This is a genomic window from Vibrio barjaei (genome assembly GCF_001639065.2).
In the GTDB taxonomy this organism is placed as follows: Bacteria; Pseudomonadota; Gammaproteobacteria; order Enterobacterales; family Vibrionaceae; genus Vibrio; species Vibrio barjaei.
On record NZ_LQXO02000016.1, the window covers coordinates 1 to 81418 of the forward strand.

At 45.0% G+C, this 81418-nt stretch carries 77 protein-coding genes; 48 read left to right on the forward strand and 29 right to left on the reverse strand.

What is annotated here, in order from left to right; translation table 11 throughout:
- Positions 1–1499 (forward strand): molecular chaperone DnaK (gene dnaK, locus AWH66_RS10100; protein ID WP_071487848.1); only part of this gene is annotated, 1499 nt, incomplete at its 5' end.
- Positions 1500–1803: 304 nt separating this feature from the next.
- A complete protein-coding gene (gene dnaJ, locus AWH66_RS10105; protein WP_038227929.1) occupies positions 1804–2943 on the forward strand; it encodes a molecular chaperone DnaJ in 1140 nt (379 codons plus the stop codon).
- 46 nt (positions 2944–2989) lie between these two features.
- Here the strand turns inward: dnaJ and AWH66_RS10110 are convergent, their stop codons facing one another.
- Complete coding sequence (locus AWH66_RS10110) at positions 2990–3412, reverse strand: type IV pilin protein (RefSeq protein WP_063604023.1); 423 nt, start codon at positions 3410–3412, stop codon at positions 2990–2992.
- Positions 3413–3511: 99 nt separating this feature from the next.
- Here AWH66_RS10110 and AWH66_RS10115 point away from each other — a divergent pair, with 99 nt between their 5' ends.
- The 5 genes from AWH66_RS10115 to AWH66_RS10135 all read left to right on the forward strand — a co-directional run bounded on the left by AWH66_RS10115 (position 3512) and on the right by AWH66_RS10135 (position 8242).
- Positions 3512–4048, forward strand: coding sequence for a GspH/FimT family pseudopilin (locus AWH66_RS10115; RefSeq protein ID WP_420882862.1), 537 nt, complete (start codon positions 3512–3514; stop codon positions 4046–4048).
- The gene (locus AWH66_RS10120) at positions 4045–4674 is read left to right on the forward strand and encodes a PilW family protein (RefSeq protein ID WP_063604025.1); all 630 of its coding nucleotides are present in this window, start codon (positions 4045–4047) and stop codon (positions 4672–4674) included. The genes AWH66_RS10115 and AWH66_RS10120 overlap by 4 nt, the downstream gene beginning before the upstream one ends.
- Before the next feature lie 32 nt (positions 4675–4706).
- Positions 4707–5924 (forward strand): hypothetical protein, encoded by a 1218-nt coding sequence (locus AWH66_RS10125; RefSeq protein WP_063604026.1) that lies wholly within the window; start codon positions 4707–4709, stop codon positions 5922–5924.
- Complete coding sequence (locus AWH66_RS10130) at positions 5914–6327, forward strand: type IV pilus modification PilV family protein (protein WP_063604027.1); 414 nt, start codon at positions 5914–5916, stop codon at positions 6325–6327. Before AWH66_RS10125 ends, AWH66_RS10130 begins: the two co-directional genes overlap by 11 nt.
- 355 nt (positions 6328–6682) lie before the next feature.
- Positions 6683–8242, forward strand: coding sequence for an AbgT family transporter (locus tag AWH66_RS10135; protein ID WP_006072502.1), 1560 nt, complete (start codon positions 6683–6685; stop codon positions 8240–8242).
- A 74-nt stretch (positions 8243–8316) separates the two neighbouring features.
- On the opposite strand, the gene fghA is transcribed toward AWH66_RS10135, so the two are convergent.
- Positions 8317–9162: an S-formylglutathione hydrolase gene (gene fghA / locus AWH66_RS10140; RefSeq protein WP_063604085.1), complete on the reverse strand. Its 846-nt coding sequence runs from the start codon at positions 9160–9162 to the stop codon at positions 8317–8319.
- 53 nt (positions 9163–9215) lie between these two features.
- Positions 9216–10340, reverse strand: coding sequence for an S-(hydroxymethyl)glutathione dehydrogenase/class III alcohol dehydrogenase (locus AWH66_RS10145; RefSeq protein ID WP_006072498.1), 1125 nt, complete (start codon positions 10338–10340; stop codon positions 9216–9218).
- A gap of 172 nt (positions 10341–10512) precedes the next feature.
- On the opposite strand from AWH66_RS10145, the gene AWH66_RS10150 reads away from it, so the two are divergent.
- Both AWH66_RS10150 and tadA read left to right on the forward strand, forming a co-directional pair.
- Complete coding sequence (locus tag AWH66_RS10150; RefSeq protein ID WP_063604028.1) at positions 10513–11397, forward strand: LysR family transcriptional regulator; 885 nt, start codon at positions 10513–10515, stop codon at positions 11395–11397.
- On the forward strand, positions 11390–11917 hold the full coding sequence (tadA, locus tag AWH66_RS10155; RefSeq protein WP_063604029.1) for a tRNA adenosine(34) deaminase TadA: 528 nt from the start codon (positions 11390–11392) through the stop codon (positions 11915–11917). The genes AWH66_RS10150 and tadA overlap by 8 nt, the downstream gene beginning before the upstream one ends.
- Before the next feature lie 497 nt (positions 11918–12414).
- Here tadA and mltF read toward each other — a convergent pair whose 3' ends face one another.
- Positions 12415–13989 carry a membrane-bound lytic murein transglycosylase MltF gene (gene mltF, locus AWH66_RS10160; protein WP_083400002.1) on the reverse strand — a complete coding sequence of 525 codons (1575 nt, stop codon included), beginning with the start codon at positions 13987–13989 and terminating at the stop codon, positions 12415–12417.
- A gap of 296 nt (positions 13990–14285) precedes the next feature.
- Between mltF and purL the strand changes: the two genes are divergently transcribed.
- Positions 14286–18185, forward strand: coding sequence for a phosphoribosylformylglycinamidine synthase (gene purL, locus AWH66_RS10165; RefSeq protein ID WP_063604030.1), 3900 nt, complete (start codon positions 14286–14288; stop codon positions 18183–18185).
- Positions 18186–18379: 194 nt separating this feature from the next.
- Complete coding sequence (locus AWH66_RS10170; protein ID WP_063604031.1) at positions 18380–18634, forward strand: DUF3622 domain-containing protein; 255 nt, start codon at positions 18380–18382, stop codon at positions 18632–18634.
- A 48-nt stretch (positions 18635–18682) separates the two neighbouring features.
- On the opposite strand, the gene AWH66_RS10175 is transcribed toward AWH66_RS10170, so the two are convergent.
- The 3 genes from AWH66_RS10175 to tsaA form a co-directional block, all read right to left on the reverse strand.
- Positions 18683–19369, reverse strand: a complete 687-nt coding sequence (locus AWH66_RS10175; RefSeq protein WP_063604032.1) for a tellurite resistance TerB family protein — start codon at positions 19367–19369, stop codon at positions 18683–18685.
- Positions 19370–19516: 147 nt separating this feature from the next.
- Positions 19517–21232: a proline--tRNA ligase gene (locus AWH66_RS10180; protein WP_063604033.1), complete on the reverse strand. Its 1716-nt coding sequence runs from the start codon at positions 21230–21232 to the stop codon at positions 19517–19519.
- Positions 21233–21322: 90 nt separating this feature from the next.
- Positions 21323–22021, reverse strand: a complete 699-nt coding sequence (tsaA, locus tag AWH66_RS10185) for a tRNA (N6-threonylcarbamoyladenosine(37)-N6)-methyltransferase TrmO (protein ID WP_063604034.1) — start codon at positions 22019–22021, stop codon at positions 21323–21325.
- 348 nt (positions 22022–22369) lie between these two features.
- Here tsaA and AWH66_RS10190 point away from each other — a divergent pair, with 348 nt between their 5' ends.
- The gene (locus AWH66_RS10190) at positions 22370–23956 is read left to right on the forward strand and encodes an AbgT family transporter (RefSeq protein ID WP_063604035.1); all 1587 of its coding nucleotides are present in this window, start codon (positions 22370–22372) and stop codon (positions 23954–23956) included.
- Positions 23957–24002: 46 nt separating this feature from the next.
- Here the strand turns inward: AWH66_RS10190 and AWH66_RS10195 are convergent, their stop codons facing one another.
- The 3 genes from AWH66_RS10195 to map form a co-directional block, all read right to left on the reverse strand.
- A complete protein-coding gene (locus AWH66_RS10195; protein ID WP_006072480.1) occupies positions 24003–24386 on the reverse strand; it encodes a DUF3461 family protein in 384 nt (127 codons plus the stop codon).
- Positions 24387–24567: 181 nt separating this feature from the next.
- The gene (glnD, locus tag AWH66_RS10200) at positions 24568–27192 is read right to left on the reverse strand and encodes a bifunctional uridylyltransferase/uridylyl-removing protein GlnD (protein ID WP_063604036.1); all 2625 of its coding nucleotides are present in this window, start codon (positions 27190–27192) and stop codon (positions 24568–24570) included.
- A 110-nt stretch (positions 27193–27302) separates the two neighbouring features.
- On the reverse strand, positions 27303–28181 hold the full coding sequence (map, locus tag AWH66_RS10205; protein WP_063604037.1) for a type I methionyl aminopeptidase: 879 nt from the start codon (positions 28179–28181) through the stop codon (positions 27303–27305).
- 370 nt (positions 28182–28551) lie between these two features.
- Between map and rpsB the strand changes: the two genes are divergently transcribed.
- The 21 genes from rpsB to AWH66_RS10310 all read left to right on the forward strand — a co-directional run bounded on the left by rpsB (position 28552) and on the right by AWH66_RS10310 (position 51237).
- Positions 28552–29283 (forward strand): 30S ribosomal protein S2, encoded by a 732-nt coding sequence (gene rpsB / locus AWH66_RS10210; RefSeq protein WP_143081490.1) that lies wholly within the window; start codon positions 28552–28554, stop codon positions 29281–29283.
- Between the two features lie 129 nt (positions 29284–29412).
- Positions 29413–30255: a translation elongation factor Ts gene (tsf, locus tag AWH66_RS10215; RefSeq protein ID WP_063604039.1), complete on the forward strand. Its 843-nt coding sequence runs from the start codon at positions 29413–29415 to the stop codon at positions 30253–30255.
- Positions 30256–30405: 150 nt separating this feature from the next.
- Positions 30406–31137 (forward strand): UMP kinase, encoded by a 732-nt coding sequence (gene pyrH, locus AWH66_RS10220; RefSeq protein ID WP_063604040.1) that lies wholly within the window; start codon positions 30406–30408, stop codon positions 31135–31137.
- An 83-nt stretch (positions 31138–31220) separates the two neighbouring features.
- Positions 31221–31778, forward strand: a complete 558-nt coding sequence (gene frr, locus AWH66_RS10225) for a ribosome recycling factor (protein ID WP_063604041.1) — start codon at positions 31221–31223, stop codon at positions 31776–31778.
- Positions 31779–31873: 95 nt separating this feature from the next.
- Positions 31874–32629: an isoprenyl transferase gene (locus AWH66_RS10230; protein ID WP_063604042.1), complete on the forward strand. Its 756-nt coding sequence runs from the start codon at positions 31874–31876 to the stop codon at positions 32627–32629.
- Positions 32630–32641: 12 nt separating this feature from the next.
- Positions 32642–33484, forward strand: coding sequence for a phosphatidate cytidylyltransferase (locus AWH66_RS10235; protein WP_063604043.1), 843 nt, complete (start codon positions 32642–32644; stop codon positions 33482–33484).
- Positions 33485–33544: 60 nt separating this feature from the next.
- Entirely contained in the window at positions 33545–34744 is a 1200-nt protein-coding gene (gene ispC, locus AWH66_RS10240) for a 1-deoxy-D-xylulose-5-phosphate reductoisomerase (RefSeq protein ID WP_063604044.1), read from the forward strand.
- Between the two features lie 16 nt (positions 34745–34760).
- Entirely contained in the window at positions 34761–36119 is a 1359-nt protein-coding gene (gene rseP, locus AWH66_RS10245; protein ID WP_063604045.1) for a sigma E protease regulator RseP, read from the forward strand.
- 47 nt (positions 36120–36166) lie between these two features.
- Positions 36167–38605, forward strand: coding sequence for an outer membrane protein assembly factor BamA (gene bamA / locus AWH66_RS10250; protein ID WP_063604046.1), 2439 nt, complete (start codon positions 36167–36169; stop codon positions 38603–38605).
- 50 nt (positions 38606–38655) lie between these two features.
- Complete coding sequence (locus AWH66_RS10255; protein ID WP_038223300.1) at positions 38656–39165, forward strand: OmpH family outer membrane protein; 510 nt, start codon at positions 38656–38658, stop codon at positions 39163–39165.
- Positions 39166–39186: 21 nt separating this feature from the next.
- Positions 39187–40218, forward strand: a complete 1032-nt coding sequence (gene lpxD / locus AWH66_RS10260) for a UDP-3-O-(3-hydroxymyristoyl)glucosamine N-acyltransferase (RefSeq protein ID WP_063604047.1) — start codon at positions 39187–39189, stop codon at positions 40216–40218.
- 177 nt (positions 40219–40395) lie between these two features.
- The gene (gene fabZ / locus AWH66_RS10265) at positions 40396–40827 is read left to right on the forward strand and encodes a 3-hydroxyacyl-ACP dehydratase FabZ (protein ID WP_420882863.1); all 432 of its coding nucleotides are present in this window, start codon (positions 40396–40398) and stop codon (positions 40825–40827) included.
- Position 40828: 1 nt separating this feature from the next.
- A complete protein-coding gene (lpxA, locus tag AWH66_RS10270; RefSeq protein ID WP_063604049.1) occupies positions 40829–41617 on the forward strand; it encodes an acyl-ACP--UDP-N-acetylglucosamine O-acyltransferase in 789 nt (262 codons plus the stop codon).
- 95 nt (positions 41618–41712) lie between these two features.
- The gene (lpxB, locus tag AWH66_RS10275) at positions 41713–42855 is read left to right on the forward strand and encodes a lipid-A-disaccharide synthase (RefSeq protein WP_063604050.1); all 1143 of its coding nucleotides are present in this window, start codon (positions 41713–41715) and stop codon (positions 42853–42855) included.
- Positions 42852–43478, forward strand: a complete 627-nt coding sequence (rnhB, locus tag AWH66_RS10280; protein ID WP_063604051.1) for a ribonuclease HII — start codon at positions 42852–42854, stop codon at positions 43476–43478. Before lpxB ends, rnhB begins: the two co-directional genes overlap by 4 nt.
- An 88-nt stretch (positions 43479–43566) precedes the next feature.
- Entirely contained in the window at positions 43567–47046 is a 3480-nt protein-coding gene (gene dnaE, locus AWH66_RS10285) for a DNA polymerase III subunit alpha (RefSeq protein ID WP_063604052.1), read from the forward strand.
- Positions 47047–47095: 49 nt separating this feature from the next.
- Positions 47096–48055, forward strand: a complete 960-nt coding sequence (accA, locus tag AWH66_RS10290) for an acetyl-CoA carboxylase carboxyl transferase subunit alpha (protein ID WP_006075352.1) — start codon at positions 47096–47098, stop codon at positions 48053–48055.
- Between the two features lie 68 nt (positions 48056–48123).
- Entirely contained in the window at positions 48124–49437 is a 1314-nt protein-coding gene (tilS, locus tag AWH66_RS10295; protein WP_063604053.1) for a tRNA lysidine(34) synthetase TilS, read from the forward strand.
- A 112-nt stretch (positions 49438–49549) separates the two neighbouring features.
- Entirely contained in the window at positions 49550–49861 is a 312-nt protein-coding gene (locus AWH66_RS10300; RefSeq protein ID WP_031495636.1) for a c-type cytochrome, read from the forward strand.
- 119 nt (positions 49862–49980) lie between these two features.
- Positions 49981–50319 (forward strand): nitrogen regulatory protein P-II, encoded by a 339-nt coding sequence (gene glnB / locus AWH66_RS10305; protein WP_031495634.1) that lies wholly within the window; start codon positions 49981–49983, stop codon positions 50317–50319.
- Between the two features lie 66 nt (positions 50320–50385).
- The gene (locus tag AWH66_RS10310) at positions 50386–51237 is read left to right on the forward strand and encodes an endonuclease/exonuclease/phosphatase family protein (protein ID WP_063604054.1); all 852 of its coding nucleotides are present in this window, start codon (positions 50386–50388) and stop codon (positions 51235–51237) included.
- A gap of 62 nt (positions 51238–51299) precedes the next feature.
- Here AWH66_RS10310 and AWH66_RS10315 read toward each other — a convergent pair whose 3' ends face one another.
- Complete coding sequence (locus AWH66_RS10315) at positions 51300–52862, reverse strand: LysM peptidoglycan-binding domain-containing protein (protein WP_063604055.1); 1563 nt, start codon at positions 52860–52862, stop codon at positions 51300–51302.
- 76 nt (positions 52863–52938) lie between these two features.
- A complete protein-coding gene (gloB, locus tag AWH66_RS10320; RefSeq protein WP_063604056.1) occupies positions 52939–53697 on the reverse strand; it encodes a hydroxyacylglutathione hydrolase in 759 nt (252 codons plus the stop codon).
- Between the two features lie 38 nt (positions 53698–53735).
- On the opposite strand from gloB, the gene AWH66_RS10325 reads away from it, so the two are divergent.
- Positions 53736–54476: a class I SAM-dependent methyltransferase gene (locus tag AWH66_RS10325; RefSeq protein ID WP_063604057.1), complete on the forward strand. Its 741-nt coding sequence runs from the start codon at positions 53736–53738 to the stop codon at positions 54474–54476.
- Between the two features lie 11 nt (positions 54477–54487).
- On the opposite strand, the gene rnhA is transcribed toward AWH66_RS10325, so the two are convergent.
- Complete coding sequence (gene rnhA / locus AWH66_RS10330; RefSeq protein ID WP_063604058.1) at positions 54488–54952, reverse strand: ribonuclease HI; 465 nt, start codon at positions 54950–54952, stop codon at positions 54488–54490.
- Between the two features lie 57 nt (positions 54953–55009).
- Between rnhA and dnaQ the strand changes: the two genes are divergently transcribed.
- Positions 55010–55756 carry a DNA polymerase III subunit epsilon gene (dnaQ, locus tag AWH66_RS10335; RefSeq protein ID WP_038227872.1) on the forward strand — a complete coding sequence of 249 codons (747 nt, stop codon included), beginning with the start codon at positions 55010–55012 and terminating at the stop codon, positions 55754–55756.
- Positions 55757–55765: 9 nt separating this feature from the next.
- Positions 55766–57010: a TIGR03503 family protein gene (locus AWH66_RS10340; RefSeq protein ID WP_063604059.1), complete on the forward strand. Its 1245-nt coding sequence runs from the start codon at positions 55766–55768 to the stop codon at positions 57008–57010.
- An 88-nt stretch (positions 57011–57098) separates the two neighbouring features.
- Here AWH66_RS10340 and fadE read toward each other — a convergent pair whose 3' ends face one another.
- Positions 57099–59543 carry an acyl-CoA dehydrogenase FadE gene (fadE, locus tag AWH66_RS10345; protein ID WP_063604060.1) on the reverse strand — a complete coding sequence of 815 codons (2445 nt, stop codon included), beginning with the start codon at positions 59541–59543 and terminating at the stop codon, positions 57099–57101.
- Between the two features lie 316 nt (positions 59544–59859).
- Between fadE and lpcA the strand changes: the two genes are divergently transcribed.
- Together lpcA and AWH66_RS10355 are read left to right on the forward strand one after the other, a co-directional pair.
- Positions 59860–60435 (forward strand): D-sedoheptulose 7-phosphate isomerase, encoded by a 576-nt coding sequence (lpcA, locus tag AWH66_RS10350; RefSeq protein WP_006072836.1) that lies wholly within the window; start codon positions 59860–59862, stop codon positions 60433–60435.
- A gap of 50 nt (positions 60436–60485) precedes the next feature.
- On the forward strand, positions 60486–61328 hold the full coding sequence (locus AWH66_RS10355; RefSeq protein WP_063604061.1) for a class II glutamine amidotransferase: 843 nt from the start codon (positions 60486–60488) through the stop codon (positions 61326–61328).
- Between the two features lie 86 nt (positions 61329–61414).
- On the opposite strand, the gene purN is transcribed toward AWH66_RS10355, so the two are convergent.
- Together purN and purM are read right to left on the reverse strand one after the other, a co-directional pair.
- Positions 61415–62053, reverse strand: a complete 639-nt coding sequence (purN, locus tag AWH66_RS10360) for a phosphoribosylglycinamide formyltransferase (RefSeq protein WP_063604062.1) — start codon at positions 62051–62053, stop codon at positions 61415–61417.
- A gap of 4 nt (positions 62054–62057) precedes the next feature.
- Entirely contained in the window at positions 62058–63098 is a 1041-nt protein-coding gene (gene purM / locus AWH66_RS10365; RefSeq protein WP_063604063.1) for a phosphoribosylformylglycinamidine cyclo-ligase, read from the reverse strand.
- Between the two features lie 245 nt (positions 63099–63343).
- Between purM and upp the strand changes: the two genes are divergently transcribed.
- Entirely contained in the window at positions 63344–63970 is a 627-nt protein-coding gene (gene upp, locus AWH66_RS10370; RefSeq protein ID WP_006072840.1) for a uracil phosphoribosyltransferase, read from the forward strand.
- 63 nt (positions 63971–64033) lie between these two features.
- On the opposite strand, the gene AWH66_RS10375 is transcribed toward upp, so the two are convergent.
- Entirely contained in the window at positions 64034–65275 is a 1242-nt protein-coding gene (locus AWH66_RS10375) for a uracil-xanthine permease family protein (protein WP_063604064.1), read from the reverse strand.
- A 274-nt stretch (positions 65276–65549) separates the two neighbouring features.
- On the opposite strand from AWH66_RS10375, the gene AWH66_RS10380 reads away from it, so the two are divergent.
- On the forward strand, positions 65550–66773 hold the full coding sequence (locus AWH66_RS10380; RefSeq protein ID WP_063604065.1) for a DUF2066 domain-containing protein: 1224 nt from the start codon (positions 65550–65552) through the stop codon (positions 66771–66773).
- An 82-nt stretch (positions 66774–66855) separates the two neighbouring features.
- Here the strand turns inward: AWH66_RS10380 and AWH66_RS10385 are convergent, their stop codons facing one another.
- Genes AWH66_RS10385 through bepA form a run of 4 tightly spaced genes read right to left on the reverse strand, consistent with a single transcriptional unit; the run spans position 66856 to position 69679 of the window.
- Positions 66856–67278, reverse strand: coding sequence for a DUF2069 domain-containing protein (locus AWH66_RS10385; protein ID WP_063604066.1), 423 nt, complete (start codon positions 67276–67278; stop codon positions 66856–66858).
- A 7-nt stretch (positions 67279–67285) separates the two neighbouring features.
- Positions 67286–67855 (reverse strand): NAD(P)H:quinone oxidoreductase, encoded by a 570-nt coding sequence (gene wrbA, locus AWH66_RS10390; protein WP_063604067.1) that lies wholly within the window; start codon positions 67853–67855, stop codon positions 67286–67288.
- On the reverse strand, positions 67855–68205 hold the full coding sequence (gene arsC, locus AWH66_RS10395; RefSeq protein WP_063604068.1) for an arsenate reductase (glutaredoxin): 351 nt from the start codon (positions 68203–68205) through the stop codon (positions 67855–67857). Before arsC ends, wrbA begins: the two co-directional genes overlap by 1 nt.
- A gap of 22 nt (positions 68206–68227) precedes the next feature.
- A complete protein-coding gene (gene bepA, locus AWH66_RS10400) occupies positions 68228–69679 on the reverse strand; it encodes a beta-barrel assembly-enhancing protease (protein ID WP_063604069.1) in 1452 nt (483 codons plus the stop codon).
- A gap of 291 nt (positions 69680–69970) precedes the next feature.
- On the opposite strand from bepA, the gene AWH66_RS10405 reads away from it, so the two are divergent.
- Both AWH66_RS10405 and AWH66_RS10410 read left to right on the forward strand, forming a co-directional pair.
- On the forward strand, positions 69971–70198 hold the full coding sequence (locus tag AWH66_RS10405; protein ID WP_063604070.1) for a sulfurtransferase TusA family protein: 228 nt from the start codon (positions 69971–69973) through the stop codon (positions 70196–70198).
- A gap of 3 nt (positions 70199–70201) precedes the next feature.
- The gene (locus AWH66_RS10410) at positions 70202–71272 is read left to right on the forward strand and encodes an AI-2E family transporter (protein ID WP_063604071.1); all 1071 of its coding nucleotides are present in this window, start codon (positions 70202–70204) and stop codon (positions 71270–71272) included.
- 77 nt (positions 71273–71349) lie between these two features.
- Here the strand turns inward: AWH66_RS10410 and bcp are convergent, their stop codons facing one another.
- Together bcp and AWH66_RS10420 are read right to left on the reverse strand one after the other, a co-directional pair.
- Positions 71350–71823: a thioredoxin-dependent thiol peroxidase gene (bcp, locus tag AWH66_RS10415; RefSeq protein WP_063604072.1), complete on the reverse strand. Its 474-nt coding sequence runs from the start codon at positions 71821–71823 to the stop codon at positions 71350–71352.
- Positions 71824–71857: 34 nt separating this feature from the next.
- Positions 71858–72400 (reverse strand): glycine cleavage system transcriptional repressor, encoded by a 543-nt coding sequence (locus tag AWH66_RS10420; RefSeq protein WP_038227842.1) that lies wholly within the window; start codon positions 72398–72400, stop codon positions 71858–71860.
- A gap of 286 nt (positions 72401–72686) precedes the next feature.
- Here AWH66_RS10420 and dapA point away from each other — a divergent pair, with 286 nt between their 5' ends.
- Together dapA and bamC are read left to right on the forward strand one after the other, a co-directional pair.
- Positions 72687–73565: a 4-hydroxy-tetrahydrodipicolinate synthase gene (gene dapA / locus AWH66_RS10425; protein ID WP_063604073.1), complete on the forward strand. Its 879-nt coding sequence runs from the start codon at positions 72687–72689 to the stop codon at positions 73563–73565.
- A gap of 50 nt (positions 73566–73615) precedes the next feature.
- Positions 73616–74635, forward strand: a complete 1020-nt coding sequence (gene bamC, locus AWH66_RS10430; protein ID WP_063604074.1) for an outer membrane protein assembly factor BamC — start codon at positions 73616–73618, stop codon at positions 74633–74635.
- Positions 74636–74650: 15 nt separating this feature from the next.
- Here the strand turns inward: bamC and AWH66_RS10435 are convergent, their stop codons facing one another.
- The 4 genes from AWH66_RS10435 to AWH66_RS10450 are packed head-to-tail and all read right to left on the reverse strand — an operon-like array spanning position 74651 to position 77068.
- A complete protein-coding gene (locus AWH66_RS10435; protein WP_006071058.1) occupies positions 74651–74860 on the reverse strand; it encodes a DUF2897 family protein in 210 nt (69 codons plus the stop codon).
- Between the two features lie 9 nt (positions 74861–74869).
- The gene (locus AWH66_RS10440) at positions 74870–75544 is read right to left on the reverse strand and encodes a M15 family metallopeptidase (protein WP_063604075.1); all 675 of its coding nucleotides are present in this window, start codon (positions 75542–75544) and stop codon (positions 74870–74872) included.
- Between the two features lie 2 nt (positions 75545–75546).
- Positions 75547–76683 carry a succinyl-diaminopimelate desuccinylase gene (gene dapE / locus AWH66_RS10445; protein ID WP_063604076.1) on the reverse strand — a complete coding sequence of 379 codons (1137 nt, stop codon included), beginning with the start codon at positions 76681–76683 and terminating at the stop codon, positions 75547–75549.
- 34 nt (positions 76684–76717) lie between these two features.
- Complete coding sequence (locus tag AWH66_RS10450) at positions 76718–77068, reverse strand: ArsC family reductase (RefSeq protein ID WP_063604077.1); 351 nt, start codon at positions 77066–77068, stop codon at positions 76718–76720.
- A 293-nt stretch (positions 77069–77361) separates the two neighbouring features.
- Between AWH66_RS10450 and AWH66_RS10455 the strand changes: the two genes are divergently transcribed.
- On the forward strand, positions 77362–77643 hold the full coding sequence (locus AWH66_RS10455) for a winged helix-turn-helix domain-containing protein (RefSeq protein ID WP_006071066.1): 282 nt from the start codon (positions 77362–77364) through the stop codon (positions 77641–77643).
- A gap of 83 nt (positions 77644–77726) precedes the next feature.
- Here the strand turns inward: AWH66_RS10455 and AWH66_RS10460 are convergent, their stop codons facing one another.
- Positions 77727–78077: a DUF4156 domain-containing protein gene (locus AWH66_RS10460; protein WP_063604078.1), complete on the reverse strand. Its 351-nt coding sequence runs from the start codon at positions 78075–78077 to the stop codon at positions 77727–77729.
- Entirely contained in the window at positions 78061–78402 is a 342-nt protein-coding gene (locus tag AWH66_RS10465; protein WP_143081491.1) for a DUF2956 domain-containing protein, read from the reverse strand. Before AWH66_RS10465 ends, AWH66_RS10460 begins: the two co-directional genes overlap by 17 nt.
- Before the next feature lie 112 nt (positions 78403–78514).
- Here AWH66_RS10465 and AWH66_RS10470 point away from each other — a divergent pair, with 112 nt between their 5' ends.
- The 3 genes from AWH66_RS10470 to AWH66_RS10480 all read left to right on the forward strand — a co-directional run bounded on the left by AWH66_RS10470 (position 78515) and on the right by AWH66_RS10480 (position 81201).
- Positions 78515–79009, forward strand: a complete 495-nt coding sequence (locus AWH66_RS10470; RefSeq protein ID WP_063604080.1) for a DUF2919 domain-containing protein — start codon at positions 78515–78517, stop codon at positions 79007–79009.
- 36 nt (positions 79010–79045) lie between these two features.
- Positions 79046–79951 carry a Dyp-type peroxidase gene (locus tag AWH66_RS10475; RefSeq protein ID WP_063604081.1) on the forward strand — a complete coding sequence of 302 codons (906 nt, stop codon included), beginning with the start codon at positions 79046–79048 and terminating at the stop codon, positions 79949–79951.
- 113 nt (positions 79952–80064) lie between these two features.
- Complete coding sequence (locus AWH66_RS10480; protein WP_063604082.1) at positions 80065–81201, forward strand: flagellin; 1137 nt, start codon at positions 80065–80067, stop codon at positions 81199–81201.
- Positions 81202–81418 lie beyond the last annotated feature (217 nt).

The following is an 81418-nucleotide window of genomic DNA, read 5'->3' on the forward strand; positions in this document are numbered from 1 at the left end:
TCACAGTTCCTGCTTACTTTAACGATGCACAGCGTCAAGCAACTAAAGATGCTGGTCGTATCGCAGGTCTAGAAGTTAAACGTATCATCAACGAACCAACAGCAGCAGCACTTGCTTACGGTCTAGACAAGAAAGGCGGCGACCGCACTATCGCAGTTTACGACCTTGGTGGTGGTACATTCGATATCTCTATCATCGAGATTGACGAAGTTGAAGGCGAAAAAACATTTGAAGTTCTAGCAACTAACGGTGATACACACCTTGGTGGTGAAGACTTCGATAACCGCATGATCAACTACCTAGTTGAAGAGTTCCAGAAAGAGCAAGGTATCAACCTTAAGAACGATCCACTAGCAATGCAGCGTGTTAAAGAAGCAGCAGAAAAAGCGAAAATCGAGCTTTCTTCTACTTCTCAAACTGACGTAAACCTACCTTACGTAACTGCAGATGCAACTGGTCCTAAGCACATGAACGTAAAAGTGACTCGTGCGAAACTAGAATCTCTAGTTGAAGACCTAGTACAACGTTCCCTTGAGCCACTAAAAGTTGCTCTAGCAGATGCTGACCTATCAGTTAGCGACATCAACGATGTAATCCTTGTTGGTGGTCAAACTCGTATGCCTATGGTTCAAGCGAAAGTGGCAGAGTTCTTCGGTAAAGAAGCTCGCCGTGACGTGAACCCAGACGAAGCAGTAGCAATGGGTGCTGCAGTTCAAGGTGGTGTACTAGCTGGTGATGTTAAAGACGTACTTCTACTAGACGTTACTCCTCTGTCTCTAGGTATTGAGACGATGGGCGGCGTAATGACTAAGCTAGTCGAGAAGAACACAACTATCCCAACGAAAGCGAACCAAGTTTTCTCTACAGCAGAAGACAACCAGAACGCGGTAACTATCCATGTTCTTCAAGGTGAGCGTAAGCAAGCGATGTACAACAAGTCCCTAGGTCAATTCAACCTAGAAGGCATTCAAGCTGCACCTCGTGGCATGCCTCAAATCGAAGTAACTTTCGACCTAGATGCGGACGGTATCCTACACGTATCTGCGAAAGATAAGTCGACTGGTAAAGAGCAGAAGATCACTATCCAAGCGTCTGGCGGCCTGAGCGATGAAGACATCGAGAAAATGGTACAAGAAGCAGAAGCTAACAAAGAAGCGGACAAGAAGTTCGAAGAGCTAGCTGCTGCACGTAACCAAGCAGACCAAATGATTCACGGTACTCGTAAGCAAGTAGAAGAAGCTGGTGAAGCGCTACCTGCAGAAGAGAAAGAGAAGATCGAAGCAGCAATCACTGAGCTAGAAGAAGCTCGTAAAGGTGAAGACAAAGAAGCGATTGACGCGAAAGTTCAAGCGCTAATGGCAGCCGCTCAGAAGCTAATGGAAATCGCACAGCAACAAGCTCAAGCACAAGGTGCTGGCGCTGAAGCTGGCGAACAGCCTAAGCAAGACGACGATGTTGTTGATGCTGAGTTCGAAGAAGTAAAAGACGAGAAAAAATAATTCTCGTCGCTAGAAGACCCAATCTCGGCGTCGATGATGCTCATTTACCCTTTCTCTATGAAGACAAGGTAAACTACGCGTCATCTCCTTGAGCTTGAGCCTTCTAGCTTAGAGAATCCTCTCTTCTGGGTTCTCGAAAAGTGATTTATGCGGGCGTTTGGGGTAACCTTTACGCCCGTAAGTTTGTAAACATCGAGTTTACGATGGTCATGTCGCTCTAGATAAGAACACCAATTTTTATCTAGAACGATACAATCCCCAAACAGCGTCGGGCTGTTTGTCGAAGTAATTGGTAACAAGCAATATGTCAAAACGTGATTTTTACGAAGTATTAGGCGTTGATCGTGACGCATCAGAGCGCGACATCAAGAAGGCGTACAAGCGTCTTGCGATGAAGTATCACCCAGATAGAAACCAGGGTGATGAAACCGCTGCTGAGAAATTTAAAGAAGTAAAAGAAGCGTACGAAATTCTTACCGAACCGCAAAAGAAAGCGGCTTACGATCAGTATGGTCATGCAGCCTTTGAACAGGGTGGTATGGGCGGTGGCGGCTTTGGTGGCGCCGGTGCTGATTTCGGTGATATCTTCGGTGATGTATTCGGTGATATCTTTGGCGGTGGTCGCCGTGGTGGTGGCAGTCGTGCACAACGTGGTGCTGATCTACGTTACAACATGGAGCTGTCACTGGAGGAAGCGGTTCGCGGTATCTCTAAAGAGATTGAAGTTCCAACACTCGTTGAGTGTGAGACTTGTGATGGTAGCGGCGCGAAGAAAGGCTCTTCGCCACAAACTTGTGGTACCTGTCATGGACACGGTCAAGTTCAAATGCGTCAAGGCTTCTTTGCGGTTCAGCAAACCTGTCCTACTTGTCATGGCCAAGGTAAGATCATCAAAGACCCTTGTAATAGCTGTCATGGCCAAGGTCGTATTCAGAAGACTAAGACACTTAATGTTAAGATCCCGGCTGGTGTGGATACCGGCGATCGCATTCGTTTATCTGGCGAAGGTGAAGCGGGAGAGCATGGCGCACCAGCAGGTGATTTGTACGTTCAAGTGCACGTGAAAGAGCATCACATCTTTGAACGTGAAGGCAACAACCTATACTGTGAAGTACCAGTGAGCTTTGCTCAAGCGGCATTAGGCGGCGAAGTAGAAGTTCCTACCCTTGATGGTCGTGTAAGCCTTAAAGTACCAGAAGAAACCCAAACAGGACGTATGTTCCGTATGCGCGGTAAAGGCGTGAAAGGCGTTCGTGGCGGCGGTGTAGGTGACCTTATCGTGAAGCTTGTAGTTGAAACACCAGTTAAGCTAAGTTCTCGTCAAAAAGAGCTACTACGTGAATTTGAAGAGTCATGCGGTGGTGATGCTGCTAACAAGCACAAGCCCAAATCAGAAGGCTTCTTCAACGGCGTTAAAAAGTTTTTTGATGATCTAACAAGTTAAGATTATTCAAACTATTACTAAAGCTCGCGACCAGTCGCGAGCTTTTTTATTGCCCCCAACACGCTACAGGAGTAGTCACACCTAAAGCGTTTAATGTCATCGACTTATCATCATCCAGACAACTATCTTTCGTTTGTTCATGTGATGATTGAGCCGTTGCCTTGATGATGTAGGCGGTGGTACTGCCCGCAGTTATTTCAAACCGATATCGCGTCGTTTGTGAGTCACAGATCGAACAAATGCCGGCAGAAACAATTTGATCGAAATGATAACCGTTGTCATAGCCTCGCTCTAGTTCGTGTTGAATAGCGAGCATATCGCTCAGCGCTACCATACGATGACTCTTCCTAACTTGTTGCAGGTAACTTGGGTAAGCAATACCCGTGATCACAGCAAGTATGGCTAAAGTAATAGCAACCTCGACCAAGGTTAAACCGCGTTGAAGCATGTTACTTTTATTGCATTTCATTTTTCTCCCTAGCCCTAAATAACTCATTTCATTTACTTTAATAGTTTTCGTGGCTGCTAAATTTAACGCAAGTCTTAGTCGTCATTTGTAGGTGGTTTCATTCTTTTTTGGGAAAGATCTCGCGGCTTCTCACTCCTTGAGCTGGTCATTGCGATAGCGGTTCTTGGCGCTCTGCTTTTTGCTGTAGCGCCTACCTTTCAAGACGCTTCTAAGAAACTCAAAGCAACGCGAGCCGCCAATGAGCTGTATGCTCTGTTAATCCAAACAAAGGCCGAGTCGATTACACAGAATACGCCGCTATGGGTTCATTTTTTGGGGCTCTCAGAGCATTCAGAAACTGATCACTGGAGTGTTGAAGTGACGAATCGCGTTGATATTAATGATCCCAATGCGAGATTGTTACGGCAAATAAAAGGTGAGGTGTTTAAAGGCATTGAGTTGTCACTCAATCATTCTAACCATCGGATTAAGTTTGATAATTTGACCGGAATGGCACTGTCTAATGGCACTATCAAATTACAGCCCCACAGTGATGAGGAATCTTATATCAATATTCGGACTCACAGTGTTTCTGGTCGAGTGATTGTATGTGATGTTGGCGAGATCCAGTTTGGCTTTGGAGCCTGTCCTAAATGAGAAGTGCTCTTAATCTCGTACGTGGAGTCATGTTGATAGAGCTTGTCATTGCTATGGCTCTGAGTACGTTAGTGCTATCGGCACTTGTTACCTTCTATATTTCTATCCAACGTCATGTTATCGAGCGCTCGCAGTTACTTATTCTTCAGCAAGCGCTGGCAACAACAGCACGGCGAATTCAAAATGACCTCATACGCTCTGGTGCAGATGGCTTTAATAATGCGACGTTGAATCCTCAAGGTTCAGCGCAGACAGTATACGTGTCCAACAATGGCATGTTGATTCAATATGCTTATTGGGACGACAGAGACCCTAGTGTGTCTAGGCCAATTGAAAATGTGGTTTGGCAATTTGATGCCGATAACCAAAAACTGAAGATTTGCCGTTCAGTTTCAAGTTTGGCGTCGGGAGCAAAAGACATTAGTTTTTCCGACGTCTCAGGATGTACGTCCGTATTCGAACCAAACTTGGTGGCGATTTCACGCTTTGAGCTGATAAGCGGTGAGGTGGGTTCTTCGAGTAGGAGCAATCAGTATCTTAAATTGGCGATGGAGGGACATTTAAGAGCAAAACCTTCTGTCACCGCGTCCATTTATCGAGACTTCATGGTGAGGAATGGTCAATGAGGGTCAGACATCAGTTAGGAGCAGTCACTTTAATGATAACTTCAATACTGTTGAGTTTGGCTTTGATGTTGTTTGTTGGTATGTATAAGACGACATTTTACGAGATCAAGCGCGCACAAAATGAAATCGAGTCTCGCAAGTCTTTCTGGCTCGCTGAAGGTGGTGTGGAATGTGCGATCGCTCAGTATTTTCCTTCGCAGAAACTCCCTGCAAGCATTCAGGTATGCGATGACACATTATCAGTGACAACCAAATTATGGTTAGACGGCACAAGCAACGATGTGATCGCTTCAGCAAAATCAGAAAACCAGTCAGTCAGTCGACGCTTTGCTTTAGCAACTTCCGAATTAAAGTCGGGGGCAATACAAACCTCTGCGAGTATAAAAATCAAATCATCCTTAGTGATCAATACACCAGATCCTGGTATTGAAGTCGACGAAGGCTGGGAATGTGCTGCATTTCGGTTCAAAGGTCACCTTTCAGTAAAAGGTTCACTGATTAATTACGGATTGAGTGATGGTCCTGCGCCTAATGAAGAGTTTATGAGTCATAAGAAGTGTTTGCAGGAGCACTTAACTACTGTCGCCGGTGATTGCAGCTCTTCCTCGGAACCCAAGTGTTTTGCTAACGATTTTGTTCAAGATGACCAGCTTAGCGTATTTGAAGACTTTTTTGGCGTTCCTCGTCATCAACATGATGTGGTGAGAGCCAACGGCATGTTTAGAGAGATAAACCTAGAAACTCAAACGGCAGAAGGCCTGTGGGAACGAAAAGACTGCGGGGAAGAGATACTCCAGCAGCTTCGACAGAATAATTTACATCTTTGGATAAATGGGTCATGTGTAATATCGGATGATTACTTAGCAGATATTAAAGCGCTATCGGAAGCGAGTGATGGGATTACGTTATTAGTTCATGAAGGTATATTTGCGATGCAAGGCGCAGCAAGCATTAAGGGCGTTTTGTTTCATTTCAATCAAGACTTTGAACCTTCAATAGAGCAATGGCAGCGGTTGGGAATGGGCGACAGTATTGCGGCACACTTTCCTGAAGATCAAGCAGTTGCGGCTTATTATCAAGACGGCAGTTTTATGATTACTGGAGGCGCATTTTTTGATTACTCCAATGCCGAGCATCTTGCATTGTTCCGAGATTCATTAAGCTTTCAATACAATCATGATGTCATCACTCATTCTAGTTCCTCAGCCTCCAGCTACCTATGGAAGAAGGGGGCGTGGCGTGATTTTTAAACAGAGTGGCATCAGTATCATTGAAGTGTTAGTTGCATTGTGTCTTTTTGGAATTAGTGCGTTAGGTCTGGCGAAAATGCAAGTCGACATGGAGCAGCGCTCTGATTTTGCTTATCAGAGTATTCAAGCGCTAGGATTAGCTGAATCGAAGCTAGAGTGGTTTCGAACTCGCGGGGCTGACCCCGCAGTTTCCGATCAGGCTGTGGCAGATTATACGACGGATATTGTTGACGGACAGGACCGCTCACATCCACTGTTTGATGTTAAGTGGACAGTCTCGAAAGTAGCTTTGAATGGAAGTATCAAGACGGTTAGGGTCGAAGTATTCTGGGCTGATCGATTGGGAGTGAAACGCAACATTGCTCTTGTCACTCAGATTTCTCGTTTTAGTGAGTTCGACTAATTCTTCTGCCTCTATCTTGCCATTCCCCCATCAAGTAAATGAATCACGACTCATAGTTAATGCTAGTGTCATTGTCGCAAGCATTTTGCGCTTAGATGGTGGTGAAAATATAGGCTATGTTTATATAATCGGGTGTTTTGCGTGCTAGTTAGATAATTGTTTTGCATTTGTGCGTTAACATGTTGGTTAAATGTTATGTTAATCGCTGTTTTTTGCAAAATAAGTCTACAAATATGGAAAAAGTTCCAAATTATCTACTCTTTTCGTCTTTTTTAAATAAAATGGTCACGCAAATATAATCTTCTCGCCTTGCGCGATGAGACCAACAAATAACAACATCACACACGGAGTTACCATGAGTAACCAATCGATTAATCAAGCGCCAGCTCCAAAGCCGAGTGGAATGGATCGCTTTTTAAACTTTATTGAGAAAGCAGGTAACAAGATCCCAGATCCTGCGATCCTTTTCTTCTGGGCACTGGTTATTGTTTGGGTTGCGTCAGCACTTTTATCTAACGTCAGTTTTGATCTGATTAACCCACGTACAGGTACCGCATTAGAAGTTAACAACCTACTTACTGGCGAAGCACTGGCTAGCTTTTTAGCGAATATGGTAACAACCTTCACGGGTTTTGCTCCGCTAGGTATCGTTCTTGTTGCGATGCTGGGTGTTGGTGTTGCTGACTCTTCAGGCTTTATCACTACGGGCCTTAAGAAGATGCTTAACTTCACACCAGCTAAGCTACTAACGCCAATGCTAATTCTTGTTGCGATTGTATCGCACACAGCAGCGGACGCAGGTTACGTACTGGTTATTCCTCTAGGTGGTATCATCTTCCACGCAGCAGGCCGTCACCCATTAGCGGGTATTGCAGCAGCATTTGCTGGTGTATCTGGTGGTTTCTCTGCGAACTTTATCCCTTCAGGTATCGACCCACTACTCGCTGGTTTCACGCAAACATCTGCTCAAGTTCTTGATCCTGAGTACATCGTTAACCCTCTAGCAAACATCTTCTTCACTGGTCTATCTTCAGTGATTATTGTTGCTATCGGTTGGTACGTTACAGAGAAAATCATTGAACCACGTCTTGCGAACACACCTGTAGATGAAGATGCAGAAGAAGCACCGGACCTAGGTACATTTACTGAGACTGAATCTAAAGCGTTCCGCGCTGCTGGTTGGTCAATGGTTGCTGGTATCGCGCTATTAATCGCAGCGATCATCCCTGAGACATCGGCATTGCGTTCACCTGAAGGTGAGATCACCGCGTTCTCTGCACCATTAATGAAGTCGATTGTTCCTCTAATCTTCATTCTATTTATCATTCCGGGCTACGTTTATGGCCGTGTTTCTGGCACATTCAAGAACAGTAATGACGTAATCAAAGCGATGTCTGACACAATGGCAACAATGGGCGCATACATTGTAATGTCATTCTTCTGTGCACAGTTCCTTGCTGCGTTTGGTCAATCAAACATTGGTACTATGCTAGCGCTTTACGGTGCAGAAGGTCTGAAAGCGATGAACCTTCCTGGTGAAGCGACGATTGTTGGTATGATTCTGCTAACAGCGTGTGTAAACCTTCTTGTTGGTTCTGCATCTGCGAAATGGGCACTGATTGGTCCTATCCTTGTTCCAATGCTAATGGCAGTAGGTATCTCTCCTGAGCTATCTCAAGCGGCATACCGTGTAGGTGATTCTGTTTCTAACATCATTTCACCACTAATGGTATTCTTCCCTCTAGTTGTGGTTTACTGCCAACGCTACGTTAAGTCGACAGGTATCGGTACACTTGCGTCACTAATGATGCCGTTCTCAATTGCAATGCTAATTGGTTGGACAATCTTCTTGCTAGCTTACTGGGCATTAGGTATCCCTCTAGGCATCCAAGCGCCATACACTTATACAATGTAAGTTGATAGACAGTTAGAACAAAGCCCGCCCTTTCTATAAAGGGCGGGCTTTTTAGTTTAAGTAATAGCTAGAACTTAGTCTTTCAAGAATCCAGCATGAAAGCGTAAGTGATCTTCAATAAAGCTCTGAATGAAGAAGTAGCTGTGGTCATAACCAGGCTGCATGCGAAGCTTTATATCACTGCCAGAAATTTCTGCCGCAGCTAATAACAGCTCTGGCTTTAACTGCTCTTGTAGGAATCCGTCGTCTTCCCCTTGGTCGACTAAAATTGGCAGTGTTGCCATCTTAGCTTTTAGCAGCTCAGCACTATCATACTGTTTCCAGTCATCCGTATTGTTACCAAGGTACTGACTCAGTGCTTTTTGGCCCCAAGGGCAGTTCATTGGATTACTGATTGGGCTAAATGCCGAAATAGAGCGATATCTATCACTGTTCTTTAATCCAATCGTCAGCGCACCATGTCCGCCCATGCTGTGTCCAGAAATGGATCTAACCTGTGTGACAGGGAAGTGCTGTTCGACAAGTGATGGCAACTCATCGACGACATAGTTGTACATTTGGTAGTGTTGATTCCAAGGTGCTTGTGTGGCATTTACATAGAAGCCAGCGCCTAAGCCGAAGTCGTATGCACCTTCGGCATCATCAGGTACATCTTCACCGCGAGGGCTAGTATCAGGTGCGACGATGGCAATACCGAGTTTTGCCGCCATGCGGAAAGCGCCTGCTTTTTGCATGAAGTTTTCGTCGGTGCAGGTTAAACCTGAAAGCCAGTAGAGGACGGGGACTGGATTATCAGCGCTCGCTTCTGGTGGTAAATAGATGGCAAATCTCATCTGGCAGCTTAATGCCGAAGATTGGTGATGATACTGTTTGTGCCACCCACCAAATACTTTGGCTTGGCTTACATTTTCTATGGTCATTCTATCAATCCAATTTAAAAGCAAGGGCTCTAGTACACTAGAGCCCTGAATCATTAATAGTGAATAACGGTACGAATACTTTCGCCTTTGTGCATTAGTTCGAATGCTTCGTTAATGTCTTCCAGTGGCATGGTATGAGTGATGAACTCTTGTAAGCCGAACTCACCTGCCATGTAACGGTTAACGATTTCTGGTAGTTCACTACGGCCTTTAACACCACCGAAAGCACTACCACGCCATACGCGACCAGTCACGAGTTGGAACGGACGAGTTGAGATCTCTTGACCTGCACCAGCTACGCCGATGATAACAGACTCACCCCAACCTTTGTGGCAGCACTCAAGTGCTTGACGCATCACGTTGACGTTACCGATACACTCGAAAGAGTAATCAACACCACCATCTGTCATCTCGATAATCACTTCTTGAATTGGCTTATCGAACTTTTGCGGGTTAATCACGTCAGTTGCGCCAAGTTGCTGAGCAAGCTCGAACTTGCTTTCATTGATGTCAACACCAATGATTTTGCTAGCGCCAGCCATACGAGCACCAATGATAGCTGATAGCCCGATGCCACCAAGACCGAAGATAGCAACAGTATCACCTTTCTCTACTTTTGCTGTGTTCAGTACCGCACCCATACCTGTCGTTACACCACAACCAAGTAAACATACTTCCTCTAGAGGTGCTTCTTTGTTTACTTTAGCCAGAGAAATTTCTGGTAGTACGGTGTATTCAGAGAAAGTTGAACAACCCATGTAGTGGTAAATTGGTTGACCGTCTTTGTAGAAACGAGTCGTACCGTCTGGCATCAGGCCTTTACCTTGAGTCTCACGAACTGCTTGGCAAAGGTTAGTTTTACCTGATTTACAGAACTTACATTCGCCACATTCTGCTGTGTAAAGTGGAATAACATGGTCGCCAACTTCGACACTTGTTACACCTTCACCAACCATTTCTACAATACCGCCACCTTCGTGGCCAAGAATGCTTGGGAAAATACCTTCTGGATCATCGCCAGATAGAGTGAATGCATCAGTGTGACATACGCCAGTAGCAACGATTTTTACGAGTACTTCACCAGCTTTTGGAAGCATAACATCCACTTCTTCCATTTTAAGTGGTTGGTTAGGGCCCCAAGCAACAGCAGCACGTGATTTAATAAATTGTTCAGTCATGGTTATTCCTTATTATTACAAGGTCACAAAATTAACTAACGGCTAACTTGAGTAAGACTAGTTCACTTCACGCCGTTTGCATCAGATGGGGCTAGTATATTTATTTCTTAAATAATGATAATTAGCATAAATTGAAATACACTATTACATGAGAGTAATAGTGAGGATTGAAATGGCAAATTGGGAAGGGATCAATGAGTTTGTTGCTGTGGTAGAAACGCAGAGTTTTACTGGCGCAGCAGACCGATTGGCAACATCAGTAGCCAATATTAGTCGCAGAGTGAATGCGTTGGAGGAAAAGCTCGGCGTAAAACTATTTGTTAGAACCACTCGTAAGGTCTCGGTAACGGAAGTTGGGGCGACTTACTATCAACATTGTAAACCTCTTGTTGATGGGTTAGCGTTGGCGGAGTTAGCGATTACTCAGCTTCAATCGACGCCTAAGGGTAAAATAAAGATGACGGCGCCAGTAACATTTGGTGAGCAAGTTCTTGCGCCGTTGATGCACGAGTTTCTGCTGATGCATCCACAAATTGAATTGGACTTGATTCTTTCTAACCAGAAAATGAATTTGGTGGAAGAAGGGTTTGACCTAGCCGTTCGTCTTGGTCGACTCGAAGACTCTTCTATGATGGCAAGAAAACTACTCGACCGTCATATGTTTGTGTGTGCAAGTCCAACCTACCTTGAGAATCATGGTGAGCCTCACACATTGTCGGAATTGAAGCGGCATAGCTGTTTGCGAGGTTCAACAAAGTACTGGCGTTTTGATGAAAAAGGGTCTGAGCGTCTTATTCACGTGGAAGGTCGAGTTCAATGCAACAGCGGTTATGCGCTCGTTGATGCGGCTTTAAAAGGATTAGGCATAGTACAACTTCCTGATTACTATGTGCAGCCATATTTGGAAGCAGGGGACCTAGTGGAAGTGCTGACTCCATATCGAGGTGATCGTGAGGGTATTTGGGCATTGTATCCGCAGAACCGAATGCTCACTTCGAAAGTTCGAACGCTAATTGATTACTTATCAGAAGCATTAAGCCGAGAAACACATGAATGATGAACAGATGACCTTTGAGTTTAATGATGAAGACCGCCGTTTTATGCAACGCGCGATGGAATTGGCGAATCATGCTGAATCTGAAGGTGAAGTGCCTGTTGGAGCGTTATTAGTCAAGGATGGGGAGATTATCGCTGAAGGGTGGAATCAGTCTATTGGTCATCACGACGCGACGGCGCATGCAGAGATGCAAGTGATTCGTAAAGCGGGACAGAACCTAGAAAACTATCGATTGCTGGATACGACATTGTATGTAACGCTAGAACCTTGTCCTATGTGTGCTGGAGCTCTGCTGCACAGTCGTGTAAAGCGGATTGTATTCGGTGCACCAGATTTAAAAGCTGGCGCAGCAGGGACCGTATTAAACTTGTTTGAAAGCCAAGCATCGTATCACTATGCCGATGTTGAATCTGGTTTACTAGAAGCAGAATGTCGTCATCAATTGCAGGCATTTTTTAAACGCAGACGTAAAGAGATAAAGCAGAAGAAGCGTGAAGAACAGATGAAGGGTGAAGAGTGATTTTTTTAGCAAACATCTGCTGGGCAGATGCTTGCTGTCTGTGTTTTATGGAGTGAGTAACTGCATAAAAGCTCGGTGACGCCAAATAACTTTCTTCTTATTATTGGCCATTTTTCTTTTGCGGCGGTTTGCTGCCACCGTCTTATTAAGGTGTTTAGATTGCATTCTTTTCCTTGCAAGCATAAAACTACCTCCTATCACGAAAGATAAACCTCTCCGATCTGTATCTAGACACAATCATTGCGTAATAGATTTCCTTATCAATGGATCTATGCCGGAGTACGAAACATAATCCACCGCCCAACTTTGTCGTAGAGTGGTTTCGATTATGCAGAGTGTTTGCAGAGGGCACGACAGTACCTTGCAATAGAAGAGATTATCTCGCTAACTGAAGCGTTGGCGAATGATCAATCTCAAAGTTTAATGTAAGGGCTTGAGAATGAGATTTCAAGTATGCGATGTACGATCACATTCGCATACTTGAAAATTCCTGATAGTTAACGTCCTGAGTGTCCAGTTTGTTGGGTTGACACTGCGTCTGAGGCTTGGTTTACGGCTTCTTCTTCTGACGCGACATCACTCGATTCTGGAGGCAGTGGAGGAATGACGGTTAAGTCTTCAGTACTGATCTCTTTTTCTGCCTCAACGGCAATTTGTTTGTCTATGTGGCCAATAATGCTTTGATAGTAGCGACGAATGTTCTCGACATAATTTCTTGCTTCATCGCCGCGAGCATAGCCATAACGTGTTTGGCTGTAATATTTCTTTTGACGTAATAACGGTAAGCGATCTTTCACGTCTGCCCAAGCATCAGGGTCACCTCCCTGTCGCTTTGTCAGGCGTCTTGCGTCCATCATATGACCGAAACCGACGTTATAAGAGGCGAGGGCAAACCAGATTTTCTCATGTTCCGCGATAGAATCTGGAACACGATCAACAATGCGTCTTAAGTATTCCACACCGCCACGAACAGACTGTTCTGGATCCAAGCGGTTGGTAACACCAACACTTTTCGCCGTTGGTAATGTAAGCATCATCATACCGCGAACACCTGTTGGCGATTTAGCCACAGGATTCCAGTGAGACTCTTGATAGGCAAGAGCCGCGATTAAGCGCCAATCAAATTCGTTCGAATATTTCTTAAAGAGAGGCGACCATTTAGGCAATTTGCCATCTAAAGCACGGATAAACGCGCGAGTATCAACGTAGTCGAAAACACCAATGTGTCCGATATACTTCTCTTCTAAATTCGCCAGTTCACCTGTCTGCTTCAAACGGCCAAAGAACTCGATCAATAACGCGTACAGGCTTTCATCTTCTGACTTTCGCATATACCAAGAGATCGGTTGATCTTCAGTCATTTCAAACGCCAATGCGAGATCAGGATAAATCCGTTGAGAAAGTGACAGTTCCACAGAGTCTGCCATGGTGAACTTAAGTTGGCCTTCAGAAACCTGCTTTAATAGGTCATTAACGTCAGCATTTGCATCAATGTAGTAGCGGAAGTCTGGGTTTTGGTTAGCGACATTCGCCAGCGTTTGCTCAAAGTGTGAGTCTTTAACTATCGCAAAGACCTCTTCACCATCGGCTTTATCGATTAACTCTTGCTGGTTGTTTAATAATTGCTCTAAGTTTCTTGGTCGCCATTGACCCTTCTTATAGACCACCTGTTGGCTTACGTAGTAGTAGGCAGGGCCTGCACGAAAGCGCTTGATACGCTCTGGAGATTGGCTTAGTCCGGCGGCGATAATATCGATTTCACCTTTTTGCAAAGCTGGAAACAGACTTGCTTGGCGGTAAGCGGGCTTCATTTCCAACCGCACACCCAGTTCATCGGCAAACTGTCTTGCAAGCTCGTAGTCCAAGCCAGTTGGACCATCAGGACCAATGTAATAAGAGAGTTGATTATTGAGTGTACCGACGCGAAGGACTCCGCGCTCTTTAATGTTCTCTAGTTCACTTTTGGGATCAGAGTCGATTTGGCAGCCTGCCATTCCAAGCGTTAACAGACAAACGGATAGTAATTTGAGCCAGCGTAAATTTAACCAATAAACAGCAGATGGATTTTGCATTAATTCATTTATCTCACAACGATAGTGCTGTCTTTATACCAAAGCTGACGAGCTTGGCAAAGCAAGAAGGCATAAACACCCGAGAGTGGTCACTTTATCACTATGAAGATATCGTTTGCTGCAATTCGAAAAAAAATGACGAAAACGTTTGCGTTAGCGGTTACGTCACAAAAAAAAATCCTCTATAATAGCGCCGCATTAGAGCAGGATAAATTGTTATAAGTTCAAAATTATAAGCTAACTATTTGAATTTATACTAATTTCACCTCAATCAACTGCATAAGAGACCTAAGCACATGAGAATTTTGCGTGGTTCCCCAGCTCTTTCTGAGTTTCGTGTTAACAAGCTACTAGAGCTTTGTCGTGAACTAAACCTACCAGTAACAGGTATTTACGCTGAGTTTGCCCACTTTGCCGACCTAACGGCAGACCTGGATGAGTCTGAAGTTGAAAAATTAGAGAAGTTGCTGACTTACGGTCCAACTATCGAAGAGCACGAGCCAACAGGCACACTGCTTCTAGTGACACCTCGCCCTGGCACAATCTCGCCATGGTCTTCTAAATCTACGGATATCGCCAATAACTGTGGCCTAGACAAAGTGACTCGTCTAGAGCGCGGCACGGCATACTATGTAGAGACATCAAGCGAACTGACTGAGCTTCAACTTGTTGAGCTTAAAGCGGTGATCCATGACCGTATGATGGAAGTGGTTTTCTCTGACTTCGAATCAGCGGCAGCACTGTTCCAAGTAGCAGAGCCAGCACCGGTAGCTGATGTTGATCTACTAACAGGTGGCCGCAAAGCACTAGAAGAAGCGAACGTGACGCTAGGTCTTGCACTTGCAGAAGATGAAATTGATTACCTACTTGAAAGCTTTGTGACTAAGCTAGAGCGCAACCCAACAGACATCGAGCTGATGATGTTTGCGCAGGCGAACTCTGAGCACTGTCGTCACAAGATCTTCAATGCAGATTGGACTATCGACGGCGTGAAGCAAGACAAGTCGCTGTTCAAGATGATCAAAAACACATTTGAAACGACACCAGACCACGTTCTATCTGCTTATAAAGATAATGCAGCAGTAATGGAAGGCTCTGAAGTGGGTCGTTTCTTCCCAGATCCAAAAACACGTCAGTACGGTTACAACCACGAGAAAGCACACATCTTGATGAAGGTGGAAACACACAACCACCCAACAGCGATTTCTCCGTGGCCAGGTGCCTCTACAGGTAGCGGCGGTGAAATCCGTGACGAAGGCGCAACAGGTATTGGCGGTAAACCAAAAGCAGGTCTTGTAGGCTTTACGACTTCTAACCTTCGCATTCCTGGCTTCGAACAGCCTTGGGAAACGGATTTTGGTAAGCCAGGTCGTATCGTTAACGCATTGGATATCATGCTAGAAGGTCCACTAGGTGGCGCGGCGTTTAACAACGAATTTGGTCGTCCAAACCTACTTGGTTACTTCCGTACTTACGAAGAAAAAGTTACATCACACGCAGGTGAAGAAGTACGTGGTTACCACAAGCCAATCATGATTGCCGGTGGTATGGGTAACATCCGTGACGAGCACGTTCAGAAGAAAGAGATCCCAGTAGGTGCAAGCCTAATCGTACTTGGTGGTCCAGCAATGAACATCGGTCTTGGTGGCGGCGCAGCGTCTTCTATGGCGTCTGGTCAGTCTGCTGAAGATCTAGATTTTGCCTCAGTACAGCGTGAAAACCCTGAGATGGAACGTCGCTGTCAAGAAGTGATCGACCGCTGCTGGCAGCTAGGTGAAGACAACCCAATTGCATTTATCCACGATGTGGGCGCGGGCGGTATCTCAAACGCACTTCCTGAGCTTGTTGACGATGGTGAGCGCGGCGGTATCTTCCAGCTTCGTGACGTACCAAACGATGAGCCAGGCATGAGCCCACTTGAGATCTGGTGTAACGAATCTCAAGAGCGCTATGTAATGGCGGTAGCGCCAGAGAACATGGAAGCATTCGATGCTATCTGTAAGCGTGAGCGCGCACCATACGCGGTAGTGGGTGTGGCAACTGAAGAGCGTGAACTGAAACTTGAAGATTCACACTTCGACAACACGCCAATCGACATGCCGATGGACATCCTTCTAGGCAAAACGCCGAAGATGCACCGTGATGCGAAAACACTGAAAGTAGACAGCCCTGCGATCTCTCGCGAAGGCATTGAAATGAACGATGCGGTTGATCGCGTTCTTCGTCTACCAACGGTTGCAGAGAAAACATTCCTAATCACCATCGGTGACCGCACGGTAACGGGTCTTGTTGCTCGTGATCAGATGGTTGGTCCTTGGCAGGTGCCGGTAGCAAACTGCGCAGTAACAGCAGCAAGCTACGACACTTACCACGGTGAAGCAATGTCTATGGGTGAGCGCACTCCAGTTGCTCTACTAGACTTTGGCGCTTCTGCTCGTCTAGCGGTAGGTGAGTCTCTGACTAACATTGCAGCGACAGACATCGGCGATATCAAGCGTATCAAGCTGTCAGCTAACTGGATGTCTCCAGCGGGTCACCCAGGTGAAGACGCAGGTCTTTACGAAGCGGTGAAAGCGGTAGGTGAAGAGCTATGTCCAGCACTGGGTCTAACGATTCCAGTAGGTAAAGACTCAATGTCGATGAAAACTAAGTGGAATGAGAATGGTGAAGACAAAGAAGTCACGTCTCCACTTTCACTAGTTATCACGGCATTTGGTCGTGTAGAAGATGTTCGTAAGACGGTCACGCCGCAGCTTCGCACTGACAAAGGTGAGTCGTCTCTAGTTCTTGTCGACCTAGGTAACGGTAAAAACCGTCTAGGCGCAACGGCATTGGCACAGGTTTACAAGCAGCTTGGTGATAAGCCAGCAGACGTAGACAACGCAGAGCAGCTAAAAGGCTTCTTCGATGCGATGCAAACCCTTGTTCGTGATGACAAGCTAGTGGCTTACCACGACAAAGGTGATGGCGGTCTATTCGTAACGCTTGCTGAGATGGCATTTGCTGGTCACTGTGGCGTGAAAGCTGATATTGCTGACCTAGGTGAAGATGCGCTAGCGGCACTATTTAACGAAGAGCTAGGTGCGGTTGTTCAGGTTAAAAATGACGACCTAGAAGCTGTGAAAGCGGTTCTAGCGACTAACGGTCTAGAAGCATGTTCTCACGTAATCGGCAGCGTCGAAGCGTCTGACGACTTTGTTATCACCTCTGGTGATGCGGTTGTTATCGAGCGCTCGCGTATTGAGCTACGTACAATCTGGGCTGAAACAACGCACAAGATGCAGTCACTGCGTGACAACTCAGCGTGTGCAGACCAAGAGCACGAAGCGAAGAAAGACAACTCTGATCCAGGTCTAAACGTTAAACTCAGCTTTGATGTGAACGAAGACGTTGCAGCACCATATATTGCGACGGGCGCTAAACCTAAGATGGCTATTCTTCGTGAGCAAGGTGTTAACTCTCACGTTGAGATGGCCGCAGCGTTTGACCGTGCTGGCTTTGAAGCGACGGACATTCACATGAGTGACATCCTGACAGGACAAGCTGTACTAGAAGAGTTCCAAGGTCTTGTGGCTTGTGGTGGCTTCTCTTATGGTGACGTTCTAGGTGCGGGTGAAGGTTGGGCGAAGTCTATCTTGTTCAACGACCAAGCGCGTGACCAGTTCCAGAACTTCTTCCACCGCGAAGACACCTTCTCATTAGGTGTGTGTAACGGTTGTCAGATGCTATCGAACCTAAAAGAGCTGATCCCAGGTGCAGACCTATGGCCACGCTTCGTTCGTAATGAATCTGAGCGTTTTGAAGCTCGCTTTAGCCTAGTAGAAGTTCAGAAGTCTGACTCTATCTTCTTCGATGGCATGGAAGGTTCTCGTATGCCAATCGCAGTTTCTCATGGTGAAGGCCGCGTAGAGGTTCGCGACACTGACCACCTAAACGCGATAGAAGCATCAGGTACGGTAGCAGTGCGTTACGTTGATAACCACGGTAACCCAACGCAGCAGTATCCAAACAACCCTAACGGTTCACCAAACGCAATCACAGGTCTAACGACTCGTGACGGTCGTGTGACGATTATGATGCCACACCCAGAGCGTGTATTCCGTACGGTTGCTAACTCTTGGGCTCCAGAGTCTTGGGGTGAAGACAGTGCTTGGATGCGCATGTTCCGCAACGCTCGCGTGAACGTAGGCAAGTAATCGAACTGAGGCGATTGCCTCAAGCGTTACAGCCAAATATAGAATGAAGTCCTCAGTGGAAACACTGGGGACTTTTTCTTATAAAAACTCTGAGCGTCAGCGCTCGATTTGTGTTCTAATACCGCGCTGGCTTAGGGATGGCCAGCATTACATTGCTGGAATATCCCTTAACAAAGTCTTTAGGAACTACATAAATGTCTGAAAATAAAAAATTTACTGTCCGTCTAACGGAAAAGCGTAATGGTTGGTCTGCAGAGATCATTCGTCAAGTAACGTCTCGTCGCACTGTTGTTTCAAAGCGTGAGATGGGTTTTGAGAGTCAAGAGCTGGCTCAAGCTTGGGCGGATAAAGAGTTAGCTGGTTTCATTGAAAACCAAGCAAAGCGTAATGAGCGTAAAGCGGAAGCACGCGCTGCTAAAGCTGCTGCGGCTGTTGCAAGCGAAGAATAAGAATTTATGTACCTAAGGTCGGTTTTAGGCCTTAGGTACCTTGTTACTTTATTGAGCGATTTGCGTATTCAGCTGCGCCACTAACCCCTCTTCTAGACTTAACTGGTTCGCCAGTTCTTTCAAATACGCTTTTTCCATAAAGTTTTGTTCATCCGCGACTAATAGGCTCGCCAAATAGATTTCAGTACCATGTTCGGGAGAGACGGCTAGCTTAGCAATTTCGCTAGGATCGAGAGGTTTTGCTATCTCAGTTTGAACAAGTTGATGTACCGATGGGTCTGCGTCTAACCCTGCCAGAGCTTGCTCTATTTTCGCCATTTCTTGCTCATCAATATGACCATCTGCTTTAGCGGCGGCTATCATGGCTTTGAGTACCGATTCATCGTGCTGGTTAGTCTGAGTAAAATCGGCCGGTGTTGATGAATGTGTAACTGTGGCAACATCAGAGTTGCCTCCGTTGGTATTGCTGTAGTCGTTGTACAGTTTATAGGCTAGAGCACCAAGCGCTGCAGCACCGCCAACACCTAAGGCTTTTTTACCCATTTTCTTCGTTTTCTTAGAGCCCATCAGCATACCAAGAATACCGCCGCCAACGGCCCCTGCACCTAACGCTCCCAAAGTTTTTTTGTCACCAAGTGCGTTACTTAAACTGGATGAAGATTGGCTTGCTTTTTGAGTGGTCTGTTTTGCTATATCTGAGCTGAGAGCTTGATTAAGAAGTGCTTTCAAGTCCATCTTGTTCTCCTGGTTCTTACCGATATAGGTCATAGTAAAAGAGGGAAGATGAACAGAATATGAAGGTGATAAAAAAGGCCGCGTAAGCGGCCTTAAAGATAAAATTTAGCTCGTCTGGTGCAGAGGACCAGTCGCGATAACGCAGTATTACGCTAGCTGCGAGGTAACGTGCGCTACGATCTGTTCCATGGCAACTGGAGTCTTATCACCAGTGCGACGGTTCTTATACTCGAAGTTACCTTCGTCCATGCTACGGTCGCCAATAACGATCGTATGAGGAATACCGATAAGTTCGATGTCAGAGAACATTACGCCTGGACGTTCTTTTCGGTCATCGAACAGAACTTCGATACCAGCAGCAGTTAGTTCAGCGTATAGCTTCTCTGCTGCTTCTTTAACGCGCTCAGATTTGTGCATGTTCATCGGAACTATGGCTACTTGGAATGGAGCAATCGCATCTGGCCAAATAATGCCGTATTTGTCGTTGTTTTGCTCAATTGCAGAAGCAACTACACGAGAAACACCGATACCGTAGCAACCCATCTCTAGAATGGTATTTTTACCATCTGGACCAAGTACACCACAGTTCATTTTCTCTGAGTAGTTTTTGCCAAGCTGGAAGATGTGACCAACTTCGATACCACGCTTAAGCTGAATAGTACCTTGACCACATGGGCTAGGGTCACCTTCAACAACATTACGTAGATCTTCAACTTTACCTAACTCTACATCGCGGCCCCAGTTGATGCCAAAGTAGTGTTTGTCATCAATGTTTGCGCCCGCTCCAAAGTCACTCATTACTGCAACAGAGCGGTCAACGATAAATGGCAGTTCAAGGCCAACTGGACCAAGAGAGCCAGGACCAGCGCCGATAGCAGCACGAATCTCTTCTTCTGTCGCCATTTCTAGCGGTGAAGCGATTTCAGCCAGTTTCTCTGCTTTGATCTCGTTAAGCTCGTGGTCACCACGAATGATAAGACCAACCAGTGGTGCATCGATTTCTTCAGACGCTTTCACAAACAGTGTTTTTACCGTTTTCTCGATTGGTAGATCGAACTGTTCTACAAGTTCTGCAATGGTTTTAGCATTTGGCGTATCAACCTGCGTCATCTCTTGAGTTGGAACTGCAAGATCCACGGCAGGGGCTAACGCTTCCGCTTTTTCGATATTAGCGGCATAGTCAGATTCAGAAGAGAAGGCAATTAAGTCTTCACCGCTTTCTGCCAATACATGGAATTCATGTGAACCGTTACCACCGATGGCGCCAGTATCTGCTAGTACTGGACGGTAATCTAGACCCATGCGATCGAAGGCTTTACAGTATGCCTCGTGCATCGCTTGGTAAGATTTTTCTAGACCTTCTTTGTCGATATCGAAGCTGTACGCATCCATCATCGAGAATTCACGCGCACGCATAACACCAAAACGAGGGCGACGCTCATCACGGAACTTAGTTTGAATCTGATATAGGTTCAGTGGAAGTTGCTTATAAGAACTTACTTCGTTGCGAACAAGGCTAGTGATAACTTCTTCAGCCGTTGGGCTAAGAACAAACGGACGCGTGTGGCGATCAGTGAAGCGAAGTAGTTCCGCACCCATCTTTTCAGATCGGCCTGTTTCTTCCCATAGTTCAAACGGCTGCACTACGGGCATCAAAGTCTCAACTGCACCTGCATTATCGATCTCTTGGCGAACGATGTTTTCGACTTTACGCAGAACACGTAGACCCGTAGGTAGCCAGGTGTATAAACCTGAAGCTAGTTTACGAATCATACCTGCACGCAGCATGAGCTGGTGACTTACAACTTCTGCGTCGTTTGGTGTCTCCTTCAGAGTAGAAAGAAGATAGTTACTGGTACGCATTTATGGGTATCCGTTCATTATGTTAATAGAGGATTTGGGCTGAAGACCCAAATCAAGTTAAGCCGCTTATGATATCAGCCAATTTGCTTTCTACAAAGAGTCAATGGAGGTTACCAAGGCTTGTTGCGCGATTATTTTGAATTTTACGTTCCAATCGAAGAGCCTCACTCCGTATTCCTTATTATCAACCTTACTCTTTTTATAAGCGGGTCGGGGGTCTTGAGCGAGTACCTCTTTGATGACTTGCGTTTTATACGCAACCTCTTTGTCCTTAGCAAGTACCTCTAATGCGATGTCTGAAAACGCGATTTCTATCGATTCGGGTTCCGATTCCGCATAGCCACCGATGGCATCAGGGATTGAGTCTGAATAAGGGATATAAGGCTTGATATCGACTATTGGGGTGCCATCGACAAGATCAACACTGCCCACATCAATAAGGACTTGGGAACCTTGCCTGCGAATACCTTTTAATTCAACTGAAGACATCCCAATACCATTGGGACGAAATGTCGCGCGGCTGGCTAATACTCCGACTCGTTCATTACCTCCTAATCGAGGTGGTCTCACTGTAGGTTTCCAGCCTGCGGAAAGGTTTTGGTCAAAGAGAAACAGCAACCAAAGGTGAGAAAACTGTTCAAGGCCACGAACGGCTTCTAGACAATTGATGTCACCTTGCAAGGCAATTGTTGCGGTGGCGCTCGAGACTAATCGAGGTTGTCTCGGTACAGCAAACTTCTCTTTGTAAGGAGAATGAATGATGCCAATTGGCTCCAATGAGTAAGTCACGAATTGAGTCCTAGTTCACATAAATCACAATCCATCATTTCAGAAGCGGAGTGTGTTTTCAATGATGATTTAGTTGAGCTTTTTTTAGCCCTAATCGGTTGTCGATATTACTAAAAGGTAAATATGTCACGAGATTGTTATTTTTTGTTTTATATTTTTGTCATTATAAGTTGTTGTGTTTTTGCTAAATGACTGGATGTAAATTGCGCAATATTTACAATTAGCAACATTTTCGGCTTTTAATGTTGAGCTCCCTCACGTACCCTGCGGCTGCTTTTTTACAAAGTTGTCAGGAATCGACCATGGCTTTGTAAAGAATGCTAGGACAAATAAAAAAGGAGGGGACAGATGAGTTCATCTGCCACAATGAAACACAACAAGCCAAAAAAGCCTCTATTTACCCGTTTTCTTGACGCGGTAGAGTACTTGGGGAATCTATTACCCCACCCGATCACACTGTTTGCTATTTTCTGTGTTGCTATCTTAGTTATGTCAGGCATTGCCGGCTACTTTGACGTAGCGGTAGCCGATCCGCGCCCAGAAGGCGCTGCTGGTCGTGCAGCAGACGGCATGATTAAAGTCGTGAGCTTATTGAACGCAGAAGGCTTACAGCTAATCGTGACAAACTTAGTGAAAAACTTCACAGGTTTTGCGCCATTAGGAACGGTTCTTGTCGCTATGCTGGGTGTAGCAATTGCTGAACACTCTGGCATGCTATCTGCCGCAATGCGTGGTCTTGTTATGGGTGCGTCTCAGCGCATGGTAACAGTAACCGTCGTATTTGCAGGTATTATCTCTAACACAGCTTCAGAGCTTGGTTACGTCGTACTTATTCCATTGGCAGCGATGCTGTTCCACTCTTTAGGACGTCACCCTCTAGCAGGTCTTGCAGCAGCGTTTGCTGGTGTATCTGGTGGTTATTCAGCAAACCTATTAATTGGTACTGTGGATCCACTACTATCAGGTATTACTGAAACTGCCGCACAAATGATTGATCCAAACTATACCGTTGGCCCAGAGGTTAACTGGTACTTTATGTTTGTGTCGACCTTCTTCATAGCGATTACAGGTGCCTTTGTTACCGAAAAAATCGTTGAGCCTAAACTGGGTAAATACAATGAAGAAGAGGCAGCAGAAGATCTTTCTAATGACAGTATGGGTTCACTGACTGCGGTAGAAAAGAAAGGCCTGAAAATGGCAGGTATTGCAGTACTGGTTGTAAGTGCGATCATTGCATCAACTGTTGTTCCTGAAAATGGCGTGCTTCGTACTGCTGATGGTCAGATTGCTGGCTCTCCTTTCTTGAAGAGCATCGTAGCATTCATCTTTGTCTTCTTCGCGATTCCGGGCTTTGTTTACGGTAAAGTGACGGGTTCTATGAAGAATGACCGTGACGTGATCGATGCGATGTCGAAGTCTATGTCTTCGATGGGGATGTACATTGTGTTGGTATTCTTTGCTGCACAATTTGTTGCTTTCTTTAAGTGGACGAACTTTGGTCAGGTATTTGCTGTAGCGGGTGCTGACTTCCTACAGACTATCGGTCTAACAGGCCCTGCTCTGTTTTTCGCATTTATCCTAATGTGTGGCTTTATCAACCTAATGATTGGTTCAGCGTCTGCACAGTGGGCTGTAACAGCACCTATCTTTGTTCCAATGCTTATGTTGGTTGGTTACGCTCCTGAAACCATTCAGGCGGCATACCGTATTGGTGATTCAACCACTAACATCATCACACCAATGATGAGCTACTTTGGACTGATTCTGGCAGTGGCAACACGCTATATGAAGAATCTCGGTATTGGTACGCTAATCGCAACTATGTTGCCGTACTCTATCTGTTTCTTGGTAGGTTGGAGTTTACTGTTCTACATCTGGGTATTCTTACTAGGTCTACCAGTAGGTCCAGGCGCTGCAACGTTCTATACGCCTTAATAGATAAGCCTATAAAAAATGCTCCCAATGGGAGCATTTTTTTTGATTATTTTAACTTTTCTAAATCCGCTTCAATCTCAGCAATTTTGCTAGAAACGACTTTTTCTAAGTGGCGAAGATCGGTGAGGATTTTCTGCTTAACATCGACTTCTGCGACTTCTACAGGTTTGGTGAGTTTATTCAATTCATCAATAACAAGCGTGAGGTTACGGTTAATTTCGGTGACTTCTTTGTAATTGCCACTGCTGCTGTTAACTCGAACATTCTTTACTTGTCTTGGATACTTAAACTTAACGCTTTTGGCGAAGAGCTCGCCCTTTTGCTTATGAAAGTATATCTTCAACACATCCTTGTGCGCTTCTTGTCGTAGTGAGTAACGCTCAATTTGTTTAGGATCGTGAATGCCTAAACCTGTGAGGTTTGGATACATAAGTTACCTCTTATTGCAGTGTGTTTTCTCTACAACTGTAGCAGGCAATTAATGTGGTAGATAGCTGATAATTAGACAAATAAGAGAGAAATGTGGACGAGATCGCTTAAATGATGCGCAATTTTAATTTAGACAACTGGCCACGACGGTGTGGCCAGTCATTATTACTGATAACTATTTTCTAACTAGCAATTTGTTCTGAAATTGTGTCATGCAGTTTTTGTTTTAGCTGGCTCTGTTCCTCTTCAGACAGCCTGCCACCCGTTGCACTCGTTAAGATAAATAAGTCTTCTGCACGTTCGCCAATAGTGGTGATTTTCGCCGCATGTAGATTAACGCCAAGCTGGGCAAATGTTGCCCCCACTTTTGCTAGTAAGCCTGGAGCGTCCAAGGCGACCAGTTCCATCAGCGTGCGCTTTTTCCCCTTAGTGGGTAAAAAGTCGACCTGAGTTTTTACATTGAAATGCTTTAGGTTTCTGGGCGCGCGACGCGTTTTCACGCGGGTAGGGCGTCCATCCTCCAAGACATGAACCAAATGCTTGATCACGGCAGAGTGTCGCTCTACATCAATGGCATCACCATGCTGATCAAGCACCATAAAGGTATCTAAGACGAAACCGTCCTTACTGGTCATGATTTGCGCGTCATGCACGTTAAAATTGCGGCGATCGAGTTCTGCAACGACTGTGGCAAATAACGCAGGTTGATCTTGGCAATAAACAAAGACTTCAGTGCCGCCACGTGTCGCATTCTTACTCATCAGTACCAGAGGCTTAGAAGGGTCATCGGCATTAAGGATATGTTCGCTGTGCCAGGCAATCTGCTTATGAGTATGCCTAAGGAAATAGTCAGCCTTGAATCGTTGCCAAAGTACTTCGATTTCGCGAGCGTTAAAGCCTTGCTTACGTAGAAGCGCTGAAGAAAGTTGTTGATTGTGTCGAATGCGATCACGCACATCGACGGGATTTTCTAAGCCTCTTCTCAGTGCTCGCTGTGTGGAATAGAAGAGCTCGGCAAGTAAGGTTCGCTTCCAACTGTTCCATAGCTCAGGGTTCGTGGCACAAATGTCGGCAACAGTGAGGCAGACTAGATACTCAAGGTATTCTTCATCGCGAACTTTTTTGGCAAATTCGATGATCACATCTGGGTCGTAAATATCACGACGTTGAGCGGTAACCGACATCAAAAGGTGATTTTGAACCAACCAAGAGACCAGTTTGGCTTCTGGTTTTGACAAGCCATGTTCCATACAGAAATCATACGCTTCGACAGCGCCGATCTCAGAGTGATCACCACCTCGACCTTTACCTATGTCATGAAAAATAGCTGCGAGGATAAGCAGTTCTTTTTTCTGCATACGAGGATAGACCTCACAGCAAATGGGGTGCTTAGAGTAGTTTTCCTCGATGCTAAAGGTGTGAATATGATTCAGCAGGCGGACACTGTGTTCGTCAACGGTATAGACATGAAACAGGTCAAATTGCATTTGTCCGACGATCTGACTCCACTGGGGCAGGTAGGCCGATAAAACCCCTAGTTTGTGCATTAGGCGGAACGCTCGATGCAGCGCGTTCGGGTGGCGAACCAGATCCATAAACTTCTCTCTTGCTGCCGGAATGGTGTGCAAAAACTTGTTTAATCGACGTCGAGCAGTGCGTAACTGACGCAATGTTGCTGGGCTGACACCTTCAATACTCGAGTCATTAGCGATATGAATAAACATATCTAAGATGGTTTCTGGTCTAGCTTGAAATAGCGCTGGCTTTCTTGCTTCTATGAGTTTGCCTCTGCGCTGGAAATCATCGTTAATGATGATAGCGTCTTGAATCTTACCTTTATTGACGATGGCTTGATCAAATAGTTTCAGCAACATCTTATTCAGTTCAGCGACACGTCGTAGTGTTCGATAGAATTCTTTCATCATCATTTCGACCGCTACGTTACCTTCACCGACAAAACCTAAGTTCTCGGCCACTTGAGCTTGATGAGCGAAGGTTAATCGATTGTCGTAGCGTCGTAGTTCGATGTGTAGTGCAAAGCGCACGCGCCAGAGAAAGTTCTGGCACTCGACGAGTTCTCGGTATTCGGCGTCAGTGAGGAAACCAAATCGGCTCATCTCGTACAAAGAGGTAGCTCCAAAGTGGCTGCGCGCTACCCAACTTAGAGTATGAATATCACGCAATCCGCCCGGTGTTGATTTAATATCTGGTTCCAGATTGTAGGTGGTGTCGTGGTACTTGGCGTGACGAGTGCGTTGTTCTTCGATTTTTGCGTGATAAAAGGTTTCTGAGGGCCAAAATTCTTCCGAGTCAATCTGGCTTTTGAGTAAGGAGAAGGTGTCTTCGCTGCCACATAACAAACGCGCCTCTTGAAGATTGGTGGCGACGGTTAAGTCCGACTGGCCGATTTCAAGGCATTCTTGAACGGTTCTTACCGCGTGGCCGACTTCTAATCTAAGATCCCAAAGTAGGGTTATAAATTCACTGATGGTACTTTCAAGGTTCGCTGGAAGCTTTTTGCGCGAGACCACCAGAATATCGATATCCGATAGTGGGTGCAGCTCACCGCGACCATATCCACCTACAGCCACTAACGCTAGGTTGGTTTGGTTGGCGAGACCAGTAAACTGCCATAACCGCTTAAGTAGTTGGTCAATGTAATCTGAGCGACCCAGGACCAAATCGGTAATAGGGTGGTGAATTAAGAACTCCTGTTTCTGATGTTCAGAAAAGGTTTCTAACTGTGACTTTAACTCGCTGATCGTGAGTTGTTCGTCGCTAAATGTGGTTGGGCTCTGAAAAGTCATGAGTGCGATCCGTGCAAGCAAAAAAGTTTCTAACTACGGTTATACCAAAATGATTCAGATAAAAAAATATCCCCAATAGTTGGGGATATTTTTGAATCGAATCGAAATGGCTAGATATTGTTCATATGGCGAGGAATAGATTCGTCACTACGTAAGGTCAATACTTCGCAACCTGTTTTGGTTACCACAATCGTATGTTCCCATTGCGCAGAGTTTTTGCCATCGCCAGTGTAGACTGTCCAGTCGTCTTCAGCGTCGATGCTGCAGCCAAATTTACCAGCATTGATCATTGGTTCAATAGTGAACACCATACCTTCTTTTAGTACACGGCGGTCATTGTTTTTGTAATGAACCACTTGTGGCTCTTCATGGAACTCAGAGCCGATACCGTGGCCACAAAAATCCTTCACGATAGAGAACTTATTACGTGGATTGTTCTTGTTGTTCGTTTTAATGAATTTTTCGATCTCAGTACCGATAGCACCAACCGTGGAGCCTGGTTTGACGGTCTTCATACCTAAATACAGTGCTTCTTGAGCAACCATGCATAGGCGCTTATCTGCAGGTGAAACATCACCGACTAAGAACATTTTTGATGTGTCACCGTGATAACCTTCTGGACGAGTGTCTAGTGAGGCATTTTCATCGTTAGGAATGATAACGGTCACGTCTACGTTGACGATATCACCATTTTTCAGAACAGCCGGTTTTAGTTTACCTGTGGTACCCATTGCATCTTGTTCTGCTGGGATACCATGACAAACAATATGGTTGATCGATGTGCAGATTGATTTTGGATAACCGTGATAATCAAGTGGGGCTGAGTAAGCACCACGTTCACGAGTGTAATCAGCACAAATTCTATCGAGCTCTTCGGTCGATACCCCTTCTTTGACATGAGGTTCGATCATTTCTAAAAGCTCTGCTGCAAGCTTACCTGCGATACGCATTCTTTCGATTTCAGCTTCAGTTTTGATTTTGATAGACATCTGTGTTCTCTGCTTTCTAAATTGACGGGTTATTCTATCAGTGGCGAGATTAAGCGCAACAAGAATAAAACTCGTTTGTAGTTATGTACGTGATTCATTTTAGTTGGGTTTAGTTAAAAACTCACTGCTGTGATGATTGCACTTTGTACATTTATTGCGATTTTTGTAGAAATCAGTGGCCAAATTATGGTATAAAGCGCGCCGGAAACAGGACTTAGTTTCTTCGAATCGGCGAGCTCGGTTTTGTTTCCATTAACTTTAATTTAAATCACACACATTTCGTCACATGTTCCGGGGTGCTTGAGTAATCATTCATACCAAGTCGGATTCATGGGAAATGTGGAGGCCTAACCCCATAGAGGAATTTAAAATGGCAACTGTATCAATGCGCGATATGCTAAAAGCTGGTGTTCACTTCGGTCACCAGACTCGTTACTGGAACCCAAAAATGAAGCCATTCATCTTTGGTGCTCGTAACCGCGTTCATATCATCAACCTAGAAAAAACTGTACCAATGTTCAACGATGCACTAGCTGAGCTAGCTAAAATCGGTGAGAAGAAAGGTAAAGTTCTTTTCGTTGGTACTAAGCGCGCTGCATCTGAAGCTGTTAAAGAAGCTGCAATCAACGCTGACCAGTTCTACGTGAACAACCGTTGGTTGGGCGGTATGCTAACGAACTACAAAACAGTTCGTCAGTCTATCAAGCGTCTAAAAGATTTCGAAGCACAGTCTCAAGACGGTACTTTCGAGAAACTAACTAAGAAAGAAGCTCTAATGCGCACTCGTGAAATGGAGAAGCTAGAGAAGTCTCTTGGTGGTATCAAGAACATGGGCGGCCTACCAGACGCTCTATTCGTAATCGACGCTGATCACGAGCACATCGCTGTTAAAGAAGCAAACAACCTAGGTATCCCAGTATTTGCTGTTGTTGATACTAACTCTAACCCAGACGGCGTTGACTACGTTATCCCAGGTAACGACGATGCAATCCGTGCAGTACAGCTTTATCTAAACGCTGCTGCAGACTCGGTTAAAGAAGGTCGTAACAAAGACGTTGCAGCTGTAGCTGACAAAGACGGTTTCGTAGAAGAAGCTGAATAATAGCGGCTCGAAGTCACACTTAGTTTCGTAGACATCTAGTCTTCATATAAACTGAGTTATAGTTAGCATCAGGGGCCGAATGAGAGCCCCTGATTTTTACCCTAATCAGAATCAACTGAGGAATAGAGAATGGCTGTTACTGCTGCTCTAGTTAAAGAACTGCGCGACCGCACTGGCGCAGGCATGATGGAATGTAAGAAAGCGCTTGTTGAAACTAACGGCGACATCGAACTAGCAATTGAAAACATGCGTAAGTCTGGCGCTGCTAAAGCTGCTAAAAAAGCAGGTAACATCGCTGCTGAAGGCGCGATCATCATTAAAGAAGAGAACGGCGTTGCTGCTCTTCTTGAAGTTAACTGCCAAACTGACTTCGTTGCTAAAGATGCAAACTTCACAGCATTTGCTGAGAAAGTAGCTGCTGACGCACTAGCAACTAAAGCAACTGCTGAAGAGCTAGTAGCTAAGTTCGAAGACGAGCGTGTTACTCTTGTTGCTAAGATCGGTGAGAACATCAACATCCGTCGCGTACAATACGTTGAAGGCGCAGCTATCGCTACTTACCGTCACGGTGAGAAGATCGGTGTTGTTGTTGCTGGTGAAGGCGACGCAGAAACTCTTAAGCACGTTGCAATGCACGTTGCTGCTTCTAAGCCTGAGTTCGTTAACCCAGAAGACGTTCCAGCAGACGTAGTTGCTAAAGAGAAAGAAGTTCAAGTTGAAATCGCTATGAACGAAGGTAAGCCACAAGAGATCGCTGAGAAGATGGTTATCGGCCGCATGAAGAAATTCACTGGCGAAATCTCTCTAACTGGTCAAGCGTTCGTAATGGAGCCAAAGAAAACTGTTGGCGAAATCCTTAAAGAGCGTGGCGCTTCAGTAGCTACTTTTGTTCGTCTAGAAGTTGGTGAAGGCATCGACAAGGGCGAGCAAATGAGCTTCGCTGACGAAGTAGCAGCAGCTCAGAAAGGTTAATCCTTGATGATTTGTTGATGAAAAGACCGTAGCCTTGGCTACGGTCTTTTTACGACTAGGCTATCTGTCATTTTTTAGCCGTCACGAGTTGAGTCTATACTAGTCTCAAGCCATGACCGTTAATCGATAACTCTTTGGAAGGTATACTTCATGACAACGAACCCTAAACCAGCTTATCAACGTATTCTGTTAAAACTTAGTGGTGAAGCGCTACAAGGCGAGGAAGGCTTTGGTATCGATCCAAAAATCCTTGACCGTATGGCACAAGAGGTTAAAGAACTGGTTGAACTAGGTGTTCAAGTTGGTGTGGTCATTGGTGGTGGTAACTTGTTCCGTGGTGCTGGCCTTGCTGAAGCGGGTATGAACCGCGTTGTGGGTGACCATATGGGTATGCTAGCAACGGTTATGAATGGCCTAGCTATGCGTGATGCTCTTCACCGTGCGTATGTGAACGCACGTGTTATGTCTGCTATCCCTCTTAAAGGTGTCTGTGACGATTACAACTGGGCTGATGCTATTCGTGAATTACGTCAAGGCCGCGTGGTGATCTTCTCAGCAGGTACTGGTAACCCATTCTTTACTACTGACTCTGCTGCGTGTCTTCGCGGTATTGAAATTGAAGCCGATGTAGTGCTTAAAGCAACAAAAGTAGATGGTGTTTTCACTGCTGATCCAGTGGCTAACCCTGATGCAGTTTTATGTGATAAGCTTTCTTACAACGCAGTTCTAGATAAAGAACTGAAAGTTATGGACTTGGCGGCATTTACATTGGCTCGTGACCATAAGATGCCAATCCGCGTATTCAACATGAATAAGCCAGGTGCATTGCGTCGTGTTGTGATGGGTGAGGCAGAAGGCACACTTATCAGCGACGCAGAATAAGAGTACACTCTTAACCAGAATTATCGAAGGACATAGCCTGAACGCAGACTGGCTTTCAGGTTACTATTATTTAAGGTGATATTGTGATTAACGAAATCCAACAAGACGCTCAAGAGCGCATGACAAAAAGTGTTGAAGCACTTAAAAATAACCTAACTAAAATCCGCACAGGTCGCGCGCACCCAAGCCTTCTCCAAGGTCTATCTGTTGAGTATTACGGTGCACCAACACCTCTAAACCAAGTAGCAAACGTTATTGCGGAAGACGCACGTACACTTGCTATTACAGTATTCGATAAAGAGCTTGCGCCTAAAGTTGAAAAAGCGATTCTGACGTCTGACCTAGGTTTAAACCCTATGTCTGCGGGTACGGTTATCCGCGTACCACTTCCTCCGCTAACAGAAGAGCGTCGTAAAGACCTAGTTAAGATCGTTCGTGGTGAAGCTGAAGGTGGCCGCGTTGCAATCCGTAATATCCGTCGCGACGCTAACGGTGAATTGAAAGCGCTACTGAAAGATAAAGAAATTTCTGAAGATGAAGATCGTAAAGCACAAGACGAGATTCAAAAGCTTACCGATGCAGCAGTGAAAAATGTTGATGAACTACTTGCAGCAAAAGAAAAAGAATTGATGGAAGTCTAATATTTCATCAATCAGTTCTAGTTTGAACGCTGTGCTGACAGCACAGCGTTTTTTTATGCTACCCTGTCCGACCCGAATTATAACTATACTCTTTTATGCAAAACTCACACATCGTCAATGATTCCCTTCCAAAACATATCGCTATCATCATGGATGGCAATGGACGTTGGGCGAAATCTAAGGGAAAACCACGAGTTTTCGGGCATAAAAAAGGGGTTTCTGCCGTCCGTAAGACCATTTCCACCGCAGCAAAACTGAATATTCAAGCCGTAACACTGTTTGCATTTAGCAGTGAGAATTGGCGTAGGCCGGAAGATGAAGTTGGCTTGTTAATGGAACTCTTTATTAGCGTTCTATCGAGTGAAATTAATAAACTTCATCAGAATAACCTAAGACTTTGTATCATTGGCGATAAATCTCGCTTTAACGATAGATTGCAAAGAAAAATCGCCGAAGCAGAGAAGTTGACAGAAAACAATACTGGTACTGTTGTTAACATCGCTGCAAACTATGGTGGGAAATGGGATATTTTACAGGCAACTAAGACGTTGGCTGGGTTAGTGGAGCGAGGTGAGTTGTCAGCTGAAGACATTACTGAAGATATGATCGGTCGTTGTGTCACTATGTCCGATCTGCCAGATGTCGACCTACTGATCCGTACCAGTGGCGAATGCCGCATTAGCAACTTTATGCTTTGGCAAATGGCGTATGCCGAAATGTATTTCATGGATGAGTATTGGCCAGAATTTGACGAGGACAGCCTAATCAAGGCAATCACTTGGTTTGTGAATCGCGAGAGACGCTTCGGTTGCACCGGAGAACAAGTCAAAGCGTTAATGGAAGCCAATTAAGGACGATTTAATTTGAAACAACGAATTATTACCGCCCTAGTACTAGCTCCGCTGGTGGTTTGGGGTATTTTTTCACTGCCATTAACTTGGTTCATAGGTTTTGTTGCAGCTGTCACGCTTGTTGGAGCATGGGAGTGGACTCAATTTACTCTTACTCGTTCTCGACTGCTCGCATTAGTTCCTCCTGCCCTTGCAGTTGGACTCTCTTTGTTCATTGTCCCGTCTGACATTGTCTCTTTGAACCTGGTGGATTCATCACACCTTTTATTATTAGGCATTGGTTTTAGCTGGTGGCTTGTCGCCAGTGGTCTAGCGATGACGTATCCTAAGTCTGCAGGACTGTGGGAACATTCTAATGTATTGCGACATCTATTTGGTCTGCTAACCTTGCTGCCATTCCTGTGGAGCATTGTTATCCTGAGAGGACAGCATTACTACCTAGACCCTTATTACGGTTCAAAGCTGGTTCTGTTTGTCTGTTTAATCGTTTGGGCTGCCGATAGTGGCGCTTACTTTGCTGGAAAAAGCTTAGGTAAGCGTAAGATGGCGCCTCATGTAAGCCCTAACAAGACGATAGAGGGGTTGATTGGCGGCATCGCGGCTGCTTTGGTTGTTGCATGGGGAAGCTCACTACTCTTTGATATTCAGTTTACGAGCTATGTCAGTATGACTATCATTACTCTTGCCACAGTTGTTATTTCCGTGCTTGGCGATTTAGTGGAGAGTATGTTTAAACGAGTGTCGAAGATAAAAGACAGCAGTAACATTATTCCGGGTCATGGTGGTGTCCTCGATCGCGTGGACAGTCTAACCGCAGCATTTCCTGTATTTGCTCTTCTTTATCTCATTTTCTAATCTTCCCAACCAGAGAGTAAGCTCTTATTCTCTGGTTGATTTATAAGCGGTTGTAATAGCATGCAAAATTTAACCATTCTAGGCGCTACTGGTTCTATTGGAGCAAGCACTTTAAAGGTCGTTTCAGAAAACCTGTCATCTTTCGCTATCTATGCTCTTGTTGGTGGTAAAAACGTAGCCAAAATGGCTGAGCTTTGCTCCGTATGGAAGCCCAAGTTTGCTGTTTTGAATGAAGAGGCGGATGCGTCAGAGCTAAAGCGACTACTTCCTAGCGATACGAGAACCGAAGTACTGTTTGGTCAACAAGCCATGTGCATGGTATCGGAATCCAATGACGTCGACGTTGTAATGGCTGCCATCGTCGGTGCTGCGGGTTTGTTGCCTACGCTTGCCGCTGTGAAAGCAGGTAAACGGGTACTATTAGCCAACAAAGAAGCATTGGTCATGTCTGGTAAGCTATTTATGGACGCCGTAAACGAATCTGGTGCACAGTTGCTACCGGTTGATAGTGAACATAACGCCATATTCCAATGCTTACCTGCGAATATTCAAACCAACCTTGGGAACTGCCTCTTAGCTGAATCAGGTATCAATCATATCCTTTTGACAGGTTCGGGTGGTCCTTTTCGATATACTGACGTTTCAGCGCTTTCTTCAGTAACACCTGCACAGGCAATTGCTCATCCAAATTGGTCAATGGGACCGAAAATTTCTGTTGATTCAGCAACAATGATGAATAAAGGCTTGGAATTTATTGAGGCTCGCTGGCTATTCAATACTAATCGAGAGCAGCTAAAAGTAGTTATTCATCCTCAATCGGTGATTCACTCTATGGTGCAATACAATGATGGTTCTGTCTTGGCACAGATGGGACAGCCAGATATGGCAACGCCGATTGCTTATTCGATGTCTTATCCAGACCGAATCCCTTCTGGTGTAGCTCCTCTTGATTTTACGACAATCGGTGAACTGACTTTTATGGCTCCAGACTATGCTAAGTATCCTTGCTTAGCGTTAGCAATGGATGCTTGTTTTGAAGGGCAACATGCAACCACGGCTATCAATGCCGCAAATGAAATTGCGGTTGAGGCCTTCTTATCGGAAAAAATCCGTTTTACTGATATTAGCGTGGTAAATGAGCGCGTTATGTCGAAAGTCTGTTCAGCAAATGAATTTATACAATTAGATAACTTGGAAACTATTCTTGAGCTAGATAGAATGGCTCGAAACTATGCACGAGAATTCGTGCGTTCGATTTAGTGAGAGAATTTGTGATATGACAGACATCCTTTGGAACTTCGCGTCCTTTATTGTTGCGCTAGGGATTCTAGTCGCCGTCCATGAATACGGCCACTTTTGGGTGGCGCGAAAGTGCGGTGTGTATGTCGAAAAGTTCTCGATAGGTTTCGGTAAATCTATTTGGTCTAAAATCGGTAAAGATGGGACTGAGTACAGTATCTCCATTATTCCTTTAGGCGGCTATGTCAAGATGCTCGATAGTCGAGTTGATGAAGTCTCTGAAGCTGATCACAAGTATGCCTTTGATAAAAAGCCTCTCTGGAAAAGAACCGCTATTGTAGGTGCAGGACCGGCATTTAACTTCTTTTTTGCGGTCTTTGCTTACTGGCTGGTCTTTTTGATTGGTGTTCCTGCGGTCAAGCCTGTTATTGGTGAAGTTACCCCGCACTCGATTGCCGCACAAGCCGGTTTAACATCAGGAATGGAGTTTAAGTCCATTGATGGTACGCCAACCTTGGACTGGGAATCGGTTAACTTAGGGCTAGTATCGCATATTGGCGATAATCAAATGACGGTCACAGTTTCATCAGATAGCCAAATAGGAACGGACAAAAAGTTAACAATTGATTTGTCGGGCTGGAACTTTAATCCAGAAACAGAGTCTGCTATGGGGACGCTTGGTTTTAAACCGTATACCCCAGAGATTAAAACAACACTGACAAATGTGAGCGAAGACGGAGCAGGTGCTGCGGCTGGGCTTCAGGTAGGTGATACGATTGTCTCGGCTGGAGAGCAAGATATCTCTCAATGGCAACAAGTGGTGGATGTGATTCAAGCGAACCCTAATAGCCCTGTGACCATACAAGTGCTGAGAAACGGTGAGCGATTCACAACAACATTAACTCCAGGGTCACGTGAATTGAGAGATGGCACGGTTATTGGCTTTGCGGGTATCGCTCCGGAGATTGGTGAGTGGCCTGCGAGTTATCGCTTTGACCTTCAATACGGACCTGTTGAAGCTGTAGGTAAAGCTATCGCGAAAACAGGACAAATTATCGAGCTTACGATCTCTATGCTGAAAAAGCTGATCGTGGGTGATGTTGGCCTAAACAATCTAAGCGGACCTATTTCGATTGCGAAAGGGGCAGGGACAACCGCAGATTATGGGCTGGTCTATTTCTTAGGTTTCTTGGCGCTGATTAGTGTCAACTTAGGTATTATCAACTTAGTACCATTGCCAATGCTTGATGGGGGACATTTATTGTTCTTTGCAATTGAAGCAGTAATTAGAAGACCAGTACCAGAAAAAGTACAAGAAATGGGGTATCGAGTGGGAGGTGCTATCATCTTCTCATTGATGCTGATAGCAATTTTTAATGATTTTACACGCCTTTGATATCAGAATTTAGGCAGCGGTATTAGCAAGGATTAATTAGAGCAGGTATGGCGATTAAGCATATTCTATTCGCATCTCTACTAGCGACCAGCGTGTCGGCGAATGGGGCTGAGGATTTTGTTGTACAGGACATTCGAATCGAAGGTTTGCAAAGGGTAGCATTAGGTGCTGCTCTTTTGAAAATGCCTGTACGTATTGGTGATTCGGTAGACAGTAAAGATATCTCTGAGATCATTAATGCCCTCTATCAATCGGGTAACTTTGAGGATATTAAGGTACTTCGTGATAAAGACGCACTGGTGATACGTGTGAAGGAGCGTCCAACTATTGCGAGTATCTCTTTCTCAGGCAACAGCGCGATTAAGGAAGAGCAACTACAGCAAAACCTTGATGCTTCAGGTGTTATTGTCGGTGAAGCACTGGACCGCACGACGTTAAGTAATATAGAAAAAGGCTTAGAAGACTTTTATTACAGTGTTGGTAAGTATAACGCGAAGGTTCAAGCGGTGGTTACACCGTTGCCACGTAATCGTGCCGACTTGAAGTTTGTATTCTCTGAAGGTGTCTCGGCAAAGATCAAACAGATCAACTTTATCGGAAATACCGTATTCAGTGATCAAGAACTGTTATCACGTTTTAACCTGAATGTAGATGTTGCGTGGTGGAACTTCCTTGCAGATGATAAATACCAGAAGCAAGTTCTTGCAGGTGATATTGAAGCACTTAAGTCTTTCTACCTCGATCGCGGCTACTTAAAGTTCAAAGTCGATACGACTCAGGTATCGATTTCTCCTGACAAGAAAGGCGTTTACATCACACTAGGTATTGATGAGGGTGAACCTTATCAAGTAAAAGATGTGACGTTCCGTGGCCAACTAATTGGTAAACAAGCTGAATTCGAAAGTATGGTTCCATTTAAGAATGGCGATACTTATAACGGTTCCAGTGTTACTGCATTAGAAGAGAACATTAAGCGCGTCTTGGGAGAAGCAGGCTATGCTTACCCACAGGTACGTACTATTCCAGAGTTTGACGATGAGAATAACCAAGTATCGTTGGTCATCAATGTTGAAGCTGGAAACCGTATTTATGTTCGCGATATTCGATTTACAGGCAACAACTCCACCAAAGATGAAGTGTTACGTCGTGAAATGCGTCAGATGGAATCGAGCTGGTTGAACTCGAAGTCTATTGAAACGGGTAAAAACCGTCTGAACCGATTAGGTTTCTTTGAAACGGTTGATGTTCAAACAGTTCGTGTGCCTGGTTCTGATGATCAAGTAGACTTGGTATACGATGTCAAAGAGGCAAACTCAGGAAGCATTAACTTTGGTGTCGGTTATGGTACTGAATCAGGTATCAGCTTCCAAGTTGGTCTTCAGCAAGATAACTTTGCTGGTTCTGGCGACCGAGTTGGTATCAGTGCGATGACCAACAAATATCAGAAAAACGTAACGTTAGATTATCGCGACCCATATTGGAACCTAGACGGTGTCAGTCTTGGTGGTCAGATTTTCTACAATGAGTTTGAAGCATCGAAAGCAGGTATCGTTGACTATACCGACCAAAGTTATGGTGGTACGTTGACTTGGGGTTTCCCTGTCGATGAACTGAACTACTTAGAGTTTGGTGGTGGTTATACACATAGCCGATTAGGTAATATCAAAGAGTACGTTCAAATTGAGAAGTTCCTGCAAGCTCAAGAGAAGAATCGTGATTCAGAAGGTAACTTGATTACGGATGATTTCCACCTAACGGCAGCATGGACTCGAAATAATTTAAACCGTGGACGTTTCCCGACCGCAGGTAACCATCAAAAACTCTATGGTAAAGTGACGGTTCCTGGATCGGATGTTCAATACTTCAAGACTCAATATGACATAAGACAGTATTTTCCGATTACCGATAGCCACAGTTTTACGTTATTGTTGAAAGGTCGCTTAGGTTACGGTAACGGTTATGGTCAAACCAATGGCAACGATAACTTGCTGCCATTCTACGAGAACTTCTATGTAGGTGGTTTCTCAACACTACGTGGTTTCCGTCAGAACTCGGTAGGTCCAAAAGCGGTTTATAACGATCCGAATGGTGGTGGTTGTGGTAATGTGGGGGGGAATAACCCGTGTTACTCCGCGACTGACCAGTCAGTGGGTGGTAACGCAGTAGCACTTGCCAGTATGGAATTGATTGTTCCGACGCCATTTGCCTCGGACGAGTTCCGTAACCAAATTCGTACTAGCTTGTTTGTTGATGCAGCGAGTCTTTGGGACACAGAGTTTACTTATGTTTCACCAGACCCTAACATGCCTGGAAGCCAGTATTATTACGATTACTCGGATCCGTCGAATTACCGAGCGTCGGTAGGTGTAGCAGTACAATGGATGTCTCCAATGGGGCCTCTTGTATTCTCACTCGCAACGCCAGTTAAGAAGTTTGAAGGTGATAAAACAGAAGCCTTTACCTTCACGATTGGTAATACTTTCTAACTATATATTTTGTAACGAAAATAGTTTCTATACGAACAGAGGAATCGACCTTGAAAAAATTAATGAAAGCGGCTGGACTTGGCCTAGTTATCCTTACGTCTTCACTGTTTGCAAACGCGGCAGAAGCGGCGCAGAAAATTGGCTATGTGAATACGCTTCAAGTTTTCCAAGCACTTCCACAGCGTGAAGCAACACTGCAAAAATTACAGAATGAGTTCAAAGACAAAGCTGCTGAACTACAAGCGATTCAAGCGGATGCAGCTAAGAAGATGGAAAAACTTCAACGCGATGGTGAGCTACTAGGTAAAGATGAAATCGAGAAACTACGTATCGAGATTGGTCAGCTAGATAGCAAATACAAGATCAAAGGCCAAGCTCTAGAGAAAGAGAGCCAGCGTCGTGAAGCGGAAGAAAAGCAGAAGCTGTTTAAGACTATCCAAGAAGCAGTTGAAAAAGTAGCGAAAAAAGAAGGCTACGACATGATCATCGACATTCAGGCGGTTGGTTATGCAAAAGAAGAGTTTAATATCTCGAAGAAAGTTATCGACTCACTTAAGTAACAGTATTGCAGTAGGTTAGACATGACAGCATTGACGTTAGCACAATTAGCGGAGATTACTGGTGGCGAGATCCATGGTGATGAGAACACGCTAATAAGTGCGGTAGCGCCTATGAACAGCGCAGGTGAGGGACAAATTACTTTCCTCACCAATGTAAAATACGCGAAGCATCTTAGTGAATGCCAAGCATCGGCAATTATGGTGAAAACCAGTGAGTTAGAGCATTGCAAAACCAATGCTCTAGTTGTTGTTGATCCTTATGTGGCCTATGCTAAAGTCGCCCAAGCGTTAGATACGACTCCAGCCCCTGCGGCATCTGGTATTGCGCCAAGTGCCGTAGTCTCGTCAGAGGCAAGCTTGGGTGAGAATGTATCCGTAGGCGCCAATGCTGTGATTGAAGCCGGAGCAGAACTTGGCGACAACGTAATTGTCGGCGCAGGTTGCTTTATCGGAAAGGGCGCTAAGCTAGGTCGCAATACTAAGCTTTGGGCTAATGTTTCTATTTATCATGATGTAGTGCTTGGTGACGATTGTTTAGTGCAGTCAAGTACTGTCATTGGTTCTGATGGTTTTGGCTACGCTAATGAAAAAGGCGAGTGGGTCAAAATTCCTCAAGTCGGTACCGTGCGAATTGGAAATCGTGTAGAAATTGGTGCTTGTACCACTATCGACCGTGGTGCGCTGGACGACACCATCATCGAAGACAATGTGATCATCGATAACCAGATGCAAATTGCTCATAACGTGCACATCGGATATGGCACAGCAATGGCTGGTGGTACTGTTGTTGCTGGTAGCACCAAAATCGGTAAATACTGCCAAATTGGTGGTGCGAGTGTTCTCAATGGACATATCGAAATTGCTGATGGTGTTATTGTTACAGGTATGGGAATGGTTATGCGTAGCTTGCCAGAAAAGGGCATCTACTCATCAGGTATTCCGCTGCAAACCAACAAAGAGTGGCGCAAAACGGCTACTCGAGTCCATCGTATCGATGAGATGAACAAGCGCCTTAAAGCAGTTGAGAAACTGCTAGAGCAAACAGAAGATTAATTTCTGTGGCTTAAAAATGAAGGCTCGCTTAGGCGAGTCTTTTTATGTGTGTCAGATAACGCTAGGTTGAGCAATGCTCCCCCGAACTGACACTTAGTGGCATTTGGGTATATAATGCCCCTAGTTAGAAAAAGAATTGATAATAGGATTTTTACTTTGAGCACTGATACAAAAAAAATGACAATCACTGAGATCCAGGAACTGCTTCCTCATCGCTATCCGTTTCTGTTGATCGATCGCGTTACCGATTATCAAGAAGAAAAGTATCTAACCGCCATTAAAAATGTGTCTGTAAATGAACCGCAATTTACAGGGCATTTCCCACAGTTACCTGTATTTCCTGGCGTGTTGATTTTAGAAGCTATGGCTCAAGCGACGGGTCTATTAGCATTTAAATCGTTTGGTGCGCCAAAAGGCAATGAGCTGTACTACTTTGCGAGTGTCGATAAAGCGAAGTTCCGCAAACCAGTTGTACCAGGTGATCAATTGATTATTGAAGTGGAATTCATCAAGGAACGTCGTGGTATCGCTGCCTTCAACGGCGTGGCAAAGGTTGATGGTGAGGTTGTTTGTTCTGCTGAGCTAAAGTGTGCTCGTCGAGAGTTTTAATATGATTCATGAAACCGCTAAGATTCACCCTAGTGCCGTTATCGAAGGTAACGTCACTATCGGTGCTAATACAACAGTAGGCCCTTTTACCTATATCTCAGGTGATATCACAATTGGTGAGAACAATGAGATTATGTCGCATGTTGTTATTAAAGGTCATACGACAATAGGTAACGACAACCGAGTATTTCCTCAAGCGATCATTGGTGAAGAAAACCAAGATAAGAAATACGGTGGTGAAGATACGCGAGTTGTAGTTGGTGACCGAAATGTCATCCGCGAGAGTGTACAAATTCATCGTGGTACTGTTCAAGATAAGACTCAGACAGTAGTCGGTAATGACAACCTTCTTTGTGTGAATGCTCATATAGCGCATGATGTGATTGTGGGCAACCACACACACATTGGCAACAATGCTATTCTCGGTGGTCATGTAACGGTTGGTGATCATGCTGGGGTTATGGCGTTGTCGGCGATCCACCCATTCTGCACAGTTGGCGCATTCGCTTATGTTGGTGGTTGTTCAGCAGTGGTACAAGATGTGCCACCTTACGTTCTAGCGCAAGGCAACCATGCAACGCCGTTTGGTCTTAATTTGGTTGGACTAAAGCGTAACGGTTTCGAGAAGCCAGAGTTACGTGCTTTGCAAAAAGCGTACAAAGAGATTTACCGTTCCGGCAAGACACTGGCAGAGGTAAAGCCTGTGCTGGAGGAAATGGCGCAAGAGTGGACATCAGTTCAGCGTTTTGTGGATATTTTGGAAAGCTCCGAGCGTGGCATCATCCGCTAACGTTGGTGACGCAAGTACAAAAAGATCGCTAATCAGTTAGCGGTCTTTTTCTGTTTTATGGTATTCGAGAAACTTGGCGAAAATAAGGACTGGTAATGGAACGACCATTGCGAATTGGTATCGTAGCTGGCGAACTTTCCGGAGATACTCTGGGAGAGGGCTTCATCAAAGCAATAAAGCAACAGTACCCAGATGCCGAGTTTGTTGGTATCGGTGGCCCAAAAATGATTGCTCAAGGTTGCGAGTCTCTTTTCGACATGGAAGAGCTTGCGGTCATGGGGTTGGTAGAAGTTCTTGGGCGCTTGAGACGACTGTTACATGTTAAATCAGAGTTGGTGAAATACTTTACCCAAAACCCGGTTGATGTGTTTGTCGGTATAGATGCTCCTGATTTTAACCTGCGCCTCGAACTGGACCTTAAACAAGCCGGAACAAAAACGGTTCACTATGTCAGTCCTTCTGTCTGGGCGTGGAGACAAAAGCGCATTCATAAAATCGCAGAGGCTACTAACCTAGTACTTGCTTTCTTGCCATTTGAAAAAGCCTTCTATGACAAATTCCAAGTTCCTTGTGAGTTTGTCGGCCATACGTTGGCTGATGCCATCCCTCTAAAATCGAATGCACAACAAGCTCGCGAGCTTTTAGGGTTAGCACCTGATAAAAAGTGGCTAGCGGTATTACCTGGTAGTCGTGGCAACGAGTTGAAGATGCTTTCACAACCGTTTATTGAAACCTGTGTGAAACTGCATCAAGACGACCCAAATCTCGGTTTTGTGGTAGCAGCGGTCAACGAAAAGCGTAAACAGCAGTTTATTGAAGCTTGGCAGCACATTGCACCTCAGCTTGAGTTTCACATTGTTCAAGATACCGCACGTAACGTTATTACTGCAGCAGATGTAGTATTATTGGCGTCTGGTACCGTAGCTTTAGAGTGCATGCTACTTAAAAGACCAATGGTAGTTGGTTATAAAATGAATGCAATAACCGCATTTCTGGCCAAACGTTTAGTGAAGACCAAATACGTTTCCTTACCGAATATTCTCGCCGATGATGAGATAGTAAAAGAGTTTCTGTTAGAAGCTTGTACGCCGGAAAACTTGTACAATGAGCTCACTAAGCTTCTTAATAGTGACAACAGTGCGGTGATTGCCAAATTCACGGAAATGCACCACTGGATTCGTAAAGATGCCGATAAACAAGCGGCAAATGCAGTGTTAAATCTAATTGGAAAGTTATGACAACGAAGAAAAAAAGTGCTGAGTTGCCTCCCTTTGATTATCCGCAAGGTTACTCACTAGTTGCCGGTGTGGATGAGGTAGGTCGAGGCCCCTTAGTGGGTGATGTCGTCACAGCCGCGGTTATTTTGGACCCTAATAATCCAATTGAAGGATTGAATGATTCAAAGAAACTTTCCGAGAAGAAACGACTTGCCCTTTATCCTGAGATAAAAGAAAAAGCGTTGGCATGGGCGGTGGGGCGATGTTCTCCAACAGAAATCGATGAGTTAAACATCCTACAAGCGACTATGGTAGCAATGCAGCGTGCGGTCGCCGGACTGCAAGTGCAACCTGATATGGTACTTATTGACGGCAACCGAACGCCAACGTTACCAATGGATGCTCAAGCGGTTGTCAAGGGAGACTTACGTGTCGCAGAAATCAGTGCAGCATCGATTATCGCTAAAGTCGTTCGCGACCAAGAGATGGAAGAGCTTGATCAGCAACATCCGCAATTTGGTTTTGCTAAACATAAAGGCTATCCAACGAAAGCGCATTTTGAAGCCATTGAGCAGTATGGCGTCATTGCAGAGCATCGCAAAAGTTTCAAGCCAGTCAAACGCGCATTAGGTATTGAAGACTAGCTCGCATTAGTCGTTTTAAGGATCGTGATACTACGATTCGTTAAATTATGATTCGCCAAATAATCGTCATGGCAATTTAGGATTTATTATGTCAGACCCCAAGTTTATACACCTTCGAGTTCACAGTGACTTTTCTATGATCGATGGCCTGTCGAAGGTGCCACCATTAGTAAAAAAAGTGGCAGAGATGGGTATGCCTGCAATGGCACTGACTGATTTCACCAACCTGTGTGGGTTAGTGAAATTTTATGGTAACGCGCACTCCTCAGGGATTAAACCGCTGATTGGTGCTGACTTTGCCGTTCAGTCTGACGAATTTGGAGATGAGTTAACACGCATTACAGTCTTGGCAGCGGATAATACTGGTTACAACAATCTGACCTTGCTTATCTCAAAAGCATACCTTCGAGGCCATATCCAACATCAACCTGTGATTGACAAAGCGTGGTTAGTCGAGTTATCTGAAGGGCTTATCATTCTTTCTGGAGCGAAAGAGGGTGACGTAGGTAAAGCGCTATTAAAAGGCAATATAACACTTGCCAAGCAGTGCGCTCTGTTCTTTCAGACGCATTTTCCAGATCGCTACTATTTAGAACTGATTCGTACCGGACGACCTGACGAAGAAAGTTACCTACATTTTGCCGTAGAGTTGGCCGAGGAGCTCGATCTTCCGGTTGTCGCGACCAATGAGGTCGTGTTTGTCGACAAAGAACTATTTGATGCTCATGAAATTCGTGTCGCGATCCATGATGGCTACACGCTTGATGATCCTAAACGTCCTAAAAAGTATAGTGCTCAGCAATATCTTCGCAGCGAAGAAGATATGTGTGAGCTGTTTGCGGACATCCCAGAAGCGCTTCAGAACTCAGTAGAAATTGCAAAGCGCTGTAACGTGACCGTACGCCTTGGTGAATATTTCCTGCCAGCTTTCCCGACTGAAGGTATGAAAGAGACCGATTTCTTGGTGATGAAATCAAGAGAAGGTCTTGAGGAACGTTTGGAGTTTTTGTTCCCAGATGAAGTGGTGCGAGCAGAACGACGCCCTGAGTATGATGACCGACTACAAATTGAACTTGATGTTATCAACCAAATGGGATTCCCGGGTTACTTCTTGATCGTTATGGAGTTCATCCAGTGGTCGAAAGATAATGCGATTCCAGTGGGACCTGGGCGTGGTTCAGGTGCTGGTTCATTGGTGGCCTATGCTCTTAAAATCACCGATCTTGATCCGCTTGAATACGATCTTCTTTTTGAGCGATTCTTGAACCCTGAACGTGTCTCCATGCCCGATTTCGATGTCGATTTCTGTATGGATAAACGTGACCAAGTGATTGATCACGTTGCCGAGATGTACGGTCGGGATGCGGTATCGCAGATCATTACCTTCGGTACTATGGCTGCGAAAGCGGTTATTCGTGATGTGGGGCGTGTATTGGGTCACCCGTTTGGTTTCGTTGACCGCATATCAAAACTGATTCCAGCTGATCCTGGCATGACGCTAGAAAAAGCCTTCAAGGCAGAGCCCGCATTGCCACAGCTTTATGACGGCGATGAAGAAGTTCGTGACCTCATCGATATGTGCCGCATATTGGAAGGGTGTACTCGAAATGCCGGTAAACACGCGGGTGGGGTAGTAATTTCACCGACTACGATTACTGATTTTGCACCGATTTATGCTGACTCTGAAGGCCATTTCCCTGTTACTCAGTTTGATAAGAATGATGTTGAAACGGCAGGCTTGGTTAAATTCGACTTTTTGGGTCTGAGAACATTAACGATTATCGATTGGGCGCTTGGACTGATTAACCCTCGACTCGAAAGAGAGGGTAAAGACCCGGTACGAATTGAATCAATACCACTTGATGACTCGGCTTCATTCCAACTGTTACAGAATTCTGAAACCACCGCGGTATTCCAGTTGGAATCACGAGGTATGAAAGAGCTTATCAAGCGTCTACAGCCGGACTGTTTTGAAGATATCATTGCATTGGTGGCGCTATTCCGTCCAGGCCCATTGCAATCAGGCATGGTTGATAACTTCATCGACCGTAAGCACGGGCGAGAGGCGGTCTCGTACCCAGATGAAACGTGGCAACATGAATCTCTAAAAGAGACTCTAGAGCCTACGTACGGCATCATTCTTTACCAAGAACAGGTTATGCAAATTGCACAGATCCTAGCGGGCTATACGCTGGGTGGTGCGGATATGCTGCGTCGTGCAATGGGTAAGAAAAAGCCGGAGGAGATGGCTAAGCAGCGTGCTGTCTTTGAAGAAGGGGCGATAAACAACGGCGTTGATGGCGAACTCGCCATGAAGATCTTTGACTTGGTAGAAAAGTTCGCGGGTTATGGCTTTAACAAATCTCACTCAGCGGCATATGCACTGGTCTCATATCAAACGCTCTGGCTGAAAACCCATTACCCGGCTGAGTTTATGGCAGCGGTTATGACCGCCGATATGGATAATACAGAGAAAGTCGTTGGCCTTGTGGATGAATGCTTCCGTATGAAGCTCAAAGTATTGCCACCTGATATTAATGCGGGTTTGTTCCGCTTCAATGTTAACGAAGAGGGGGCGATCGTTTATGGTATTGGTGCGATCAAAGGGGTCGGTGAAGGTCCTATTGATGTCATTATCGAAGCTCGCAATAAAGGTGGTCACTTCCGAGATTTATTCGACTTCTGTGCTCGCATTGACATCAAGAAAGTCAACAAGCGCGTAATTGAGAAGCTTATTATGTCCGGTGCGCTTGACCGACTTGGTCCACACCGAGCGGCGATGATGGCATCACTGAACGATGCGGTTAAAGCGGCGAGCCAACACCATCAGGCTGAAGCCTTTGGTCAGGCAGACATGTTTGGTGTATTGACTGATGCGCCGGAAGATGTGGAGCATAAATATACTCAAGTTCCACCATGGCCAGAAAAGGTGTGGTTAGAAGGTGAGCGAGAAACTTTGGGGCTTTATTTGACGGGGCACCCAATAAACGCCTATCTTAAGGAACTTACCAAATACACCAGTTGTCGACTAAAAGACGCAACACCAACAAGGCGCGATCAATCGTTAACGGTCGCAGGCTTGGTGATTGCTGCTCGCGTAATGACAACTAAGCGTGGAACACGTATTGGACTGATGACTTTGGATGACCGAAGTGGTCGTATGGAAGTGATGTTGTTCTCAGATGCGCTAGATAAATATGCTGAATTGTTAGAAAAAGATAAAATAGTGGTCGTTTCTGGACAGGTCAGCTTTGATGACTTCAACGGTGGCCTTAAAATGTCTGGCCGCGAAGTTTTAGATTTAGGTAGCGCTCGTGAGAAATTTACACGAGGCGTATCCATTTCGTTGTTAGAGCAACAAATAGATGAGCGCTTTTACCAGCGCTTCACAGAAATATTAACCCCACACAAAGCTGGGACAGTACCTGTTAATATTTACTACCAGCGTGCCGATGCACGCGCAAAACTTACGCTAGGAACAGAATGGCGTGTAACGCCGAATGATGCGTTACTAGAAGAATTACAGCAGTTACTTGGTAAAGACCAGGTTGAACTCGAATTTAACTAATTGAGTCCCAGAGCAAAAGACTTGGGGCTGAATCGAAAAGGATTCACAGATGAGCTTGAACTTTCTTGAATTTGAAAAGCCAATTGCCGAACTAGAAGCAAAAATCGAAGCATTGCGTGACGTTTCTCGTCACGGTGGTGATAGTGCAATTGACTTAGATAAAGAAATTGAACAACTAGAGAAAAAGAGCTTAGAGCTTAAGAAAAAAATCTTTAGTGATCTTGGTGCATGGCAAGTGGCACAGCTTGCGCGTCACCCACAGCGTCCATACACGCTTGACTATGTAGAGCATGTATTTACTGAGTTTGACGAACTAGCTGGCGATCGCGCGTTTGCGGACGATAAAGCTATTGTTGGTGGGATGGCTCGCCTAGATGGTCGTCCGGTTATGATCATTGGTCACCAAAAAGGCCGCGAAACAAAAGAGAAAGTGAAGCGTAACTTTGGTATGCCAAAACCAGAAGGTTACCGTAAAGCACTTCGTTTGATGAGAATGGCAGAGCGTTTTAACATGCCAATCATCACTTTCATCGATACAGCGGGTGCTTACCCAGGGGTTGGTGCGGAAGAGCGTGGTCAATCAGAAGCGATTGCGATGAACCTTAAAGTCATGGCTGGCCTAAAAGTGCCAGTCATATGTAACGTTGTCGGTGAAGGCGGCTCTGGTGGTGCTTTAGCTATTGGTGTCGGCGATTACGTGAACATGCTGCAATACTCAACGTATTCCGTCATCTCACCTGAAGGCTGTGCATCGATTTTGTGGCGTGACTCAGATAAAGCGCCGCAAGCAGCGGAAGCGATGGGACTGGTTGCACCTCGATTAAAAGAGCTTGAGCTTATTGATGAAATCATTGAAGAGCCATTAGGCGGCGCTCATCGTGATGCGGTGCAAATGGCTGCTAATATGAAAGCGACATTGCTACGCCAATTAGAAGAACTCGATCAGTTAGATGATGACAACTTACTTGAGCGTCGTTATCAACGTTTGATGAGTTATGGCTACTGCTAAGTAGAAACTGTTTATATAATAAGGCGAGCGAGATGCTCGCCTTTTTTTATTTAACCTAGGAAGAAACCATGACTCTGTACCAGCAATTTTCTCAAGTGCTTGATGAACAGCAATTGATGCACGGTAAGATCATTGTTGGATTTAGTGGTGGGGTGGATTCGCGTGTACTGCTTAGATTGGCAGCAAGGTATAGCAAACAGCATTCGAAGGCTTGTTTAGCGGTACATGTGCACCATGGACTAAGCGATAATGCGGATGAATGGCAAGCCCAATGCGAGCGTTGGGCTCAAGAAGAGGCCGTTGAGTTTGCGTGTGAGCGCGTAACATTGTCGCAAGGTTCAGGCGAAAGCCTTGAGCAGTCAGCGCGTCAAGCTCGGTATCAGGCACTGGGTCAACATATTCAGAGCGGCGACATTTTACTTACGGGTCAACACCTTGATGATCAAGCTGAGACCATGCTGCTGGCCTTAAAACGTGGTAGCGGTCCGAAAGGACTCTCTTCAATGGCCTCTTCAATGGACTTTGGCTTGGGTAAGTTAGTTCGTCCACTTTTGAATACTGCACGACAGGATATTGAGCTCTATGCGCAGCATGAGCAATTAAAATGGGTCGAGGATGAAAGTAATACAGACACTCGATTCGACCGTAATTTTCTTCGTCAAACTGTCTTACCCGTATTGAATCAGCGCTGGCCTAGTTTTGCTCAGGCTGCAAGTCGCAGTGCGCGCTTATGTGCGAAACAAGAACGGCTACTTAAAGAGTTACTGTTGCCTGAACTTGAAGTATGTATGGGTGAGTTTCTAGGTCTGAACATTTCCACTATGTCATCGCACTCTATTTTAAAGAGAGAACAACTGCTTAGACTGTGGTTAGAAGCTAATACTTCGTTGATGCCTACAGAGGTTCAGCTGCGCAACATTTGGCAAGAAGTGGCACTAGCTAAGCAAGATGCTAACCCAGAAATGAATTTGGCTGGTGGAGCAATTAGACGTGCTCAGGGGCATTTATATTGGGTTGAAGCTCGTGAAGATGTCAGCGATTGGCAACAATCATGGCCAGATAATGACACGTTAGTGTTGCCGGATAACTTAGGCGTATTAAAGTTGGTGTCACCGAGCAAAGATGCAAAGGTGACACTGGATCGCCAAACGTTGAGTGGTTCGTTGAAAGTTATTTTTAACCCTGAAGGCTTAAGTGCTTACCCGCATGGACGAGCAGGATCTCGTAAGTTAAAAAAACTGTTTCAAGAGCTGAAAATACCCAGCTGGCAGCGACGTAGAATTCCTATTCTAATGCAGGGTGACAAGGTCGTTGCTGTTGGTAACTTATTTGTAGATAAAGCATTTTATGGTTCAGATTGTGAACTTGTATGGGACAAGTGACCACATTTCATGTCACAATCGTATACAATAATAAAGCGCCAGAAATGGCAAAGCGCAAACTAGAGTACACGCTGTTATCTGGCTTATATGGAAATACACAGAAGGTAAAGCAATGAAAAATATGGTAATTGGTGCAGTATTGGCTGCAGGCCTATTGAGTGGTACGGCGATGGCCGCTGACATTGAAGCTGGTAAGGCGAAAGCAGCGATTTGTGCCGCTTGTCATGGTGCTGATGGCATCGCAGTTATTCCAGGTTACCCAAACCTTAAGGGACAAAACGAGCAGTACTTAGCTACTTCTATCAAAGCGTACAAGAACAAAGAACGTACGGGCGGTTTGGCTGCTGTCATGCAAGCTCAGGCATCAATGCTGAGTGACGAAGATATTGCCAATGTTGCTGCTTATTACGCTAGTCTGAAATAATCGCATTATCGATTTACTATTAAGAGACCCGAAGATTGCCTTCGGGTTTTTTGTTTTCGTTGATTGTTGGCGCAGCCTGCCAGATAATGGTGTCAATCAATGAGGTTTAAGGGAAGAACATGAAAAAGATTGAAGCGATTATCAAACCATTCAAACTTGATGACGTCCGTGAAGCATTGGCAGAAGTGGGCATTACAGGTATGACCGTATCTGAAGTAAAAGGTTTTGGTCGCCAGAAAGGTCACACTGAGCTTTACCGTGGTGCCGAATACATGGTCGACTTTTTACCAAAAGTAAAATTGGAAATTGTCGTATCAAGTGACGTGGCTGATCAATGTGTGGAGACCATCATTGAGACCGCTCAAACGGGTAAAATTGGTGATGGTAAGATTTTCATCACGGATATCGAACGTGTGGTACGAATTCGTACTGGCGAAGAAGATGAAGACGCTATCTAAGTCGAATCTCAAAGAATCATAAAGGAGTAGGTAACTGCTCCTTTTTCGTTTTAGAGAAGAGGTGTTATGAAGTTAAAGTGGGTACTGCTTACTGGTGTCGCTATTGCAGGAATGACAGTGGGTGGTTTTCAAACGGTATTTACCGTGCGGGAAACACCAGAAATTACCAGTATAAAGGATAGCCAAGTTCAAACGGAGCTAAAGTGTTACCGCAATGACCATCCAGTTGCGTTGGACGAGTCCGGGCAATTGAATATTCTGGTTTGGAATATCTACAAGCAAAATCGCGAAAACTTATTGCCCGAACTTACTCGTCTGTCCGAAGACCGACAATTGGTCCTACTTCAAGAAGCCAGCCTTGATGATACATTTTTAGATTGGCTGCAACGCTCGGATTGGGGGAGTAATCAAGTTAGTGCATTCAAAGCATTTGATATCTCTTCTGGCGTGCTCAATTTAAGCCGTGCCATGCCTTCAATCGCTTGCGCGAATTTGCAAACCGAACCTTGGCTAAGATTACCTAAATCAGGCCTGTATGCGGAATACGCACTGACGAATGGACAAACCCTAATCAGTGTGAATCTGCACTCTGTGAACTTTACGATAGGAACAGAAGAGTATAGGCAGCAACTTGAGTCCTTTAAGCAAGTACTTGAGAAGCATCAGGGGCCCTTGCTAATAGCAGGCGACTTCAATAGTTGGAGTGAATCGCGACTCTCCGCGTTAAAGCAAGCCCTACATAAATACCACATTAAAGAGGTCGAATTTCAACGTGATAACCGTAAGCGATTTATCACCGGTTTACCTTTGGATCACATCTTTTATCGAGGAATGGAGTTAACAGGGCAGCGCGTTCCTGAATCTGATGCCTCTGATCATAACCCTCTGCTTGCTGAGTTTAAGATTGCCTCTAAATAATTGAATTAATGAAGTGTTCAGACAAAGAAAAAGCGGCGTATTCGCCGCTTTTCTAATTAGAACTAAGCACTGGTTTTGGTGACATCAACGTAGAGTTTCAGTTTTTGACCCGGCTTAAGATATTTCTGCTTCTGAAGGTCGTTCCACTTAACAACATCGTTAGTACGTACTTTGAATTTCTGTGCAATACCGCTAATGGTATCCCCACTTCTTACAGAGTAGAAAACGGTGCGGATAATCGCGCCATCGCTAGCATTTTTCCAGATAACGAGCTCTTGTCCTACTCTCAGGGTGTCACGAGGACCCATACCGTTCCATTTTGCCAACGATTGGTGAGAAACTTTATTTGCTCTGGCAATCGACCACAAACTGTCACCACTGGCAACTTTGTGGGTCACTTTATAGTTACCACGAGATGTCGATTGTGTTTTTGCCAAGCGGTTTGCAGCGCTTAGTGAATAGGTTGATTCATCTTTGGTTGATGTCGGAACAAGAAGATACTGGCCTGCGCGAATATTATTGCCTTTTAACCCATTCGCACTGCGAATTACTTGCGTCGTTGTCTGATGGTTTCGTGCAATAACACTCAATGAGTCACCTGACTTTACTTTATAACGCACAAGGCGCATCCCTTTACCACGATTCTGTTCCAGTTCGAAGCGGAACTTATCTAAAGTCTCGATGGGTAGCAGTAGCGTCTGAGGGCCATCTGGTGCTGTTGCCCATTGGTTGTATGCAGGGTTATAACTTTGCAGTTCCTTAATCGAAATGCCGGCATATTTGGCTGCAATTGCGAGGTCGAGCTGTTCATTAGGGTCGACCAATTCCAATACAGGCTTGTTTGCAATTGGTGGAATGTCGACACCATACTTTTCTTTGTTAGCCAGAACATCAGCTAGAGCCAGCAACTTAGGGACATAGCTACTGGTTTCTTTCGGTAAATCGAGAGAGAAAAAGTCCGTAGGCTTGCCTAAGTTACGATTTTTTCGAATCGCACTGTTTACTCGACCACCACCACTGTTATAGGCCGCGATCGCATGATTCCAGTTGCCGTCAAAACGTTTGTTCAACTGAGTCAGGTAATCTAAAGCGGCTTGAGTCGATGCGGTAACGTCACGACGACCGTCATACCAGTAGGTTTGGTCTAGACCGAACGCTTTTCCTGTTGCTGGGACAAACTGCCATAATCCTGCGGCGCTGCCATGAGAATAAGCGAAGGCATCAAAGGAACTTTCGACAATAGGCAGTAACGCAAGCTCTAATGGTAGGTTACGTGCTTCTATTTCTTCAGTAATCAAATATAGGAAAGGCTGAGCACGCTGTGAGACTGTTCTTAAGTGGCTAGGGTGTTTAATATACCATTCGCGGTAATAGTCCACTTTAGCGTTGTCAGGAATCTCCATTTTTAGCTGCATAGCGATGCGCTGCCAAACATCTTCTTGCTCTTGAGGCGTTAGTGCTTTTGCTGGAGTTGGAGTGTCAACGGAAACGGGCTTTGTTGTATTAGTGGTTGCTGTTTCTGCAGGAGAGTTGGTGGGCTCTGTTGTGGTGTTGCTTGAATCTGGCTGTGTCATCTGACAACCAGCCAGCAACAGGGCTAAGGCCCAACTGTATTTCTTATGCATTTTGTTTGCTACAACCTCTAACTTGAACGGTTGTGCATAATACTAATACGGATTGGGCCAAACAAGCAGCAAAACGTTAAAATTCGTTTTTCCACTCACGTAATGCCGTAAAAGTTGATAGGGGATCATTATTGACAGTTCGGTTTGCTACAGAGCTCACAACTTCTTGTTGAGTAGTTCGTAAAAATGGATTGATGCGCTTCTCTATGGAAATCGTAGTTGGCAATGTAGGGAAACCCTTAGCGCGTTTTTGATTGGCACCATCTCTGTACTCATGAAGAAACTCATTATGGGGCTCTACGGCCATGGCAAAGGCGAGGTTGCTAAGTGTGTATTCGTGAGTGCAGTACACTTCCGTCTCTTCAGGCAGCAGAGTGAGTTTTTGTAGCGAATTGTACATTTGCTCTGGAGTACCTTCAAAAATGCGCCCACAACCCGCAGAGAACAGAACATCGCCACAAAATAGCTTCCCGTCGCCCACATAGCCAATATGATCGAGCGTGTGGCCTGGTAAATTGAGCACCAAAAACTCCTCATTGAACAAGTTGATACGATGTCCTTCACTGACATGATGAGTAAGCTGTCCTATATTGGAATTCTCAGGGCCAAGAACGGTGATCGTCGGGTACCTTTCTACCAGTTTCTCTATGCCACCAGTATGGTCCCAGTGGTGATGGGTAATCAATATCGTCACTAACTCAAGTTGATTGGCTTCTAGATATTCGATCACCGGTTCAGCATCACCTGGATCGACAACGGCACACAAGTTCTGGTTATTTTGAATCAGCCAGATGTAATTATCGTTAAATGCAGGTATGCTTTTGATATGTAACATTGTTGTTTCTCCAGTTCAGTATGGGAGAGAGCGCGTAAATGAAGCCAGCACGCAGCAAGAAAAAAGTTGAACATCCCCATTCTTGGGAAGAGCTTGCCAACGGTCAATGGGTCTCTGAATCTATTCAAACGAGGCTTGATGAGTGGTGCCCAAAGTTCTTTGGCTATCATATGCTAAAGCTTGGAGGACTGAGTTGTGAACTCACAAGCTGCAATTGCAACATTCAACATCAAGTGAACCTCGATTCTAAAAACCCTCTGCACAATGTTATCGCTGACCGCTATGAATTACCATTCTTAGAGAAGAGTTTTGACGCCGTTGTTTTGTCACATCAACTTGAGTATGCAGAAGATCCCCATCGTTTGCTACGTGAAGTGGATCGTGTGATGATCGACGATGGTTATCTTATTATTACGGGCTTTAATCCAATTAGTTTCACTGGCCTAGCTAGTTTGATGCCTTGGAGAAAAAACAATTTTCCATGGAGTGGACGCATGTTCACGCCAAATCGCATTAAAGACTGGTTAGGGGTACTGAATTATCAGGTAGTTCATGCGGATACCTATGCGCTGTTTCCAATGAAGCGATATCGAACCATGTGGACTTGGCTAGAAAACAGTATTGGTGATTGGGCTTCACCAATGGGCAGCTTATATTTTATTGTGGCGAGAAAGCGCACTTACCCTCTAAAGCCAATAAAGCCTCATTGGCGACTAAAGAAAAAGCTAACACCAGCAAGCGTTAGCTATCGTACCGCCGATAAAAAGCAGAGCTCGTAAGGAAGGCAAGGTTAGCTTGGTTGATAACCCGTATCCTCCTCGGTCGGATTTTCCGCAGCGGCTCTTGCTAGTTCATCGCACATTTCGTTTTCTCTGTGGCCGGCATGACCTTTAACCCACCGCCAGTCGATATCATGTCGCGTTGATTCCTTATCGAGAGCTTTCCAAAGATCAGCGTTTTTTACGGGCTTTTTGTCAGCCGTCTTCCAGCCACGCTTTTTCCAGTTGTGGATCCACTGGGTAATGCCTTGTCTTACGTACTGGCTATCGGTTGTTAGGATTACATTGCAAGGCTCTTTGAGCGTCTGAAGCGCAACAATGGTCGCCATCATTTCCATGCGATTGTTTGTTGTTAGCGTATAGCCTTTGGCTAACGTCTTTTCGTTCTGTTTGTACCTAAGGACGATTCCATAGCCGCCGGGGCCAGGATTACCCAAACAAGAACCATCTGTGAAAATTTCAACCTGCTTCGTCATGATTTGATACTATATAGCTCAGTAAGTTTATCTACATAGTCTGACATACAAAACATCATGAATACCAGTCTCAATTCAGAACAACGCAGAATCGTGGTACTCGATACCGAAACCACAGGTATGAACCGCGAAGGTGGTCCTCACTATATGGGGCATCGAATCATTGAAATCGGTGCGGTGGAAATCATCAACCGTAAACTGACTGGTCGCCATTTTCATGTCTATTTAAAGCCTGATCGTGAAATCCAACCTGACGCTATCGACGTTCACGGTATCACTGATGAGTTTCTATTAGATAAACCGCTTTATCATCAAGTCCATGAAGAGTTCTTAGATTTTATTAAAGGCGCAGAACTTGTTGCCCACAACGCGCCCTTCGATGTGGGCTTTATGGACTACGAGTTTGAGAAGTTAGACGCGTCGATTGGTAAAACGGAACAGTACTGTAAGGTCACCGATACGCTTGCGATGGCAAAACGCATGGCGAACATGCCAGCGAGAAAGAACCTCGACTCGTTAGCAAAACACTACACGATAGATACGTCTGCCCGTATTCTCCACGGCGCTTTGCTCGATGCGGAGATCTTGGCGGATGTATATTTGGCTATGACAGGTGGCCAAACTTCGATGCAATTTAACGCGGGGCAGTCCGATGGGGACGAAAGTGGTGGTGAAACCATTAAGAGGCTCACAACGGGAAGAAAATCGCTAAAGATCTTGCATGCTTCTGCCGATGAAATAGAAGCGCACAATTCGCGCTTAGATATTGTTGAAAAAGGTGGCAGTTGTCTCTGGCGCCTGTAGGAGAGAAACATGCAGAGGATTATTTTTGCGATGGCGTTATGGTTATCGCTGACAGTTGGTGCATTCGCGACTGAGTCCTCAATGTCATTTCTTGATAACCGGTTTCGAGTCGACCAAACGGTGGAACGAATCACTTTTTTGGTTTATCGACAGGATAACTCTAAGCCAGTTACGCTAGTTCGCCCTGACGGTAAAAAATACTACGCTTGGCGTCATCCTGATAATGTTCACTGGATTGAAGAACCCAGTGTCGATGTCATTTCAATCGAAAAGCCAATGCCCGGTCCTTGGCAAGCCATTGGCAAAGTCACGCCCAAGAATAATATTCAAATCATTTCTCAGCTGTCTTTAACAGCTGACAGCTTGCCACAGCGCATTTATCAAGGTGAGAAGTTAAAGTTTACTGCTCGACTTATGACCGATGGCAAGCCGTTAATTGTTGAGAACATCCTCGACCGTGTGAACCTTAAAGTGGTGATGACGCGCTATTTAGAATCCCAAGAACAAACGGATAACAAGGTGCGCCCGGTGCCTATTGTCATCGGTGAGTTTTATGATAACGGTGAAGGGTTAGATGAGCGCGCTGGAGATGGTGTTTTCACCGTTGAGCTGCCTATTGAACTTGAGCCCGGGAAATACAATGTTCGAATTACTACAGGCAATGGAGTGTTCTTACGCGCCCTAGAGCAAGAAGTGCTGATTTACCCGACGCCATTCTCTAGCAAATTTATCCAAGGCGATGATAAAAAACCACATCAAATTGTAGTTCGCGGTGAAGTCGCGACGATAGAAGCAGGTAGTTTGGCCACCTCGATTGAACTGCAATTCCCTGATCAGTCAGAGCAGGTCGTGCAACACCAAGCGGATGCAGGTAAAAACGATGTCACCTCGTATTTTAACGACCTACATCAAATGGGGACCTATCATTGGACTGGCCATGTGTATGCCAATGAAGCGTCCACGGGGCGTTCGTTAGTTTTTGATCTTCCAATGCGTACCTTCAGTGTTGTCGGGGCTTTGGATTTAGAAAAAGCCGAAGAAATGCAAGCGGCGGCGCGAGAAGCGAAGAAAAAAGCGGAACAAGAAGCGCAAATCCTTGCACACAGAGAGCAAGTGAGAACTCGAGCAATACTGGCCATCGTGATCGGTAATCTAGTGCTTATTGTGGTGGGTGGATTCATTTGGTGGTTAGTTCGACGCAAGCGAGCTATTAAGGCTTCACTACCAGAAATGCAGTTAAATATGCCACGTTAGTTTTAGTAACGACAATGACATTAAAAAAGGGTCAGCAATTGCTGACCCTTTTAGTTATTTGGAATTATCAATTACTTGGAGGGCTCAATTACGCGACTTCTTCCATCGTCGGGTAGACAGGCTTTGCTGCGAGTTCCTCTGGAGCAAAGTCATCAACGTTTATAGTGTATAAACGATGTGCTTCTGCAGTAATAAGCAGTGTCGCTTCATCTTGAGTGATTAGGCCTTTCTCTAAACCTAGTGCCGCGACTTTATCAAGCTGCGTAAATGGACGACGCTGCTCAAGCGCTTTACACACTTTAGTAAACACAGGCTCAGCACGTAAAATGACGTCCAGTGCTTGCTCAATACGACCTGCAGCATTGAACTCAGTTGGCTCTAGGTATTGACCGCGCCCCAAACGGCTTCGTGCGCCACAAGGGGTTTGTAAGATACGAGCCACTTGGCTATCAAGCTTATCTGAAGGCGCTTTGCGAACTGTTCCTAGTGGTAACACGATAAAGCGCATCAAACGGCCAATTACCTTGTTAGGGAAGTTGGCTAAGAAATCATCTAACGCTTTTTCAGTTTGCATTAGACTGTCTTGCAGCCCCCAATGAAGAAGCGGTAAATCTTCGCTGTTACGGCCTTCAACATCATAACGTTTTAATGCTGCACTGCTGAGATACAACTGACTCAAAATATCACCAAGGCGCGCCGATAAGCGTTCCTTACGTTTCAGTGAGCCGCCAAGGACTGCCATAGACACATCTGACAGTAATGCGAGGTTGGCACTGTAACGGTTCAACTGTTGGTAATAACGTTTAGTTGCGTCTTTCTGCGGCGTTGATGAGCCACGACCATCAGTAAGACCGAGCCAGAAACTGCGTACTAAGTTACTGATCGTAAATGAAACGTGGCCAGCAAGGGCTTTGTCGAATTTGTCAACTGCATCATTGGCGTTAGAGTGCGCCGCATCCATTTCCGTTAAAACATATGGATGGCAACGAATCGCGCCTTGACCAAAGATGATCATTGAACGAGTAAGAATATTGGCACCTTCTACAGTTACAGCGATAGGTGAACCTTGATAGCCGCGTGCTAAGAAGTTTGATGGACCAAGGCAAATGCCTTTGCCACCAACAATATCCATAGCATCGATAATGCTTTGCTGACCGCGATGAGTACAATGATATTTGACGATGGCAGAGATCACTGATGGCTTCTCGCCCAAGTCTATACCTGTAACTGTAAGATGGCTGGCTGCATCCATTACGTAAGCATTACCGGCAATACGAGCTAGCGGCTCTTCGATACCTTCCATATGACCAATTGGCTGTTTGAACTGACGACGGATACGAGCATAAGCACCTGTTGCCAAAGCTGCTGTTTTGATACCGCCTGTTGAATTTGAAGGGAGCGTGATGCCACGTCCAACTGAGAGGCACTCAACCAACATGCGCCAGCCTTGACCAGCCATTTTTTGACCACCGATAATGAAATCCAGTGGCACGAACAACTCGTTCGCTGTTGTAGGACCGTTTTGAAACGGAACGTTCAGTGGGAAATGACGGTTACCAATCTCTACACCTTTAAGGTGTGTTGGAATAAGCGCACAAGTAATGCCCAAGTCTTCTTTATCACCTAGTAGGCCATCTGGATCTCGAAGTTTGAAAGCAAGACCAAGTACGGTAGCGACTGGCGCAAGGGTAATGTAACGTTTGTTCCAAGTGAGCTTCATGCCTAAGACTTCTTTGCCTTCCCATTTGCCTTTACATACCACACCAAAATCAGGGATAGAGCCTGCATCAGAGCCGGCTTCTGGGCTCGTTAGAGCAAAACACGGAATCTCTTTACCGACAGCTAGACGAGGTAAGTAGTAGTCTTTTTGAGCTTCTGTTCCATAATGCTGAAGGAGCTCACCTGGACCCAAGGAATTAGGAACACCAACTGTAGATGAAAGTACACCAGACACACCAGTTAGCTTTTGCAGAACGAGAGATTGTGCATACGCAGAAAATTCAAGGCCGCCGTATTTTTTCTTAATAATCATGGCAAAGAATTTGTGATCTTTTAGGTACTGCCAGACTTCTGGTGGAAGGTCAGCTAGCTCGTGAGTGACTTGATAATCGCTCACCATCGCACAGACTTCGTTAACAGGACCATCTAAGAAGGCTTGTTCTTCTGCGCTGAGTTTTGGTTGACTAATATTCTCTAGTTTTTGCCAGTTTGGCTTGCCTTTGAAAAGCTCTGCTTCCCACCAAACGGTACCCGCATCCAATGCTTCTTTTTCTGTTTGAGACATGGCAGGAAGCACTTTCCTAAATAGTTTAAGCGCTTTAGCGGAAATCAATGATTGTCGGATAGAAGGAACACACAATACCGCTACCGTAGCAACGTACAACGCCCATATGATGGCGCCAAATACACCGAGTAGTGAACCTAAGACCATAGCAGCGGTCACGAGTAATAAAGATTTTGCCAGCGATGCTCGTTGGTAGAAACTGAATCCAACTGCGCCGAGCAAGGCGACGAGAGAGAGCAAGATGTCCATGATTGTTCCTTTATCTGGGTACTTATCGTTGTTTTAGTGGTTGACCGTTTTAGCAATACCTAAGGTAAGAGGTCGTACCAGTAATAATTGTAACTCAATTATTGCACAAATGTAAATTTTCAAAAGTAATTACTCTAATTCGATTCAAAAATGAGAGCTTTGTATAATTTCCCACCAGTTTCGAATGCGAAGCTATGAAAAACGAACCAGTGAGGAGTTAGATGAGCCTACGCCTATCGACAGAATTGGGGGTTTATAGTTAAACTCAGGTAATCGCAACGACGCGTTGATGTCGGAAAATAAAGAGAATAAACCTATGTACCAAGATCTAATTAGAAACGAGCTTACTGAAGCGGCAGACGTACTAAACAAATTCCTGAGCGACGATCACAACATTGCGCAGATCGAAGCAGCAGCGAAAATGATTGCGGAATCATTCAAGCAAGACGGCAAGGTATTGTCTTGTGGTAACGGCGGTTCGCATTGTGATGCGATGCACTTTGCTGAAGAGCTAACGGGTCGCTATCGTGAGAACCGCCCAGGTTACGCTGGTATCGCCATTTCTGACCCAAGCCACCTTTCATGCGTGAGCAATGATTTTGGTTATGATTATGTATTTTCACGTTATGTGGAAGCGGTAGGTCGTTCTGGTGATGTTTTGTTTGGTCTTTCTACATCAGGTAACTCTGGTAACATTTTGAAAGCTATTGAAGCTGCCAAGGCGAAAGGCATGAAGACAATTGCCCTAACAGGTAAAGATGGTGGTCAAATGGCAGGCGTTGCTGATATTGAGATTCGTGTACCGCACTTTGGTTATGCGGATCGAATTCAAGAAGTACACATCAAGATCATTCATATTGTGATTCAATTGATTGAAAAAGAGATGGAATAATCTCAGTTTACTAATGACATTATTGTGGAAGAAAAAGAGTAGGGAACTCAATGTGTGAATTGCTTGGCATGAGTGCAAATGTGCCAACAGATATCTGTTTCAGCTTTACCGGTTTGATTCAACGGGGTGGCAACACTGGTCCTCACAAAGATGGCTGGGGGATAACTTTTTATGAAGGGAAAGGTTTTAGAACCTTTAAAGATCCTCAACCAAGTTGTGATTCAAAAATAGCGGAGTTGGTTCAAAACTATCCGATAAAGAGTCGTGCAGTTGTTAGTCATATACGACAAGCGAACCGTGGTCAGGTTAATCTAGAAAATACGCACCCATTCACGCGTGAACTATGGGGGCGCTATTGGACATTCGCACACAATGGTCAGCTCAGTGACTATCAAGGGCTGGAGACTGGTCACTTTCGTCCAGTGGGCGAAACTGACAGTGAATTGTCGTTTTGTTGGCTGCTGCGAAAATTGGATGAACGCTTTCCTGAACCACCGCAAGATATGATGGCGATGTTCGCATACATTTCCGAATGTTGTGATGAATTACGAGAATACGGTGTCTACAACATGCTGTTGAGTGATGGTGAGTTTGTGATGACCTATTGTACTAATCATTTGTACTGGATCACGCGTAAAGCCCCATTTGGTAAAGCGACCTTACTCGATGAAGATGTGACGATTAACTTTCACGAAGAGACTACACCTAACGATGTAGTGACGGTTGTGGCGACTCAACCACTGACGAGCAATGAGAGTTGGCATCGAATGAAGCCAGGTGAATTTAACTTGTTTCATTTTGGTGAGTTAGTCGCCAGCAATGTTGATGAGCTAAAAGACGTGGAATTTGCGGAAGCGAAGCCAGCAAGCCAAGCGCCTATTGAGCCGTTATAAGCCCAACATCAAACAGGGTTACATAATAAAAAAGCGAGTGATTTCATCACTCGCTTTTTTTATCTTTACTCGTTGTGGTTAGAGGGCTATTTGTCTGCGTAGCCTTGAGGGCCAAGTTCTAATCCATCTAACATCGCTTTGCTGCCATCCATAGATAAGCGGCCTTCGACGAACCATTTTACAACTAGTGGGTAAATCTTATGTTCCTGACTTTGAACACGCTGTTCTAGTGTTTCAATCGTATCATCATCGAATACTGGAACTTTAGCTTGTAAGATAATTGGACCACCATCTAGCTTCTCAGTAACAAAATGGATACTAGTGCCATGGTGTTCATCACAATTATCAATTGCGCGCTGATGTGTGTGCAAACCAGGATATTTTGGCAACAGCGAAGGGTGAATGTTGATCATTCGTCCCATGTAGTGGCGTACAAACTCGCCACTTAAGATACGCATGTAGCCTGCTAAGACCAATAAATCCGGTTTGTGCACGTCAATGCGACGCATCAGTTCAGCATCAAACGCTTCACGTGTTTCACTTAATTTGGGATCTAGGAACTCGGCCTCTGCTCCTGCTTTATGTGCACGTTCTAAGGCGAAAGCGGACTCTTTGTTTGAGAATACCGCTCGAACCTTGGCGTTTTCGATGGTGGACTCGCAAGCGTCAATAATCGCCTGCAAGTTAGTACCATTCCCTGAAACTAAAACAACAATATTCTTCATGAAACTAATTGATCTCTACTTGCTCTTCACCAGCTTGTGCAGTCGCGATCTCACCAATTACCCATGCGTTTTCGCCTTCAGCTTTTAATAGTTCAACTGCTGCCTCTGCCTGAGCTTTTGGCAGAGCAACAATTAGACCTACACCACAGTTGAAGGTACGGTACATCTCAAATGTATCAACATTACCTTTCTCTTGTAGCCAGTTGAAGATTGCTGGCCATTCCCAGCTCTTGCCATCAATCACAGCTTTTGTTCCTTCAGGAAGTACGCGTGGGATATTTTCCCAGAAGCCACCACCTGTGATGTGTGAGATTGCATGGATATCGTGTTCAGCGATCATTTTCAGAGCTGATTTGATATAAATTTTTGTCGGTTCTAGTAAGTGTTCACCAATCGTGCGTTCACCTAGCATCTCGTTTTTATCTGCGCCAGATACTTCTAAGATCTTGCGTACAAGAGAGTAGCCATTTGAATGTGGACCACTTGAACCAACCGCGATAAGTGCGTCACCGGCAGCGACTTTTGTGCCGTCGATAACGTCTGATTTTTCAACGACGCCGACACAGAAGCCAGCAACGTCGTAGTCTTCACCTTCATACATACCAGGCATTTCAGCCGTTTCGCCACCAATAAGCGAACAACCAGCTTGGATACAACCTTCAGCGATACCAGATACCACATCAGCTGCAGTGTCTACGTCCAGTTTGCCTGTTGCGTAATAGTCGAGGAAGAACAGTGGCTCTGCACCTTGAACAATCAAGTCATTCACACACATCGCAACTAGATCGATACCGATAGTGTCGTGTTTGTTCATATCTAGGGCTAGGCGCAGTTTGGTACCGACACCGTCTGTTCCAGATACGAGTACAGGCTCTTTGTATTTAGTTGGCAGCTCACATAAAGCACCAAATCCACCGATGCCTCCCATAACTTCAGGGCGACGAGTGCGCTTAACCGCGCCTTTAATACGGTCAACTAATGCGTTACCAGCATCAATATCTACACCAGCGTCTTTATAGCTTAGGGAAGTGTTGTTTCCGCTCACGGGACAGTCCTCGATAAATAAATGGATGTGAAAAGCGGCGCTATTCTAACAGGGGTTTAAACAAAAAGGAAAACGTTTGCGTAAGAAATTACAAACTATTTTTGAGTGAGGGTAATCTGTTGATATAGGCAGGTTTAAGCGAGTAAATATGCGGAAAAAACACCATTAACCTATAATCTTGACTGAAATAGCAAAAGAAACCATGTATAATTTTCAGGTTTTGTTAAAAATTGCCGGAGTAGGACATGAAAGTTGTTGAAGTTAAACACCCTCTTGTGAAGCACAAACTGGGTTTGATGCGTGAAGGGGACATCAGCACAAAGCGTTTCCGTGAACTTGCTACAGAAGTAGGTAGCCTGTTGACGTATGAAGCGACCGCAGACTTTGAAACTGAGAAAGTAACTATTGAAGGTTGGAATGGTCCTGTTGAAGTAGACCAAATCAAAGGTAAGAAAGTGACCGTAGTGCCAATTCTTCGTGCTGGCCTAGGTATGATGGATGGCGTGCTTGAGCACATGCCAAGTGCACGTATCAGTGTCGTTGGTATCTACCGTGACGAAGAAACACTGGAGCCGGTACCTTACTTCAACAAGCTAGCGTCAAACATCGACGAGCGAATTGCGCTAGTTGTTGACCCAATGCTAGCAACGGGTGGTTCTATGATTGCAACCATCGACCTGCTGAAAGAAAAAGGCTGTAAAGCAATTAAAGTCTTGGTTCTTGTTGCTGCTCCAGAAGGCATCGAAGCACTAGAAAAAGCTCACCCTGACGTTGAGCTATATACTGCTGCTATCGATGAGTGTCTGAATGACAAAGGTTACATTGTTCCTGGTCTAGGTGACGCAGGTGACAAGATTTTCGGTACTCAATAATTAAGAGTCTGATGATTTAAAAAAAAGGCTGACAACTGTCAGCCTTTTTTGCGTTTGGAGCAATTAATCTTCCATTTGAGCGTTATCAACCATTTTGTTCTCACCTAAGTCATGAGGAAGAATCTGGTTAAGAACAATCGCCACAATACCGCACAAACTCACACCTTGAAGGCTGAAGTCGCCAATACCAAATGCCATGCCGCCAATACCGAATACCAATGTGATAGCAACAATCACTAAGTTGCGAGATTTATGTAGATCAACATTGTTCTTAATTAGTGTATTCAGGCCAACGGTAGCGATAGAGCCAAACAGCAAGATCATGATACCGCCCATCACAGGAACAGGGATAGTTTGTAAAATCGCACCAAGCTTACCTACCAACGCTAAGACGATTGCAGTCACTGCTGCCCAGGTCATGATAACCGGGTTGAATGCTTTGGTTAGCATCACGGCACCGGTAACTTCACTGTATGTAGTGTTTGGCGGAGCACCTACCATAGAGGCTGCGATTGTTGCTACACCGTCACCTGTGATGGTGCGGTGAAGCCCTGGCTTTTTCAAATAATCTTTACCAGTAACGTTCGAGATGGCTAACATATCACCAACGTGTTCAACTGCTGGTGCAATCGCAACAGGCAACATAAACAGAATTGCGTTGATGTTAAATTCGGGAGTGGTGAAGTTTGGCATCGACAACCAAGATGCTTGAACAATAGGAGTAAAGTCAACGACACCAAATGCTAAGCTAGTGATATACCCTGCAACGATACCGCTGAAAATAGGCAGAAGCTTAAGGAAACCTTTTGCAAAGACACTGACAGTAATCGTCACTAATAGCGAAATTGACGAAATCCATAGCGCGGCATTACCGTTGACGAGTTCAACGGCGCCATCGCCAGTTTTCCCCAATGCCATGTTTACCGCAACCGGCGCAAGGCCAAGACCAATCACCATAATAACCGGGCCTACTACAACAGGCGGTAAAAGCTTGTGAATGATCTCCACGCCTTTCGCTTTGATAACGGCGCCCATTATGACGTAAACAACACCAGCGGCCATCAAGCCACCCATAGTGGCACCGACGCCCCAAGTTTGAACACCGAACATGATCGGAGCGATGAAAGCAAAAGAAGACGCTAGAAAAATAGGAACGCTACGACGGGTGATTAGTTGGAACAACAGTGTGCCAACACCAGCTCCAAATAGAGCAACGTTAGGATCTAACCCAGTAAGCAGCGGTACTAGGACTAAGGAACCAAACGCGACGAATAGCATTTGCGAACCTTGTAAGATAGTTTTCATAGTTTGATATCCAAGCAAATAGAAGTTTTCACCCAAGGGCTTTGGGCAAATTGGCGCGATAATATCACTTTGCAATCGATTACTTAATGATCTTGGTAAAAAATCTGGATTATTTGTTAGTAAAACTTCAACACAAGGCCAGAGATCGTGCTTTAGATCTTGATGTGTAGGCGCTGTGGCAAAAAATATTAACCAAACCTTGAAGCACTTGGCTTGCTCCTGAACTCATACTTGCTTATCATTTCGACTTATATCTTTGTAATTTAGGATGCTTATGCGTTATTTAGCTTGGTTGTTGGCAACAGTCTTTGTATTGCCAGCTTATGCATTGACCAAGGTTGATATTTACTCGACCGAAGTGGTGGTGAATTCTGAAGAACCGAATGCTGATGAAGTAGCTCGCCAGCAAGGCATGCTGGAAGTACTCATTAAAGCCAGCGGTGATTCGAAGGCGGCGGCTAATCCCGTGGTCAAGAAAGCACTAGGCAAGAGCTCTCAGTTCATTACACAGTTGGGTTACACGCAGCTAAATGGTGAGCAAGCATTAAGAATGACATTCAATAGTGAGCAAATTAACACCCTATTGAAGCAAGCTGATCTGTCTTCTTGGCCAATTGAACGCGCCAATGTCATGGTGTGGTTGGTCGAAGATGACGGTCGGGATCGCGCTATTACTTGGGAGCATACCAATTCTGAGGCGGCGAATCAGTTAAGAAAAGAAGCAAAACGACGCGGGCTTCCTGTGACATTCCCTGTTGGTGACTTTGATGACATGACAGGAATTCAACCAACGGATCTGTGGGGAGGCTTTGTTGGCCCAATATCACAAGCGACTCAGCGTTATCCTGTAGATGCGGTGATGGTTGTAAGAGCTGAAGGTAGCAGCTTACGCTGGACACTATACGACCAAGCACCAGAAACCTTAGGTCGTAACCAGTTAGAACCCATCACTGGCTCAGCGTCAGGTGGTGTTGCAATGGCGAACCTTATCGATCAAGTCAGTGACTATTACGCCTCGAAAAATGCGACAGTGATCAGCGGCGAGAGTGCTGGTACCGTTACTGTGTCTTTTACCGGTATGAAGAGTGCAGATGCGTTCTTTACTCTGGAGCGTGCATTAGGGCGCTTAGCCTCGACGGCAAAAGTGGAAGTGGCTGAAGTTAAAGGTGATGAAGTCATCATCAGAGCTTACTTACTTGGTTCGATTGAGTCATTTGAACAAGAGGTACTTAAGCTCGGCTTAGTAAAGCAGGTTGAAGTCTTGCCGGAAGAAACTGTGGTTGAGCCTGCTCCTACAGAGGTACCTGTGACTCTACCTGAAGTCGATAACTCAACGGTAAATCCTGAGGTTAGTACTCCAGCTCAGCCCGATACCGCTGAACTGGCAACAGTGTCGTCGGTTGATGAGGTTAATGTAGCTACGGACTCATCAGAGCCTACGGCGTCTGCATCTGGTCTAATCGCTAAGCCACAACTGACTTTTGAATGGCTATACTAGTTGAGACGTAAATTTGAGATTAAAAAAGGAGGCAATGCCTCCTTTTTCTTGTTTGTTTAAGAACCTATTTTTCTTCAAAAGCCTACTCTTCGAAGCGCTGCTTTTCCTTTTTCTCTACCGAAGACAGTCTTGGCAGCTTAAGTCCAAGCTCCTTTCCTTTTAATCTGGCGTAGAGGATGTTTCCTACGAAGGCCAAACAGGTGAGTAGAAGTTCTACTAATGCCAGCCAACGTTCTCCTTCATCGGCATAAAGCAGTGTTAGTGCATGCAGAAAATACAACATCAACACAAAGTTCGCCCAAGCGTGGGTATAAGGTTTTCCCGTGATAATGCCCGGTAACGGTAAGAGCAGCGGAATCATCCAAGCTATTGTAATTGCAGTGGGACTAATGTGAGGGTGGGGAGACAAATAGCCGTGCCAAACAGTGACCCAGGTTAGCAATGCTAAGTTTGCCGCCAATGCAAAGATGCGCATGGTTTTGGTTTTAAAAGGGATTGCTATCATGATTCCATTACTTCAATTTTCTGGCGGTTTGTGCCAAGCGTTTTCCTAACGCAAAAGCTAGCTCTGACTCTTCAATACTAAGTTGTGTGCTTGAATCTGCTACGTGTGATGCTCCATAAGGCGTTCCGCCGGTTGTCGTGGTATGCAACTGCGGCTCACTATAGGGAATACCTAAAATCATCATTCCGTGGTGTAACAAAGGAAGTAGCATACTCATGGCGGTACTTTCTTGGCCGCCATGCAATGAAGATGATGAGGTAAACACACAAGCGGGTTTATCGATTAGGTCTCCAGCGATCCATAAGCTGGTGGTTTGATCCCAAAAGTGCTTCAAAGGAGCGGCCATGTTGCCAAACCAAACTGGACTACCCATAGCTAAACCGTCGCACTGCTTTAGCTCCTTGATGGAGACGACCGGATCGCCACTGTTTGAGGCTGACTCTGTCGTCAACTCTTCCACTGTACGCAGAATAGCTTGGCATTGCTCGACTGATTCAACCCCTCGCGCTATCGCGCGAGCGAGTTGTTTGGTGCTTCCATGTCGACTGTAGTAAAGCACCAGAATTTGGCATGACATTATAGGATGTCTAGCACTTGCTCAGGTGGGCGGCCGTGCTTTGCTTTACCGTTGTTGATCACTATAGGACGCTCGATTAGCTTTGGATTATCAAACATAGCCTGAAACAGTTGATCATCGGTCAGTGCTGGATCTGCTAGATTAAGTTCCTTGTAAATATCTTCTTTAGTACGCATCATCGCACGAACGCTTTCTAATTCCAGCTGACCAAAAATCTCTTTGAGCTTTTCTACTGTTGGTGGAGTATCTAGGTATTTAACTACTTCTGGTTGAATGCCTTTTTCTTCAAGAAGAGCAAGAGTTTGGCGGCTTTTAGAGCAACGTGGATTATGAAAAATGGTGACTGACATAGATGGCTATTCCTTTTTGGTTTTATTGTAATGCCATGAAACGGTCACGTTGTACCAGTAATTGGTCAATACGTGCGTCATAGCGAGCCTGTTTTAGGCTTCCTAACTCGGCCAGTTGACTAGCCTGAGAGTAAAGCTGAATCGATTTATCCCACTGAGCATTCAAGGCCAAGATTTCTGCGCGTGCAGCAAGATCTTCGGCGCTATTGCCTAGTTTAATGTTAGCTTCCGACAGCAAGTGCCAGCCATTAGTATCATTAGGGTGCTCGTGGGTGTAACGCTGGAGAACTTGAATCGCGTCTTTATATTTTTCGCCTTTAAGTAGCGCGTTGGCGTAGTTGATAGTAATGACCAGGTTATTAGGCTTAACGGTTAAGACTTCTTTCATCAGCTCAGCTGCCTTTTCAGGCTGCTTTTGAGCAATGTAAAGGTCGGATGCTGCATCGAGATAGAAGTTATTGTTTGGGTCTTTCTTTAGAAGCTTGTCGAGTATAGCTTCAGCTTCATCGAGTTTATTAGTGTCTAGATACACTAGTGCTTTGCCGTATTCGAAAGAGTCCTGAATTTTTGGCCCTGCTTTACGAGCGGTTCGTTCGAACCAATCCATCGCCGAAGCAGACTTAATTCCCGCATAACGGGCTACGATTCTAGCGCGCGCCAAGTGATAGTTGATCGAAGGCTGTACTCGCAATGGCGGGTAGTTCTGGGCTCGCTCACGAGTGTCGGTAATACGATCTTCTGGAAGTGGGTGAGTCAGTAACATTGGTGGCGGCTTACTTGCATAGCGATATTCGTCCGCAAGACGACCAAAGAAACGAGGCATGTCGTTAACGTCAAACTTTGCGCGAGCAAGAGTGGCAATACCAAATCGATCGGCCTCTTTTTCGTTACTACGTGTGTAGTTGATAGAAGCTTGCATCGAACCAGCAGTGGTAGCTGTGAGCGCTGCCATACCCGCTTGCGGGGAAGCAATCGCCAATAAGAGTGAACCAACAAGTGCTGCAACAGTTGCAGGTGAACGGCGAGCTTCGTCTTCCATTCTGCGTGCTAAGTGGCGCTGAGTGACGTGGGCGATTTCGTGCGCCATAACTGAGGCCAGCTCACTTTCAGTATGGGCGTGCAAGAACAGCCCCGTATGCAGTGCGACATAACCACCAAAGAATGCGAAAGCGTTTATGTTGCGATCGCGTATCATAAAGAAGGTGAAAGGGGTCTTTACATCATTAGCACTGGAAACCAGTCGATGGCCAATAGAATCAACGTACTCATTGAGCACTGGGTCATTAACGATTGGAGAGCTAGCGCGAATCATCCGCATATACGCATCACCATAAATGAGTTCTTGGTCTATGGTCAGCGTTGCCCCTGCTGCAGTTCCGATTTCGGGTAGAGCGAGTTCGGCATAGGCAACTTGAGGGACGCTTAATGCGGTAGCGACGCATAGGCAAATCAATGAACGGGCGCGTTTCAACATACGACTGAGGTGACTCCTTAAAATGTGGTAGTTTTGACCATGAAATCCTAACTTGGTTTCCTACCCTATCCTCTTGCCACTCATTTTTGCATACGGAACTGGGATAGGAAAGGTTTTCTCATTCTTGGGCTTGGCTGTATTTTGTTATCTCTGGTTTGTGTGAATATCCATTATTCATAGTTTCTGTAACACTTACTGGTTGGGTATGCTATCAAAAGTCTTTACAATGGATGACTTAGAGAGATTCGTAGCGTATATGTTTAGTTTCAATGCTGTGCAAATGGAAAGTGTATGACTGATGTACATCTAGACTTAGTGGAAGAGCGATGCCCGATGTCATTACTCTTGGTCAAGCGCGCTTTTAAACAGATTGAAATAGGGCAACTCTTGTCGGTGAGATTAGTCGACAAACACTCAGTCTCGGACGTCCTTCAATACTTATCTATCCAGAATGCGGCAATACATCATAGGATTGAAGGTGAAGTGAGCGTTATCAATATTCGTAAACAGGATGATTAATTGATGCTAGATATGGTCCGTCGTTGGTATAAACGACGTTTTTCCGACCCAGATGCAGTGAGCTTGGTAGTAATTCTGTTATTTGGATTTATTACCATCTACTTCTTCGGTAATTTGATTGCTCCGTTATTGGTGGCGATTGTTTTGGCGTACTTATTAGAGTGGCCTGTTAGCAAACTATGCGCACTTGGTTTACCGAGAACCCTGTCAGTGGTAGCGGTCATCCTCCTCTTTATCAGTTTAATGCTGTTAGCAATTTTTGGTTTGGTACCAACAATTTGGAATCAGGTTGGAAACTTGCTGAATGATATTCCAAATATGTATAACGGCATGCAGCAGTTTGTTGCAACGATACCTGAACGATACCCTGATCTCGCTGAAATTCATTTAGTCGAAACCATTATGGGCAACGTGAAAGATAAAGTTCTCGTTTTGGGTGAAAATGTAGTGAAAGGTTCACTGGCATCGCTTGTTAGCTTAGCAGCGCTAGCGGTGTATTTAATCTTGGTTCCGTTACTGGTTTTCTTCTTATTAAAAGACAAAGAAGAGATGGTCAGTATGGCGAGCGGCGTTTTACCTCGTAACCGTCGACTAGCGAATAAAGTTTGGATCGAGATGAACCAGCAAATTTCTAACTACATTCGCGGTAAGGTACTGGAGATCTTGATTGTTGGAACAGTAAGTTATGTCACTTTTGCTATTCTAGATCTTCGTTATTCGGTCTTGTTGGCCGTGTTGGTTGGTTTCTCTGTACTTATTCCTTACATCGGTGCAGCTGCCGTTACAGTTCCCGTTGCTATGGTGGGTCTGTTCCAATGGGGCTTAGCCCCACAATTTTACTGGTTACTTGTAGCATACGGCATTATCCAAGCATTGGATGGTAACGTTCTTGTACCAGTACTCTTCTCTGAAGCGGTTAATTTACACCCGGTAGCAATTATCGTTGCTGTCTTGGTGTTTGGTGGATTATGGGGCTTCTGGGGAGTGTTCTTTGCCATACCATTGGCAACGCTAGTTAAAGCGGTTTGGAATGCATTACCAAGTCACGATGATGGCTCTCAGCACGCCACTTAGCTATCAGAAAAGTGTAAAAAAGCCTCGCTAAACATGCGAGGCTTTTTTGAATTGAATGTCCCGAACTACAAGGTGTACTAAGACGCTTTGTCGTTCAAGTAATCAAGCACCACCTCATGGTGAGTTTTGGTCTTGAATTTATTGAATACGTGCTCAATCACACCTTCTTCATTGATCAAGAAGCTGATACGGTGCAAGCCATCATAGACTTTGCCCATAAACTTCTTCTCACCCCAAACCCCGAATTGGTCTGCAACGGCATGGTCTTCATCTGAGAGAAGCGTAAAGTTAAGTTCATCACGCTCAATAAATTTACCTAGACGTTTTACTGGGTCAATACTGACGCCCAATACCACAACATTGTGAGCGTCAAGCTCAGCTTTAACGTCTCGTAGCCCTTGAGCTTGCACGGTGCAACCCGGTGTCATAGCTTTAGGGTAAAAATAAAACAGGACTTTCTTACCTTTGAAGTCTTGTAGTGTGACGGTGTTGCCGTCTTGGTCGAGCAAAGAAAAGTTTGGAGCTGGTGCGCCCGCAGTCAACGTGTTCATTGAAATTCCTTTGAAGCTGAATGGTGTTATTATTTTATTTACTACCGCTGATGAAGTTCAGCGAGCCTTTTACTGATAAGCGGTGACACAAAGAGTCGAACTCTTCTTGTAACTGCATCAAATTGCAATTTTCTTCTACATTGGCAGTCAGAGCGATCTGGAATTGATCGACTTCTGTGCCCGCACGCTCTTTGACAATAGTTTGCGCGCTTAGTGAAGCAAGACCGATCTGTTTGTCGGCGAAAAACTGCGTAAATTGTTCAGTGAGTCCAACGCGGTCTTCTGATTCAATAAACACTTCAACAGTATATTGATTCGGTAAGGCGTCGTGTTTGGATGTACGTTTCATCATCGTAATGAGATCATGTTCTTGCCCTAAAAGTGGCAAGGTGGTCTCAACTCTTGTGATGTAACTGGGGGTGCCGGATATCAGCATGATGAGAGTAAATTCATTACCAAACATGGCAATACGACTATCTATGATGTTACATCCGGCTTGTGCGACCAGATGTACGACTTCATTACAAATCCCTGGGCGGTCAGTACCAACGGCGGTAATCACTAAATACTGATTCATGGTGTCACTCTAAAGTCCCTATTTGATGATATGGTAGCACAGCTAACGGTAAAGCTCTTGTGATAGATGTAACCGAATACCGACAAATTTAAGGGGAATAAGTTTATCAGCCAGAAAATTGACCTGTTGATGACACCTCTAAATAGTAATAGCGCACCTTATACGTGCCTCATATCGGAAATCTGATAATTATTCATTCACTTCTTGCGGAGATCGTTTTTAATCTCTTGTGTTTATCAATAGCATTACAGTACCATGCAAGTAGTATCAATTTAGGGAGATCACCATGTTTTCAGGAAGTATTGTTGCCTTATTAACCCCATTCACTCCAGACGGCGAAGTGGACTTCGTTAGCTTACGAAAGCTAGTTGAGTATCATATTGAAGCTGGTACAGACGGTATTGTTGCTGTCGGTACAACTGGTGAGTCTGCAACACTAACTGTTGAAGAACATGTCAAGGTCGTCGCGAAGACGGTTGAGTTTGCTGAAGGTCGTCTACCAATTATTGCTGGTACAGGTGCAAATGCGACTCATGAGGCGATAACATTTAGCCGCTTATTTAATAATGTTGGTATTGCGGGTTGTCTGAGCGTGACACCATACTACAACAAGCCAACGCAAGAAGGCATGTATCAGCACTATAAAGCCATTTCTGAAGAGACAGACATTCCACAAATCTTGTACAACGTACCGGGTCGTACTGGTGTTGATCTATTACCAGAGACGGTTGCACGCTTATCCGAAATTTCAAACATCGTTGCACTTAAAGATGCGACAGGTGATTTATCACGAGTTCAAATTCATCGTGAACTTTGTGGCGAAGATTTTATCTTACTAAGTGGTGATGATTCGACAGGGCTTGATTTCATCAAGCAAGGCGGTACTGGTGTGATTTCCGTAACGAACAACATTGCAGCGGCAGACATGGCAAAAATGATGAATCTGGCTCTAGAAGGTAAATTCGAAGAAGCTGAAATCATCAATCAACGCCTCATGCCTTTGCATAAAAATCTGTTTGTAGAATCTAGCCCGATTCCTGTGAAATGGGCTGCGCATAAAATGGGTTTGATTGACAACGGAGATTTACGTTTACCTCTTGTTGAACTATCCGAGCAAGCAAAACCTATTGTTGCTCAAGCTCTAACAGAAGCTTGTATTTACTAATAGAACATTAAGAGGAGTGAATTATCGCTCCTCTTATTAAGGGAGTATCAATGAAATTTTCTCGTCAGCTAGCGGTATCGTCGTTAGCTGTTATTGTTTTAGCCGCCTGTTCGAGTGACCCTAACACTCGCCGCGAAGCAAAAGATGACTTTAACTACCTAGATGCGCCGCCGCTAAAAAGTTGGACGCTGCCGGAAGATGCCACGCCTCAGTTCTATCCAAATTATGAAATCCCTAAAGGGGATTACTCGGGTGGTATTGGCCGTGAGGTTGATATTCGTCCACCTCAACAAGTTTTAGAACTTATTCCTGGTGCTCGAGTAGAAAGGCAAGGCTCCGACGTAACATTGTGGCTGCTACAAAAAGATGAGATGGATAAAGTATGGTCGACTGTCAAAACCATGCTGGCTGAAATCAACGTCAAGTCACTGAAAGAAACTGATGACTTTATCGAGACCGATTGGGTATCTTGGGTCTCTGAAGATGAAGACGTTGAGATTGGTAGCCGTTACGAGATTAGCCGTTTCGAAGCGAACAATCGTTATGGTTTCAAAATGAAGTTGATCGATTGGCGTGAAGGTGGGAAAGATAAGCCAGTAACTCGTGTTAACGAAGAGCGTTACAACACATTGATGACTAATTTGGTAACCGCTCGTTATGATAGGGACCTTCGTGAAGAAGCCGCTCGCAGGGCTCAAGAGTTGGTCAAATCTATCCCGATTAGCATGGGTACGGACAGAAGCGGCCTGCCAGTCATCATCGCACGTACACCGTATAATGTAATGTGGCAAGAGATTCCAGAGCTGCTGCCGAAGATGGGCTTCACCATTGAAGAGCGCAACCAGTCTCAAGGTACTGCAAAAGCCAAATACGCTGCACCGGATGACGCGTTCTGGAATGACGTTGGCTTGAAGCCAATTGATCTAGAACCGGGCGAATACACCTTCCTATTCGGTGACTTAGGGAACCGTACTTCGATTAATGTCACGGATAAAGATGGTAAGCCAGTAGCTGAGAACTTACTCCGCTCTCTAGAACCGTTAATATCGACAGTGATCAAGAAAGACTAAAACAAAAAAGGACCGTTAAGGTCCTTTTTTTATGTCTTCGTCATCATCGCCATATTTTTGCTTATCTAACTCATTGAGGCGGTCGAGTTCATGTTTACGTGAACGGACGTTATCTTCTTGGTTGAACTTCATATTGGCGGTGTGTTTCAGTGCTGCAATGTTGCCAATCACAACGGCTACAACAACAATAATGATAACCCACGGGTTAAATAGCCATTCAATCATACTTCACTCTCAACGTTGTATATTTGTTATATATTGATTGTAGATGTAATCAAGTTGAGAAAGTATGGCACGTTGTCCCAAAATCTCTGATTGCTCTAAAGTTTCTTGAAGCAATGTGATGGAAAGTTGGCTAAGACATTGTTCCGCCGTGGCATGGTGGCTGATATGCCAAGGTTCTGACGCAACCCCGCCACGATCTTGCTGATAAGGGAAACGGAAACCATACTGGCCAGCATTGTTTTTTAGCCATTGATAGAAGGGTACTTGATGACCTTGTGTATATTCCCAAGGCTCTAAGGCGAGAGAAGTGTCAGCAGGTAACAAGTTACCGGCATAGACATCAAAATCAGTACCCCAGTGATGGCGACTTGCACCGGGCAAAGCACTCCAACGCAAAATTGCTCGAACCTTTTGCTCATCAGACAGTGAGGCAGTATCCATGGGGTGACTGTCATCGTCTAGAATTGGCCTACTCCCTGACATCTTGTTGTTCCAGATGCAAAGTTGACGCTCGAAACTTCGAAACCCACTGGCGATATACAGTTGAAATCCATCGGATGAAGCAGCCTGAATCAGAGCGTGCAAATCTTGCTTAACTTGTTGATGAACAAGAAACGCTTTGTTTCCAACTTGAAGCGGAACCAGCTCACATTCGCTTTGACCAACAAGCTGCTTACTATCCATATCTATTTACCCAAAAGATTAAACAGAGTTTTCTCGTACATATCGGTGAGCTTTTCAAGGTCAGCAATGTTCACACATTCGTTTACCTTGTGAATGGTCGCGTTAACAGGACCAAGCTCTACCACTTGAGTACCCATGCGTGCAATGAAGCGACCGTCGGATGTACCGCCTGTCGTTAGAAGCTCAGGTTTTTTATGGTTGACCTCTTCTACTGCATCGACCACTGCATCCAATAACTTACCTTTATCCGTTAAGAATGGGTGACCGCTCAATGTCCATTTTAAGTCGTAATCCAGCCCATGAAGGTCAAGCGTCGAATGCACGCGTTGTTTGATGTCTTCGTCGGTCAGTTCGGTACTGAAACGGAAGTTGAACTGCACATCGAATTCACCAGGAATCACATTGGTTGCCCCGGTGCCAGAATGGAGGTTAGGGATTTGGAAACTGGTTGGAGGAAAAAAGTCGTTGCCTTCATCCCATTTTGTTGCAGCAAGCTCTGCTAAGGCTGGAAGCGCTTGATGTACTGGGTTATTTGCCAGGTGAGGATAAGCAACGTGACCTTGTATACCTTTTACTTTCAAATCACCAGTAATAGAACCACGACGACCATTTTTCACTACATCGCCAACGGCTAGTGTACTTGAAGGTTCTCCCACAATACACATGTCGATCAGTTCGTTACGTTCCATTAAGGTATCGACCACTCGGGTAGTACCGTTAATAAATGGACCTTCTTCATCTGAGGTGATCAAGAATGCGATGGAGCCTGAGTGGTTTGGGTTCCGTTCAATAAATCGTTCTACTGCAACAATCATACAGGCTAGCGAGCCTTTCATATCAGCCGCGCCACGACCATGGAGGTGACCATCAATGATAGTTGGTTCAAATGGAGGAGTATGCCATTGCTCTCTTGGTCCAGCCGGAACCACGTCGGTATGGCCTGCAAATGCGAATAGCGGCGTTTCATTACCTTTGCGAGCCCAGAAGTTGGTGGTGTCTTCAAACACCATTACTTCGATCTCAAAACCGAGTTTTTCTAGGCGTTCAATCATTACCTTTTGGCAATCTGCATCTTCCGGTGTTACTGATTCGCGACTGATTAAATCTTTTGCGAGTGCCAATACGGGGCTGTCTGTCATCCTTGATGATCCTTGTACTTATCGTTAATTTGAATTACGCGTTGAAAATTTGTTGGTATTGGTCAGCTTTGAAACCAATGTGTTTGCTGCCGTTAATATCGACAATAGGACGTTTAATCATTGCAGGATGCTCAACAAGAAGTGAGATCGCTGAGTCTTCATTAAGTGTGTCTTTTTGTTCTTGTGAAAGCTGGCGATACGTCGTTCCGCGTTTGTTTAGTACTTGTTCCCAACCTAGAGCATCACAAAACTCGCGAACCATTTGCTCCGAAATACCATTCTTACGATAGTCGTGAAATGTGTACTCCACGTTGTTAGCTTCGAGCCACTTTTTAGCTTTTTTAATTGTGTCGCAGTTAGGGATCCCAAACATGGTGATCGACATAATGACTTCCTTTCTATAATTGACTTGCCGAATCGGCAATTTTGTTTTCAAGCATCCTATCAAGAACTCTCCTTTTAAACAAAAACTTGTTCTTTATCACACTTGGCCTGATCTGCTTGCTATGAACAGATGGCGTAAAAACAACAAAAAAGCCAGCTAAATTAATCGATATTGATGAAAAGTTACAAAATCTGAATTGCTGATATCGCGCGGATTATCGAGAAATTGATCAAGCGCAACACCATCTTGTTGAAATCCAATATATTGGAAATGCACATAAATAGGAGGTGTCAATGGAACTGAGTCCTGTTTTTGCACGTCGTCTCTATCTCGCATTGCTTGTTGAGAGCATCGAGAGACCGAATGTGCCAAAACTTATCGAAAAAACGGGGTGGCCTCGCCGAACAATTCAAGATGTAATCAAGGCGCTACCTGGTATCGGCATTGAGCTCATGTTTGTTCAAGATGGGCGCAGACACAATGATGGTTATTACCAGTTATCTGACTGGGGACCATTCGACAGCCAATGGGTGATTGAACGCCAGAATGACATCGAGTCGACTCTTGGCGTTTAAACAGCTGAACGTTGTTGAGTGTGAATTAAGTATCAGCCGTGTGCATATGGATGATAAATGAGGCCAGAGTGAAGACTCTGGCTTTATTTTTGACAGCGGTATGCGCTACCTATTAAGGTCACTGAGGTTTGAAAGTCGAGAGGAGACAGCAATAGTACGGTATCTGCTCCCAACTCGCTTGCCTGATTCTTGATGTCATTCATCGCGCCACGGGCCAGTGCATCATTGCCATAAAAAATCGAGCTGTACCAGTGTCCTTCCGAACCAGTGATGTCGCCTTTCCAAGCGCAAGACGAGACATCCATAGTGGCATCCACTCTTACCTTAACGCGTTCAGCTTGCGTTGATGAAAGTTGATTGGTTGGTGTTGAGCAGCCTTGCAACACAATAAGTGCGGTCATAGCACCGAGACAGCGCTTAGTTAAGAGCAACATAAGCGATAAAGCCTATCCAGCTGAATGCCAACAACACCCAAGGTAAACGAGTAGACCCTGCTTCTGGAACTTGAACGTCTTGTGGCTGATTATCTGTCTCAACGTGCTCGCGTTGCTGCTTATCTCTTTTCTGTTTTTTAAGCGCTTTATCCGCCTGACGCTTTTTTTCTTTCTGCTGCTTTTTAAATTGCGCGATGCCTTTTTCAATACCTTGAGCGATCAATTTAGTTTGTTCTTTTGTTTGACCAGGCTTTTGGGTTGATTTCGCTATGCGCATTGCTTCTTGTTGCGTTTCCACAGAAGGCGTACTTTTGTTGGTTTTCATACTCATCCTAACTCAAAGTTTGCCGTATTTTATCATAACCAAGAGTGTGAACTTGAATCATTGCGCCATTAACACCATATAGTTTGATATTAGTTAGAATTTGAGACGTATTATGCGCTATGGCATAGAGCAATATGACCAGCACGGAATCTTAAAAGCCCCCATTTGGCTCTGGTTGGGATGGGCGTTCTTAACGCGAGCTTGGGTGGTATTTATTGTTGCTGGTGCGAGTCGCCAAGAAGGAGGTCAAATTCTTGAGTATGTTTACCCAAACCACACTATGCTTTACCTCGGATTGGCCATGGGGTTACCGATCGTTGTAGGAATGTGGCTAATGGGACTGCGTAAAGCGGACTCAGACAAAATCAACCGCTGTGTTAGCTATTTAAGAGGTGCTTCTATTCTCGTGGTGCTGATGCAGCTAGGACAAACCATTTATTTAGTCAGCTTACAGCATTGGCAGTTTACTTGGACCAATGCGATGACACTGGTTCTGCTGTGCTGGTTTGCTATTTATTTGGTAAATAGTCGCTATGTGATAGATTGCTTGGCGATGCCAAGAAAAATCAATACAGTTACTGATCAAGGTCATACTACGAGTAACTAGTTAAAAATACACTGTGCAAAAAAAGAGGAAAGATCAATGTCATTACCACAAAGTGCGATAACGCCTGATGCTGAACCATTTGCGTTGTACATGCAGTTAAAAGTGAATCAAAACCCTCAGCAAGTGCTAAGCGCGCTACAAGCATTACCACAGTTAGTAGAAGAGCTTAATGAGTCTCAACCCGGCGCTGAACTGACCTCATCAGTGGCGTTCTCACACTCATTCTGGACACAGTTCGATCAAGTGATGCCGCCAGAACTAAAAGCATTCCCAGAACTAGGTGAAGGTGATATTCACGCTCCATCGACTGAGGTAGATGTATTAGTACACTGTCACTCTAAGCGTCATGACCTGCACTTTTATGTGCTGCGTAAACTCATGAGTCAGATTGCTGAGGACGTAACTGTTGTGGATGAGACCTATGGCTATCGCTTTATGGATGCTCGTGACATGACGGACTTTATTGATGGCACTGAAAACCCGAAAGGTGAGCAGCGTGGCGAAGTAGCGTTGGTTGCTGAGGGTGAGTTTACTTCTGGAAGTTATGTGATGGTGCAGCGGTTTGAGCACAATCTGCCAGCGTGGAACCGCCTCAATGTAGCAGCACAAGAAAAAGTAATTGGTCGTACCAAGCCAGACTCTATCGAATTAGATGATGTTCCAGCCGCATCTCATGTGGGGCGCGTAGACATCAAAGAAGAAGGTAAAGGACTTAAGATTGTTCGTCACAGCTTGCCGTATGGCACGGTAAGTGGCACTCATGGTTTACTGTTCATTGCGTATTGCCATACGGTACATAACTTCGATGCTATGCTTGAAAGCATGTACGGTGCAACCGATGGTAAAACAGACCAGTTGTTACGCTTTACCAAAGCGGTCACGGGGGCGTATTTCTTTGCGCCGTCGCAAGAGATGCTTGCGTCACTGAATATTGCAGCATAATCCATATCTTGGTTCCTAGGCGTTTGTACTAGGAACCTTCTCTGTCATTATTTCCCTTCAGTTTTTTTTCATTTAGTCGATATCAAACTAACCCTCTTGTTTTCGGAACTTGTATGTCGATTACTGTTAATACCAATGTCAGTGCAATGATGGCGCAAAATCAACTGAATAAAGCGTCTCAGGCGTTGAATCAGTCGTTAGAGCGTCTGTCGTCTGGCTATCGTATTAATAGTGCTAAGGACGATGCAGCGGGCCTGCAAATTTCTAATCGATTAGAAGCTCAAATAAGTGGCCTAGGTGTAGCGCAGCGTAATGCAAATGATGGTATTTCCATCATGCAAACTGCGGAAGGCGCGATGAATGAAACCACGGTAATCCTACAACGAATGCGAGACCTCTCGCTGCAATCTGCCAATGGCTCCAACTCGGCTCAAGATCGAAAGGCACTTCAAGAAGAGTTTACCGCCCTTAATGATGAGCTAAATCGAATTGCAGAAACCACCTCATTTGGTGGTAAAAGGTTGCTCAATGGAAACTTTGGTAAGGCCACGTTTCAAATAGGTGCACAGGCAGGCGAGGCCATTCAAGTTGAATTAAAAAATATGCGTTCTGACCAACTGGAAATGGGTGGAGTTGCTTATCGTGCCAATAATGGCGTTTCTGAACCGTGGCTGGTGGACTCAAGTAATCGCAGTTTGAGTTTTAGTTATCAAGATGCTCAAGGTAGTACTCAGACTGACACCATTGAGCTTAAAGTTGGTGATGATATTGAACAGGTTGCGACTTACATCAATGGGCAAACGGATACGATTTCAGCCTCGGTAAACGAGTATGGGCAGCTACAACTGTTCGCTGACTCTGAGCAAGTCACCAGTAGCGTTACATTTTCCGGGAGTTTTGCTCAAGCTTTAGATATTGCGACACAAGGCATTGTGACGGTGGATAATTTGTCTATCGAAGCAGTAGGAGGTGCGCAAATGTCGGTGTCTGTGATCGATCAAGCTTTAAAGTATGTGGATGGTCATAGGGCCGAGCTGGGTGCTTACCAAAATAGGCTAGGTCACACCATAAATAATCTGGCAAATATGGAAGAGAACTTATCGTCTTCGAACAGCCGTATTAAGGATACTGACTACGCGAAAGAAACGACCGAAATGTTAAAGCAACAAATCCTTCAACAGGTTAGCACTACGATTTTGGCTCAAGCAAAGCAGACACCTAACCTAGCACTTACTCTTTTGCAGAGCTAATTGCAAAATAGGTCATACGACGGCTTGGCTGATAACTTTAGTTCTTTTTCCTACAAAACTTCACTTTTTATGTTTCTTATCACAATTCATATCCAACTCCATAAAAAAAGTAATTTTCCATAAATAAACTTCTCAAGTCTTTCTTTTTGAAGACGATAAAGATAGTAACTTTGAGAGAACTACTTGGTTTTCCGAGACGTCGGAAACCGCTACACCG

Excerpts from the sequence above, each read along its gene's own strand:
- dnaJ (WP_038227929.1), top strand. The coding sequence starts at position 1,804 with ATGTCAAAACGTGATTTTTACGAAGTATTAGGCGTTGATCGTGACGCA.
- AWH66_RS10110 (WP_063604023.1), bottom strand. The coding sequence starts at position 3,412 with ATGAAATGCAATAAAAGTAACATGCTTCAACGCGGTTTAACCTTGGTC.
- AWH66_RS10120 (WP_063604025.1), top strand. The coding sequence starts at position 4,045 with ATGAGAAGTGCTCTTAATCTCGTACGTGGAGTCATGTTGATAGAGCTT.
- AWH66_RS10125 (WP_063604026.1), top strand. The coding sequence starts at position 4,707 with ATGATAACTTCAATACTGTTGAGTTTGGCTTTGATGTTGTTTGTTGGT.
- AWH66_RS10135 (WP_006072502.1), top strand. The coding sequence starts at position 6,683 with ATGAGTAACCAATCGATTAATCAAGCGCCAGCTCCAAAGCCGAGTGGA.
- fghA (WP_063604085.1), bottom strand. The coding sequence starts at position 9,162 with ATGACCATAGAAAATGTAAGCCAAGCCAAAGTATTTGGTGGGTGGCAC.
- AWH66_RS10145 (WP_006072498.1), bottom strand. The coding sequence starts at position 10,340 with ATGACTGAACAATTTATTAAATCACGTGCTGCTGTTGCTTGGGGCCCT.
- AWH66_RS10150 (WP_063604028.1), top strand. The coding sequence starts at position 10,513 with ATGGCAAATTGGGAAGGGATCAATGAGTTTGTTGCTGTGGTAGAAACG.
- tadA (WP_063604029.1), top strand. The coding sequence starts at position 11,390 with ATGAATGATGAACAGATGACCTTTGAGTTTAATGATGAAGACCGCCGT.
- mltF (WP_083400002.1), bottom strand. The coding sequence starts at position 13,989 with ATGCAAAATCCATCTGCTGTTTATTGGTTAAATTTACGCTGGCTCAAA.
- purL (WP_063604030.1), top strand. The coding sequence starts at position 14,286 with ATGAGAATTTTGCGTGGTTCCCCAGCTCTTTCTGAGTTTCGTGTTAAC.
- AWH66_RS10170 (WP_063604031.1), top strand. The coding sequence starts at position 18,380 with ATGTCTGAAAATAAAAAATTTACTGTCCGTCTAACGGAAAAGCGTAAT.
- AWH66_RS10175 (WP_063604032.1), bottom strand. The coding sequence starts at position 19,369 with ATGGACTTGAAAGCACTTCTTAATCAAGCTCTCAGCTCAGATATAGCA.
- AWH66_RS10180 (WP_063604033.1), bottom strand. The coding sequence starts at position 21,232 with ATGCGTACCAGTAACTATCTTCTTTCTACTCTGAAGGAGACACCAAAC.
- AWH66_RS10190 (WP_063604035.1), top strand. The coding sequence starts at position 22,370 with ATGAGTTCATCTGCCACAATGAAACACAACAAGCCAAAAAAGCCTCTA.
- AWH66_RS10195 (WP_006072480.1), bottom strand. The coding sequence starts at position 24,386 with ATGTATCCAAACCTCACAGGTTTAGGCATTCACGATCCTAAACAAATT.
- glnD (WP_063604036.1), bottom strand. The coding sequence starts at position 27,192 with ATGACTTTTCAGAGCCCAACCACATTTAGCGACGAACAACTCACGATC.
- map (WP_063604037.1), bottom strand. The coding sequence starts at position 28,181 with ATGTCTATCAAAATCAAAACTGAAGCTGAAATCGAAAGAATGCGTATC.
- rpsB (WP_143081490.1), top strand. The coding sequence starts at position 28,552 with ATGGCAACTGTATCAATGCGCGATATGCTAAAAGCTGGTGTTCACTTC.
- tsf (WP_063604039.1), top strand. The coding sequence starts at position 29,413 with ATGGCTGTTACTGCTGCTCTAGTTAAAGAACTGCGCGACCGCACTGGC.
- pyrH (WP_063604040.1), top strand. The coding sequence starts at position 30,406 with ATGACAACGAACCCTAAACCAGCTTATCAACGTATTCTGTTAAAACTT.
- AWH66_RS10230 (WP_063604042.1), top strand. The coding sequence starts at position 31,874 with ATGCAAAACTCACACATCGTCAATGATTCCCTTCCAAAACATATCGCT.
- ispC (WP_063604044.1), top strand. The coding sequence starts at position 33,545 with ATGCAAAATTTAACCATTCTAGGCGCTACTGGTTCTATTGGAGCAAGC.
- rseP (WP_063604045.1), top strand. The coding sequence starts at position 34,761 with ATGACAGACATCCTTTGGAACTTCGCGTCCTTTATTGTTGCGCTAGGG.
- bamA (WP_063604046.1), top strand. The coding sequence starts at position 36,167 with ATGGCGATTAAGCATATTCTATTCGCATCTCTACTAGCGACCAGCGTG.
- lpxD (WP_063604047.1), top strand. The coding sequence starts at position 39,187 with ATGACAGCATTGACGTTAGCACAATTAGCGGAGATTACTGGTGGCGAG.
- fabZ (WP_420882863.1), top strand. The coding sequence starts at position 40,396 with ATGACAATCACTGAGATCCAGGAACTGCTTCCTCATCGCTATCCGTTT.
- lpxA (WP_063604049.1), top strand. The coding sequence starts at position 40,829 with ATGATTCATGAAACCGCTAAGATTCACCCTAGTGCCGTTATCGAAGGT.
- lpxB (WP_063604050.1), top strand. The coding sequence starts at position 41,713 with ATGGAACGACCATTGCGAATTGGTATCGTAGCTGGCGAACTTTCCGGA.
- rnhB (WP_063604051.1), top strand. The coding sequence starts at position 42,852 with ATGACAACGAAGAAAAAAAGTGCTGAGTTGCCTCCCTTTGATTATCCG.
- dnaE (WP_063604052.1), top strand. The coding sequence starts at position 43,567 with ATGTCAGACCCCAAGTTTATACACCTTCGAGTTCACAGTGACTTTTCT.
- accA (WP_006075352.1), top strand. The coding sequence starts at position 47,096 with ATGAGCTTGAACTTTCTTGAATTTGAAAAGCCAATTGCCGAACTAGAA.
- tilS (WP_063604053.1), top strand. The coding sequence starts at position 48,124 with ATGACTCTGTACCAGCAATTTTCTCAAGTGCTTGATGAACAGCAATTG.
- AWH66_RS10300 (WP_031495636.1), top strand. The coding sequence starts at position 49,550 with ATGAAAAATATGGTAATTGGTGCAGTATTGGCTGCAGGCCTATTGAGT.
- glnB (WP_031495634.1), top strand. The coding sequence starts at position 49,981 with ATGAAAAAGATTGAAGCGATTATCAAACCATTCAAACTTGATGACGTC.
- AWH66_RS10310 (WP_063604054.1), top strand. The coding sequence starts at position 50,386 with ATGAAGTTAAAGTGGGTACTGCTTACTGGTGTCGCTATTGCAGGAATG.
- AWH66_RS10315 (WP_063604055.1), bottom strand. The coding sequence starts at position 52,862 with ATGCATAAGAAATACAGTTGGGCCTTAGCCCTGTTGCTGGCTGGTTGT.
- gloB (WP_063604056.1), bottom strand. The coding sequence starts at position 53,697 with ATGTTACATATCAAAAGCATACCTGCATTTAACGATAATTACATCTGG.
- AWH66_RS10325 (WP_063604057.1), top strand. The coding sequence starts at position 53,736 with ATGAAGCCAGCACGCAGCAAGAAAAAAGTTGAACATCCCCATTCTTGG.
- rnhA (WP_063604058.1), bottom strand. The coding sequence starts at position 54,952 with ATGACGAAGCAGGTTGAAATTTTCACAGATGGTTCTTGTTTGGGTAAT.
- dnaQ (WP_038227872.1), top strand. The coding sequence starts at position 55,010 with ATGAATACCAGTCTCAATTCAGAACAACGCAGAATCGTGGTACTCGAT.
- AWH66_RS10340 (WP_063604059.1), top strand. The coding sequence starts at position 55,766 with ATGCAGAGGATTATTTTTGCGATGGCGTTATGGTTATCGCTGACAGTT.
- fadE (WP_063604060.1), bottom strand. The coding sequence starts at position 59,543 with ATGGACATCTTGCTCTCTCTCGTCGCCTTGCTCGGCGCAGTTGGATTC.
- lpcA (WP_006072836.1), top strand. The coding sequence starts at position 59,860 with ATGTACCAAGATCTAATTAGAAACGAGCTTACTGAAGCGGCAGACGTA.
- AWH66_RS10355 (WP_063604061.1), top strand. The coding sequence starts at position 60,486 with ATGTGTGAATTGCTTGGCATGAGTGCAAATGTGCCAACAGATATCTGT.
- purN (WP_063604062.1), bottom strand. The coding sequence starts at position 62,053 with ATGAAGAATATTGTTGTTTTAGTTTCAGGGAATGGTACTAACTTGCAG.
- upp (WP_006072840.1), top strand. The coding sequence starts at position 63,344 with ATGAAAGTTGTTGAAGTTAAACACCCTCTTGTGAAGCACAAACTGGGT.
- AWH66_RS10375 (WP_063604064.1), bottom strand. The coding sequence starts at position 65,275 with ATGAAAACTATCTTACAAGGTTCGCAAATGCTATTCGTCGCGTTTGGT.
- AWH66_RS10380 (WP_063604065.1), top strand. The coding sequence starts at position 65,550 with ATGCGTTATTTAGCTTGGTTGTTGGCAACAGTCTTTGTATTGCCAGCT.
- AWH66_RS10385 (WP_063604066.1), bottom strand. The coding sequence starts at position 67,278 with ATGATAGCAATCCCTTTTAAAACCAAAACCATGCGCATCTTTGCATTG.
- wrbA (WP_063604067.1), bottom strand. The coding sequence starts at position 67,855 with ATGTCATGCCAAATTCTGGTGCTTTACTACAGTCGACATGGAAGCACC.
- arsC (WP_063604068.1), bottom strand. The coding sequence starts at position 68,205 with ATGTCAGTCACCATTTTTCATAATCCACGTTGCTCTAAAAGCCGCCAA.
- bepA (WP_063604069.1), bottom strand. The coding sequence starts at position 69,679 with ATGTTGAAACGCGCCCGTTCATTGATTTGCCTATGCGTCGCTACCGCA.
- AWH66_RS10405 (WP_063604070.1), top strand. The coding sequence starts at position 69,971 with ATGACTGATGTACATCTAGACTTAGTGGAAGAGCGATGCCCGATGTCA.
- AWH66_RS10410 (WP_063604071.1), top strand. The coding sequence starts at position 70,202 with ATGCTAGATATGGTCCGTCGTTGGTATAAACGACGTTTTTCCGACCCA.
- bcp (WP_063604072.1), bottom strand. The coding sequence starts at position 71,823 with ATGAACACGTTGACTGCGGGCGCACCAGCTCCAAACTTTTCTTTGCTC.
- AWH66_RS10420 (WP_038227842.1), bottom strand. The coding sequence starts at position 72,400 with ATGAATCAGTATTTAGTGATTACCGCCGTTGGTACTGACCGCCCAGGG.
- dapA (WP_063604073.1), top strand. The coding sequence starts at position 72,687 with ATGTTTTCAGGAAGTATTGTTGCCTTATTAACCCCATTCACTCCAGAC.
- bamC (WP_063604074.1), top strand. The coding sequence starts at position 73,616 with ATGAAATTTTCTCGTCAGCTAGCGGTATCGTCGTTAGCTGTTATTGTT.
- AWH66_RS10435 (WP_006071058.1), bottom strand. The coding sequence starts at position 74,860 with ATGATTGAATGGCTATTTAACCCGTGGGTTATCATTATTGTTGTTGTA.
- AWH66_RS10440 (WP_063604075.1), bottom strand. The coding sequence starts at position 75,544 with ATGGATAGTAAGCAGCTTGTTGGTCAAAGCGAATGTGAGCTGGTTCCG.
- dapE (WP_063604076.1), bottom strand. The coding sequence starts at position 76,683 with ATGACAGACAGCCCCGTATTGGCACTCGCAAAAGATTTAATCAGTCGC.
- AWH66_RS10450 (WP_063604077.1), bottom strand. The coding sequence starts at position 77,068 with ATGTCGATCACCATGTTTGGGATCCCTAACTGCGACACAATTAAAAAA.
- AWH66_RS10455 (WP_006071066.1), top strand. The coding sequence starts at position 77,362 with ATGGAACTGAGTCCTGTTTTTGCACGTCGTCTCTATCTCGCATTGCTT.
- AWH66_RS10460 (WP_063604078.1), bottom strand. The coding sequence starts at position 78,077 with ATGTTGCTCTTAACTAAGCGCTGTCTCGGTGCTATGACCGCACTTATT.
- AWH66_RS10465 (WP_143081491.1), bottom strand. The coding sequence starts at position 78,402 with ATGAAAACCAACAAAAGTACGCCTTCTGTGGAAACGCAACAAGAAGCA.
- AWH66_RS10470 (WP_063604080.1), top strand. The coding sequence starts at position 78,515 with ATGCGCTATGGCATAGAGCAATATGACCAGCACGGAATCTTAAAAGCC.
- AWH66_RS10475 (WP_063604081.1), top strand. The coding sequence starts at position 79,046 with ATGTCATTACCACAAAGTGCGATAACGCCTGATGCTGAACCATTTGCG.
- AWH66_RS10480 (WP_063604082.1), top strand. The coding sequence starts at position 80,065 with ATGTCGATTACTGTTAATACCAATGTCAGTGCAATGATGGCGCAAAAT.